This window comes from Corynebacterium sp. HMSC035E02 (genome assembly GCF_001836065.1).
Classification (GTDB): Bacteria; Actinomycetota; Actinomycetes; order Mycobacteriales; family Mycobacteriaceae; genus Corynebacterium; species Corynebacterium hiratae.
Genome location: NZ_KV827330.1, coordinates 360 through 87,246, shown reverse-complemented (window position 1 = coordinate 87,246; position 86,887 = coordinate 360). Strand labels below are relative to the sequence as shown.

82 protein-coding genes and 1 tRNA gene are annotated in these 86,887 nt (G+C 60.3%); 40 read left to right on the top strand and 43 right to left on the bottom strand.

Going from position 1 to position 86,887, the window contains the following annotated elements; translation table 11 throughout:
* Positions 1–315 precede the first annotated feature (315 nt).
* The 5 genes from HMPREF2635_RS03845 (at position 316) to msrB (ending at position 3,874) form a co-directional block, all read left to right on the top strand.
* Positions 316–390 (top strand) — tRNA-Val (locus HMPREF2635_RS03845).
* 270 nt (positions 391–660) lie between these two features.
* Positions 661–1,548: a TDT family transporter gene (locus HMPREF2635_RS03840; protein ID WP_070821300.1), complete on the top strand. Its 888-nt coding sequence runs from the start codon at positions 661–663 to the stop codon at positions 1,546–1,548.
* 57 nt (positions 1,549–1,605) lie between these two features.
* Positions 1,606–2,256 carry a dihydrofolate reductase family protein gene (locus HMPREF2635_RS03835; RefSeq protein WP_049157483.1) on the top strand — a complete coding sequence of 217 codons (651 nt, stop codon included), beginning with the start codon at positions 1,606–1,608 and terminating at the stop codon, positions 2,254–2,256.
* Between the two features lie 11 nt (positions 2,257–2,267).
* On the top strand, positions 2,268–3,464 hold the full coding sequence (locus tag HMPREF2635_RS03830) for a glycosyltransferase family 87 protein (RefSeq protein ID WP_070821299.1): 1,197 nt from the start codon (positions 2,268–2,270) through the stop codon (positions 3,462–3,464).
* Positions 3,461–3,874: a peptide-methionine (R)-S-oxide reductase MsrB gene (gene msrB / locus HMPREF2635_RS03825; protein WP_070547092.1), complete on the top strand. Its 414-nt coding sequence runs from the start codon at positions 3,461–3,463 to the stop codon at positions 3,872–3,874. Before HMPREF2635_RS03830 ends, msrB begins: the two co-directional genes overlap by 4 nt.
* 34 nt (positions 3,875–3,908) lie before the next feature.
* On the opposite strand, the gene hemQ is transcribed toward msrB, so the two are convergent.
* Positions 3,909–4,610 carry a hydrogen peroxide-dependent heme synthase gene (gene hemQ / locus HMPREF2635_RS03820; RefSeq protein ID WP_046648171.1) on the bottom strand — a complete coding sequence of 234 codons (702 nt, stop codon included), beginning with the start codon at positions 4,608–4,610 and terminating at the stop codon, positions 3,909–3,911.
* 125 nt (positions 4,611–4,735) lie between these two features.
* Between hemQ and HMPREF2635_RS03815 the strand changes: the two genes are divergently transcribed.
* Positions 4,736–5,401 (top strand): DUF3000 domain-containing protein, encoded by a 666-nt coding sequence (locus tag HMPREF2635_RS03815; protein WP_175973075.1) that lies wholly within the window; start codon positions 4,736–4,738, stop codon positions 5,399–5,401.
* A gap of 1 nt (position 5,402) precedes the next feature.
* Positions 5,403–6,650 carry an HRDC domain-containing protein gene (locus HMPREF2635_RS03810; protein WP_070821298.1) on the top strand — a complete coding sequence of 416 codons (1,248 nt, stop codon included), beginning with the start codon at positions 5,403–5,405 and terminating at the stop codon, positions 6,648–6,650.
* Here the strand turns inward: HMPREF2635_RS03810 and dxs are convergent.
* The 5 genes from dxs to dut form a co-directional block, all read right to left on the bottom strand.
* Entirely contained in the window at positions 6,631–8,559 is a 1,929-nt protein-coding gene (gene dxs, locus HMPREF2635_RS03805) for a 1-deoxy-D-xylulose-5-phosphate synthase (RefSeq protein ID WP_070513166.1), read from the bottom strand. The two genes, HMPREF2635_RS03810 and dxs, sit on opposite strands and share 20 nt — an antisense overlap.
* 113 nt (positions 8,560–8,672) lie before the next feature.
* Positions 8,673–9,989, bottom strand: a complete 1,317-nt coding sequence (locus HMPREF2635_RS03800; RefSeq protein ID WP_070821297.1) for a class I SAM-dependent RNA methyltransferase — start codon at positions 9,987–9,989, stop codon at positions 8,673–8,675.
* On the bottom strand, positions 9,976–10,674 hold the full coding sequence (locus HMPREF2635_RS03795) for a DUF3159 domain-containing protein (protein ID WP_118783626.1): 699 nt from the start codon (positions 10,672–10,674) through the stop codon (positions 9,976–9,978). The genes HMPREF2635_RS03800 and HMPREF2635_RS03795 overlap by 14 nt, the downstream gene beginning before the upstream one ends.
* A 183-nt stretch (positions 10,675–10,857) precedes the next feature.
* Positions 10,858–11,775 carry a DUF3710 domain-containing protein gene (locus HMPREF2635_RS03790; protein ID WP_070821295.1) on the bottom strand — a complete coding sequence of 306 codons (918 nt, stop codon included), beginning with the start codon at positions 11,773–11,775 and terminating at the stop codon, positions 10,858–10,860.
* Between the two features lie 39 nt (positions 11,776–11,814).
* Complete coding sequence (dut, locus tag HMPREF2635_RS03785; RefSeq protein WP_070516901.1) at positions 11,815–12,291, bottom strand: dUTP diphosphatase; 477 nt, start codon at positions 12,289–12,291, stop codon at positions 11,815–11,817.
* 124 nt (positions 12,292–12,415) lie between these two features.
* Here dut and HMPREF2635_RS03780 point away from each other — a divergent pair, with 124 nt between their 5' ends.
* Positions 12,416–12,952: a DUF3093 domain-containing protein gene (locus HMPREF2635_RS03780; RefSeq protein WP_070821294.1), complete on the top strand. Its 537-nt coding sequence runs from the start codon at positions 12,416–12,418 to the stop codon at positions 12,950–12,952.
* 44 nt (positions 12,953–12,996) lie between these two features.
* Here the strand turns inward: HMPREF2635_RS03780 and HMPREF2635_RS03775 are convergent, their stop codons facing one another.
* Positions 12,997–13,287, bottom strand: a complete 291-nt coding sequence (locus HMPREF2635_RS03775; protein ID WP_070513154.1) for a DUF4193 domain-containing protein — start codon at positions 13,285–13,287, stop codon at positions 12,997–12,999.
* Between the two features lie 321 nt (positions 13,288–13,608).
* Between HMPREF2635_RS03775 and ppgK the strand changes: the two genes are divergently transcribed.
* Positions 13,609–14,406, top strand: a complete 798-nt coding sequence (gene ppgK / locus HMPREF2635_RS03770) for a polyphosphate--glucose phosphotransferase (protein ID WP_046648180.1) — start codon at positions 13,609–13,611, stop codon at positions 14,404–14,406.
* 202 nt (positions 14,407–14,608) lie between these two features.
* Positions 14,609–16,081, top strand: coding sequence for an RNA polymerase sigma factor (locus HMPREF2635_RS03765; protein WP_070821293.1), 1,473 nt, complete (start codon positions 14,609–14,611; stop codon positions 16,079–16,081).
* 91 nt (positions 16,082–16,172) lie between these two features.
* On the opposite strand, the gene HMPREF2635_RS13245 is transcribed toward HMPREF2635_RS03765, so the two are convergent.
* From HMPREF2635_RS13245 to HMPREF2635_RS03725, 8 genes are all read right to left on the bottom strand, one after another.
* Positions 16,173–16,586, bottom strand: coding sequence for a hypothetical protein (locus tag HMPREF2635_RS13245; RefSeq protein WP_141761679.1), 414 nt, complete (start codon positions 16,584–16,586; stop codon positions 16,173–16,175).
* Positions 16,587–16,679: 93 nt separating this feature from the next.
* Positions 16,680–17,390: a dihydroxyacetone kinase phosphoryl donor subunit DhaM gene (gene dhaM / locus HMPREF2635_RS03755; RefSeq protein WP_070821291.1), complete on the bottom strand. Its 711-nt coding sequence runs from the start codon at positions 17,388–17,390 to the stop codon at positions 16,680–16,682.
* A 3-nt stretch (positions 17,391–17,393) separates the two neighbouring features.
* Positions 17,394–18,059 (bottom strand): dihydroxyacetone kinase subunit DhaL, encoded by a 666-nt coding sequence (gene dhaL, locus HMPREF2635_RS03750; protein WP_070821290.1) that lies wholly within the window; start codon positions 18,057–18,059, stop codon positions 17,394–17,396.
* A gap of 10 nt (positions 18,060–18,069) precedes the next feature.
* Positions 18,070–19,071, bottom strand: coding sequence for a dihydroxyacetone kinase subunit DhaK (gene dhaK, locus HMPREF2635_RS03745; protein ID WP_070513136.1), 1,002 nt, complete (start codon positions 19,069–19,071; stop codon positions 18,070–18,072).
* A gap of 124 nt (positions 19,072–19,195) precedes the next feature.
* The gene (locus HMPREF2635_RS03740) at positions 19,196–20,824 is read right to left on the bottom strand and encodes an MFS transporter (RefSeq protein ID WP_070700450.1); all 1,629 of its coding nucleotides are present in this window, start codon (positions 20,822–20,824) and stop codon (positions 19,196–19,198) included.
* Positions 20,825–20,826: 2 nt separating this feature from the next.
* The gene (locus tag HMPREF2635_RS03735) at positions 20,827–21,273 is read right to left on the bottom strand and encodes a DUF2871 domain-containing protein (RefSeq protein WP_070821289.1); all 447 of its coding nucleotides are present in this window, start codon (positions 21,271–21,273) and stop codon (positions 20,827–20,829) included.
* A gap of 162 nt (positions 21,274–21,435) precedes the next feature.
* Positions 21,436–23,226 carry a DEAD/DEAH box helicase gene (locus HMPREF2635_RS03730; RefSeq protein ID WP_070821288.1) on the bottom strand — a complete coding sequence of 597 codons (1,791 nt, stop codon included), beginning with the start codon at positions 23,224–23,226 and terminating at the stop codon, positions 21,436–21,438.
* A gap of 102 nt (positions 23,227–23,328) precedes the next feature.
* Positions 23,329–23,580, bottom strand: coding sequence for a DUF3039 domain-containing protein (locus HMPREF2635_RS03725; protein WP_046648196.1), 252 nt, complete (start codon positions 23,578–23,580; stop codon positions 23,329–23,331).
* A gap of 48 nt (positions 23,581–23,628) precedes the next feature.
* Here HMPREF2635_RS03725 and HMPREF2635_RS03720 point away from each other — a divergent pair, with 48 nt between their 5' ends.
* From HMPREF2635_RS03720 to galE, 6 genes are all read left to right on the top strand, one after another.
* Positions 23,629–24,090, top strand: coding sequence for a DUF3099 domain-containing protein (locus tag HMPREF2635_RS03720; RefSeq protein ID WP_141759832.1), 462 nt, complete (start codon positions 23,629–23,631; stop codon positions 24,088–24,090).
* Between the two features lie 78 nt (positions 24,091–24,168).
* A complete protein-coding gene (locus tag HMPREF2635_RS03715; RefSeq protein WP_210397760.1) occupies positions 24,169–25,710 on the top strand; it encodes a DUF7782 domain-containing protein in 1,542 nt (513 codons plus the stop codon).
* A gap of 86 nt (positions 25,711–25,796) precedes the next feature.
* Entirely contained in the window at positions 25,797–26,273 is a 477-nt protein-coding gene (gene dtd, locus HMPREF2635_RS03710) for a D-aminoacyl-tRNA deacylase (protein WP_046648200.1), read from the top strand.
* A gap of 139 nt (positions 26,274–26,412) precedes the next feature.
* Entirely contained in the window at positions 26,413–27,408 is a 996-nt protein-coding gene (locus HMPREF2635_RS03705; protein ID WP_046648202.1) for a sigma-70 family RNA polymerase sigma factor, read from the top strand.
* 288 nt (positions 27,409–27,696) lie between these two features.
* Complete coding sequence (locus tag HMPREF2635_RS03700; protein ID WP_046648203.1) at positions 27,697–28,377, top strand: metal-dependent transcriptional regulator; 681 nt, start codon at positions 27,697–27,699, stop codon at positions 28,375–28,377.
* A 4-nt stretch (positions 28,378–28,381) separates the two neighbouring features.
* Positions 28,382–29,365, top strand: a complete 984-nt coding sequence (gene galE / locus HMPREF2635_RS03695) for a UDP-glucose 4-epimerase GalE (RefSeq protein ID WP_046648205.1) — start codon at positions 28,382–28,384, stop codon at positions 29,363–29,365.
* On the opposite strand, the gene HMPREF2635_RS03690 is transcribed toward galE, so the two are convergent.
* The gene (locus tag HMPREF2635_RS03690) at positions 29,322–30,470 is read right to left on the bottom strand and encodes a DUF4192 domain-containing protein (protein ID WP_046648207.1); all 1,149 of its coding nucleotides are present in this window, start codon (positions 30,468–30,470) and stop codon (positions 29,322–29,324) included. The two genes, galE and HMPREF2635_RS03690, sit on opposite strands and share 44 nt — an antisense overlap.
* 335 nt (positions 30,471–30,805) lie before the next feature.
* Here HMPREF2635_RS03690 and HMPREF2635_RS03685 point away from each other — a divergent pair, with 335 nt between their 5' ends.
* The 5 genes from HMPREF2635_RS03685 to HMPREF2635_RS03665 all read left to right on the top strand — a co-directional run bounded on the left by HMPREF2635_RS03685 (position 30,806) and on the right by HMPREF2635_RS03665 (position 36,966).
* The gene (locus tag HMPREF2635_RS03685; protein WP_070513116.1) at positions 30,806–31,825 is read left to right on the top strand and encodes a PAC2 family protein; all 1,020 of its coding nucleotides are present in this window, start codon (positions 30,806–30,808) and stop codon (positions 31,823–31,825) included.
* Positions 31,826–31,924: 99 nt separating this feature from the next.
* On the top strand, positions 31,925–34,498 hold the full coding sequence (locus HMPREF2635_RS03680) for a DEAD/DEAH box helicase (RefSeq protein WP_070513113.1): 2,574 nt from the start codon (positions 31,925–31,927) through the stop codon (positions 34,496–34,498).
* Between the two features lie 181 nt (positions 34,499–34,679).
* Positions 34,680–35,705 (top strand): PTS sugar transporter subunit IIC, encoded by a 1,026-nt coding sequence (locus tag HMPREF2635_RS03675; protein ID WP_371326148.1) that lies wholly within the window; start codon positions 34,680–34,682, stop codon positions 35,703–35,705.
* A gap of 28 nt (positions 35,706–35,733) precedes the next feature.
* On the top strand, positions 35,734–36,111 hold the full coding sequence (locus HMPREF2635_RS03670; RefSeq protein WP_046648216.1) for a hypothetical protein: 378 nt from the start codon (positions 35,734–35,736) through the stop codon (positions 36,109–36,111).
* A 144-nt stretch (positions 36,112–36,255) separates the two neighbouring features.
* A complete protein-coding gene (locus tag HMPREF2635_RS03665; RefSeq protein ID WP_046648218.1) occupies positions 36,256–36,966 on the top strand; it encodes a VIT1/CCC1 transporter family protein in 711 nt (236 codons plus the stop codon).
* 132 nt (positions 36,967–37,098) lie between these two features.
* Here the strand turns inward: HMPREF2635_RS03665 and HMPREF2635_RS03660 are convergent, their stop codons facing one another.
* Positions 37,099–37,632, bottom strand: coding sequence for an alkylhydroperoxidase, AhpD family (locus tag HMPREF2635_RS03660; RefSeq protein ID WP_070547103.1), 534 nt, complete (start codon positions 37,630–37,632; stop codon positions 37,099–37,101).
* A gap of 44 nt (positions 37,633–37,676) precedes the next feature.
* A complete protein-coding gene (locus HMPREF2635_RS03655; protein ID WP_070753995.1) occupies positions 37,677–38,270 on the bottom strand; it encodes a peroxiredoxin in 594 nt (197 codons plus the stop codon).
* Positions 38,271–38,443: 173 nt separating this feature from the next.
* On the opposite strand from HMPREF2635_RS03655, the gene HMPREF2635_RS03650 reads away from it, so the two are divergent.
* A complete protein-coding gene (locus tag HMPREF2635_RS03650) occupies positions 38,444–39,403 on the top strand; it encodes a hydrogen peroxide-inducible genes activator (RefSeq protein ID WP_049157528.1) in 960 nt (319 codons plus the stop codon).
* Positions 39,404–39,567: 164 nt separating this feature from the next.
* Here HMPREF2635_RS03650 and HMPREF2635_RS03645 read toward each other — a convergent pair whose 3' ends face one another.
* On the bottom strand, positions 39,568–40,650 hold the full coding sequence (locus tag HMPREF2635_RS03645) for a hypothetical protein (protein ID WP_049157529.1): 1,083 nt from the start codon (positions 40,648–40,650) through the stop codon (positions 39,568–39,570).
* Positions 40,651–40,760: 110 nt separating this feature from the next.
* Here HMPREF2635_RS03645 and hrpA point away from each other — a divergent pair, with 110 nt between their 5' ends.
* Positions 40,761–44,636, top strand: coding sequence for an ATP-dependent RNA helicase HrpA (gene hrpA, locus HMPREF2635_RS03640; protein WP_070547107.1), 3,876 nt, complete (start codon positions 40,761–40,763; stop codon positions 44,634–44,636).
* Positions 44,637–44,640: 4 nt separating this feature from the next.
* On the opposite strand, the gene nrdR is transcribed toward hrpA, so the two are convergent.
* Positions 44,641–45,099, bottom strand: coding sequence for a transcriptional regulator NrdR (nrdR, locus tag HMPREF2635_RS03635; RefSeq protein WP_046648225.1), 459 nt, complete (start codon positions 45,097–45,099; stop codon positions 44,641–44,643).
* A 777-nt stretch (positions 45,100–45,876) separates the two neighbouring features.
* On the opposite strand from nrdR, the gene lexA reads away from it, so the two are divergent.
* Both lexA and HMPREF2635_RS03625 read left to right on the top strand, forming a co-directional pair.
* The gene (gene lexA / locus HMPREF2635_RS03630) at positions 45,877–46,599 is read left to right on the top strand and encodes a transcriptional repressor LexA (protein ID WP_046648227.1); all 723 of its coding nucleotides are present in this window, start codon (positions 45,877–45,879) and stop codon (positions 46,597–46,599) included.
* A gap of 372 nt (positions 46,600–46,971) precedes the next feature.
* The gene (locus HMPREF2635_RS03625) at positions 46,972–47,754 is read left to right on the top strand and encodes a DeoR/GlpR family DNA-binding transcription regulator (RefSeq protein ID WP_046648229.1); all 783 of its coding nucleotides are present in this window, start codon (positions 46,972–46,974) and stop codon (positions 47,752–47,754) included.
* Between the two features lie 105 nt (positions 47,755–47,859).
* Here HMPREF2635_RS03625 and ptsP read toward each other — a convergent pair whose 3' ends face one another.
* The gene (gene ptsP / locus HMPREF2635_RS03620; RefSeq protein WP_070679659.1) at positions 47,860–49,554 is read right to left on the bottom strand and encodes a phosphoenolpyruvate--protein phosphotransferase; all 1,695 of its coding nucleotides are present in this window, start codon (positions 49,552–49,554) and stop codon (positions 47,860–47,862) included.
* A 237-nt stretch (positions 49,555–49,791) separates the two neighbouring features.
* On the opposite strand from ptsP, the gene HMPREF2635_RS03615 reads away from it, so the two are divergent.
* Genes HMPREF2635_RS03615 through HMPREF2635_RS03605 form a run of 3 tightly spaced genes read left to right on the top strand, consistent with a single transcriptional unit; the run spans position 49,792 to position 53,199 of the window.
* On the top strand, positions 49,792–50,763 hold the full coding sequence (locus HMPREF2635_RS03615; RefSeq protein WP_070821286.1) for a 1-phosphofructokinase family hexose kinase: 972 nt from the start codon (positions 49,792–49,794) through the stop codon (positions 50,761–50,763).
* A gap of 23 nt (positions 50,764–50,786) precedes the next feature.
* Positions 50,787–52,871: a PTS fructose transporter subunit IIABC gene (locus tag HMPREF2635_RS03610; protein WP_070821285.1), complete on the top strand. Its 2,085-nt coding sequence runs from the start codon at positions 50,787–50,789 to the stop codon at positions 52,869–52,871.
* 58 nt (positions 52,872–52,929) lie between these two features.
* A complete protein-coding gene (locus HMPREF2635_RS03605) occupies positions 52,930–53,199 on the top strand; it encodes an HPr family phosphocarrier protein (RefSeq protein ID WP_010190265.1) in 270 nt (89 codons plus the stop codon).
* Positions 53,200–53,563: 364 nt separating this feature from the next.
* Here HMPREF2635_RS03605 and HMPREF2635_RS03600 read toward each other — a convergent pair whose 3' ends face one another.
* Complete coding sequence (locus tag HMPREF2635_RS03600) at positions 53,564–54,844, bottom strand: uracil-xanthine permease family protein (protein ID WP_070679650.1); 1,281 nt, start codon at positions 54,842–54,844, stop codon at positions 53,564–53,566.
* Positions 54,845–54,878: 34 nt separating this feature from the next.
* A complete protein-coding gene (gene hflX / locus HMPREF2635_RS03595; protein ID WP_070821284.1) occupies positions 54,879–56,357 on the bottom strand; it encodes a GTPase HflX in 1,479 nt (492 codons plus the stop codon).
* 122 nt (positions 56,358–56,479) lie between these two features.
* Between hflX and HMPREF2635_RS03590 the strand changes: the two genes are divergently transcribed.
* Entirely contained in the window at positions 56,480–57,262 is a 783-nt protein-coding gene (locus HMPREF2635_RS03590; RefSeq protein WP_070821283.1) for a hypothetical protein, read from the top strand.
* A 21-nt stretch (positions 57,263–57,283) separates the two neighbouring features.
* The gene (locus tag HMPREF2635_RS03585) at positions 57,284–57,817 is read left to right on the top strand and encodes a hypothetical protein (RefSeq protein WP_070821282.1); all 534 of its coding nucleotides are present in this window, start codon (positions 57,284–57,286) and stop codon (positions 57,815–57,817) included.
* Between the two features lie 18 nt (positions 57,818–57,835).
* On the opposite strand, the gene dapF is transcribed toward HMPREF2635_RS03585, so the two are convergent.
* Genes dapF through HMPREF2635_RS03570 form a run of 3 tightly spaced genes read right to left on the bottom strand, consistent with a single transcriptional unit; the run spans position 57,836 to position 60,242 of the window.
* Positions 57,836–58,672 carry a diaminopimelate epimerase gene (gene dapF / locus HMPREF2635_RS03580; protein WP_070821281.1) on the bottom strand — a complete coding sequence of 279 codons (837 nt, stop codon included), beginning with the start codon at positions 58,670–58,672 and terminating at the stop codon, positions 57,836–57,838.
* Positions 58,673–58,683: 11 nt separating this feature from the next.
* Positions 58,684–59,610, bottom strand: a complete 927-nt coding sequence (miaA, locus tag HMPREF2635_RS03575) for a tRNA (adenosine(37)-N6)-dimethylallyltransferase MiaA (RefSeq protein WP_049157542.1) — start codon at positions 59,608–59,610, stop codon at positions 58,684–58,686.
* Entirely contained in the window at positions 59,610–60,242 is a 633-nt protein-coding gene (locus HMPREF2635_RS03570; RefSeq protein ID WP_049157544.1) for a hypothetical protein, read from the bottom strand. Before HMPREF2635_RS03570 ends, miaA begins: the two co-directional genes overlap by 1 nt.
* Positions 60,243–60,373: 131 nt before the next feature.
* Between HMPREF2635_RS03570 and HMPREF2635_RS03565 the strand changes: the two genes are divergently transcribed.
* Both HMPREF2635_RS03565 and HMPREF2635_RS03560 read left to right on the top strand, forming a co-directional pair.
* Complete coding sequence (locus HMPREF2635_RS03565) at positions 60,374–61,690, top strand: DUF349 domain-containing protein (protein ID WP_070821280.1); 1,317 nt, start codon at positions 60,374–60,376, stop codon at positions 61,688–61,690.
* 13 nt (positions 61,691–61,703) lie between these two features.
* Positions 61,704–62,789 carry a GNAT family N-acetyltransferase gene (locus tag HMPREF2635_RS03560; protein ID WP_070821279.1) on the top strand — a complete coding sequence of 362 codons (1,086 nt, stop codon included), beginning with the start codon at positions 61,704–61,706 and terminating at the stop codon, positions 62,787–62,789.
* Here the strand turns inward: HMPREF2635_RS03560 and HMPREF2635_RS03555 are convergent.
* The 3 genes from HMPREF2635_RS03555 to miaB are packed head-to-tail and all read right to left on the bottom strand — an operon-like array spanning position 62,762 to position 66,094.
* A complete protein-coding gene (locus HMPREF2635_RS03555) occupies positions 62,762–63,850 on the bottom strand; it encodes an alkene reductase (RefSeq protein ID WP_070821278.1) in 1,089 nt (362 codons plus the stop codon). The two genes, HMPREF2635_RS03560 and HMPREF2635_RS03555, sit on opposite strands and share 28 nt — an antisense overlap.
* Positions 63,851–63,878: 28 nt before the next feature.
* The gene (locus tag HMPREF2635_RS03550; protein WP_046649363.1) at positions 63,879–64,511 is read right to left on the bottom strand and encodes an Rv2732c family membrane protein; all 633 of its coding nucleotides are present in this window, start codon (positions 64,509–64,511) and stop codon (positions 63,879–63,881) included.
* 20 nt (positions 64,512–64,531) lie between these two features.
* Positions 64,532–66,094: a tRNA (N6-isopentenyl adenosine(37)-C2)-methylthiotransferase MiaB gene (miaB, locus tag HMPREF2635_RS03545; RefSeq protein ID WP_082254490.1), complete on the bottom strand. Its 1,563-nt coding sequence runs from the start codon at positions 66,092–66,094 to the stop codon at positions 64,532–64,534.
* Positions 66,095–66,232: 138 nt separating this feature from the next.
* Between miaB and gluA the strand changes: the two genes are divergently transcribed.
* The 4 genes from gluA to HMPREF2635_RS03525 all read left to right on the top strand — a co-directional run bounded on the left by gluA (position 66,233) and on the right by HMPREF2635_RS03525 (position 69,614).
* Positions 66,233–66,961: a glutamate ABC transporter ATP-binding protein GluA gene (gene gluA / locus HMPREF2635_RS03540; protein ID WP_046649369.1), complete on the top strand. Its 729-nt coding sequence runs from the start codon at positions 66,233–66,235 to the stop codon at positions 66,959–66,961.
* Between the two features lie 68 nt (positions 66,962–67,029).
* On the top strand, positions 67,030–67,914 hold the full coding sequence (locus tag HMPREF2635_RS03535; protein ID WP_070821277.1) for a glutamate ABC transporter substrate-binding protein: 885 nt from the start codon (positions 67,030–67,032) through the stop codon (positions 67,912–67,914).
* Positions 67,915–67,989: 75 nt separating this feature from the next.
* A complete protein-coding gene (gluC, locus tag HMPREF2635_RS03530; RefSeq protein WP_070513066.1) occupies positions 67,990–68,676 on the top strand; it encodes a glutamate ABC transporter permease GluC in 687 nt (228 codons plus the stop codon).
* Positions 68,676–69,614: an amino acid ABC transporter permease gene (locus HMPREF2635_RS03525; protein ID WP_070821276.1), complete on the top strand. Its 939-nt coding sequence runs from the start codon at positions 68,676–68,678 to the stop codon at positions 69,612–69,614. Before gluC ends, HMPREF2635_RS03525 begins: the two co-directional genes overlap by 1 nt.
* A gap of 6 nt (positions 69,615–69,620) precedes the next feature.
* On the opposite strand, the gene recX is transcribed toward HMPREF2635_RS03525, so the two are convergent.
* The 3 genes from recX to HMPREF2635_RS03510 all read right to left on the bottom strand — a co-directional run bounded on the left by recX (position 69,621) and on the right by HMPREF2635_RS03510 (position 72,125).
* Entirely contained in the window at positions 69,621–70,214 is a 594-nt protein-coding gene (recX, locus tag HMPREF2635_RS03520; protein WP_046649358.1) for a recombination regulator RecX, read from the bottom strand.
* A gap of 9 nt (positions 70,215–70,223) precedes the next feature.
* Complete coding sequence (recA, locus tag HMPREF2635_RS03515) at positions 70,224–71,357, bottom strand: recombinase RecA (protein WP_046649357.1); 1,134 nt, start codon at positions 71,355–71,357, stop codon at positions 70,224–70,226.
* A gap of 258 nt (positions 71,358–71,615) precedes the next feature.
* Positions 71,616–72,125, bottom strand: a complete 510-nt coding sequence (locus tag HMPREF2635_RS03510; RefSeq protein WP_141761678.1) for a hypothetical protein — start codon at positions 72,123–72,125, stop codon at positions 71,616–71,618.
* A gap of 111 nt (positions 72,126–72,236) precedes the next feature.
* Here HMPREF2635_RS03510 and HMPREF2635_RS03505 point away from each other — a divergent pair, with 111 nt between their 5' ends.
* The 3 genes from HMPREF2635_RS03505 to HMPREF2635_RS03495 are packed head-to-tail and all read left to right on the top strand — an operon-like array spanning position 72,237 to position 74,126.
* On the top strand, positions 72,237–72,809 hold the full coding sequence (locus HMPREF2635_RS03505; RefSeq protein ID WP_070821274.1) for a biotin transporter BioY: 573 nt from the start codon (positions 72,237–72,239) through the stop codon (positions 72,807–72,809).
* Positions 72,810–72,814: 5 nt separating this feature from the next.
* Entirely contained in the window at positions 72,815–73,507 is a 693-nt protein-coding gene (locus tag HMPREF2635_RS03500; RefSeq protein WP_070821273.1) for an energy-coupling factor ABC transporter ATP-binding protein, read from the top strand.
* Between the two features lie 4 nt (positions 73,508–73,511).
* Positions 73,512–74,126 (top strand): energy-coupling factor transporter transmembrane component T family protein, encoded by a 615-nt coding sequence (locus tag HMPREF2635_RS03495; protein WP_046649353.1) that lies wholly within the window; start codon positions 73,512–73,514, stop codon positions 74,124–74,126.
* Between the two features lie 3 nt (positions 74,127–74,129).
* Here the strand turns inward: HMPREF2635_RS03495 and HMPREF2635_RS03490 are convergent, their stop codons facing one another.
* From HMPREF2635_RS03490 to pgsA, 4 genes are all read right to left on the bottom strand, one after another.
* Entirely contained in the window at positions 74,130–74,966 is an 837-nt protein-coding gene (locus HMPREF2635_RS03490; RefSeq protein ID WP_046649352.1) for a PspA/IM30 family protein, read from the bottom strand.
* Positions 74,967–75,072: 106 nt separating this feature from the next.
* On the bottom strand, positions 75,073–75,420 hold the full coding sequence (locus tag HMPREF2635_RS03485) for a helix-turn-helix domain-containing protein (RefSeq protein ID WP_046649351.1): 348 nt from the start codon (positions 75,418–75,420) through the stop codon (positions 75,073–75,075).
* Positions 75,421–75,465: 45 nt separating this feature from the next.
* Positions 75,466–75,963: a nicotinamide-nucleotide amidohydrolase family protein gene (locus tag HMPREF2635_RS03480; protein ID WP_070821272.1), complete on the bottom strand. Its 498-nt coding sequence runs from the start codon at positions 75,961–75,963 to the stop codon at positions 75,466–75,468.
* Entirely contained in the window at positions 75,960–76,550 is a 591-nt protein-coding gene (pgsA, locus tag HMPREF2635_RS03475) for a CDP-diacylglycerol--glycerol-3-phosphate 3-phosphatidyltransferase (RefSeq protein WP_187357541.1), read from the bottom strand. Before pgsA ends, HMPREF2635_RS03480 begins: the two co-directional genes overlap by 4 nt.
* Before the next feature lie 47 nt (positions 76,551–76,597).
* On the opposite strand from pgsA, the gene HMPREF2635_RS03470 reads away from it, so the two are divergent.
* Positions 76,598–76,888: a YciI family protein gene (locus tag HMPREF2635_RS03470; RefSeq protein ID WP_010190299.1), complete on the top strand. Its 291-nt coding sequence runs from the start codon at positions 76,598–76,600 to the stop codon at positions 76,886–76,888.
* A gap of 17 nt (positions 76,889–76,905) precedes the next feature.
* Here HMPREF2635_RS03470 and HMPREF2635_RS03465 read toward each other — a convergent pair whose 3' ends face one another.
* From HMPREF2635_RS03465 to dapB, 7 genes are all read right to left on the bottom strand, one after another.
* Entirely contained in the window at positions 76,906–78,024 is a 1,119-nt protein-coding gene (locus tag HMPREF2635_RS03465; protein ID WP_070821270.1) for a TerC family protein, read from the bottom strand.
* A 179-nt stretch (positions 78,025–78,203) separates the two neighbouring features.
* The gene (locus tag HMPREF2635_RS03460; RefSeq protein ID WP_070821269.1) at positions 78,204–81,404 is read right to left on the bottom strand and encodes a DNA translocase FtsK; all 3,201 of its coding nucleotides are present in this window, start codon (positions 81,402–81,404) and stop codon (positions 78,204–78,206) included.
* Positions 81,405–81,481: 77 nt separating this feature from the next.
* Positions 81,482–82,120, bottom strand: a complete 639-nt coding sequence (locus HMPREF2635_RS03455; RefSeq protein WP_070516843.1) for a TIGR03085 family metal-binding protein — start codon at positions 82,118–82,120, stop codon at positions 81,482–81,484.
* Between the two features lie 43 nt (positions 82,121–82,163).
* Positions 82,164–84,227: a ribonuclease J gene (locus HMPREF2635_RS03450; RefSeq protein ID WP_083295551.1), complete on the bottom strand. Its 2,064-nt coding sequence runs from the start codon at positions 84,225–84,227 to the stop codon at positions 82,164–82,166.
* A gap of 2 nt (positions 84,228–84,229) precedes the next feature.
* Positions 84,230–85,138, bottom strand: coding sequence for a 4-hydroxy-tetrahydrodipicolinate synthase (gene dapA, locus HMPREF2635_RS03445; protein ID WP_049157584.1), 909 nt, complete (start codon positions 85,136–85,138; stop codon positions 84,230–84,232).
* A gap of 71 nt (positions 85,139–85,209) precedes the next feature.
* The gene (thyX, locus tag HMPREF2635_RS03440) at positions 85,210–85,959 is read right to left on the bottom strand and encodes an FAD-dependent thymidylate synthase (RefSeq protein ID WP_070513046.1); all 750 of its coding nucleotides are present in this window, start codon (positions 85,957–85,959) and stop codon (positions 85,210–85,212) included.
* Positions 85,959–86,705: a 4-hydroxy-tetrahydrodipicolinate reductase gene (gene dapB, locus HMPREF2635_RS03435; RefSeq protein WP_070513043.1), complete on the bottom strand. Its 747-nt coding sequence runs from the start codon at positions 86,703–86,705 to the stop codon at positions 85,959–85,961. Before dapB ends, thyX begins: the two co-directional genes overlap by 1 nt.
* Between the last annotated feature and the right edge of the window lie 182 nt (positions 86,706–86,887).

The following is an 86,887-nucleotide window of genomic DNA, read 5'->3' as shown; positions in this document are numbered from 1 at the left end:
ATGCGCTACCAACTGCGCTACATCCGCATTGCACGTTCCCGGCCGGTATGCCGTGGTGCGAGAAGAAACTTTATCGTGCGCCGCCGTAGTTTCCAAATCCGCAGCCCACGGCACTAATCCCCAGACTCCCCAAAGCCTGCGGATTACATCAGTGTGATTGAGACTGCAGTTACAGCGAGCGGCGGCGATGACAACAAGAGACCCCCTACCGATTCCACCACGACAGCCAGCGCCCACACATACAGCTTAAAGCGCGTTTGAGCTGGACGATTAGGGGGTTACTACACGCGCGGTGTACCTTAAGTGCTGCACCGAGGTTCTATAGCTCAGTGGGAGAGCGTTCCGTTCACACCGGAAAGGTCGCTGGTTCAATCCCAGCTAGAACCACCATCATAACTGCAGGTCAGAGACCTGCAGCATGTGGCACAAGCCTTCGCGTGGATACTATGTGGATTATAAATCTACATTAATGGTTTCTCGCGGGGGCGTTTTCTCATTGTGCCTCATCTTGGCCACAAGGGCTAGACGAAAACCTCGACGCGTTGGGGACACGGCACGGTTACACAAGACTGCATGACATTGAACCTGCCCCCCCTCGCACACTTATCCGATTGCTCCATAAGGGTTCGATAGCAACAAGTGCAGGAATAGGGTGATTTTGTGCGGTTGCCAAAGTGTGGCCCGGCCTGGGCCGGCGCCTTGATGGGTACCTCGATTGCATCGACTTTGTCGGGGTTGCATGGTTTAGGCGTAGCGCAGTTCGTCTTCGCTTTTATCGCAGCGGTGCTGCTGGTGATTTTTACCGCGGGGACGAAGAATGAGCCTCCCCGGCACCAGAACATGGCGGCGTGGGGCATGTACACGATGGGGCTGCTGGCGTGCGGCTCGGCATGGACCGCGCTTACCGGAAGCGATGCCTTCCAGTTGGCAAGTTGGTGGATTGGTGCACCGCTATCGGTGGTGGTCTGTTTGTGGCAGCTATGGGGGTTGTTCAAACAGCCGCACCTCTACGACAAGCCCGCTTTTCCTTGGGGCCTGGCACTTGTTTCTCCCATGGTGGCGGCGACCTCCGCAGGTCAGTTGGCTATGAACCACGGGCAGTTCTACCACTTTGCCGGCGAGCTATGCTTCTTCCTCACGTTCATCACCGCAATTCCACTCTTCGCCTACTGTTACTGGTCCCTTGCACAACGCCGAGATAGGCCGCGCGGGGCAGCTGCAGGGACAGCGTGGATCCCGCTCGGCGTGGTTGGACAGTCAACGGCGGCCTCGACACTGCTTTTTGACGCCCACCTCTACGGCATCATCATGTTCATCATTGGAGCACCCTGCGTCGCATTCGCAATGTACTGCTTCTACCGAGCGGTCTTCGAGTGGACTCCCTACAGCCCCGGCTGGTGGGGCTCGACCTTCCCGGTCGGAACACTGTGCCTAGGTTCATGGGATGAAGGCTGGCACCGGTTGTCCTTCGTTCTCTTGGTGCTCTTATTGCTTCATTGGGGAGCCTGCGCGCTGCGCTTCAGCGCTTGGCGGCTCCAGCGCGCCTAATGGCATGAGATCCACCTCCCCAGGCGGTAACCGCCCTTTGAGGTACCGTGGGGCGCCATGAGTGAGACTGCGCTGACAGAACGCCTACTGGGGCCAGACCGAGAAGGAATCCGCTTGATTGCGGTGAGTACGCTCCACGGCTCCGCCACCATCGATGGCACTTCCGGCCCCATGGGTAACGACACTGACGCCGAGCTCTTCGCGGCTTTACGCGAGTGGGCCGATATTGCCGTCGTCGGCTCAGCCACGGTGAAGGCGGAGGAATATGGGCCGTCGACAAGCACGCGCCTCGCCGTGCTTAGCCACTCCCTCGAATTTGCCGGTTTCGAGGATTTCATTGCCGCAGGCCCCATCGTGCTTACCCCGGCAGAGCGCGCGTCTTCGCCCGAGGCACAGCGCTTGGCCGACGCCGGCGCCGAAGTCATCAGCACAGGTACCGGAACCATGAGCGAGGCTGTTTCAGCTCTTCACGCTCTAGGCGCGCGCCGCATCAGTTGCGAAGGTGGCCCATCCGTTTATTCCGCCTTTATCGCAGAAGGCCTCGTCGACCAGCTTTATCTGACGCTCGATCCGCACCTTTCCCCTTCCGTCGAAAAGCCCGTCGTCGACGGCGAGGCCACCTCCCCCGCGCTCAAGCTCGAGCTGGAGAACGTCGACACCGTCGACAGCACGGTGTTTCTGCGCTACCGGCGCGCACAAACCCCGTAAACTTTGCTGCCGTGACTTCTCCGGCTCCCTCATCCCCAGCTTCCGCGCGACTGTGGACGGCCGCCGCCTGGCCCGCCGCCATCGTTTTAGTCCTTCACCGCGTGTTCGTGCTCGCTGTTAACGGCTCGGTGACTGATGACTTCGGCACCGTCTACCGCGCGATCCGGAGGTTGTGGGAAGGCAACCCGGTTTATGAACAGAACTATTCCTTCGTGGAACCGCTCTACCTGTATAACCCAGGGGCCACCGTCCTGCTGTCTCCCTTAGGACTCGTGTCTGAGGAACACGCGCGCATCGCCTTCATTCTGGCCAACGCCGCTGCCATCGTCGCTGCCTTGGCTCTGCTGACCCGCTTCGTAGGTCACAGCCTGCGGGGCCCGCTGTTACCGGTGAGCATCGCCGCAGCCTTCGCTACCGAATCAGTCATCAACACGTTGGTCTTTACCAACATCAATGGCTTGTTGCTGCTCGCGATGGTGGCGTTTCTGGTCTTGTTGGACAAGCACGGATGGGCCGCCGGGCTGTGCATCGGTCTGGCAATTCTGGTCAAGCCACAATTTGCCCCGCTGCTCTTCCTCGCCTTGGTGCGCAAACGCTGGCTCACCTTAGGTTTGGGCGTGGCTATACCGCTGGGGAGCAACGTTGCTGCATGGCCGTTCGTTCCGGGCGCGGAAGGCTTCCGCGCCAACCTTCTTCCTTACCTGTCCACCACGCGCGACTACGCCAACGCCTCATGGCCGGGCGTGCGCGCTTACTTCGATCTCCCCGGCGTCATCTACTACCCCATCTGGATCCTTTTCGCGGCGCTAGCCGCAGTGGCGATCCTCGGTCTGCTGCGCTGGCGCGACAGCGAGCCGACCTTCTGGGCGCTGAGCACAAGTGGTGCCATCATGGTCGGGATCTTCTTCCTTTCCTCCTTGGGACAGCAATACTACTCCATGTGGCTTATCCCAATGCTGTTTACGGTGGTGCTGGGCCGCTCGGTCTTCCACACGTGGGGAGCATGGTTGGCCGCATTTTTATTCTTGGCGCCGCTCGAGTGGACGTCGTCCAGCATGCCCACCGCCGCGCACTGGATGAGCGTGTTCATCGCCACCATCGGGTGGGGCCTGCTCATCGTCGTGACCGCTGCCTCCGTGGCCGGCTGGTGGAGCGCGGAACGAGGGGCTAGCCGGCAAGCTCAGTCGAGCGATAAGATTCCCGCATGACTGATTTCAAGCTCATTGCCGATACCGAATGGCGCCAGCGCCTGAGTCCTGAGGAGTACCACGTCCTGCGTGAGGCCGGCACCGAGGCACCGCACGTCGGCGAATACACCAACACCACCACCGAAGGCGTGTACTCCTGCCGAGCCTGCGGCGCCGAGCTCTTCCGCTCCACGGAAAAGTTTGAATCGCACTGCGGATGGCCGTCCTTCTTCTCCCCTTTGGCTGGCAACGCCGTCATTGAGCGCGAGGACAATTCACTGGGCATGCGCCGCATTGAAGTGCTGTGCGCCAACTGCGAGTCCCACCTAGGCCACGTCTTCGAAGGCGAGGGATACGATACGCCGACGGACCTGCGCTACTGCATCAATTCCATCTGCCTCAACCTAGAAGAAAAGCCGGTCGAGGACTAAACCCTCAACCGGCTTCCGGCGCTATAACGACCCTTTAAGGCAAAATCGCGATGAGCTCAGCCACATCCTTCACGCGGCGACCGGTGTGGAAGGGAATCTCCTCGCGCACGTGGTGGCGCGCCTCGGTGTAGCGCATGAGGTACATCAGATCCACGATGCGGTGCAGCTCCGGGGCCTCAAAGGCCAGGATCCACTCGTAGTCACCCAGCGCGAAGGCCGGCACGGTGTTCGCGCGCACGTCCGGATAATCACGCGCCTGCATGCCGTGCTCCATGAGGATGCGGCGGCGCTTTTCCTCGTCCATGGTGTACCAGTCGTAAGAGCGCACGAAGGGGTAGACGGAAATCCACTCACCGGGCTCCTCGCCCATGATGAAGGACGGCAGGTGGGACTTGTTGAACTCCGCCGGGCGGTGCAAGGCGTTTCCTACCCACGTCACCTCAGAGACCTGGCCCAGGACGGTCTCGCGGCGGAAGTCCGCGAAGGCCTTCTGGATGTCGGCGAATTCCTCAGCGTGCCACCAGATCATGAAGTCAGCGCTCTCCCGCATTCCGGACAGATCGTAGATACCGCGCACGGTAACCACGCCTGCTTCCTCGAGCTCAGAGAAGAACTTCTGCGCCTGCGCGACGATCTCCTCGCGCTCAGTGCCCAGCGCCCCCGGGATGACCTGGAACACCGCGTGCTGCGAGTAGCGCTGGACCTTGTTGAGCTCGGCGAAGTTGACCTTCGACATGCCTCTCTCCTTTTTTCAACCGACAAAGTTTCTTATCCATCATAAGTTGGAGACGCCCTCGCGCGCCACTAGCCTTTCGGCGCGCCTTCCACCGCCACACGGGCGGAGCTTATACCTTGATCCCCGTGAGCAATTCCGACGTTTCTTCGCGCAACCTTGCAGGGGCACCGACCAACCTGCACGATCGCGCCGCCGCCTCTCCCGCCGAATCGCGCCCCGCAGAACCGAGCACTCCGGCTGCCTTCACGGAGGCCGTCGAGTCCCTCCACGCTGCGCAGCTGCGCCCAGAAATCACCTTGGGCACCATCCGACCCCCGCAGCGACTGGCCCCGTTCAGCCATGCCATTGGCCTGGAGGTTGAGCGTCACGAGCAGGAGGAGGCTATCCCCACCGACTCTGAGGGTGATGCCTTCGGCCGCCTTATCCTGTTGCACGACCCAGGCGCTGAGGAAGCCTGGGAAGGTGCGATGCGCCTGGTGGCCTACATCCAGGCAGACTTGGAGGATGCCGTAGCCGGGGACCCGCTGCTTCCCGACGTCGCCTGGGAGTGGCTCACCGAATCCCTCGACGTGCGCGAGGCAACACACACCAACCTCGGAGGTACTGTCACCTCGACTGCTTCGGTGCGCTTCGGCGAGATCGGAGGCCCTCCGCGCGCCTATCAGTTGGAAATGCGCGCGTCCTGGACTGCAGCCGACCTGGATCTTGCCCCACACGTCGAGGCTTTTGCACAGGTGCTTTCTCTCGTCGCAGGCCTGCCGCCCGAGGGCGTCACCGAGCTCGGGCGCTAACATGAGCGAACTGCGCCAGGTCCCCGTCGACGGCACGCCAAAAGTCCTGCTTTCTCCCCGTGAGTTCCAGGCGGGTGCTGCGCGCCTGGCCGCGGGGACTGGACCCTTCGCAATTGATACCGAACGCGCGTCGGCCTACCGCTTCGATGACCGCGCCTTTCTAGTGCAAATTCGCCGGGAAGGCGCAGGCACGCTTTTGTTTGCCCCGGAGAATCGTCGGCATGAACTGAGTTCCGCGCTAGCGCCGGTGCTCAACGGCCAGGACTGGGTAGTCCACGCCGCCCCTTCCGATCTCCCCTGTCTGGCCTGGCTGGGGCTACACCCCGGAACACTGTTCGATACCGAGCTTGCCGCCCGCTTCGCCGGTTTTGCGCATCCCAACCTGGGGGCGATGGTGCTGGAGCTGTTCGACGTCGAACTGGAAAAGGGTTACGGCGATTCCGATTGGTCCCAAACACCCATTCCCCGGACATGGCGCAACTACGCGGCGCTCGATGTGGAGCTGCTCAACGAACTTGCTGTGACGTTGCGAGACATCCTTGCGGAAGAAGACAAACTCGACTGGGCCTTTGAAGAATTCGACCGGATCGTCGACGAGCATGCCGGGATTACCGGCCCTGAGCCTCGAACGTGGCGGGAGCTGAAAGGTGTGTCTTCGCTACGCACACGCGAACAGCTCGCCGTGGCTCGCGAGTTATGGCAACGCCGTGAATCCATCGCACGTTCCCAGGACATCGCCCCCAACCGGGTGCTGCCGCACCGCGTGCTCGTGGACATAGCGCGCCGCGTGCCTCGCACCCCGCACGACATCAATCAGATTAAAGGTTTCCCCCGCCGCCGCGGTGGGGCTACGTTGCGCTGGCTCGATGCCGTCACGACTGCGCTGGATAGCCCGCGCCAGGAGTGGCCAAAGCCGCTGCGCAGCCCCCGCCCGGTGCCCTCCAAATCAGTATTCAACCGGGATTTTCCCGAGCTGTGGCAGCTCTACTGCGAGATCCGCCATGACTTCGAGGACCTCGGTGACGAACTGCGCATGAGCTACGAGCTGATCCTCAAACCCAGTCTGATACGTACAGCGGTGTGGGCAGCGTTCGGGCCAGAAGGCGGCGTCGCGGGGGAGATCGCGGAAGATGCCGATATCCCCGATTTCCTGCGCTCCCAGGGCGCGCGCGACTGGCAAGTCGAACTGGCCACGCCGCTCCTGCAGCGCGGGTTAGCCCGGATGCGCCCTACTCGCCCGCGCTCTTAGCAGACTCCTCAGCGTCGCGTGCAGCTACCCACTCACGCACTGAGTTCGCAATGCCTTCCGGGGTCAAGCCAAAGTCCTCGAGGATTTCTCCACGGCTGGCATGCTTGGGGAAGCAGCCGGGTACGCCGAGCCTGTGTACTGGAGTGTCCACATCGGCGGCGTCGAGGGCCTCGGCCACCATGGACCCCACACCGCCCCGCAGGATGCCATCCTCCACCGTCACCACGAGATCGTGATCGGCCGCCAACGCGATGATGGATTGCGGTACCGGTACCGGCCAGCGCGGGTCCACGACGGTCACGTTGAAGCCTTGGGCTTCGAGCAGCTCAGCTGCACCCAGGGAACGCGCGCTCATGGCACCGATGGCGACGATAAGCACATCAGTAGCCTCCTCCGTAGCGGCAGCAGCATCGGAATAGCTCAGGATGTCTACCCCGTCATCGAGCCGCTTGAGTTCGTCGCGGTCATCAAGGAGGTTGCCCTTGGGGAAGCGCACCACGGTCGGGCCATCCTCGATTGCGATGGCTTCGTTAAAGAGTTCCCGCAGGCGGGCACCATCGCGCGGGGCGGCGATGCGCATGCCGGGGACGATGCTCATGAGCGCCATATCCCACACACCGTTGTGTGAAGCACCATCAGAGCCCGTGACACCGGCGCGGTCGAGGACAATGGTCACTGGCAGCTTGAGCAGCGCAATGTCCATGATGACTTGGTCCACCGCACGGTTGAGGAACGTAGAGTACACCGCCACCACCGGGTGCATCCCGGCCAGCGCCAGACCGGATGCAGAAGCCATGGCATGCTGCTCAGCGATGCCGACATCAAAGAAGCGCTCCGGGAACTCCTCTTGGAAGGGAGTTAGCCCCGTCGGCCCAGCCATGGCGGCAGTAATGGCGACGATGTCCTCGCGGGCGTGGCCGGCCTTGATCAATTCTTCCGAGAACGCCGCAGTCCACCCCGGTTGCTTCTGTCCCTTGGATACACCGGTGACCGGGTCGATGGCGCCGGTGGAGTGCATCTGGTCCTTCGGCTCGTTGACCGCAGGAGCAAAGCCATGCCCCTTCTCGGTGACCGTGTGCACGATGATGGGACCGTCATAGTCGCGGGCGTAGCTCAGCGCCCGCACAACTGCCTCAATATCGTGGCCGTTAATCGGGCCAATGTATTTGATGCCCAGCTCCGGGAACATCTCCGTGGGCATGACGGTCGACTTCACACCCTCCTTGACCGCGTGCAATGCATCAAAGGTGCGCTCGCCTACCCAACCCATGGACTTGAGGCGCTTCTTGCCCAGCGCCATGAACTCGTCGTATCCGTGCTGCGCACGAATGCGCCCCAGGTTCTCTGAGAGGCCGCCGATCGTCGGCGAATAGGAACGCCCGTTGTCATTAACGATGATGACAACGTTGCGGTCCTTGTCGGCAGAAATGTTGTTGAGGGCTTCCCAGCACATGCCGCCGGTAAGGGCGCCATCGCCCACGACCGCCACGGCATTGCGGTGGGATTCACCCCGAATCTTGAAAGCCTTGGAGAGCCCGTCCACCGTGGATAGCGCTGCCGAGGCGTGGGAGGATTCGGTCCAGTCGTGTTCTGACTCTGCGCGGTCCGTGTAGCCGGACAAACCGCCCTTCTGACGCAGCGTATCGAATTGGGAGGCGCGGCCCGTGAGCATTTTATGCACGTAGGACTGGTGTGACGTGTCGAAGACGATGGGATCCCGCGGGGAATCGAAGACCCGATGGATCGCCACCGTGAGCTCCACGACGCCCAGGTTAGGGCCTAGGTGGCCGCCTGTAGCGGACACCTTCTCAATAAGGCGCTGACGGATTTCCGCCGCGAGCTCAACCAGTTGCGTCTTGCTCAGGGCTTTAAGATCGCCTGGTGAGTGAATGGAATCCAGAATGCCCATAGAGCTTGCCTTAAACCCCTTCATCGATCGTTTTCTTCTTTACCACCGTACCCGTTGACACGCGTGACGCGTCAATCATTGCCCGACCACTCCCGCGGCGCCCCCTGTGCGCCCTAGGCCAGTGGAACCAGGAGTGCCAGGGTTTCAAAGTGATGTGTCCCGGGGAAAGCATTCACCATGGCGAGGCGCTTCGCGCGGTAACCATGCTCCGACCAAGCAGCCAAGTCCCGGGCGAACGTAGCAGGATCGCAACCGATATGCAGGATGCGTTGCGGCTTTGCCGCGGCGACAGCGGCCACCACGTCGTTGCCAGCACCGGTACGCGGCGGATCCAAAATCACCGACGCCGGCTGCGGAAGCTGGCTGGCCACCTGCTCCACCTTGGCGGTGCGGAAGTGCACGTCAATGCCTGCGAGCCCCGGCTGCGGCGCCGCTGCTGCGGGCGAATAATCGACGGAATACACGGTCGTGTGCCCGCCCTGGGGTGCGGTGACCTCTGCGAGCGCGGGAACGAACAGGCCAACGCCGCCATACAGATCCCAGGCCACTGCATGTACAGCGGACTCGTCCGCTGCCTCAGGTTCACCGCCGTTCCCGTGGCCTTCTGCGCCGAGCCACTCGCGTGCAAGGCTGGTGTAAACGTCCGGTGCTCCGACGTGCGCCTGCCAAAAAGCGGTGGGCGGGAAGCGGAACTCGTGGCCGTCAGCACGCTGCACCACGTTCTCAGTTGGCGCCTCGATGACCTCTCGAATGGTCTCGATTCGCCGCCCCCGCGGCGCCTTCCGGGTTTCCACGACGTGCCTATTGCCGTCGCTATCCATGACCGCGATTACCTCTGCACCTGGATTAAAGGTACGGGCATCAGGCCCCACTAGGCCGTCGACGAGCCCCGGAATCAGCTGGCTGCACGCAACGTCGGTGACGAGCTCCGTGGAGCCACGCTTGCGCAGACCAGCACGGCCCTGCTTGTCGACGCCCAACCGCACTCGCGTACGCCACCCGCGATGCGGTGCCACATCGATGGTCTCGACGTCGGGAGCATCCTCGATGTGAGCCACGCGGCGCAGCTGATCGAGCAAGACTGCGACCTTGATGTCTGGCTCCGCCGCGGGATCGAGCTCAGCGAAGTCACAACAGCCGGCGCCACGCTGCGCGGCCGGGCACGCAGATTCGACACGGTAGGGCCCAGGTTGTACGACGGAACTCAGCGCGGCTTCCACAAAGGACTTCTTCACCTTGGTCGCAGTCACCGTGACATGGTCGCCGGGGAAGGCACCCGGGACGAAGCACACGCGCCCGTCGGGGGCCGCCCCGATTCCGACACCGCCGTGCCCCATACGTTCGATGGTGGTGTCGAATGACTGCCCTTTGCTCAGGCTTCCAGCAGCGGCGCTCTGATCTTTCGCAAAGTTGTGATCAGTCGCGGTCATGGATCTTCTCCTTAGAGTTGTCGCCGCCCTGCGACGTAGTGTCGCCGCCCTGCGCTTCCTCCACGGCGGCATTCGCGCGGCGCACCATCCAGATAGTGAGGAGGGTGACGATACCCGTTAACGGCCAGCCCATGAGAATGCGGACGATACCAAGCGTTGTGGTGGCATCGGCATCGTAGAGCGCGCGTTGCACCGCAAAACGGGCGATGAACACCGTCGCCCATCCGGCGGTGGCATAGGCATAGGAGCGTCGCGCCCGTGGCACTGTGCGCCACCCCATGTCCTCACCGTTGAGGCCTTTCCATACCACGCCGACAAGCGGCCAGCGCAGAATAATGGAAACGATCGCGACGATGAACAGCACGAGCGACATCCAAATTCCGTAGAGGAAATAGCCTTTGGCATCCCCGGTAAACCACGCGATTCCGGCGCAGATGGCCACGCCCAGCAGACCAGAAAAAGCTGGTTGCAGGGTTTCCTTGCGGGCCAGGCGCCACAGGCTGATAGCCAGCGCCACGCCCAGTGCCGCAACAAGCGCCGGCCCCAACCCCCAGACGTTGTTGACCGGGATGAGAACCAGCACGGGCAGGGTCGCAGACACGAGCCCGGTCAGCCCACCCATCTGGTCGAGCAACGACGGCTCCGGATCAGCTTCTGGCGACACCGTCGCTTGTTCCGCCGCCATGTCGGCGCCAGGATTCGAGGATGGCTCAGGGGCAGGTTCAGTAGCGTGCTCGGCGCTATCGTGGTCATGCGCAGACGCCGGGGTGCGGTAAGGCTCGCGCTCTTCGGGAGTAGGGCTGGTCACGTGCTTAAGGGGTCCTTTTCGGTAGTGCCGGAGGGGTCTGGACCGGCAGGCTGAAGTGCGCTACTTGTTCTCGTTGTCTTCGAGGTCGCGCAACTGCTCGCGGGCCTGGGACTCCGCGGTCTTCTCTGTATCCGTGGCCGTGTCCGCTGCCGCTGCACTATCCGCGCTGTCTGCCTGCGCGGCCTGCTGCTGGCGTTCCTTCAGCGCCTGCTGAACTTGCTCAGCCAGCTGCTGCGGAAGCGTGACAGGCAGGGAGCTGCCAGCCAGGATGGGATCCTCACCGCGGTAGACAAAGGTGCGGGCAACGACTTCGCGCCCTAGCTGCGCCAATTCCTCTTCCTTGCCGGCAGGTGCAGCCAGGGTCAAGCGGTACATCCACCGCGGGCCCTCCACACCGATAATGCGTATGCCGCCTTTCTCGCTGCTGCCAACGATCTCAGAACCCCACGGGCCATCCTCCGGGTGGGCAGCGAAACCATCGGCTTCCAAGCCTTTGATGATGTCCTCCGCAGACTCCGCCCACTGCCCCGGCGTGCGCGGCGCGGCAAAGGCCACTGGGGTCATGCGGCCGTGTGGGGTGAGAATGTGGAGCATGCGCGGGCCTTCCTGGCCCATCTCCACCTGGACCTGTGAGCCCTTCGGCAGCGGGATGCGCAGTGAGCCCAGATCCAACAGGCCTACGGAGAAGTCCTCAAAGTTAAACTCAGCGATGTCGACATTATCGCCATCGTAGGGACCCATGTCGCCGTTGATGGCATCGTGAGCCACAGCCTTCACGGCTAGAGAAGCTTGAGCATCATCTTCATCCTCACGGACAAGACCAGTGGTTGGCTCGGGAGCGGCCTCAGTGGCGCCATCGTTTGCGTTCTCCGCTGCCGGGTTCACTGTGGTGGTGTCCTCGGCCACGGCCTCGGTAGCCGCCTCTTCCTGGTGGACGGCAGAGTTCTTCTTCTTTTTTCCAAAGGGCCACATCGCCATAGTTTAAGCCTTCCTCATTCCGTGTCTGCTTTGTTGAACTTAGTTAACGCCGGTTGATCCATACCCGCCGTCGCCACGAGCGGTGTCATCAAGTTCCTCGACTTCCTGGAAGCCCACCAGCTCCACGCGTTGGACAATCAACTGCGCGATACGCATTCCCCGCGTGACCTCAAAGGTCTCCTCTGGGTCGTGATTAATGAGGCATACTTTAATCTCACCGCGATACTCGGCGTCGATGGTGCCGGGGGTATTCACGACGGAGATGCCGTGCTTGGCCGCCAGGCCCGAGCGCGGGTGGACCAAGCCTACCGTGCCCATCGGCAGGGCAAGGGCAATGCCCGTACCGACAAGAGCGCGCTCGCCGGGCCGCAAAGTAACGTCGTGAGCAGCGTAGAGATCCGCGCCCGCATCGCCGCCGTGAGCGCGATGCGGTAGCGGAAGCTCCTTATCAAGGCGCTTGACCTGAATGTCGCCGAAGGGACTAACTGGATCTACGAGAGGGTGTTGCTCATTCACGCGGCCCAGCCTACCTTGTCCCCTCCATCCCCAACCGTCAGGGCTGGAAGCCGCGTCAGCCTGGCAGCCGCGCCTACTCTGCGTGTTGGGCTCTCCCCTTCCCCGACGGCTAGACTCGAAGGTCATGACTTCGAGTTCTTCGTCTGCTTCCCCCTCGGCACCAGCCGCTTCCCCAGTGATCCTCTACCGTGAGCGCCAATGGGTGCCGTGGTACTGGTGGCTGATGACGGCCTTTGTTGTAGCGATCTCCACCGCCACAGTCAGCCTCAACCGTGGAATCATGTGGGTCATCGTCCCCGCCATCCTGCTCAGTGCCATCGCCGCGTGGGTCCTGCTGACATGGTCCAACACGGTGGTGCAGGTGGAACAGGATGCCGACGGCACACGGTGGCTCACCGTCAAGGACGCGCAGCTGCCGAACGATGTTGTCGCCCGCAGTACCGTGGTGCCGGCCACTGCACGCCGCAACGCGCTCGGTCCACAGCTCGATCCGGCTGCCTTCCTCGTCACACACGGCTGGGTACCCGAACACGTCATGCTCGTCCTCGATGACCCCGAAGATCCAACGCCCTACTGGCTCATCGGATCCACCAACCCCGAAAAACTCCTCGCAGCCTTTGTCCCCGAGCAGGCCGCAGCAGCTACAAGGCGCAGCAATTAAGGCTTGAATTAAGGCCTCAGCCACGCCTCGGTGAAACTGGCCTACTAGGCGCAGTCCATGCAGATTGGCTCGCCGTCCTCTTCATGGTCAAGGCGCTTGTTGGACTGCACCAAGAAACATACAGAGCAGGTGAACTCGTTTTCTTTGCGCGGAACGACGGTGACGTTGAGCTCTTCACCGGTCAGGTCCACTGACGGCGGTTCGAAGGCCTCGACGATTTCTCCATCGTCATCCATGCCATTGTTATCGCTTTCAGCCGCCTTCAGGCCCTCGAGGGAATCGGCCTCGAGGTCGTCTTCAGCGCGGCGACGCGGTGCGTCATAATCCGTGGCCATAATGCTTGCCCCTGTGAGTCAGATCGATAAGTATGTGTATTTATCGACGGCATCCTAAACCAGACTGGCCTCTGTGTCACACTCGCCCCGCCGTGGGGGCACCAAACCCTGCACTATCCTACCCCCTATTACTCCTCCTTCACCCCTGTGACCTGCTGATTCCAGCTCTATAGCGGGCCGCAAGAATTTCATCACAGTCTGTGCTTACCGCCAGCCCAAAAAGCGCGTCACGCACCGCAAACCGCACGGCACTACCGCTACTGCCCTTTTCATCCCTCGGATCATGCCGCATCATCGCGCGGGCCCACATAGACTGTCGGTATGACCGCCCATGAATCACAGCACCAGGACACGAAACCGAGCCCGCAGCACGAAGGCCACGCCTTCGGCATCGATGTTGGAGGCTCTGGCATCAAGGGTGCCGAAGTCGACCTCGCAACGGGAGAGTTCGTTGGTGACCGCCTCAAGATTGCTACTCCCCAGCCCGCAACGCCGGACGCCGTCGCCAAGGTGATTGCCCAGATCATCGAAGAGAAGAACTGGGACGGTCCCGTCGGCATTACCATGCCAGCGGTGGTAAAGGACCAGGTAATCCGCAGCGCGGCAAACATTGATAAATCCTGGATCGGCACGGATGCACAGGAATTGTTGAGCTCATACCTCGACGTTCCTTTTACCGTGCTTAACGACGCCGACGCGGCCGGCCTCGCCGAGGTGGCTTATGGCGACGAGATTGCGCGCTCCGGCCCCGTCATCTTCCTCACTTTGGGCACTGGTATTGGTTCCGCTTTCCTGCTAGATGGCCAGCTTTTCCCCAATACGGAGATTGGGCACCTCATCGTTGGCGAGAAGGAGGCGGAGCACCAAGCTTCTTCAGCCGTCAAGGACCGCGAGGGGCTCAAAACCAAGCAGTGGGCGAAGCGCGTCAACCGCGTACTCCACGAGTATGAGGCCCTGTTTAACCCTTCAGCCTTCGTCATCGGCGGAGGAATTTCCCGCAAGTTTGACAAGTGGGGAGAGCACCTCCGCATCGAAACGCCCGTCGTTGCAGCTCAGCTTCGCAATCGCGCCGGTATAGTAGGCGCAGCCATGGCAGCACAAGAAGGTATTCGCCCATAAGGCAACCGGGGGCCAGCATTTCCGAGTTGACCCCAGTCACCGCCTAGTGCAAGAAATGATCTATACTGGGCTGTCGATTATCCAATATCCAGCGGCGCGCCTCCCCTGCTCATCTCGGAGGCGGGCTAGCATCGGGGACTAGTCGCGACTAACTTGCGCGTCCCCATAGTTTCCACTCAGAGAGCAAGTCGAAAGGGCGTACGTGGCAGCCACTGATTCTTCAGACCAGGTACTCGGCGCGGGCGAGAGCACCTCCGAGGCATCTGCACCTGCACAGAAGACCGCCAAAAAGACGGCAAAAAAGACCACTAAGAAAACGGCCAAGAAAACCGCGAAAAAGACAGCCAAAAAGACAGCCAAGAAAACGGCTAAAAAGACGGCCAAGAAGGCAACAAAGAAGACCACTCGCAAGTCTGCACAAAAGGCCACAAAAAAGGCGGCCAAGAAGACTGTGCGTAAGTCAGCAGCCACAAAGGCAACGTCGCCTGAAGCTGCCAAGTCTTCCGAGGATCTCGCCGAGGATCAGACCGACGAGTTGGACGCCGACACCACTGACGATGCCGATATCGATTTCGATCCGGACAACGCCGAGATGGATGATGAAGACGAGTTCGGCGACGACGATGATGACCTCGAGGGCGACGACGCTGATGAGGACGAGGACGATGGTTCCTCGGTCTGGGACGAGGATGAGTCCGCAGCCCTGCGCCAAGCCCGCAAAGATGCGGAGCTGACCGCGTCGGCAGACTCTGTCCGCGCCTACCTGAAGCAAATCGGTAAGGTCGCCCTGCTCAATGCCGAGCAAGAGGTCTCCCTCGCCAAGCGAATCGAGGCTGGCCTCTACGCTCAGTACCGCATGGATGAGATGGAAAAGGCCCGTGCCGAAGGCGACAAGGCCGCCAAGCTTTCCCCCATGGAAAAGCGTGACATGCGTGCCATCGCTCGTGATGGCCGCAAGGCGAAGAACCACCTTCTCGAGGCAAACCTGCGTCTCGTGGTGTCCTTGGCCAAGCGCTACACCGGCCGCGGCATGGCCTTCTTGGATCTCATCCAGGAGGGCAACTTGGGTCTCATCCGTGCTGTTGAGAAGTTTGACTACACCAAGGGCTACAAGTTCTCCACGTATGCCACCTGGTGGATCCGTCAGGCTATTACCCGCGCGATGGCAGACCAAGCACGCACCATCCGCATTCCTGTGCACATGGTCGAGGTCATCAACAAGCTGGGCCGCATCCAGCGAGAGCTGCTGCAGGATTTGGGCCGCGAGCCCACGCCGCTGGAGCTGGCGAAGGAAATGGACATCACCGAGGAAAAGGTGCTGGAAATCCAGCAGTACGCTCGTGAACCCATCTCCTTGGACCAGACCATCGGTGATGAGGGTGACTCCCAGCTGGGTGACTTCATCGAGGACTCCGAGGCTGTCATTGCTGTCGACGCGGTCTCCTTCACCTTGCTGCAAGACCAGCTGCAGGACGTGCTCACGACCCTGTCTGAACGTGAAGCCGGCGTGGTTCGCCTGCGCTTCGGCCTCACCGATGGCATGCCGCGCACTTTAGACGAAATCGGCCAAGTCTATGGTGTCACCCGCGAACGTATTCGCCAGATCGAGTCCAAGACCATGTCCAAGCTGCGCCACCCTTCGCGCTCCCAGGTGCTGCGAGACTATCTCGACTAAGCCCGCGGACACGACAATGGCGGCGAGGAAAGATTTCCTCGCCGCCACTTTTCTTTCTGTATGTTCCAGGGCTCTGGGGTTCCTAGCGGCTCTAGGGATTGAGTCCCATGACCACCATCATGGCCATGGGAACGAACGGTGCGATACAACTCCAACAGAATCCGATGATCATCCCGGACACTGTGATGCCGGTTCGCCTATGCTCCGGGCTTCGCCCTGATCCGAGGATGAGCGCCACGATCCCCAGCCCCACCGCGCACCAACCGGTAAAGATCGTCAGCATCGACGACAAGAATCCCACTGCACCCCACAAGAGCGTCAGCACGATGATGACGAGTGGCGGAAGCACCGCCAGCCCCAGTACCCACGGCGCGAGGGGATTCGGCGTGGAAGGGTGTTCTATCGGAGACGTGTACGACCCCGCAGAGGAGTAAGGGGAAGTATTCGGATAAGCCTGTACGTAATCGGGCTGGTTCATGGATTCCCCGCTTTCAAGAGAACTCAACTAGGACGCTGCCTTTACCTTATTCGAAGGCAGTGGAAGCGTCCTTTCATGCGGGGGACGGTGCCCGCACGCCGCACCATTCGGGGCACGCTTCTAACCGTCGAGCCCCAGCTCGATGGCCGTGGCAATCCGGTCGATGACCTCCTTATCGGAGACATCTCCGCTAATGGTCACCGATGCGCCCTGGCAAGCACCGAGCGACATCAGCATCATCGCGGAGTCTGCTTCTACCGCCTCACCGTTATAGGTAAGGACGATATCGCCCTCTGCTTCAGCCGCCATTTCAGCGATCTTGGACGCGGGACGGGCATGGAGTCCTGCTTCATCGGCAATGGTCACAGTCAGCGAGTATCGATGTGGATCTTCCTCTTGGTCTTGCTCGCGCACAGTCCCGGGATCAGCAGGCTGCTGAGGAGTGAAAGCCTCGATAGCTCGTCTAGCGGCGTCAGCAACTGCCCCCAGATCATCGCCTTGCTGGGCGGCGGTTGCCGCAGCGATAGTGGCCTCGACCAGTGGGGCGTCAACGAACAGTGCTTGTTCTTCGTCCAGAAACTCAAGAACCGACTCGACGGTCATCGTGGCCGAACCCAAGTCCGTGAGCACGACAACGCTGAGTCCTTGACCTATAGCGTGGCTGATAGCGCCCTCGATGAAGTCATAGGACGTTCCGATACTGCCGTCTTCCAAGCCACCCGCAGGAAGGATGGTGACATCAGCGGCCATCTGGGCGGCCAGCTCAGCCAATCCTTCTGCGAGCTTCGCCGAATGCGAAACGAGAACAAGTCCAACGCGCGGCTGTGCCATGCTCTACGCCCCCTTCCCAGTAGTCTCGGCGGCCTCAGCAGCCGCAGCGAGGAAAAGCGCCGAGGAGGCGGCACCCGGATCCTTGTGCCCGGCAGAGCGCTCGCTTAGGTAGGAAGCGCGTCCCTTCGTCGCAACCATTGGGATAGTAGCGTCCGCGCCGGCTGCGGCCGCGTCGGCAGCCGCGCGCAAGACCTTAGCGGGACTCTGTTCAGCATCGGCGGCGTCGCGGGCAGCGCGCGCCGCTGGCGCCCAGGCATCGACCATGGTCTTCTCCCCTTCCGTTGCTTTTCCGCGGGTCATGATTCCTTGGAGGGCGTCCTCAATAAGCGTAGCCGTCGTAGAGGCATCAATGTCACCGGTGCCGGCGGCCTTCGCCGCACGCAAGAAGGCGGTACCCAACAAAGGGCCGGAGGCTCCGCCGACGGTGGACATGAGAGTCTTCGCGGTTAGTTTGAGTACGTCAGCGACCGTTGAGTCATCCGAAGAGATATCCGCAGCAACCTTGTCCACGACGGCGCGGAAGCCACGATCGACGTTTTCTCCATGGTCGCTATCGCCGATGACACGGTCGAGCTCGATGAGCTCCTCACGGTGTTCACGCGCGGCTTCGGCACAGCTTTTCATCCATTCCTGTGCCCACGCGCTTGAAAGAGTTTCAGAATTCGTCATAGTTAGATTGTTACATTCCTTGGCGTAGTGCGGAGGTGTGGCAGGGAGCGTCGAAAAGCGCGAGGTCCTCGTCGTCCGCTCGCATGACGGTAACAGAGCACCCAGCCATGTCCAGGCTGGTGACGAAGTTACCCACGAGGGAGCGCTCAATGGCGATGCCAGCCTGCTGGAGACGCTGGGCCACGCGGCGGTAGACCACGTACAGCTCAGAGGCCGGGGTGGCGCCCATGCCATTGACAACGACGATGGTGCGCTCCCCCTCGCTCAGCTTAAGATCTGCCAAGACGGGGTCGAGTAGGTGATCAGTAACGTCATCGGCAGAAACCAGTGGAATTTCCTTGCGGCCCGGCTCGCCATGGATACCCACGCCGAGTTCGACTTCGTCTTCCCCAAGGTCGAAGGAGGGCTTGCCCACGTGCGGCACCGTGCAGGCGCTCAGTGCCGCGCCCATGGTCGCGGTATTCTCCACTACCTTCTTAGCCACCGCTGTCACCGCAGCAAGATCATCGCCGCGCTCGGCTGCGGCACCTGCCAGCTTCTCTACCAACAAGGTTCCTGCCACGCCGCGGCGTCCGGCGGTAAACGTAGAATCCTCCACCGCGACATCATCGTCGACGATGACCTGGCTGACCTCAATATCATCGAAGTCAGCCAGCTCGGCTGCCGTATCAAAGTTGAGAACATCGCCGGTATAGTTCTTGACGATGTAAAGAACGCCCGCCCCAGCACTTACCGCTTCGGTGGCTGCTTGGATTGCATCCGGTGTAGGCGACGTAAACATGGCGCCCGGCACCGCCGCGTCCAGCATGCCGTAACCAACGAAACCCGCGTGCAAAGGCTCGTGCCCAGAACCACCACCGGAGACAATAGCCACCTTGCCGTGTTCTTTCTTCTGTGCGCGGGCAACAAACAGCGGTTCCGTGTTGCGAGTCACAATGTCACCGTGGGCTAACGCGAAGCCTTCTACTGATTCGGCTACTACGTTGTCCGGCGAGTTGACGAGCTTTTTCATCATCCATCTCCTTAGGTTGTCTTTGGCCTAGAGCACTCTTCTCACAATGCTGCCGAGCCTACCCTTCGCTGCTGGATGTTTCGCTGAAACCGTTGCGCCAACACCGTGGGCTACGCCCCCTTGCTTAGCCCTGCGCTGCTTTGCGGACCTGCAACGCACCAATAAAACCGAGCCCTAAGAACGCAACTGCGGTCAGCAATGACCAACGCGCTGCATCACTCATACCGTCGCTGAGTGCTCGGACCAACACGGCAGTCTCCTCTCCGAAGGGACTGGCGGCACCCTGCGCACGCAGCCCAGCGATACTCGACCCAGCCGATTGACGCGCTGCTTCCGCTATTCCTTCCGCAGCCGGACCATCGAAGCCAATGGTATTAAGCGCCTTCGGCAGAGACAGCGCTAGCGAGACGGAAAAGACCGAACCGGAAATCGCGGTTCCCAGGGAAGAACCAATTTGACGAACTGTGCTCTGTGTCGCGGAAGCTTGGCCTGAGTTTTCCACGGGGATGTCACGCAAGACGGTTCCGGTTAACTGCGCAGAAGCGAATCCTAGGCCCACTCCATAGATCACAAGCGGCAGCGCGATGAGCCATCCGCTGGTGTCGGGACCGAGAATTAACGCGAGTATAAGAGCTCCGACGACCTCGAGGCTCAGGCCGATGAGTACGGTGCCAGGGGCGCCGAAGCGCCCAGCGACGTGGCGTGCGGCTGCACCTGAAATGAAGGCTCCGACGGCCATCGCCGCGAGCACAAGGCCGGCAGACATTACGCTTAAGCCCAACGCATTAATGAGATATAACGGCAAGACGAAGATGATGGCGAACTCCCCGATGGCTACCGCACCGGCGGTGGTATTTCCCCACGAGAACGTCGGATAGGAAAATAGCCCCAAGTCCAAGAGTGCGGAGCGCTGAACCTTTTCGCGGTGCTTCTCCCAACGGATAAACAAAGTGAATCCGACCGCGGCGATGAGCAGCGCCACCGGCACAGCGGATACCGACGCGGTGGTAGGCCACGTCCACCCGAACACAGTCAGCTCCGCTTGCGGTGTCCACCAGCCAAGGCTGGGCCCCTCGATGACAGCGAAAACAAGGGCCCCAAAGGCAATCGCGCTCAGCTGCGCGCCGTCGACGTCGACTCCAGGGCGAGTCTCTGGGTTGCGGGTTTCCCGGACGGTAAGGACAGCTCCACCGGCCACGAAAAGGCCGATGGGGACGTTGACCAGAAAGATCCAGTGCCAGGACACCCACTGAGTAAGCGCGCCGCCGGCTAAAGGGCCTACGGCAGCAGCGCCTGAGATGACGGCGCCCCACACGCCGAATGCGGCTGCACGATACTTCCCGCGGAATACGGCGTTCACGGTGGACAGGGTGGAGGGCATGATAAAAGCCGCGCCCACTGCCTGCACGGCACGTGCCGAGATGAGAATTCCCGCTGTTTCGGAGAAACCAGCCCACACGCTGCCTGCTACGAATACGGCGAGGCCGAGAAGGAAAGCTCGTTTGCGGCCCCAACTATCCGCGATCTTTCCGGTTGATAGCAACAGCGCGGCAAGCACTACCGCGTAGAGGCTGTTGACCCACTGTGCCTGGGTGATATCCAGGTTGAGGTCCGTGATGATGGCGGGCAATGCCACGCCGACGATAGTGCCATCAAGAACAATGACACTCAGCCCTACCGATAAAACCGCAAGGCTAATCCAGTCACGGCGGGTCGGTGCCACCGTGCTGGATTCTGTTGTAGCCGCGGGCATAGCTAGGCGCTCACAGAAGTTGCGGCGGCAGGGTTAGCGGGCTCGTTCAATGCGCGGCCAAATGCGACGAGGAAGAGTGCCAGACCCACCGTGATGAAGATGTGTCCGAGGCCGGCGATTCCGGCGATCATCGCGGTAGATTCCTCACCGAGCACGGTGAGGCTGCCGTGCCAAATGAGCATCGCAACGGTAACCACCACGCCAGCGTTGTAGAACCAGAAGAAGGAATTGAACAGCTTCTTGTTATGGGACACGGCGAACGCCTTGTCTACCACAAGGAAGATGAGGAACATCATGAATCCCAGCGCTAAAAGGTGGGTATGGGCCACGCCCAGCTGGGTGAACTGCCCCTCCGGGAAATCATTCGCGCGCGTGAACTCGCGGTAGAACACGCCGGCGCTCAACCCCATGACAAGGTAGAAGATGGCTGCTCTATAGAGGGACTGCATTGTGTGTTCCTTCCTAGCCACGCTGCTGTGGCGATTGCGTCGAGGATGGTGATTGGCCTTTAGACCATCTGCTATCCATCCTGCTTCGCGCTCACAGCGTTTCCATCGCGTAGCCGGTTGAGTTTCTCATCAACCAACTAGTTGATAGCGCGGCCGCGCCGGCTACCACTTGCGCAGGTAATCGATGCGCTCCCGCAGCTGCTCGGCGTCGCACAACGCAGTCGGCGGGCCACCGCAGGCCTTGCGGGCTTCTGTGTGGATGGCTCCATGCGGGCGCCCGGTGCGTTGGGCGGTGATAGACACCACCGTGTTGAGTTCTTTGCGCAGCGCGGAAATCTCATCCACCACACCTGGCTGGGAACCAGCACTGCTTGCCGACGCCTCTGCCCCACGCTTGGGTGCATGTGGGGTGCCGTAGAGCTTGCGGCGTTGTTCCTCTGCTGCTTCCGCAGCCCGGCGCGCCTTCTCTTCTGCCTCGCGGCGGTCCAACTCTTCAGACTGCTTTTTGCGCAAAAGGTCCTTGACCTGGTCGGCGTCGAGAAGCCCGGGGATTCCGAGGAAGTCCTCTTCTTCATCGGTGATGTTGCCCGTCGTGAACTGTGAACCGTTATAAAGCAGCCCGGAAAACTCTGCCTCCGCTCCGAGGGACTCGTAGGAAGGCTCGAGCATATCGGGCTCGGTCTTCTTCTGGTTGGCGTCCTCCAGAAGCTCGTCGTCCCAGCCTTCCTTGTCGGGGTTCTTCTCCCCTCCCAGGACGTGGTCGCGCTGCTTTTCCATGTTCTCGGCAAGGCCCAAGAGCACCGGCACGGAGGGCAGGAAGACGGAGGCCGTCTCGCCGGGCATGCGGGAGCGCACGAAACGCCCGATGGCCTGAGCGAAAAACAGCGGGGTCGAGGCAGAGGTGGCGTACACGCCTACGGCGAGGCGGGGAACGTCGACGCCCTCCGACACCATGCGCACGGCCACCATCCACTCGTCGGTGGATTCAGAGAACTCCGCAATGCGCGCGGAGGAGCCTGGATCATCGGAGAGGATGACGGAGACGGGAGTATTGGAGATCTGCTTGAGGATCTTGGCGTAGGCGCGCGCGGTTGTCGTGTCGGTAGCAAGTACCAGACCGCCGGCATCCGGCATGTTGCGGCGCATCTGCATCAGCCGCGTGTGCGCCGCCTGCAAGACGGTGGGGATCCACTCGCCCTTCGGGTCGAGGGCCGTGCGCCAGGCGCGGGCGGTCTGCTCCGGATTGAGAATATCGCCGAGACGGGCCGCATGTTCCTCACCGGCGCTGTCGCGCCAGCGGGATTCGCCGGAGTAGCTGAGGAAGACCACGGGGCGCACGACACCGTCGGCAAGCGCATCGCCATAGCCATACGTGTGATCAGAGCGGGATACGAGGTGGCCTTCCCCGTCCTCCTCATAGCGCACGAAGGGGATCTGCGAGTCATCGGAGCGGAAGGGCGTACCAGTCAGTGCGAGGCGGTGCTCCGCATCATCATAGGCTTCCCGCACGCCATCGCCCCAGCTCTTGGCATCTCCGGCGTGGTGGATCTCATCGAGGATCACCAGGGTGCGCCGCGCTGAGGCAACCGCGCGGTGCTTGTACGGGTGCATGCCCACCTGCGCATAGGTCACCACGACACCGTCCATCGCGGGGTTGACTCCCGAGGAGTTTGTGAACTTGGGGTCAAGCGCTAGCCCTACGCGGGAGGCGGATTCCGACCACTGCACTTTGAGGTGCTCGGTGGGCACCACCACGATGACGCGCTCTACGGTGCGGTCCGCCATGAGCTCTGTGGCTACCCGCAGGGCGAAGGTGGTCTTACCTGCGCCTGGCGTTGCCACCGCCATGAAATCCTTCGGCTTGGTGGCTAGGAACTTATCCAAAGCCGCGCGTTGCCATACGCGCAGCGAACCGTTATTGGCAAATCTCTGTGCTGGAGTCTGAGTAGACACGGTCAGCGACTTTCCCCCTCTAGTTATCCCAACATCCCGCTCTTGTGAAGTTTTTCGTACGCTTCGGTTTACGCCGACGCAGGATGAGCGTCGACGTCAGACTTAACGGCGGCGCAAGCTCTTATATATGCGCTCGCAGTCTGGGCACACGGGTGAGCCGGGCTTCGCTTGCTTGGTCACCGGGAAGGTCTCTCCACACAGGGCAACGACGTACTTGCCGTTGACCGCGGAATCGAGGATCTGGTTCTTCTTCACGTAGTGGAAGAACTTCGGGGTGTCGTCGTTGGTCGACGTATCCTCGCGGACATCAGGGCGTTCAATAGTCTTAGTCGTCGTACTCACGCCCCCTATCATGCCGCATCGGTATCGAAGTTGGCGAGTCCTGCAGCTACGCTAGTAGGCATGACCCCTTCGAACTCGCGCGATAACCCCCGCCATACCCCACGTTCAGGGCAGCGGCGCGGGCGCGGATTCGGCCGCGAGACGCACCTCATCACGACTGCCAAGCTCGCCCCCGGTCAAGACCGGCATCGCCGCGAGATCATCTACTCAATACTGCAGTTTTTGCGCGTTCCATCCCTCCTGATAGCCGGGGCCATGGTTTATGTTTGGCAGTGGTGGATCCCCGCTGCCCTCGTCGTGGCCGTCACCTTCCCACTGCCCTGGATCGCTGTGGTCATTGGCAATGGTCGGGGTCAAAAGAAAGACAAGCGCGAGAAGGCTGTTTATAAGCCCGCTATGGCCCGGCAAATGGCGCAGGCCCAGCGCGAGCAACTGACAAGCCGGTCCCATGGAGCGCTTCCCGGCGCGCCGTCATCACACGACGATACGGCGAAGCAAAACACCATCGACCACGAAGACTAGACGTTTACCGTTTACCTCCCGAAGCAATGTAAGGACACTTTTGTGAGCACACAACAGCCTTCTCCTTTTGGCCCGGAGATGAACCCAGAGCACCCCGTCGCGGATGTCGCGGCCGACCTCGCCCGTGTCTTTGCTGACGCGGGATTCACCGCGGACGGCATCGCGGGACACTTAGGGCCGGAGTACACCGAAGCCCTACATCGCGGGGAGCCCGAGGCCGTGGCGCTGGGTGCTAGCGGCGACTCCCGTCTCGACCGCCTCATCCGCATCTTTGTGTTGCACGAGCACGTGCCGGCCACGCTGCTTTCCGACGTCCTCGGTGCCCGCCTAGCCACCCAATTGCTTGACAGCGGTGTCGCGCTTACCGACGATCACGGCACTGTCTACGTGGCATACGACATTCGGCCGCACGTCATCGTGGGCAAGAATCGCGTGGTGTTTTCCGATGTTGATGCTTCCCTCGTGGACCACGTTCCTGGTCCCGAGCACGTCTTGGGTGTCGGCTCTGCCAGCCTTTCCCTACTTCATTCGACTCCCACTACTCCGGTGTCATCGGTGCTGGATCTGGGCACAGGCTCTGGCGTGCAGGTCCTGGGGCAGCTGGATTCTGCAGAGCGCATCGTCGCTACTGATGTCCATGAGCGAGCCCTTGAGCTCGCCCGCGCTACCGTTGCTGCAGCGGACGCAAAGGAACGGGTCGAACTGCGCCAGGGTTCGTGGTTCGAGCCGGTACAACACGAGCGCTTCGACCGCATCGTGGCCAATCCTCCATTCGTGGTGGGCCTTCCTGAGGTCGGCCATGTGTACCGAGATTCCGGACTCAACCTCGATGGTGCTAGTGAGCTCGTGGTGTCCCAAGCCGTGGAACACCTCACCCCTGGAGGAACCGCGCACGTGCTCGCCGCGTGGGTTCATCAAGGCGAGGAGTCCTGGCAACAGCGGGTTGCCTCGTGGTTACCGGACACCGGTGTAGCCGCATGGATCATTCAACGCGACGTGGCAGATCCTGCTCTGTATGTGTCCACCTGGTTAAGCGATGAGTCCGTGGATGTTCGCAGCCCTGAGGGAAGGGAGCGTTCGCGCCGCTGGCTCGAACACTTCCGCGAGCACGAGGTCACTGGCATCGGATTTGGTTTCGTAGCCATCCAGCGTATTGGGGACGACGAGCCCTCGGACATTCTGGCGGAGACAATGTCACAGCCGCTCATTGGTCCACTCGGACCAGAAATAGAAGAGTATTTTGCGCGCGTCGAATGGCTGCGCGCTTTGGTGCCGGGTGAGCTGGAGACCAAGCACGTTCAGCTGCGCCCCAGTGTTGCTCGGGAGGACGTGGCCCTGCCAGATGCTGAGCTTGGCATGGGCTTTGAGCGCGAAGCGCTACGTTTGAGCCGGACCGACGGTCCGCGCTGGCAGCATGATGTCGACGAGCACCTCGCGGCTATCGTCGCCGGGCTTAATCCACATGGGTTGAGCATCGGCGAAACCATCGAGCTTTACGCCGCCGCACAAGGCTTTGATGAGACCGCACTGGTGAGTGCTGCGCTTCCTGCCATCGTGGATCTCATCCGCCATGGTCTGCTGATCCCCACGGAGCTGCTAGCTTTTAGCAACACCGAGTAGACCAAGTAGTTCGCGTTAGCTGTATCCTCATCAGCCTCCTTGCGTACTGAAAACTTCTCCACAAGAAAGGTTGTGTATCCCCGTCCATGCGTGCTGTTCTCACCCGCGTTTCTGAAGCTTCCGTCACGGTAGAAGGCGACGTTGTCGGTTCCATCAGCTGTCCCGACACCGGCGGCATCCTAGCGCTCATTGGTGTATCTCGTGACGATGTCACGGCAGGCGCCGAAGCTGGTCCTGCCGACGGGCCATCCTTGGAGGAGCGGATGGACACGATGGCACGCAAGATCGCCGAGCTGCGCATTCTCAAGGGCGAAACCAGCGTGGTTGACAGTGGAGCTCCAGTGCTAGTGGTAAGCCAGTTCACTCTCTACGGGCGAACGGCGAAGGGCCGCCGGCCATCATGGTCAGATGCCGCACCCGGGGACGCGGCGGAACCGCTGATCCAAGGGGTTGTCGCTCGCCTGCGGAAGCGCGGGATCACCGTGGAGGAAGGTCGCTTCGGAGCCATGATGCAGGTCTCCTCCGTCAATGAGGGGCCGTTTACCGTGCTCGTTGAGGTGTAGCCTCGGCGCGCCTCCCCCAAAATGGCCTAAAACCCACCTCGCAGACCGGGATGCGTGAACATTTTTCAAACCGTGGGAACTATCTGCGCCGAAGGTCCGTTGTAGGAGATGAACCAAGCCGCAACTTAGGAGGCATGAGATGGCCACATCATCCGCTGCTAGCGTCCAGGACGAGGACGGACAGGAAGTTGACCGCGGCTCACGCCGTAACCAGACTAATGACAATCCCTCCGCGGACTTGGTCCGCGTTTACCTCAACGGAATCGGCAAGACTGCGTTGTTGAGCGCCGAAGACGAAGTTGAGCTCGCACAGGCAATCGAGGTGGGCCTGTACGCCGAGTACAAGCTCGCCAATGCCGAGAAGCTGACCCGCGCCGAGAAGCGCGACCTCAAGATTCTCGCCCGCGAAGGCAAGAAGGCACGCTCCCACCTCCTCGAGGCTAACCTGCGCCTCGTGGTCTCCCTGGCTAAGCGTTATACCGGCCGCGGCATGCCGCTGCTGGACCTCATCCAGGAAGGAAACCTGGGCCTGATTCGCGCAATGGAGAAGTTTGACTATGCCAAGGGCTTCAAGTTCTCCACGTACGCCACGTGGTGGATCCGCCAGGCCATTACCCGCGGCATGGCTGACCAGTCCCGCACCATCCGCCTCCCGGTGCACCTGGTAGAGCAGGTCAATAAGCTTTCCCGCATCAAGCGCGAGATGTATCAGTCCTTGGGCCGCGAGGCTACGAATGAGGAGCTGGCCGAGGAATCCGGCATCGAAGAGTCCAAGATCGAAATGCTGCTGCGCCAGTCTCGCGATCCCGTCTCCCTGGATATGCCTGTGGGCACCGATGAAGAAGCACCGTTGGGTGACTTCATTGAGGATGCCGAGGCAACCGATGCGGAAACCGCCGTGGTGGCATCCATGCGCCACTCTGATATCCGCTCCGTCATCGGCTCCCTCGAGGAGCGTGAGCAGGATGTCATCCGCCTGCGCTATGGCTTGGACGACGGTGTTCCGCGCACCCTCGATCAGATTGGACGCAAGTTCGGTCTCTCCCGCGAGCGTGTTCGCCAGATTGAGCGCGAGGTCATGGCCAAGCTGCGGGAGGGCAACCGCGCCGATCGTCTCCGCGAATACGCGCTTTAAATTCTGTTTCATAGCTCTTGACGCTAGCCATCGAGGTTCATCCCTCCTGCCCACCTAAATTGTTGGCTGGGCTCGGGGAGGTCGATGCTCGGTGGCTTTCGTCATTTCTCGAGGGCCGTGAATCTCTTTGTCCATATCTTCCTATTCACCCCGCGCAGCGTGCAGCGCTGCGTGCGCAAGCCCTGAAAAAATACGCTATTGTTTAAGATATTCTCTTAATACACTCCTATTACCGCGCCTAAACCTATGTGGCTACGGACCGCCGACAACGCAGAAAGGTAAGCCCACGTGAGGGATCTAGTTGACACCACGGAAATGTATCTGCGAACCATTTATGAGCTCGAAGAGGAAGGAATTACCCCACTGCGTGCTCGCATTGCAGAGCGCCTAGAGCAATCTGGGCCGACTGTGTCCCAGACTGTGGCTCGCATGGAGCGCGATGGCCTGCTCCACGTGCGCACGGACCGCAGCCTCGACCTCACCCAGCAAGGTCGCGAACTGGCCACCAATGTCATGCGCAAGCACCGCCTCGCTGAGCGCTTGCTCACGGACGTCCTAGGCCTCGATATTCACAAGGTTCATGATGAGGCCTGCCGTTGGGAGCACGTCATGAGCGAAGAGGTAGAGAAGCGAGTCATAGCCGTTCTTGAGGATTCTTCCCGCTCCCCCTTCGGCAACCCCATCCCAGGTTTGGCGCAGCTTGGCATGACCCCCGCAGAACTCGACCTGGGGACTCGCGCCATCGATCTTCCCACCGGGCAAAAGACTGCAGCCACCATCGTCCAGATCAACGAGGTTTTGCAGGCGGATAACTCGACTTTCCACGAGCTTTACTCGTGCGGTATTCAGGTTGGTTCGAAGGTTACCGTGGTCAATGAAAGCGGAACGATTACGCTGACCACGGAGTCGGGCCACACCGTCGAGCTTGTCGACGACCTCGCGCACGCTATCCGAGTCAAGGAGGACTAAGGCGATGAAGCTACTTGTTACTGGCGGTGCCGGCTATGTCGGCAGCGTGTGCGCGGCCGTCCTCGTGGAGAAGGGGCACGACGTCACCATCATCGATAACTTTTCCACCGGCAACCGCGAAGCTATCCCAGAGCAGGCCCGCCTCGTCGAGGGTGACGTGGCCGATGTCGCTCGTGAAGTGCTATCTGAAGGAGGCTTCGACGGCGTTGTGCATTTTGCCGCTCGCTCCCTCGTTGGCGAATCCGTTGAGGCTCCGGCTGACTATTGGCAGCACAATGTCGTCACGACGCTGCAGTTGCTCAACGCCATGCGCGAATTCGGCGTCACCAACCTTGTGTTTTCTTCGACCGCGGCAACGTACGGCGAGCCTGCACAGGTTCCGATCACAGAGACGATGCCTACGAAGCCGACGAATCCTTATGGCGCATCCAAGCTCGCAATCGACTACATGATCACCTCATATGCCCAGGCCTACGGCTTGGGGGCGACGTCGTTGCGCTACTTTAACGTCGCCGGTGCCTACGGCAGCATTGGCGAGAACCGCGAGGTGGAAACCCACCTCATTCCGCTTGTATTGCAGGTAGCACTTGGCCATCGCGACAAGATCTTCATTTTCGGCGATGACTACGACACTGCCGACGGCACCGCCGTCCGCGATTACATCCACATCCGTGACCTGGCCGACGCTCATGTGCTCGCGCTTGAAAGCAACGCTGCGGGTACACACCGCATCTATAACCTCGGCTCCGGAGACGGTTACTCTGTCAAGCAGGTCATTGAGGCCTGCCGCGAAGTCACCGGACACCCCATCCCCGCTGAGCTGGCGCCCCGCCGCGCAGGAGATCCCGCAACCCTCGTGGCCTCCTCGGACAAGATTAAGTCCGAGCTCGGATGGGATCCGAGCCGCACCGACTTGACCACCATCGTGACGGATGCGTGGAACTTTACCCGGCAGCTCGGCGAGCGGGCTCATTCCGCGCGGCGTTAGTGCTGCCCTCCCCAGCCGTATCCCCTACCGCGTTGTCGAAGGCCTTACGCGCCCCTGCGTGGATCGAAGCACGTATCTTTTCATGCAGCCCGTGGCGATAGGCCTGGCACAACAGCGAGCCTAGGCGATGGCTGGGGAACTCTTCCGTGACGAGCTGCAGTGCCGGTCCAGCCAGGATGTCCCACTCCTGTTCCATGTGTGCCAGGGCAAACAGGGTCAGAGCATTCGCCCGTAATTCTTCGCCGAATGTGCGCGCTGCTGCTAGGAGAAGGTACGCACCGGTTTCGCCAGCCTCCGCGCAGATGCCCACCACGAGGTCGCGCGTCCACGTCGTCGACAGCCACACGGCGCATGATGCCAACAGCTCTACATCTTCTTCGGCTTCCTCCACAGACGCCACCTGGTGAAGCGCCCACTGAGCATCATCCACAAAGTGCTCAAGGAGTTCCTTGCGCTTCTTCCCTTTCGCCGCGGCCACCTGGGCGCGAAACTGAGTCGCGGTATCGCGTGCTTGTCGGCTCAGGGCTTCGGCTTCGGCAGAATCGAGGTGTGGGTTTCCCGGCGCGAAAATGGCAAAGAATTCTTCCCTATTGAGCTCTGGAACAACATTGTGATTGACGCAGGAGCGCATCGAGGAGGCGTCGGTAAGCGCCGGTATAGTGCCTTCTACCCACTTTTTCATCGGCCCGCTCCCATCTGCGTTGACGGTTCCGTGCAACAGAACGTAGGGCTCATGTTTGGTGATTTCCTTGGCGTACCAGGCCGCGTCAATCTCCAACCCGTCACAGGAACGATCCAGGCCGTAGAGCCAGTGGGTCACCTCCCGTAATTCAGTAAGCGGGCGCTGCGAAATGAGGAAGGCGAAGACGCCTTCGCGGGCATTCTCTGCCAGCATCGCCGCGATGTCTGGCAGGGCTCCGGCGGCATCGGGGATATCGACGCGGGCGAGCGGACCCATGGCCGGGCCGCGCGGGGTGGTGTCAATGGCCATGAATACCACCGATTCGGTGGGATAGAAGCCAAGGAGTCCGGGGATGTTAGCAAGGAGATGACCAGGTGTCGTAATCGGTGGGGTGTTATCTGTGTGCGTTGAGAATGTGCTCATACTTGTACCCTGAACCAGGGCTGCCACAGGACGCTAGGGGGATCACGCCACACACGGAGAATCTGTGGATAACTAGTCCGGACTGGTCTGCAATCCGAGGGAAAGAGCCAAGTTATTCACACCCACCAACTCGACATGCTGGCACAACGGATGGCCATGTGGCATGCTTGAACGATCATCACCAGTGCCCATGATCAATCCCAGCTCGGCTTGGCAAGGAACGCACAATCGCAGCTGGGAATAGGTAGTAGCCCTACAGCGTTGCAAGGCACAGAACGCTGATTAGGTCCGTACGCTTCTAAAGAAGCGCACGGATAGAAGGAGGAGTCACAATCATGCAGGAAGAACAGGGCCGCATGTATGAGCTGGAGTATCCCGCACCAGTGGTCAAGGACGATTCCGCCCCAGGCAATGGCCCTACGATGATCGTGGCCATGAATGGCTATGCCGATGCGGGCCAGGCCGTCGAAGCCAGTGCTGATCACCTCAAAGCCGCGTTGGAGAACCGCCAGCTGGCTTCGTTTAATAATGACGAGCTTATTGACTACCGCTCTCGCCGCCCCGCCGTCACCATTGACCACGACCGCACGGTAGAAATTGAGAACACCGATCTGGGCATCAAGGTGCTCCGGGATAACTCCGGCACACCTTTCCTGCTGCTTTCTGGACCGGAACCGGACTTGCGCTGGGAGGCATTTACGGACGCGGTGGTGAACTTGGTGGAAAAGTTCGATATCAAGAACACCATCATGCTGTACTCGGCCCCTATGCCGGTGCCGCACACCCGCCCCACCGTGGTCACGGCGCACGGCAATGAGCCGGAGCTCCTTAACTCCATGGTGCGCATGGAATCCACCATGATGGTCCCGGGCGCCGCCGCCCTGTATATTGAGCGAGCCTTGGATAAGAAGGGCCGCCGCGTTGCTGGATACACCGCTCATGTTCCGCACTACCTTGCGGCGTCTCCTTACCCGGCCGCCACGCTACGGCTGTTAGATTCGGTCGCCTCGGCGGTTGACCTCAACATTCCGCTGGGCAGCCTGGAAGCGGACGTTGCTCGCATCAACCAGCAGTTGGAGGAGCAGGTTACCGATTCTGAGGAGATCGCTGGCGTCGTACGTCAGCTAGAAGAGCAGTACGATGCCTACATGGAGCGCTACCGCTCCCGCCACCCGCAGGCCATCATGCCAGGTGAGGAGCACATGCCCACTGGCGAGGAGATCGGTGCGGACTTTGAGGCCTTTCTTGCTGGCCTCGATGACAGCTCGGACATCCTGTCCGAAGATATCGATGACCGCGAAGACAACTACGGCCGCGATGAAGGCCCCGGCTTAGACATGGATGACGACGTCTAAGCATATCTTGCCCAGCCGCACAATTAGAGGCAGGGCAGTGAAGTTGGGGCGCAGGGCCGACGCTCTGGTTAATAGAGCTTTTCGCCTAAGGTGGGACGGGTGAACCTTTCTCAGATGTTGCCCGATCTCGCCGAAGTCCCCGAGTCGATGGTTGATGAGGCCATCTGGGACACATTTTTGTCCTGGACTTCCGGCCGCGGTATCTCGCTCTACCCGGCGCAGGAAGAGGCCTCCCTTGGTGTTCTCGCCGGGGATAACGTCATCTTGGCCACCCCCACCGGTTCTGGTAAATCCATGGTGGCCAACGCCGCCCACTTCATTGCTTTAGCACGCGGCCAGCGCAGCTTCTACACCGCTCCCATCAAGGCCTTGGTGAGCGAAAAGTTCTTCGCTCTCTGCGAGATTTTCGGCCCCGAGAACGTCGGCATGATGACCGGCGATGCCACGGTCAATGGCTCCGCCCCGATTATCGCCGCCACCGCTGAGATCGTGGCCAATATTGCGCTACGCGATGGCGCGGAAGCCGCCATCGATCAAGTGATCATGGACGAGTTCCACTACTACTCCGAACCCGATCGCGGCTGGGCCTGGCAGGTACCGCTCCTGGAGCTACCGAAGGCCCAGTTCCTGCTCATGTCCGCCACCCTGGGCGATACCGCATGGCTGGAGAAGGATTTGACGGAGCGTACCGGCCGCACGACGACGCTGGTAGCGGGAACAACTCGCCCGGTGCCCCTCGACTTCTCTTATGTCTTTTCCGCGGTCCACGAAACAATCGAAGAATTGCTCGCCGATGGCAAGGCGCCCATCTACGTCGTCCACTTCTCCCAACGCGAAGCCTCAGAGCGTGCGCAGGCGCTCACTTCGCTGTCGAAGATCATCACCGCAGAGGAGAAGGAGGCCATTGCCGCGGAGCTCGCAGGCTTCCGCTTCACCACGACGTTTGGCAAAGACCTCTCTAAGCTTCTGCGTAAGGGAATCGGTGTCCACCACGCTGGCATGCTGCCGAAGTACCGGCGCTTGGTTGAGCGCCTGGCTCAGAAGGGCCTTCTCAAGATTATTTGCGGCACCGATACTTTGGGGGTGGGCATCAACGTCCCCATCCGCACAGTGCTGATGACGGGTTTGGCCAAGTACGACGGGACCCGCCAACGCATTCTGAAATCCCGTGAGTTTCACCAGATTGCCGGCCGCGCTGGCCGCGCCGGTTATGACACGGAAGGCACCGTCGTAGTGCAGGCGCCGGAGTATGAGATTGAGAACGCCAAAGCGCGGCGCCGTGTGGGCGATGACCCGGCCCGCCTCAAGAAGCTGAAGAAGAAGTCTGCGCGCGACGGTGAAGTGTCGTGGTCGGAGCAGACTTACGCCCGGCTTATCGACGCCGAGCCGGAGCAATTGACGTCCCAGTTCCGAGTGTCCAACTCCATGTTGCTCAACGTGCTCGCCCGCCACGGCAACGGCTACGAGCACCTTAAGCACCTGCTCCGCACGAGCCACAACACGCGCGCCCGCCAGAACGAGGACATCCTCACAGCGTTGAGTCTGTTCCGAGGCCTCCTCAATTCGGGCGTGGTGCAAAAGTCTACGAAGGGGCTCGATATCTACGGCCGCCCCTACCACGTGGTCCGTGAGATGCCGCGCGATTTCGCCCTCAACCAGCCTTTAGGCCCCTTCGCGCTAGCGGCACTCACCTTGCTGGATCCCGAGTCCGAGACCTATGCCCTCGATGTCATCTCTGTCTTTGAATCGGTGCTGGATGATCCACGCCAGGTGCTTATTGCTCAACAGAAGCAGCGGCGCGGTGAGGAGATAGCAGCTCTCAAAGCGGAGGGCGTGGACTATACCGAGCGCATGGCCATCGTGGAAGACATCACGTGGCCAAAGCCCCTGGAAGAACTCCTCGAACAATCCTATGAGACCTTCTGCCAGACCAACCCATGGGCTAAGGAGTTCGAGCTGCGGCCTAAGTCTGTAGTGCGCGACATGCTGGAGAGCGCCATGACTTTTTCCGATCTCGTCGCCACCTACGGTCTTGCCCGCTCGGAAGGCGTCATTTTGCGCTACCTGACGGATGCCTGGCGCACGCTCAAGCAGTCGATTCCCGCGGAGTTCCTCACAGAAGAACTCGAGGACATCATCGTCTGGCTCGGGGAGCTTATCCGCCAAGTAGATTCTTCGCTTGTCGACGAGTGGGCTGAGATGGCTGGCGAGGACTCCCCCATTTCCCAGGAGGATTTGGACCGCGAGTTGGCCTTTGGAGTTGAGGCTCCCACTGCCTTGACCGCGAATCAGCGGGCTTTCAGCATCATGGTGCGCAACTACTTCTTCCGCCTTGCTCAGCTCTTTGCCTTGGAGAAGGAAGAGCGCTTGGCAAACCTATTGGATTACTTGGAGGAGATCCCCGACTTCGGCCGCGCCCTCGATGACTACTTCGATGATTACGATGACATCGACACTGGGCCAGCGGCTAGGGGGCAGGAATATTTTGTCTTGGATAAGGGTGACACGGGCTCGGGCGCTCGTGGAGTTGGCGGCTCGCGGTCGTGGACCGTGCGTCAAATCCTTAAGGACCCAGAGGGTGATAACTCCTATCAGCTCGTTGGCATCGTAGATCTCGATGCCTCCGATGAAGCCGGGGAAGTACGGCTTTCTGAGCTGCGCGTGGAGTACTAGGGCGCATAAGCAGGGACTATTAATACCCCCTTTTCTGAATTAATATTTTCCGTTCATCGCATATTATTCGTATGATTGGAGAATGAGCACGGCACAACAGATAGACGAACGCAAGCTTTCCCCAATTCCTCACGCCAGCGCAGCCCCCGCGGCCGAGCGCCTCACACCCGGTTCCTTCACCATGAAGGTCCTCAACGGCATCTCCATCGCCGTCGTGGTGTCGCTGGTTCCGCAAGCTCTACTGGGCGAACTGGCCAAGGCTCTGCTGCCCTTCTGGTCTGGCGCCGCCACCGTCATGGCCCTCACCGGTTTGGCCGCTAGCCTTTTGCCCGTCATGATCGGTGTCCTCATTGGCATCGAATTCAAGATGACACCCATCCAAACCGCCGCGGTGGGTATTGCCTCCTTCTGCGGCTCCGGCGTGGCCACAGTGAATCCCGAGGGCGGCTTCTTCCTCAAAGGTACTGGCCTTGTGATTAACTCAGGACTTACCGCAGCCATCGCGGTGGGACTGCTTCTTTTCATCGGCGATAAACTCAAGAACTACTCAATCTTGCTGCTCTCCACCATTGTGACTCTGGTCGCGGGCACGATTGGATGGGTAGTCACTTACCCCGTTGTTAAGGTCTTCACCCTGTGGTTGGGCAACTTGGTCAACGGCGCAACCACTTTGCAGCCGGTCCTTATGGGCGTGGTCCTCGCTATCCTCTTCGCCATCATGATTGTCTCCCCAGTCTCCACCGTTGGCATTGCCACTGCCATCTTCATTGACGGCGTTGCCTCCGGTACCGCCAACCTGGGCGCCGTGGCCGCCGGATTTACCCTCCTGGTTGCTGGTTGGCGCGTCAACGGCTTCGCCACCTCCATCCTGCACGTCCTCGGTTCCCCCAAGGTGCAGATGGCCAATATGCTGTCCAAACCAGTGACCTTCCTCCCGGTAATTTGTTCCGCGGCCGTCTTGGGCGGCGTCGGCGGCGCCCTAGGGATTTCCGGTACCCCGATTTCCGCTGGCTTCGGCATCTCCGGCCTCATGGGCCCCTTGGCCGCCCTCAACTACGAAGGCTGGGGCTGGAGCGCTGGCAACGTAATGATCATCACCTTCGTATACCTCGTCCTGCCACTCGCCCTTGCGCTGCTCTTTTGCTGGCTCTTCGAGAAGGTCCTGCATCTCACCAAATCTGAATACTTTTCTCTCGATTTCAAGTAGTGGCATGGGGAGTACAGTGGGTGGCGCTATGAATACTCCAGACTCCCCAGCCACCAGTATTCGCCTCGCGGGCGTTCACTTTGAAACGCAGGATGACGCCGTCACGGTCCACTGGCTTCTCGGAGGCCTTCCTCACCACCGTGACGTCGTGTTTAAGCTGCACACCCTCGATCTTCAACTCATCATCCACTTCGAGCGAGACCAGCTCGTCTCCATGGAAATCGCGTCTTTTGGTGAGGACACCAGGGATGCCCACCGGCCCGTCGATTATCACTACACGTACACCCCCGAGGAGCTCGTAGTCACCGTGCCAACGGCTCATTTTGAACTCACCGACCAGGTTTTCACCATGGGGCTGTCCGTGGATGGCGCCGCCTGTGGCGAATGGACTGGCACTATTGTCTAAGCCTTCGCTCCCTGCATTCAGCTAAGCCTACACACGCTTTACAGGGCGTTGACCAGCAACAATACTGGAGAGTAAGAAGTTCTCTAGACAATTGCGAGAGCACTAGAGCACGACGCGGACACTCTGGACATCGAGGAGCTGGCAATGCCCCACCATGGCAACGAACCCCACGGATCTTCACACAACGCGCGCCTCAACTCTTTGCGGGCAGGCGTTCTTGGCGCCAACGACGGTATCGTCTCTGTCGCCGCGCTTCTACTCGGCGTGGTGGGTTCGGGGGCGTCGGCAAGCACCATCCTCACCGCAGGCTTGGCAGCCACCGTGTCTGGCGCCGCTTCCATGGCGCTCGGAGAATACGTCTCGGTGTCCGCTCAGCGTGACTCCGAGCGGATGATGATCGACAAGGAGACCCGCGAGCTGGCGGAAATCCCCGAACAAGAGCATGCCGAGCTCGTTTCCATGCTCGCCAGCTACGGCATGCACACCGAAACCGCGGACACTGCCGCCCGTGAGATCGCTGCCGAGGATAGACTTCTCGAAGCACACCTCCGGCTTGAAATGGGCATCGACGGCGAAGACCTGACAAATCCATGGCACGCGGCGTTCTGGTCGGCCATATCTTTCCTCGCCGGCGCCGCACTCCCCCTGTTGTCGATCTTCCTCGCCCCCATGAGCATGGCTGCAGCAACAGTCGCCATCGTTACCTTGGTCGCTCTTGCCATCACAGGCTACGTCTCCGCCCGCCTCGCCGACACGAACACTGGGCGTTCCGTGCTCCGCCTCGTCATCGGTGGTGCACTGGGCCTGGCCGTCACTTATGGCATCGGCGTCGCTTTCGGCGGGGTCGTCGGCTAGGCAGAAAAGAGCCGCCCGACGCGACCTCTACGCACCGACGCCCCTCCCCGATGGGCCAAAACAGAAAGCCCCACCTCCCGCCTAATGCGGGCAGTGGGACTCTACGTTTAGCTAGAAAAGTGCTAGCTGGTTTTACTCAGCGGTGCGCACGGCCTCGGCCTGCAGCGCCTGGGCCACAGCCTCGATGACGCCAGCTACCTTGATACCTTCCCAGATCTGCTCCTTGGTCACGCCCTCCTCCAAGAGGGTGTTGGCGTGTGCGGACAGGCAGTGCTCGCAGCCGTTGATGGCGGAGACAACGGTGCTCCACAGCTCAAACGTGGCCTTTTCCACGCCGGGCTTAGCAATGATATTCATGCGCAGACCAAACTTGACCTGGGCAAAATCATCGCCCAACCAGCTCTTTGCACGGTAGGCCACGTTGTTCATAGCCATCACCGTGGCGGAGCCAAGAGCTGCGTCAATTGCTTCCTCACTGAGGTGCTCGCGGGCTTCCTCGAGAATCTCCGACAGCACCAGATCATTGCGGGTCGCAGCGGCAGCAGCGACCAAGCTACCCCACAGCTGCTCCTCATTCAGCTCGGTGGTGCGTGTAAGGGAACCAATGTTGAGCTTCTGATCCTTAGCATATGCCGGAAGCGCGGACTTCAGGTTTTCGATGGACATTGATGTAACTCCTTTAAGGTTGGACGGTTGTGCTTAGTGCTGCTTTACAGAGCGGACTGAACAACCTCGAGCTTGTCGATGTTCTTGGTCGGGTCATTAGCCTCCCAGTTGCAGGCACAGACCTCTTCGGACTGCAGGGCGTCCAGCACACGCAGAACCTCATCCACGTTGCGGCCGACAGCATCCGGAGTCACGGACACGAACTGGATAACACCGTCCGGATCGATGATGAAAGTAGCGCGGTCAGCAACACCGTCGGCATTCTCCACACCGAGGGCACGGATCAGGTCGTGGCGAATATCAGAGAACATCGGGAACGGAACTTCCTTCAGCTCTGGGTGGGTTGCACGCCAGTTGAAGTGTGCGAACTCGTTATCGGTGGAGCCGCCAAGGACCTGGGTATCGCGGTCCAAGAACTCCTCATTCAGCTTGCCGAAGGCCGCAATTTCAGTCGGGCAGACGAAGGTGAAGTCCTTCGGGTAGAAGAACACAACCTTCCACATTCCCTGGTACTTGTCCAGAGATACCTGCTCGAAGTAGTCCTCCGGTTGGTTAGCGTTGACGTCGTGGAGGTCGCCACCCTTCAGCGCGGTCAGATCGAACTCCGGGAACTTCTCGCCAACAGTCAAAATAGGCATAGAAGACTCATCTCCTTCAATAGTCACAACAATGCTCAAAAGTGATGCAGATCTCTACGACCGCACACCACTTTGCCTTTTAGCTGGTACGCAGCCGTACGCCTGTTAAGTATGCCACGAAAGATTTCGCGCGTCAATAGGCTCCGCGAATTATAGGTGTTAGAGTTATAGGCATGAACAATAAGGAGTATCGTCCGACCCTCGCCCAGTTGCGTACCTTCGTCACGATCGCAGAGAACAAGCACTTTGGCTCCGCGGCCGCCAAGCTCGATATCTCCCAGCCTTCGCTCTCCCAAGCCCTCGTCGCGCTCGAGCAAGGACTGGGAGTGCAGCTCATTGAACGCTCCACCCGCAAGGTCATCGTGACGTCCACCGGCGAGATGCTCCTGCCCTATGCAAAGGCGGCCCTCGAAGCCTCCGATGCCTTCCTGAGCCAAGCCCGCGGCGCCAACGGCACACTCACCGGTCCCCTCACCATCGGCATCATCCCGACCATCGCGCCCTATATCTTGCCGGGTCTGTTGCGATCCATCGATGATGCTTACCCCGATTTGGAGCCCCGCTTCGTCGAGGAGCAAACCCAGCATCTTCTGAGTAAGCTGCGCGAAGGAAACCTTGACTTAGCCGTTGCTGCACTACCCACTGAGGCTCCCGGCATGGTGGAGATCCCTCTCTACACCGAGGCCTTCACCGCAGTAACTCCAGCGGCGCATCCACTCGCAGGGCGCGATGACCTCACGCTGTCGGAGCTCGAGCATCTCGATTTGCTCTTGCTTGATGACGGCCACTGCCTCCGCGACCAAGTCCTCGACCTGTGCCGCCGCGCGAAAGTGAACCCCTCCGAGGCCACCAACGCCGTCACGCGCGCCTCGTCATTGACCACTATTTTGCAGCTTGTCATGGGAAACCTCGGCACTACCCTTGTCCCTGAATCAGCGCTCGCAACGGAATGCCAAAACCCTCAGCTTGCGGTCGCCCATTTCGCCCCCACGGTAACGGCGGAACGCCAGGTTGGACTCGTTTTCCGATCGTCTGCTGCCCGCGCCGATGAATACCGCACTTTCGGGACACTGGTCACCAGCGCATTTGAGGACGCCGTCGAGCGCTCTCGGGACCTCTTTTCGTCTCCCTAGTCAGCTCCCTCTGATCAACACGCGTGCCCCAGCGCGACACTCAAAACGCCAAAGCCGCCACTGACCGGCCTCCTTGTCTAGGCCCTCCTCTGTGAAAGGGCTATCCGAAGAGGACAGTCAGGGCGGCGGCGCGCGTTAAATGCGCTACGTGTGGCCTTTAGTGTTTAGGCTGCGGGGGCATAACGCCCTTGACACTGGCGGCACAGGTGCGCGGTTGCCAGCTGCATAGCCGGTGCGATGACTACCAGCGCCAAGCCCAACGTGATGAAGGACGCGGCAAACATGAGAGCCGTAAGAACGATGAACAGCAGGATGTGGCTGTAATTCTGTTTGCCTAGCTTGAGCCCCTGCGAGAACGCCTCACCGATTGAGGAGGTATCCGCTGCCAACCAGGGCATGAGGGTAAAGAAGGGCTGGATGAATAGCCCGATCAGCATGAGCACGGCGAGAATACCGAAGATGGAACCGACGAGCGCGAGAATCTCCCCGTCTCCGAGGTTCTCGACGTTCTGCATATCCATTGCAGAGGCCCCGCCGAAGCCCACAGCAAACACAATGACGACAACAATCACGAGGGCTATAGCGCCAAGAATACCCAGGACCAGGTTCACCACAAGCGGCGACACCCAGCGAACACCTTGGAAAAGAGTGCCCCACGTGGGGCTTGGCTTATCGATCTCGCGATAGGCCAAGCGGTACACAATCAAAGAGATAACGATGGAGAGTATAGACACGGCAAAGGAGAAGAAGCTCACCATGACGCTCGCGCCCGTACCATCGGCGTTCTGCTCGCCAACGCTGATGCCAATTTGTGGAATAACCTGAATAAAGAACACCACGACAGCACCCAGCACCCACAGCATCGCATTACCCAGCGCAGCCTTGAAGCCCCATTTGATCGCCTCTAGGGCGCTGACTGGGCCCGTGTAGGCAGGGCCGGCGCCCGGACCAGGGCCCTCATATCCGGAATCGCCTCCGTAGCTTGCCCCGGCGTATCCCGGCTGACCGGCGTTGTAGGCGCCATAGGAATTGCCACCATAGGGCTGAGCGCCGTAGGACTCGCCACCGTAATTGCCATAACTGCCGGACTGGCCGAAGCCAGCCTGATCCTCTGGGTGCGTGGTGGGTTCATACCGCGGCAGGCCGCCATTGTTTCCCGAGGAGTTATTGGCGTTGTTTCCCGGATTGTTGCCGAACCCGCCGTGGGAGCCGTTGTCATCCGGTTTCGGATCAAAAGGATTGGTCATACACTTCTGCCCTTCTGTAATCTCTTTTCACACAGTCACCACAAGAGTACCAATTTCTCCACCTCGACCTGTGAGCGAAAAGCACTTCCGAGTAGACTTCTAGGTCGACTATGACTGCTACTCGCGAAGACCTCTACAACGCCCTCACGACAGTTTCCTTGAGTGATGAGCGTGCTTTCCGCCGCCGCCTCCGCAAGGCTCGCTCCCCCAAAGCGCTTGCAGCTATCGGGGCTGATATTGCATCTGCCCAGGAAAAAGTGAGCGCCATCGACGTAAACGTGCCGTCGATTTCCTACCCCGAGCAGCTTCCCGTTACCGGACGGCGGGACGATATCGCCGAGGCCATCGAGAATAATCAGGTGGTCATCATTGCCGGCGAGACTGGTTCGGGCAAGACCACTCAAATTCCCAAAATTTGTCTAGAGCTCGGCCGTGGACGCCGGGGTCTCATCGGCCATACCCAGCCGCGACGACTCGCAGCACGGACCGTCGCCGAGCGCATTGCGGAGGAACTCGGCCAATCAATCGGGGACTCCGTTGGCTACGCCATCAGGTTCGATGACCGTGTCTCCTCGACCACAGCCGTGAAGCTCATGACCGACGGCATCCTGCTGGCGGAAATGCAACGCGACCGCTTCCTCAACGCCTACGACACGATCATTATTGATGAGGCCCACGAGCGGTCCCTCAATATCGATTTTCTCCTCGGCTATCTCAAGAGGCTGCTTCCCAAGCGTCCGGATCTCAAGGTCATTATCACCTCCGCGACGATCGATCCGGAGCGTTTCGCCGAACACTTCGCTGACGCTGAAGGGAAGCCCGCGCCGATCATCGAAGTGTCCGGGCGCACCTACCCGGTAGAAATCCGCTACCGTCCCCTCGAAGTCGAGTCAGGGGGAAAGACCATTGACCTCGATCCACTGGACGCCCTGTGTGAAGCCATCGAGGAGCTCATGGCGGAAGGCGAAGGAGATATCCTGTGCTTCTTCCCAGGCGAGCGCGATATCCGCGATGCAATGGAAGCGATTGAGGGGCGTCATTGGCGCAACGTGGAAGTCACTCCGCTCTTTGGGCGCCTGTCCAACCAGGAGCAGCATCGCGTTTTCCGCTCACACAAGGGGCGCCGCATCGTGCTCTCCACCAACATCGCCGAAACCTCCCTGACGGTGCCGGGCATTCGCTATGTCGTGGATACCGGAACCGCACGTATCTCGCGCTACTCCACCCGCACTAAGGTGCAGCGATTGCCCATCGAGCCGATTTCCCAAGCCAGCGCTAACCAGCGTTCAGGGCGGTGTGGTCGCGTGGCCGATGGCATTGCTATCCGTCTGTATAGCGAGCAGGATTTCCTCTCCCGGCCGGAGTTTACCGACCCTGAGATTCTGCGCACTAACCTAGCCAGCGTTATTCTCCAAATGATTTCGCTGCGCCTCGGCGACATCGCTGATTTCCCCTTCGTCCAGGCCCCAGAGCCCAAAGCCGTGCGTGACGGCCTGCTCCTCCTCCACGAGCTGGGCGCACTCGAGGGCAAGGAGAAAGACGGGCTACCGGTGCTGACACGCATTGGGCGGGATCTTGCCCGCATCCCGGTAGATCCGCGCATGGCTCGCATGCTCGTTGAAGCCAACACCTCCGGATGCCTGCACGACGTCATGGTCATCGTTGCCGCGATGACAATCCAGGATGTGCGCGAGCGCCCCATCGACAAACAGGCCCAAGCCGACCAGGCCCATGCTCGCTTTAAGGACAAGTCCTCAGACTTTATGGCGATGCTCAACCTGTGGGACTTTGTCCAAGAAGCTCGCGATGAGATGAGCGGCAATGCTTTCCGCAAGCGGATGAAGGCAGACTTCTTGCATTACATGCGCATCCGCGAGTGGTTTGATCTGGTTCGACAACTCAGGGATGTCGCTAAGCAGCTCGGTTGGACGGCCCAGGAGAGCACCGAGCGCCGAGCGGATGACATCCACATGTCCCTGCTGTCTGGCTTGCTGTCCAATATCGGCGCACGCGATGGAAACTCTAAGGAGTTCATTGGCGCACGAAATACCCGCTTCCTCATCTTCCCCGGTTCAGCACTAGCAAAGAAACCGCCAGAATTTCTCATGGCGGCTGAGCTGGTGGAGACCTCACGTTTGTGGGCCCGCGACGTAGCGGCCATCGACCCCGCTTGGGTAGAAAAGCTGGCCAAGAACCTGCTCAAGCACAACTATTCGGACCCGACGTGGTCGCGCAAGCGGGGCTCCGCGGTAGTCACCCAGCGCTCGACCCTCTACGGAGTCACCGTGGTGGCCGATCGAACCGTTCCCTACCATCGCGTCGATCCCGTTGCGGCACGTGACATGTTCATCCGCAATGCGCTTGTCGACGGCGACTGGACCACCCACCATAACTTCTTCCACGACAACAAGCGCAAGCTTGCCGAGGCTTCCGAATACGAAGAAAAAGCACGGCGCCGCGGTCTCGTTGTAGACGAGGACACGCTTTTCGACTTCTACGATCAGCGCATCCCGGAATCTGTGACCACTGCCCGACACTTCAACTCGTGGTGGAAGAAACAGAAAAACAAGCATTCTCTGGACTTCGACCCAGAAGCACTCCTCGAGGATGACCACGATGTCACTGAGGACGCCTTCCCGGATCGGTGGTTGAAGGGAAGCATCGATTACGACCTGTCCTATAAGTTCGAGCCAGGTGACCCGCTTGACGGCGTCACGCTCAGGGTTCCCGTTCCACTGCTGGCCGGATTGGATACTGAGGGATTCGACTGGCTCGTGCCGGGCCTGCGTCTAGAGCTTGTCACTGAGCTGATCCGCTCGCTACCGAAAGCGCTGCGCCGTACTGTGGTTCCGGCCCCCGAGTTCGCTGAGCGGGCCTTGCCCAAGCTCCTTCCCTATGAAGGAGCGCTCATCGACCAGCTCGCAGCTGTGTTACGGGACATGGGCGGCCAGGGCATCAACGCGGCTGACTTCCGCCCTGATCAGCTCCCGCCCCATTTGCGCATGAACTATGCCGCAGTGGACAAGCGGGGCAAGATCATCGATTCCGATCGCGATTTGAAGGCGCTCGTGCAACGCCAAGCCGGGCATATCTCGTCCTCCGTGTCGCGCGTCGGCCGCGCCGCCGAATCCGCTTCCGTCAAGGAATGGTCGGAAGACACGCTGGGCGCTATCGATGAGGAAGTGACCACGGTGGTTGATGGGCATGAGGTCACCGCTTATCCTGCACTTGTCGCTACGAAGGAGGGCGTGGCGCTGAAGGTGCATCCAACCAAGGCGGCTGCCGACGCCTCCATGATCACCACCACCCTGACGCTGCTACTCCGAGAGATTTCCGTAAACACGCAGCATATGGTCAAGGGCCTGCCCCTGCAGCAGCGGGTTGCTGTCGACGCCTACCCGCACGGCGGGGCCGAAGGTCTCGTCAACGATGCTCGGGTCGCCGCAGTACGCGACATCATGATGGAGAAGGGCGGGCCGGTACGAAGTCCTGGTGAATTCACCACTCTTCTCAACGCGGTTAAACCGGAGGTGCCAGGCCGCGTCCGCCAGGCGGTGGTCGCGATCGCCCCAGGCTTGGCAGAGTATTCGAACCTCAACGCTGAGCTCAATCAGTGGGAGGGGCCGGCAATCGATGATATTCGCGGTCAGCTGAAGTTCTTGTTGCCCCCGAATGCGATCACTATGCACGGCATGCAGCACCTTCGCCACCTGCCGCGTTATATCCAAGCCGCGCGCATCAGGCTCGAGGACATGAATCTAGACCCGGATCGGGATGCCGACCGCCAAGCCGATGTCGACGAAGCGAAGGCATATCTGAACAATCGTTTGCGCACGCTGCCCGCCGGCCGCGAGAAGACCCGTGAGGTCAAGGACATCTACTGGATGATCGAGGAGTTGCGCGTATCGCTCTTCGCACAACGCCTGGGTACCGCGCATGCGGTGTCCGTGCGGAGAATCCAAAAAGCCGCGGACAAGCTGCGCTAAAACGTTAGAAGCTGTCGCGGTCGCGCCGGCGCATGAGGCGAATTTCGGATTCAAAGTCGTCGGCGCTCTCAAAAGACTTGTATACCGAGGCGAAGCGAAGATAGGCCACCTCATCGAGGTCACGCAGGGGTTCCAAGATAGCAAGGCCGATATCGTTGGCGTTGACTTGTGACGATCCGTGACTGCGCACGGTTTCCTCGACCTCTTGCGCAAGCTTTTTCAAGGCATCATCGCTAACATCCCGCCCCTGGCACGCGCGCTTCACGCCGCGGATTAGCTTGTCCCGGCTGAAAGGCTCGGCCAAGCCATTACGTTTGACCACCGACAAGACAGCCTTCTCGATGGTGGTAAACCGGCCTCGGCATGCAGCACACTCGCGACGTCGGCGAATTGACGTTCCACTGTCGATCACTCGGGAGTCAATCACTCGTGACTGTTCGTTGTGACAGAACGGGCAATACACTGTGCCGTATCCTTCCTCTCGACCGCTGCGCAGACGCCTTCCGGCCCCTCGGGAAGTCTAGCGCGAAGAAACAACCGCTGTGGCTGATGCACCGCTAGCGCTAGGGGCCTCACCATCAATACTAAGACCACCCCACACGGTGCCGATAAATACCGCTGCACCGAAAACTGCTCCAAGAACATAGTTACCTACGTTCGAGCCGCTACGGCGAGGTAGGGACGCAGCACGCTGGTATGAAACTGAGGAATCCCCTATTCGATCTGTGCGCCCCTGTGTTCTATCTCTCGGCTCGAGCGTTCGAACACGCGACAAACCACTTTCACGCGTTAACGCGAACGAGTGACACCGCTCAGGTTCCCACACGGCCGCGGGCGGGACGAGCACAGGACCCTTTCCGGACTTCTCGGGAGTTACTCCATGCAGAGCAGAGCTGGTATTAAGTGCAATGGCCATGACAGTTCCTTTCCAGGACTTCTTCTTCATTGTGGTGATGCCTGAAGTGTAAGAGCGAGGTTCGACATCGTCGAACACTTCCATCGACCAACCGTTCGATTTGGTCTGTATGTTCGATTTATAGCAGGCGCTCGAAAGTTTGTCCACATCCAAGCGGCGTTAGTCGAACATTTTTTCTTTACGTGCTAAAAAGGAAACGGAAACACCAATACGGCGCACGCCACGATGAGCAACCAACGAGACGTCACCGCGATGCCCACCAGCGTCCTGCACGCCTCAACCCGACGCGCTGTTTTGCGCACACCGATAGCCCTAGGAGTAAGAATGCCCCGCAAGCCGAAGCGAAGCGACCAACCTACCCTCGACTCACTTTCCGCCCGTCAGCGCCGCATCTTGGAAGTCATCCATGACGCTGTCATGCTGCGCGGGTACCCGCCAAGCATTCGAGAAATCGGCGATGCAACAGGCCTACAGTCCACGTCTTCCGTGGCCTATCAGTTGAAGCAACTAGAGGAGAAGGGCTTTCTTCGCCGCGATCCAAACAAGCCGCGCGCCGTTGATGTGCGCCACTTCCCCGGCGCCGACGATCCAAAGAAGCCGGGCCGCAAAGCCGGGCAGGCCAACACCACAGCAGGGCAGTCCACTCCCGACGTCCCCGAGGATGCAGCAACGCCGAACTACATCCCAGTAGTCGGCCGCATCGCCGCGGGCTCTCCTATCACCGCCGAAGAAAACATCGACGGCTACTTCCCCATGCCAGGTGAGATCCTGGGAAGCGGCGAGCTTTACATGCTGCAGGTCGTCGGCGACTCTATGCAGGACGCCGGAATCCTCAATGGCGATTGGGTTATTATCCGCTCCCAGTCCGTCGCCGAAGAAGGCGAATTCGTCGCTGCACTCCTCGAAGGCGAAGAAGCAACTGTAAAGGAGTTCCACCGCGATTCTTCTGGAGTGTGGCTCCTCCCCCACAACGACGCCTACGCTCCCATCAAGGGCGATGAGGCCGAAATCATGGGCAAGGTTGTATCGGTGTTCCGCAAGCTTTAGGCACCCCTAAGCCACAACTATCCCTCCCCCAACCGGTTGCCCACGCCACCGCTTATTTCCACTCGGTGCGGGCGAACTGGAGGGAGGGATTTTTTCTTTTTACCCCCTTGTGTGTGTACATGTCCGAATCGCGCCGTTTAAGCGTCCGACATCACACATTTGCAAACATGCAGTATAAACATTGTTTTTCTCGCACGTTTGCCGCCAGCAATGTGAGCTTTTATTTGTTTGGTTCCGTTTTGTTCGCATTCAGTGGGACAATAGAAGCATCGCCGCAACATTCGTTGCTCTCTTCGCTCACATGCCCCGGCCCCACTTATTATCACCGCCGGGCGCAGCGACTACCACAGGCAAACTTCACTGGGAGGAACTATGTACGCAGAAGAGCGTCGCCGACAAATTGCGTCATTGACCGCCGTCGAAGGCCGAGTCAATGTCACTGAGCTTTCCGAACGCTTCGATGTTACCGCTGAGACGATTCGCCGCGACCTCGCGGTCTTAGACCGGGAAGGAGTTGTCCACCGCGTTCATGGCGGTGCGGTTGCTTCCCAATCGTTCCAGACTGCAGAATTTACACTCGATACTCGTCAGCGTTCCGCCACGGGCGCGAAAATGGCTATCGCCCGCGCCGCACTAGAGCAGCTTCCCGACGGGGGCAGTATCTTCATCGACGCTGGAACTACCACCAACGCCCTCGCTGACCTCATCGGACAGCGCTATTCTGCTGGCCAGTTCAGCATTGTGTCGAATAGCCTACCGATCGCCCTCTCGTTGGCCAGCAATGGTGTTTCCGAGGTGCAGCTCCTAGGCGGCACGGTGCGCGCGATCACCCAAGCCGTCGTCGGCGATACCGCCCTTCGCACCATGGCGCTGATGCGCGCAGATGTTGCTTTCATCGGCACCAACGCCCTGACCATCGACCATGGGCTATCCACGGCGGACTCACAGGAAGCAGCTATCAAGTCGGCCTTTGTTACCAACGCGCATCGCGTCGTCGTCTTGTGTGACTCGTCGAAGCTCGGCAATGACTATCTGGTCAGCTTTGCCTCGCTCGATGAGATTGATGTCGTCATTACGGACGCCGCTGCTCCAGCCGCCTACGTCGAAGCCCTGCGCGAGCACGGCATCGACGTGATTATCGCTTCGGAGAAATAGGCGGTTTCATCCCACGACCGCGTAAGGGCGGTGTGGTTCCCCGAGGGGCCTCTCGGGGAACCACACCTCCCTGTTTCAGCAGCGGCCTAAACCAAGCTAGAGCTACTAGGCAGTCTGGTATTCCTCCAGCAGCGCAATCACTGCGGATCGCGCATCTGCTGGGCTTTCGGCGTTGATAGCCGCCTCCGCCATCTTCTGGCACTGCTCGAGTGTGAGCTCAGCCAGCTGTGCACCAACGCCCGCAACTGCGGTCGACGCTGCGGACAGTGAGGTGACTCCAAGGCCAGTCAGCACGCAAGCGAGCATGGGATCGGCGGCGGCCTCACCACAGACACCAACCGGCACATTGTTATCGCGACCCACCACGCACGTGTGCTGGATCAAACGCAGCACGGCCGGCTGCCACGGATCGGTCAGGTAGGCCAGCTGCGGCGACAGGCGGTCCGCGGCCATCGTGTACTGAGTCAAGTCATTGGTACCGATGGACACGAAGTCGAGGTGCGGCATGATGGTATCGGCCATCAGGGCCGCTGCAGGCACCTCAATCATCGCGCCGGCGATGAGCCCGCGCTCACGACACAGTTCAGCAAACCACTTCGCCTCTACTGCCGTGGCCACCATGGGCGCCATGACCCAAGTGGTAGCGCCATCAGCACGCTTTTCCGCGGCCTGTGCGATGGCGTCGAGCTGACGGGTGAGAAGCGCCTCGTTGTTTCGGGCGATGCGCAGGCCGCGCACACCCAAGGCCGGGTTCTCCTCAGAGTCCAACGTGGCGTAGGAAATCGGCTTATCCGATCCGGCGTCGAGCGTTCGAACGACGACCTTGGATTCGGGGAAAGCGTTGAAAACCTTGCCGTAGATGCGTGCCTGCTCCTCCACGGTCGGTTCTTCGCTGGCAGAGAGGAAGGAAAGCTCCGTGCGGTACAGGCCGATCCCCTCTGCCTGCGAATCCGAGGCGATGCGAGCTGCGTTCCCGTCGGCCACGTTGGCCAACAGCTGCACGCGGTGACCGTCCTTGGTCTGGGCAGGGCCACGCCACTCGGCCACTCGCGCTGCCTTCTCGCGGTATTCCTCAACTGCCTTAAGTGAGGTGTCACGATCCGCGCCAAGGGACACCGTTCCCACGGAACCATCGACGAAGATCTGGGTTCCCGCTTCAATCGAGCGGAGATCAGCGCCGACCGCCACAATGCACGGAAGGTCGAGCTGACGAGCAATAATTGCCGTGTGGCTGGTGGGGCCGCCCAGCTCGGTCACTAGCGCCTTGATGTGGGTGGTGTCCAAGGTTGCGGTATCCGCCGGTGCAAGGTCATCCGCCAGCAGCACCGCCTCCCCTTCAACCATGGGCAGGCCCGGTTCCTGCTCACCGCGCAGTTGTGCGATGACGCGGTCGCGCACGTCCTTGAGGTCAGTCGTACGCTCGGCCATTACGCCGCCGGCAGCCTCAAACATGGTGACAAACCTGTCTGTGGCACCAACAACTGCATATTCGGCGTTCTTGCCGCTGCGAATACCTTTGCGCACTGCCTTGTGCCAACCTCGGTCCTTGACCATTCCAGCAGTAGCGCCCAGAACTTCTGCTGCCTGACCTTCAGCACCAGCGGCACGCTGCTCTAGCCTGCTGGCAACGATGTCGGCGGCTTCGAGGAAGCGATCGTATTCAGCATCACGTTGCTCCTCCGCCACGGTTTCTCCAGCCGTGGGCAGTTCTGGGCGTGGGCGAACCCACACCGCCTCAGCGTATGCAACGCCGGCGACGACGCCGGTGCCTTTAATGGTGGATGGGGATGCGTTTTCCATGACACATTTCCTTACGGAGACGATGTTTTCTCTATCCAGATCATCACAAGTCGGTCAAAAATGCAACGAAAACCACAGTGATTCCGTTGACATTCGGACACATACGGGCAATAATCAACATTAAGCAACATTACTTTCACGCTGACCACGGGCAATCCGCACGGGAGTTCTTGTTTAAGCCGCCGAGGCGCGTTTGCCCCCAATATACGCACTCCGCGAAAGGGGACATTGTCCACAATGATCCTTACCTTGACCCCCAACCCAAGCATCGACGCCACCGTGCGCCTAAACGAGGAACTCGAGCCTGGTGCTGTACACCGCGCAGGGTCTGTATCCAGCGTTGCCGGCGGTAAAGGCGTCAACGTTACGCACGCCGTAACGCTCGCCAACGTCGACAGTCTGGCCCTTCTACCGGCTGTGGCCTCAGACCCTTTCTTAGCCCTCGCCGCTGACGCGTCTATCCCCGTACACGCCGTGCCGGCACATGGCGCGGTGCGCACCAATACCACCCTGACCGAACCGGATGGCCGTACGACCAAACTCAACGGACCCGGCCCCACGCTCGATGAATCAGTTCAGCACGACGTGGCGCAGGCCGTTGCTGAACACTGCGCTGACGCCGAGTGGATCGTCATGGCGGGCTCTCTTCCCCAAGGCGTTCCTACAGATTGGTACACGCAGCTCATCTGTGTCGCGCGCGAAGCCAACCCCGGCATCCGTGTAGCCGTCGACACCTCCGATGCCCCTATGGTGGCTCTCGGAGAAAACCTCGAAACCGCCAGCCCCGACCTCATCAAGCCGAATGGTCTTGAGCTTGGCCAGCTAGCCAACGTGGATGGTCAGGCCCTCGAAGCTGCCGCCGAGAACGGTGATTTTAGCGGTGTGGTCAAGGCCGCGAGGGTCGTCGTCAAGCGCGGCATCCCCGAGGTTCTCGTCACCCTGGGTGGCGCTGGCGCAGTGCTGGTCACTGCCGATGAAGCGTGGGCCGCTACTCCCCCGCCGATTACCCTGCGCTCTACCGTGGGTGCCGGTGATTCTTCACTCTCCGGCTATATCCTCGCCCGCCGCTCGGGTGCCTCCTACTCGGAAGCCCTGCGCCAAGCGGTGGCCTACGGCTCGGCTGCCGCAGCACTCCCGGGAACCCAGATACCAACCCCTGAAGAACTAGATATCGAACACACGACGGTTCAGGCCGTCACCGACTTTTAGCAGTACTGAGGAGTACGTACCCGATGTCATCAGAACTCATCACCACCGATCTTGTGGCGCTCGACGCCGACTTCGGTGACAGCATCGAGACAGTCATTACCAACCTGGCCACGCTTGTCCACGACACCGGCCGCGCCACCTCCGTGGAGGAACTGGCTGGCCCCGCCATCGAGCGTGAAGCAAAGGCTGGCACCGGTGTCCCCGGTGGCGTTGCCATCCCACACTGCCGCTCCGCCGCAGTGTCTGAGCCCACCTTGGCCTTCGCCCGCCTCTCGCGCGGCGTGGACTTCTCCGGCCCCGATGGCGACGCCCACCTGGTGTTCCTCATCGCCGCCCCGGAAGGTGGCGGTAAAGCACACCTGAAGATCCTCTCCAAGCTGGCTCGCGCGCTGGTAAAGAAGGACTTCTTGGAGGCTCTGCGCACCGCGCAGACCAAGGAGGAAATCGTCTCCCTAGTACTCGACGTGGTTAACGCCGAAAAGCCGAAGAAGAAGGCTACGGCCAGCGAATCGGAACCTGCAGCTGCAGCTACAGCGCCTGCGGCGAGCAAGGCTGCGGATTCACAGAAGACCCGCATCGTGGCCGTCACCGCATGCCCGACCGGCATTGCCCACACCTACATGGCAGCCGACGCCCTCACCCAAACCGCCGAGGAGCGCGACGATGTCGAGCTCACCGTAGAAACCCAGGGATCCTCCAATAACACCGCTGTTTCTGCAGACACCATCGCGGCTGCCGACGCCGTCATCTTCGCTACCGATGTCGGTGTGCGCGACCGAGAGCGCTTCGCTGGAAAGCCCGTTATTGAATCGGGCGTCAAGCGCGCCATCAACGAGCCGGGCGTGATGCTCGATGAAGCTATCGCTGCGTCCAAGAACCCCAACGCACACAAGGTCGCAGGCACAGCAGGCGCAGCCTCCTCTACTTCCGCGGAAGAAGGCGAAGGTCTGGGCTGGGGCAAGCGCATTCAGCAGGCCATCATGACCGGTGTGTCCTACATGGTGCCCTTCGTCGCTGCCGGCGGCCTCCTCTTGGCCTTGGGCTTCCTCTTCGGTGGCTACGACATGGCCAACGGTTGGCAGGCCATCACCAGCGATTACTCGTTGACCAACCTGCCGGGGCATGACGTCATGGTTGATGGCGAAATGATGACCTTCAAGAAGGCAGGGTTCGCCCTGTACATCGGCGCCGTGCTCTTCGCCATCGGTCAAGCCTCGATGGGATTCATCGTCGCGGCGCTCTCCGGCTACATTGCCTTCGCGCTGGCGGGCCGCCCGGGCATCACGCCGGGCTTCGCCGGTGGTGCCATTGCGGTCACCCTCGGTGCGGGCTTCATCGGTGGTCTGGTCACCGGCCTTATCGCTGGCTTCGTGGCTATGTGGATTGGCAAGTGGAAGGTCCCGCGCTGGATCGGCTCCCTCATGCCTGTGGTCATCATCCCGCTGCTCGCCACGATGGTTACTGGCCTGCTCATGTACCTGCTGCTCGGTGCACCGCTGGCCGCCATCATGGAAGGCCTGCAGAACTGGCTGTCCTCTATGTCCGGTTCCTCCGCGGTCCTTCTGGGCATCATCCTGGGACTTATGATGTGCTCCGACTTGGGTGGCCCGGTCAACAAGGCTGCTTACCTCTTCGCTACTGCTGGCCTGTCCACGGGTGATGAGGCTTCCATGAAGATCATGGCCGCCGTTATGGCCTCCGGCATGGTTCCGCCGATTGCACTGTCCATCGCTACCTTCGTACGCAAGAACCTGTTCACGCCTGCGGAGCAGGAAAACGGTAAGTCCGCCTGGCTGCTGGGTCTGTCCTTCGTCTCCGAGGGTGCTATCCCGTTCGCTGCTGCCGACCCGCTGCGTGTCATCCCGTCGATGATGCTCGGTGGCGCAGTAGCAGGTGCTCTGTCGATGTCCCTGGACGTCATGTCTCGCGCCCCGCACGGCGGTATCTTTGTTATCTTCGCCATCGAACCTGCGTGGGCCTACTTCGTGGCTATCCTTGCCGGCGTCATCGTGTCCGCCATTGCGGTCATCGCGATGAAGCAATTCTGGCCTAACAAGGCTGCTGAAGAGGCTGCTGCGAAGGCAGACAAGGCCAAGGCCGCCGCCTAGCGCTTAAGCCGCGTACACTTGTAAACACGAAACTCCGTAATTCGAAAGGATTATTATCATGGCTTCTAAGACCGTCAAGGTTGGCTCCTCCGTCGGACTGCACGCACGTCCGGCCTCCATCATTGCCGATGCCGCCGCTGAGTTCGACGAGGACATCTTCCTCACCCTCGTTGGCGATGAGGACGAGGATGAGACCGATGCTGCTTCCTCCCTCATGATCATGGCTCTCGGCGCCGAGCAGGGCGACGAAGTCACCGTGACGTCTGAGAACGAGGCCGCTGTGGAGAAGATTGCGGGTCTCATCGAGCAGGACCTCGACGCTTCCTAAAGCATTTTCCGTCTATAGAACGGCAGAGCTCCCGCTTCCCTCTTTGCTGAGGGTAGCGGGAGCTTTCTGTTGCTTGGTTGTCTAGCACAAGGTTCCAGTCATCAGGCTCTACTCAAACGGTTCTGTTGGGGGCAAGGAAACCAAATAGAGGTGCCTAGAAGGTTCATTTGACCTCAGAAGAACCTTCTGACCCAAACCGTTTGAATGGAACCATGTGTATGCGCGTCTTCATACCGCAGAGGGACCGAAGTAAAAGCACCTTATGCAGATTCCTGCACGAATTCACCTGGGGCTTTCTAAATCAAAGCCCCCAGATGGTGCCTTTACTCCGGTCCCTTATCCTCGCTAGTCGGCGGAAGCGCCTCTAGTACTTCGCGCCGCGGCCCTCACCGATGGTGCTATAGAGCTTCTTCATCACCGGGTAGAGCACGATTATGCCGACAGAGCCCCAGGCAATACCTTCCAGCGTCACGCCGAAGACGTCGAGGGTGAGGTTGCCAATGCCCGCGATGAGCGCCACCGCCGCCGCAGTGAGGTTGACCGGGTTGTTGAAGTTGACCTTGTTGTCCATCCAGATGCGCACGCCGAGCATGCCGATGAGGCCGTAGAGGACGATGCAAGCGCCGCCCAGCACGCCGGTGGGAATGGTGAAGATGAGCGCGCCGAACTTCGGGATGAAGGCCAGAGCTATGGCGGTGATAGCAGCGACCCAGTAGGCGGCCGTGGAGTAGACGCGGGTCGCGGCCATAACGCCGATATTCTCCGCGTAGGTTGTGGTGCCGGAGCCGCCGAAACCACCAGCCAAGGAGGTAGCCAGGCCATCGGCAATGAGAGCGTCGCCGGCTAAATCATCGAGATCGCGCTTAGCCATCTCCGAGACCGCCTTGACGTGGCCGACGTTTTCCGCAATCAGCACCACCAGCACTGGAAGTGCTGCCGCGATGGCGGAGACGTGAAACTCCGGCGCATGGAACTGCGGGAAGCCAATCCAGGCTGCTTCGCGGATGGACTCCACGGCCCCCTCGCCCAGGTTGCCCGTGGCCGCCGCGAAAGCCCAGCCGACGACGACACCGATAAGAATCGACAGACGCGAAACCATGCCGCGACCGGCCACGGTGGCCAGGATGATGACCGCCAGCGTCACCGTGGCAACTAGAGGCTGGCTCGAATAATTGCTGGCAGCATTGGGTGCCAAGTTAAGGCCGATCAGTGCCACAATGGCGCCGGTTACGGCCGGCGGCATGACGGCGTCAAGAACCTTGCGGCCCGCTGCCTTCACCGCGAAACCAATGGCTACCAAGACCAGGCCAGTTACTAAGACAGAACCTGCCTGCGCGCCAATGCCATACTGCTGGGAGGCGCTCAGCGGTGCAATGAACGCGAAGGAGGAGCCCAGGTAGGAAGGCAGGCGGTTGCGGGTAATCAGGAGGAATAGGATTGTTCCCAAGCCTGAAAACAGCAGCGTGGTATTGACCGGGAATCCGGTCAGGGTGGGCACCAGCAGGGTCGCGCCGAACATGGCCACCACGTGCTGCATGCCGATGCCGATAGTGCGGCCCCAGCTCAATCGTTCTTCGGGTGCGACAACCGCGCCCGGCTTAATCGTTTTTCCGTCCCCGTGGACGGCCCAGCCAAAATTACTCACGAACCATAATTATGGCTCACGGGAGCACCGAAACCTAAGCGTCCTCACCAGACACGCGAAATTCGCTGAGTTCGGCGGCGATGGAGGCGGGCAGGCGGACGTCGACAAGCGTGCCCTCCCCCGTGTACTCCTCGCTGCGCACCGTACCCTGAGTATGGATGCGATCGACCACGTCCCCGCGAGTAAACGGAATGAGCAACTGCACATGCTCGTCCTGAGAATTGAGGAAGAGCTCTACGCGCGTGGTGAGCTCATCGATGCCCTCCCCCGTCTTGGCGGAGACATACACCACGTTGTCACGGTCGAGGGCGTGGCGAAGCTCCGCCAGCACCAGCGGATCGGCCTGGTCTATCTTGTTGATGACGATGATCTCCGGCGGGGCCTCCTCGCCGGTTTCCTTCACGATGTCATAGATGACCGCATTAACCGCCTCAATTTGCTTCAGCGGGAAAGGATCTGAGCCGTCCACGACGTGCAGCATCAAGTCTGCTGCGAGGACCTCCTCCAAGGTGGACTTGAAGGCCTCCACCAACTGTGTGGGAAGGTGGCGGACGAAACCAACGGTATCGGTGAAGACAACCTGGCGGCCATCAGCAAGCTCGGCGCGCCGGGTGGTGGGGTCCAAGGTAGCGAACAGCGCATCCTCCACCAGCACGCCAGCGCCCGTCATTGCGTTGATGAGCGAAGACTTACCAGCGTTGGTGTAGCCGGCGATCGCAATCTGCGGGATCGTCGATGACGCACGGCGCGAGCGCTTAATCTCACGCGCCGTCTTCATCGCCTTAAGCTCCTTACGCAGCAGCGCCATCTGCGTGCGGATACGCCGACGGTCCGTCTCAATCTTGGTTTCACCGGGGCCGCGCAGACCGACGCCGCCGTTGGAACCAGCACGGCCGCCCGCCTGGCGCGAGAGGTTGCCGCCCCAACCACGGGTATGCGTATAAAGATATTCCAACTGCGCGAGCGAAACTTGGGCTTTGCCTTCCTTGGACTTGGCGTGCTGCGCAAAAATATCCAAGATGAGCATGGTGCGGTCGATAACTTTGGTGTTGAGAGCGCGTTCCAAGGCAGAGAGCTGGCCGGGGGTTAGCTCGCCGTCGCACACCACGGTATCCGCGCCAGTGGCAGCCACGATATCCTTGAGCTCGTTCACTTTGCCGGAGCCGATATAGGTACCCGGGTCCGGCTTATCTCGCTTCTGATACAGGGCTTCTACCACTTCGGCTCCCGCGGTTTCCGTGAGCGCCGCGAGCTCCGACATCGTGGCCTCAACCTCGGCAACGGTGCCTTCAGTCCACACTCCTACGAGGACTACTTGTTCAAGGCGCAGCTTGCGGTACTCCACTTCGTAGCCGTCGGTGGTGTCTTCTGCGCGAATGGTGGTCTCGCGGGTTACCCGGCGGAAGGCGTTGCGCTCAGCTAGGTCGAGATCACCGGTAGTCGGCTCCGGTGAGGTGGGCGCGGGCTCACCAAAAGCCTGCGCGAGGAGATCATCATGGGTTTCTTTTGTCATATGCTTTCTATTCTTGCACGTCACGCCTCTTAACAGGGAATCTCCGTTGCACACGACCTTGTGCCGATCCCGGCGGCAAGGCTCACCGACAACATTTTTGAGTCATCGCGGCGCCAGATACAATGGGCCGCATGACCGTCAAAGAGACCACTCACCCAGAGATGCAGGCCATTGGCCTCAACTACGAGCGCTGGCAGGACGCCGTCGAAGCAGCCATTTCGACCAACCTGCTGGCAGTCACGGGGGAGGTTCGCGGAGGACAACTCATTCAGTTCTCGGATCCTTCCGGGGCGCAACTCAATATCCTTGCCGTCGAACCTTTCGCCACCTTCATTGGGTTTGAGGGCGTCACCCAAGGCTTCGCCCACGTCTCTATGATCAACGATGTCTTGGCTTACCTGGACATCATCGATCCTTTCGGAAACGTTCTCGCGCAAGCGACGGCGAACTTGGCGCAGGGCCCGCTCTTGGCTGATGAGGACACCCAGCAGTGGCAGCAGGTAGAGCTTACTGCGATGGGTCTCGATGTCACCGCGTTCGACAACGCAGATGCCTACGAAGCCGAGAAGGAGACCTACCCAGCCACGTTTGAATCCACCGGTGCGGCAGTTGTTGCGGCCGGTTCCGGCGCCGAATCCCCTACCCCGGGCTGCACTTTTTCCGCTCGGGTTATGGAGTCCGAGTGGCGCCACAACCAGCTCACCGGTGAGCGCTTCATGCACCTCGTCATGGATGGCACCTTCCCCTTCGATCTGTGTCTGCCGGAGAGCTTTGGCGAATTGCCGCCGAAGGATTCCGTGCTTGCGGGTTCGGCGATGCTGACCGCCTCTATCGCGCTACCCACCGGCGGCTGTGGCGGCGAGGGCGGCTGCGCCTGCGGCTCTGGGGGCTGCGGCGGCCACTAGGCATACCGTAGAGTCGTAAGCATGAGTTTTTCCGCATCTCAGCGTCAGGGTTTTGCCCTGCTCCTTGCCGGGGTTACCGCTACGGTACTGGTTCTGACGCTGAAGCTGCCGGGAGTTATTCTCGCCATCTTTATCTGCGGGGCGCTATGGCTGTTTGTCGGCGCCCGCCCCGATGCCTCGGAACATGCGGCGCTGCGGGCTTCCATTGCGCTCACGGTGGAAGACATCACGGGCGTCCTCGAGGACTACGCCACGTTTGCTACGAGCGACGACGCTGAAGCATTGGCGGACCGCACGCTACACCGCCCGGCGCTTGCCGACGTCGACTGCACGAACCCCACTATCGAAGCGTTCCACTATAAAATGCATGGCGCGCAGCGTTTCTTGCGCCGCCTCGACGCACGGGTTAACTCGCCAGATACTGGCACCAGCGAACTCGAATCCTTGCTCAAGGTGGCCGATGATCGGGCCGCCGAGCTCAAGGAGTCCTGGCTCGCCGCCCGCCGCGCCGCCTTGGCCTTGGGCACCAACTACACAAAGGGGGACGGGCGCTAAACGCCGTCCCGAAAAGCCCTATAGTGAGGTTTCGCCTGTTGCTACGATGCGCGAAGGCCCCGTCAGCGTGGAGCCATCTTCGGTGATTTCCACCTCTACCTCGCCGCCCGGAACGATGACGCGGACGTGGCCGGTGGTGTGGGAGGAATCGGCAAGCGCGGCGCACGCTGCCGCTACCGTTCCGGTGCCGCACGAGCGGGTCTCCCCTGACCCGCGCTCGAAGACGCGCATGTGAATCACACCATCGCGCAAAGGTGTCACCAGCTCTACGTTGACGCCTGCCGGGAAGAAATCAGTATCGAAGACGGGCTGCTCAAGGCGCTTCGCCGCCAAATCCTCCGCGGTCAGTCCCGGGATAACGGCCGCTAGGTGTGGGTTTCCCATATCTACCCCGAGCCCGGCGAAGCTCTCTCCTGCCATCGAGGCGGTAGATACACCGAGTACCTGTGCTGGCCCCATCTCCACGCTGACTTCGGCTTCAGTCTCGTTGAAGGAGTGGACAGTGACCTGCTTGGCCCCAGCGCGCGTGCCGACGGTGAAAGTATCGGTGTTCACCAGCCCACGGGAGCGCACCCAATGCGCGAAAACGCGGGTACCATTGCCGCACATTTCCGCCACCGAGCCGTCCGCGTTGCGGTAGTCCATAAACCAGTCGCCAGCATCGATGCCCGGTGCGAGCTCATCGATGTCTCCAGAGGAGAGCAAGTCACCTGCACGTATGACGCGCAAGACGCCGTCGGCGCCGATCCCGGCGCGGCGATCACACAGTGCCACTACCTTTTCCGGCGGTAGCGGCTCGGTTCCTTCCACAATGACGAAGTCGTTTTCCGTTCCGTGGCCTTTAGCAAACTTCATAGGAGTAGAGTCTAACTCTCTTCGAGGACACGCAAAGCCTGCGTTGTCGTATCAGCCGCGGCATCCAGCCAGTAGATGCGCTTATCACGGTTAAACCAGGCACGCTGGCGACGCACATAACGACGGGTTCCAGTGATGGTACGCTCCACCGCTTCTTCCCAGGTGAGTGCTCCACGCTGGGCTTGGAGGACTTGGGCATAACCGATGGCCCGCCCCGCCGTCGAGTCAGCCTTCAGGCCGTGCGCCTGAAGGTTCTCGACCTCTTCGACCAACCCCTTGTCGAACATGAGGCGACTGCGCAGCTCGATTCGCGGATTCAGCCAACTGGATTCCGTGCGCAGCCCGAGGATCCTTGTCCCCCACCGAGGAGGCGCATTCTTGGGAGGCTGGCTGGCCTTGAACGGCTTGCCCGTGAGCTCAATGACCTCCAGCGCGCGCACGGTACGGCGCGGGTCCTTGTCTTCGATGATGGCCGCGGCTGCTGGGTCCACGCTGGCAAGTTCTGCGTGCAGGGCATCGGTGCCGATCTCTTGGCGTCGGGCTTCCCAGCGAGCGCGCACCTGCGCATCAGTGGGTGGGAATTGCCAGTTGTCCACGAGCGATTGGACGTAGAGCATGGATCCACCGACGAGGATCGGGGTCTTGCCACGGGCACGAATGCTGTCTATATCCGCGATGGCGGAGGACTGGTAGCGGGCTACTGACGCCGTTTCCGTCACGTCCCACACATCGAGCTGGTGGTGCGGGATACCTTCGCGCTCCTCCATCGTCAGCTTGGCCGTGCCGATGTCCATGCCCCGGTAAAGCTGCATCGAATCGACGTTGACTACTTCCCCGTCGAGCTCGTGCGCCAAGGCGACTCCGAGTGCTGATTTTCCGGAGGCCGTCGGCCCTACGACGGCAATCGGGGTTGGGCCGCTGCTGAGAGTCTTAGGCATTAGCACTGCCACCCCGCCACATAGCGGCCCACGCCCAACGTCGAATCTGCTGCCCGGAGTTCTGCGTGCCGTGGATGCACGCCTGCCAGCTGTGCCCACAGTGCCGTTTCGAGCACTCCCGTCGAATGGAGCAGCTCTTCGTCACAGTCTTCCTCCGCGCCGGCCAGCACGCTCTCGCACCACAGGTGAGTGTCCCGCGCACCCTCGACGAGGGCGAGCGGCGCGCGCTCTGTCAAGCCTGCAGAGCCATCAACGCACACTATTGTGAACCGTCCGGAACGCACTTCCCCTAGGGAGGCGCGGGAGTCTTCCACCGTGAAGGCGTGGTGACTGCTTTCTGCCCCGAGCGCGCTAGTGAGTACGTAGCGGGCCATGATTTCGGGCAGGTAGTTTCCGCCGCCGACGTCGACCTGGGGTGCGCCCCACGCTCTCAAACTTCCCGTGTGCTCGGTACGCCAGCGCGCATCACGCGATCCCACGATGTCGACCTTAAGCGGTGCCCTACCGTTGACGCGTGCGGCATCACGTGTGAGCTCGCAGGCGGCGCTAAGGAGCGCGCGCGAAGCGTCATCGCTGGGTGACAATTCTTCCGCCAAGGCCGGTGAGGCTGGCATAACCATGAGATTTTGCATCAACTCCCATCCTATAAGGTTAGATTTTCGGGGTTAACACGCGGCTGCGCGGCGGAAACGGTAGTGTTGTGTCACATAAGTTCTGGCAGCCGTGTCGCGCGGCACGATAATACCGAAGGTGGTTTCTTAGCATGTCCGCTATTCCTTCCCCTGGAGCCATGCCTCGCAAGGGCGCTCGTCCCGGCCCGTCTTCCTCTGCTCCGGCAGCACGTCCCGTGCAGCCCGCAAAAAACAATCCGGCCCAGTGGGGCCGCGTTGATGCTGATGGATCGGTATTCGTCAAGGCCCCCGAAGGCGAACGCAAAATCGGCGAGTGGCAGGCCGGCACCCCGGAAGAGGGCTTGGCGCACTTTGGTGCACGCTATGACGATCTGTCCACCGAGATCGAACTGCTAGAATCCCGCCTCACAGCCCATCCGGGCGATGCTGCGTCGATCAAGGCGACTGCTGCGGAACTGCGAGAGTCCCTACCTACACAGGCAGTAATTGGTGATATCGCGGCACTGGACAAGCGCCTAGCCACTATCATCGAGCACTCCGTAGAAGCCGGTGAGCAAGCACAGGCTGACAAGGCTCGTCGCCGCGAAGAGGCCATTGCCAAAAAAGAGAAACTCGCCGCCGAGGCCGAGGACATCGCCGCCAACTCGACGGAGTGGAAGGCCGCCGGCGACCGTATCCGCGCCATCTTGGAGGAATGGAAGCAGATCCGTGGCATCGACCGCCAGACGGATGATGCCCTGTGGAAGCGCTACTCTCGCGCCCGTGACTCCTTCAACCGCCGCCGCGGCTCCCACTTCGCCGAACTGGATCGCAACCGCGCGGCCGCCCGCGCCAAGAAGGAAGAGCTGGTAGAGCGCGCAGAAGCAATTAAGGAGTCCACCAACTGGGGCGAAACGGCGCGCGCTTACCGTGATCTCATGACGGAGTGGAAGGCTGCGGGCCGTGCCCCTCGTGAGATCGACGACAAGCTCTGGGCCCGTTTCCGCGCCGCCCAGGATCACTTCTTCAATGCCCGCAACGCCGTCAATGACGAGCGGGACAAGCAGTTCGCAGAGAACGCCGCCGCCAAGGATGCGCTCATTGCGGAATATGACTCCCTGATTGATCCCGCCAAGTCGATCGACTCGGCGAAAGCCAAGCTGCGGGAGCTGCAGGAAAAGTGGGAGGAGATCGGTTTCGTTCCGCGCAACCAGGTGCGCGAGTACGAGGCCAAGATCTCGGCGCTGGAAAAGCGCGTGAGTGACGCCGAGGATTCACAATGGCGCCGGACGGACCCCGAGGCCCAGGCCCGCGTGGCCCAGTTCCAGTCCAAGGTCGATGATTTCACCGCGCAGGCAGAAGCTGCCGAGGCCAAGGGCAACACCAAGAAGGCGGAAGATCTGCGTGCCCAGGCCAAACAGTGGCAGGAATTCGCCGATGCCGCAGCGGCTGCTGTCAACGACAAGTAGCACCCTAGTCTGAGTGTTCGTTCAGATTGTCGCGCCGCCGGGTTCGGCCTCAGCTGAGCCGGCGGATTGCCTGCGTAGCTTCGTTTTCGACGCCAACCTAGCCGCCCAAGAGGCCAGCGGCGATCCCGCTGCCAGCGGTTCCCCACGCCGTGTGCTTCAGCGACTGCAAGGCTCCACAGAGTCTCGCACCTATCTCTTCGGGTTGACTGACTCCGCCTTGGGGCCGGCTGGAGAGCTGGGTCTACCCGTTATCTCAGCGGCAGAGCCCAGCCCCGAAATCGATTTCGATGGCTTCATCCACATCTCTCTTCCACTCTTGGAGGAAACGGAGAACGCCGATATCGAATGCGTCCTCGCCGCGGATCTCCTGCCCTTGCCTGGGGAGGATCTAGAGCCAGAGGCTCTCGACGTGACGCGAGCCCTCGCCCGCGAGGCACTCCGGATTACCCGCCAGCTGGGCCGCACGACTGCCCAGGTTGGCATGCTGTACCCGCCAGACGCGGACCATACCTATGACCCAATGTCGCAGGCCTACCTTGAGCTCGGTTTTCGTCGCAAACATGCCGAGCGCCAAATGTTCGTCGAAATAGCCCCCACTCCTCCAGTGGTTGGAGCGCAAGTGTGGCCCGACTACGACATCCCGGAAGAGCTGCTTGATGATGTCCTGCGCCTGCTCACCCTAGCCTCCACCGACGCGGTCTACGGTGACTTAAGCGTCGAGCCCATCGTGTGGACACGACAGCGCCTGAACGAAGCGCACGCACGGCTGCGCTCGCGCAAAGCGCATACGCTCCTCGTCGGCATTGTTGAAAAGGGACGCGTCGTCGCACTCACCGAGCTCTCCCGCCACGGCGATGCGGACCCTGAGGTATGCGAGTGGACTCTTACCGTGACAGACCGCGAACAGCGCAGCCGTGGCCTGGCTACACGTGCCAAGCAGCATGCCCAGTATGCGGTGGCGCACCACTGGCCCGACGTCCGCCGGGCTTACTGCTCAGTTGCCCAGGCGGATCCGGCGATGAATGCGCTCTACAAGCGCCTCGGCGCGCACGTCATCTCGGCGAGCAGCGCCTACGAGTTGACCGTGGAGAACGGATAGTCGGTGTAACCGTGCGCTCCACCCGTATAGAACGTGGTCTCATCCGGCGCAGTAACAGGAAGCTCCTCCTGCCAGCGGCGAACGAGATCCGGGTTGGAGATGGCCAACCGGCCCACGGCCACGGCATCACCGTGGTGTACTAGATCCTCGGCGTCCGCGCGCTGGGTCACCTGTCCAAACCCCGAATTCAGGATGACACGGGTACGCCCGTTAGCACGCGCTTCGGCGCTCAGCTCAGTAATGAGCTCACCCGTAGGCGCTGCATGAAGGAAGGAGACGTAGGCCAAACCAAGGTCTGCGACAGCGCGCAGCAACCCACCATAGGTGGCACGCACATCCGCAGCGTCGGTTTCCTCAATGCCCTGAATATTGTGCTGCGGGGACAGGCGCAGCGCTACGCGGTCGGCTCCGATCTCCTCGGCCACGGCACGCAGGATCTCCACTACCAGGCGGTAGCGCTTCTCCGGGGTTCCGCCGTAGGCATCCTCTCGGTGATTGGAGCTCGGAGAAAGGAACTGGTGCAGCAGATAACCGTTCGCACCATGAAGCTCCACGCCATCCATGCCAGCATCGATGGCATTGCGGGCAGCTTGGCGGAACTCATCGACAATGCGCGGTAGCTCCTCGATGTCGAGGGCGCGGGGCACTGGGCACTCCTTGCGGGATTCGAAATCTCGGACCGCAGTGCCCGATGCCAGCGCAGAGGGTGCCACCGGTTCTGCACCCTCGAGGAGGCTGGCATGAGAAAGGCGCCCGCCGTTCATCACCTGCATGAAAATGCGTCCGCCAGCTTCGTGGACGGAATCGGCCACTCGCCGCCAGCCGGAAATCTGTTCCGGAGTTTCGATACCGGGCTGGCCGGGGAAAGCGCGGCTGGTCACTGCGGGGAATACGCCCTCCGTCACGATAAGACCCATTGAAGCGCGCTGCGTGTAGTACGTCTCGTGCAGGGGCGTGGGGACGCCATCGCGACCTGCCCGTGAGCGGGTCAACGCTGCCATGGTCACGCGGTTTGGCAGGGTCAGTCGTCCCAATTCAAGTGAGTCGAAGAGTGTAGTCATGCACTCCACAACACGAATCTCGTAGCGCTTATTCCTCGTCCTGCTGGCGCCGGTGGCGGGAGGCCGCGCGGGAGCGGCGGTCGTCGATAAGCAGCGGATTCTGTTCTGCCGGCAGCTCGGTAGCGGCTTCGGTCTGCAGGACTCCCACGTGATCGAGCTGGCCGGCGACTTCCCGCACGCGTTCTGCGGCGGCCAACTGCTCGGGACTGCGGCGCAGTGCTACCTGGCAGTACACAAGAAAGGCGACCAACGTTGAGAAGACGCCCACGTACATACCTATGGCAGCGCCATCCGATGCGCTGTCCCTGTACCAAAATCCCCACAGGTTAGCGAAGAAAGAGATCGTCGTCATCATCCACGCTACGAGAGCCAGCTTGGTCCGGCGAGTGATAATCGTGGCGGTGGTTAAGATCCCCACTCCACCCAGCGCTAGCCATGCGCTGACGGTTTCCATGAGGGAGATACGCACGCCCTCGGCCGTTCCACCGACGAAGAGAGCTTCCCAGCCGCGGGCATCACCGGCATAGGGCAAAACCAAGTAAGCAACCCACGCCACGACGGACACGATAAGCGCATATTTGTGCTTTCCCAATTCGAGAGTCTGCGCTGCGCGCTTCTCAGCAGCAACGGCATCGTGAACGGACTTCAAGTCATCACTCATAAAACGGAGCCTACCCCCTTTTAGCAGCCGCAGGAATCGGCAGGAGCACTGGGCTTGCCGACGCCCGGCAGACCCAGCCCCACCCCAATTGGTGCCGTCGTGGGGGTCTGCCCCGCCGCCGACATATCGCCGGCCTTCGTGCGACGGTGCTCGCTCACGCCGGAATCAGCCACCAGGAAGAAGGAGCCTGCATCCGTCACGGTCGCGTGCACAACATCACCGGGGCGAATCTCCGCAGAGAAGTCCTTGCCCGCGGCATCGACTGGTGCAAAGTGAACAAGGCGACCATCACGCGCGCGTCCGGTGAGGCGGTGGGTCTCGGCGGCCTTGCGGCCGCCTTCCGCCTGCACCAACAGCTCTACATCAGTGCCGACAAGCTTGGCGTTTTCTTCTGCCTGAATGGAATCCTGCAAGGCGACGAGGCGCTCGAAGCGCTCCTGCACAACTTCCTTGGGGATTTGGTTATCCATTTCTGCGGCCGGGGTGCCGGGGCGCGGCGAGTACTGGAAAGTGAAAGCGGAGGCGAAACGTGCGCGGCGAACCACGTCCATCGTGGCTTCGAAATCCTCCTCGGTTTCGCCTGGGAAGCCCACGATGATGTCGGTGGTGATTGCCGCGTGTGGCATCTTCTCACGGACCTCGTCGAGAATGCCCAAGAATTTCTTCGTGCGATAGGAACGGCGCATGTCCTTGAGGACCTTGTCAGACCCAGACTGCAGCGGCATATGCAGCTGCGGGCACACAGCCGACGTCTCCGCCATGGCATCAATAACGTCGGAGGTGAACTCGGCCGGGTGCGGCGAGGTAAAACGCAAGCGCTCGAGGCCCTCAATCTTGCCTACCTCGCGCAGCAACTTGGAAAAGGCGAAGCGATCACGCGGCAGGTCTGGGTCCGCGAAGTTGACGCCATAGGCGTTGACGTTTTGCCCCAATAGGGTCACTTCGGACACGCCTTGATCTACCAGGGCCTGAACTTCTGCGAGGATATCGCCGGGGCGGCGGTCTTCCTCTTTGCCACGGAGCGAAGGGACAATGCAGAAAGTACAGGTGTTATTACAGCCCACGGAGACCGAGACCCACCCGGCATAGGCGGATTCGCGCTTTGCCGGCAATACGGAGGGGAAAGCCTCGAGGGCATCGACGATCTCCACCTGCGCTTCATTGTTGTGACGTGCACGCTCAAGCAGTGCCGGCAGCGCCGCCATGTTATGGGTTCCGAAAACCGCATCCACCCACGGCGCGTGGTCCAAGACGGTGTCCTTATCCTTCTGCGCCAAGCAGCCGCCAACCGCGATCTGCATGCCGGGATGGTTTTCCTTCGTCTTCTTCAGCGCACCCAGGGTGCCGTACAGGCGCTTGTCGGCGTTCTCGCGCACGGCGCAGGTGTTAAATACGATGAGGTCAGGCTCGGCGCCATCCGGCGCCGCAGAGTAGCCGGCCTCCTCGAGCAGGCCGGAAATGCGCTCGGAATCATGAACGTTCATCTGGCAGCCAAAGGTCCGCACCTCATAGGTGCGGGGCTGGTTATTAGTTACGGGGGAGCTCACGTGGGGACATTCTAACTGGACGACCCCACTACTCATAATGCCGCGACCGCATATAAGAGTTATGGATTTGTTACACAAACCTCCCCGCCTCCACCATCCACACGCCTATTGTTCTACATATGATTCAGCTCACTCTACCTAAGGAGGTGTGATGTGACCGAACATTCCGGCCCGATGATCAAGATGGACGGAGTCAATAAGTACTTCGGTGACTATCACGCGCTCCGCGATATCAACTTGGAGATTGGCCGCGGCGATGTCGTCGTTGTTCTCGGTCCGTCCGGCTCCGGCAAGTCCACCCTGTGCCGCACCATCAACCGGCTTGAAACCATCGACGAGGGTTCCATCGCGATCGACGGCACTCCCCTTCCTGAAGAGGGACGCGAGCTAGCCAAGCTGCGTGCGGACGTGGGCATGGTGTTCCAGCAATTCAATCTCTTTCCGCACAAGACCATCAAGGACAACGTCACTTTGGGGCCTATCAAGGTCCGCAGGATGAAGAAGTCCGAGGCAGAAGAGCGTGCGATGCAACTGCTTGACCGCGTTGGAATTGCTAATCAATCAGAAAAGTACCCTGCACAGCTCTCCGGCGGCCAGCAACAACGTGTCGCCATTGCCCGTGCCTTGGCTATGCGCCCGAAAGTCATGCTCTTCGATGAACCTACCTCAGCTCTCGACCCTGAGATGGTCAACGAGGTGCTTGACGTCATGACGGATCTGGCCAAAGAAGGCATGACCATGGTCGTGGTGACCCACGAGATGGGCTTCGCCAGGCGCGCGGCCGACCGCATCCTCTTCATGGCTGACGGGGCCATCGTCGAGGACACCGACCCGGAATCCTTCTTCACCAACCCACAATCAGAACGAGCAAAGGACTTCTTGGGCAAGATCCTGCAGCACTAAACGGCTACCAGTTCACCTCTTTTCTCTACCTTCATTCATTTTCCACTCACCTCATCAAGGAGAATCTCATGTCCCGCACTTTCAACCGCATTACTGCCACCGCCGCCGCCATCGCCGCATCCAGCGCTCTGCTCGTTGCGTGTGGTGATTCTTCTGATTCCGCCAGCGGAGGCGAGGGCCTTCTCGGCGCTATCGAGTCTGGCTCTGTCACCCTAGGCACCAAGTTCGACCAGCCGGGTCTGGGCCTGCGCGAGGGCGATGGTTCTATGACCGGCCTCGACGTTGACATTGCCACCTACGTGGTCAACCACATTGCCAAGGATAAGGGGTGGGAGGAGCCGGAGATCGAGTGGCGCGAGACTCCGTCCGCGCAGCGTGAAACTCTGATCGAGAACGGCGAGGTTGACCTCATCACCGCAACGTACTCCATCAACGCTTCCCGCGCGGAAAAGGTCAATTTCACTGGTCCGTACCTCATCACCCACCAAGCGCTTCTTACCCAGGCTGATAACAAGGAGATCACCGGGCTCGAGGGCCTCGACGGCAAGATCCTGTGCTCTGTCACCGGCTCCACCCCGGCACAGAAGGTGAAGGAAGCTCTGCCCAGTGTGCAGCTGCAGGAGTACGACACCTACTCCTCCTGTGTGGAGGCACTGAGCCAGGGCAACGTCGACGCCATGACTACCGACGCGACGATTCTTAACGGCTACGCCGCCCAGAATCCTGGCAAGTTCCAAGTCGTCGAGTTGGAGAAGGACGGCAAGCCCTTCACCGATGAGTACTACGGCGCGGGTCTGAAGAAGGATGATCAAGAGGCGACAGACGCTGTCAACAAGGCCCTGGAAGAGCTTCATTCCTCCGGCGAGTTCGACAACCTCGTAGCCAAGAACTTGGACAAGGGCGAGGGCATCGACGAGGCCACCGTCGGTGACCTCTCCTTCCTCAACTCCTAAACGCTCGATTAGCCCCCACCTAGCCTGCGCCGAGGACATACCGCCTCGGCGCAGGCCCGTTAGTAGGAGATTTCTATGGAATCCATGTGGGCCGCACTAGGCCCCGAACTATGGCCAGCCTTTTGGCTTACCATCCAGCTGACGTTCTGGTCTGCCATCGGCGCAATGCTCCTCGGCACCATCCTCACTGCCATGCGTGTCTCCCCCGTGAGAATCCTGCGGTGGATTGCCACGACGTACATCACGACGGTGCGCAATACCCCCTTGACTCTCATTATCCTTTTCTGTTCCTTTGGCCTGTACCAGAACCTAGGGCTCACGCTTGCTAGCCGGGACTCTTCGACCTTCCTAGTGGATAACAACTTCCGCCTCGCCATCGTCGGGTTCATCTTGTACACCTCGGCATTTGTTGCGGAATCCTTGCGCTCGGGAATCAACACAGTGGACTTCGGCCAAGCCGAGGCAGCCCGCTCGCTGGGCTTGAGCTTCTCACAGACCTTTAGCACGATCGTCTTCCCTCAGGCAGTGCGTGCGGCAATCGTCCCCCTGGGAAACACGCTCATCGCGTTGACGAAGAACACCACGATCGCCTCCGCAATCGGTGTGGCGGAAGCTTCCCTACTGATGAAATCCACCATTGAGATGCATGCGAGCCAGCTCTTTGTCATTTTCTTTATCTTCGCGCTGGGCTTCATCATCCTGACCTTGCCCATGGGCTTAGGCCTGGGCAAACTCTCCGAAACTGTGGCGGTGAAGAAATAATGGCTGTACGCGCAACCGTGCTTTATGACGCCCCCGGCCCCAAGGGCGAGCGGCGCAACCTCATCTATACCGTCATCACCGTCGTTCTCTCGCTAGCTGCACTGTATTGGGTGCTGTCTACATTGGGTGAGCGCGGGCAACTCGACTCCGCGTTATGGACCCCTTTTCTTAACAGCCAAACGTGGACCACGTACCTGCTCCCTGGCCTGCGCGGAACGATCCTTTCCGCTGTAGCATCCATCATCTTGGCCATCGTGTTCGGCGTCATCTTCGGCCTAGGCCGATTGAGCGAGAACGTCATCGTACGCGGCGTATGTGGTGTGGTCGTGGAATTCTTCCGCGCCATCCCCGTCCTGCTGCTCATGATTTTTGCCTACCAGCTTTTCGCCATCTATAACGTAGTTCCGTCGAAGCAGCTGGCGTTTAGCGCCGTGGTCTTCGCGTTGACCCTCTACAACGGCTCTGTCGTCGCAGAGATTCTGCGCTCCGGAATCAAGTCGCTGCCCAAGGGGCAAACTGAAGCCGCTCGAGCGCTGGGTCTTTCGCATGGGCAAACGATGCGTACCATTCTGCTCCCGCAGGCCGTAGCCGCAATGCTTCCGGCCCTCATCGCCCAGATGGTTATTGCGCTCAAGGACTCTGCCTTGGGCTACCAGATTGGCTATGTCGAGGTGGTGCGCTCCGGTATCCAATCGGCGTCCTACAACAAGAATTACCTGGCCTCGCTCATCGTCGTTGCGATCATCATGATCCTCATCAACTGGGGGCTGGGCCTCCTGGCCGAACGCATCGAACGTCAGCTTCGAGCGGGCCGTGCGCGCCGGAACATCATCGCTAAAGTTCCGGAGCAACCAGACCAAGGCTTGGACACCAAAGACCAGGTCAACGTTGATTGGCACTCAGAAAGCTATACAGAAATCCGCAACCCGGACGAATAGAAACAGCTAGGAGAGCTCGGCGATGCGCGCATCCAGCACTTCGATGGAAATACGCATCACCAGCTCCTGGCGATAGCCGCGCCGCGCGAGTGTTCCTACAATGCGACGCAGGAACTTGTCCCTCTCATGGCGGTCGGCGGGAACACTCTTCAAGGTTCGCGCCTTTTTCTCCGCTACGCGGCGCGCTACGGCCTCCTCAGATTCCTCGGTAATCTGCTCTAGGGCCGCTGCGCGATCGGCGGCCTCAACACCCTTCTCCTTGAGTTCCACATTGAGGGCACGGGCCGACTTACCGCGCCGCGCGTGGCGCTGCCGCACCCACTCCTTGGCGAAGGTTTCATCATCAACGAGCCCCACCCCTGCAAGGTCATCGACCACGTCCTCGACCACATCGGGCTCAAAGTCCGCCGCGACAAGCCGGTCACGCAGTTCCTTGCGGGAACGTGCACGTTGATCTAGCAAGCCTAATGCTCGGGAGCGCACGGGCGCCTTCGCTGCTTCAGCATTCGCATCAACAAGCTGGCCACCCGCGTCCCCCGATTCATAGGACTCGAGAGCTTGACGTAGCTTCTCTAGCTTCTCTGGTGAAGGTTGTGCCATTGCGCCTGTTTAGTCGTCGTCGAAATCGACGTTCGGTACCAGATCCACAGCCTCATCCGTCAGCGGATCGTCTGCACCCGGCACATCCATGGCGACGTCCTCACCAGCTTCGGCTGCGGCAGCACCCACGCCGAGCTTGACGAAGATCTTCTTCTCAATCTCATCCGCCAGATCGGGGTTGTCCTTGAGGAAGTTGCGGGCCTTTTCCTTGCCCTGTCCCAGCTGATCGCCTTCGTAGGTAAACCACGAGCCAGATTTCTTAATGAACCCGTGTTCGACACCCAAGTCAATGATGGAAGACTCGCGCGAAATGCCTTCGCCGTACATGATGTCGAACTCAGCGATCTTGAACGGCGGGGACACCTTGTTCTTCACCACCTTGAGCTTGGTGCGGTTACCAATGGCATCCTGGCCGTCCTTCAAGGTCTGAATACGGCGGATATCGCAGCGCACAGAGGCGTAGAACTTCAGCGCCTTACCACCCGTGGTCGTTTCCGGCGAACCAAACATCACGCCGATCTTTTCACGCAGCTGGTTGATGAAGATGGCGGTAGTCCCAGAGTTGTACAGAGCACCCGTCATCTTGCGTAGCGCTTGGGACATGAGACGGGCTTGGAGGCCAACGTGGCTATCTCCCATCTCGCCCTCGATTTCCGCCTTGGGCGTCAAGGCGGCTACGGAGTCAATCACGATGATGTCGATAGCGCCGGAGCGCACGAGCATATCTGCGATTTCCAGAGCCTGCTCGCCGGTATCCGGCTGGGAAACCAAGAGGTTATCCGTGTCCACGCCAAGCAGACGCGCATACTCAGGATCGAGCGCGTGCTCCGCATCAATAAAGGCCGCGATGCCGCCGTTCTTCTGCGCCGATGCGATGGCGTGCAGAGCAACGGTGGTCTTACCCGAGGATTCAGGTCCATAAATCTCTACGATGCGACCGCGCGGGAAGCCACCGACGCCCAGCGCAATGTCGATGGCCGTATTCCCGGAGGAAATGGCCTGGATTGGCGGGCGGTCATCGTCACCAAGACGCATGACGGCTCCTTTGCCAAAATCCTTCTCAATCATCGCCATTGCGGCATCGAGGGCTTTTTGACGATCATCGCCCTTGCTAGCCGCCGAGGACTTCTTCTTCGTAGCCATTTATTTCCTCACTATCGTGCGTCAGTTAGTGTGCAGTGCTATATGTCATTAAATGGGGGCACCTAGTTAGACTGCCATGAAGCAACTTCGGTTCCCAGGCCCGTCGCATTGTGTTTTCCGGCATCGCTCCGGTTCCATCACATGCCACGAAAGTACCCTAACGTTTCCACCAGACCACAACCCACAATACACACACAAGTGTTCGATTGCCCATTCGAGCAATGCGCGTGTCTGAGACCTAATCCAACGCCTCGCCGCCTAGCGAAGTTTCCAGGGGTCGCCCTGCTCGGTACGGACGAAAGACACCTGCTCATCAGCCGGCAGTACGGCAACTACCCCGCCCAGCGCGCTACAGAGATCCAGCTCATCAAGAGAGGCCCTGCTGCTCATATACTTCGACGCTCCACGCCCCTGCGCATCCCGATAAATCTCAACACTCCCCGAGCTTGGCGGCACCCATTCATCGTCCTCGTCGGTACCGCCCTGCCAGGTTCCTGCACTAGCGTTTATGACATCGTCCTCGACAGCCCCAGGGCAGATGAAGATTACACGGTGATATTCGGAATCGAAGATGTCGCCGACGCGCATGTCGACGCTGCCAGGCTCCCCTTCCTCCACTCCGGCCGCTTCTTCGATATTTTCGATGACATTCGCGGAACCTATCAACGAACATCCAGCCACGCTCGCCAGCGCGATACCGGAAAGAAGCGCTACCGCACTGACACGAGCAAGCCCTATGACATGCTCCATCTTCTTTCTATTTGCCATGCCTCGAGCTTACCCCGTTCGGGGTAGTTTCAATCCCTAAAAGCCGTGCTTGAACACTGTTCAAAAGCGCCTATTTGCTGCGCCATTAAGCCACTAGATAAACTTTGGCCCATGAAAAAGAATTCCGTCGCGACTGATATCGCGTACGTCGCGGTCTTCACCGCGCTCATCATAGTCTTTGCCTTCGTCTCTATCCCCACCCCCACCGCTGGCGTGCCCATCGTTCTTCAAAACGCCGTTATCATCCTGGCAGGCCTCGTCCTCGGAGGCCGCAGGGGCTTCTTCGTTGGTCTACTCTTCCTGGCCCTCGGCCTCGTCGGCCTCCCAATCCTCGCCGGCGGCCGCAGTGCCCTGAGCGCCATCGCCGGCCCCACTGTGGGTTACCTTGTCGGCTACGTCGTCGCCCCAGCCATCGCCGGTCTTATCGCCTACCGCGCGCCGCGAAACAAGGGAGGCATGACGGTTGTCCTCGCCGTCGCCGGCGCCCTCGGCCTGGCGGTTCAGTACGTGTGCGGAATCTTTGGCCTGATGTTCCGCTCTGACATGTCCTTCGGGGCAGCCACCGTGGCTCAGGGCCCGTTTGTCATCCCAGATCTCATCAAAGTCGCCGTGATGGTTGTCATCGCCGTCGGTGTGCACGCAGCATTCCCCGACCTTATGGGGCGACGAGCTAAAGCGAAGTAGCGCCAGTGCCAAAGATTGACTTCCGCAACGTATCCGTCACCTTCGACGAAGCACCCGTGCTCGAAGATATTTCTCTCTCATTGAGCGAACAGCGCATCGGTATTATCGGCGCCAATGGAGGCGGGAAATCCACTCTCGTCCGGCTCATCAACGGCCTTGGTGAACCTTCACGTGGTGAGGTCTTGGTGGATAACGTGGACGTCGCCAAGCACGGCAAAGAGATTCGCCGCCAGGTAGGCTTCGTGTTTTCCGATGCCGAAAACCAGATCGTGATGCCGCATGTGCGCGATGACGTGGAGTTCTCCCTTCGCCGGCTCAAGCTGTCTCGTGAGGAGCGCACCGCGCGTGTCGACGCCGCCCTCGAGCGCTTCGGCCTTACTCCCTTGGCCGAACAATCCCCGCACACCCTATCCGGCGGTCAAAAACAGCTCCTCGCATTGGCCGCGGTCCTGGTCATGGAACCCACCGTCATCATCGCTGACGAACCCACGACCTTGCTAGATCTGCGCAACCGCGATCGCATTCGCCGCGAATTTGCGCAGCTCGAACAGCAACTCATCGTGGTTACACATGACCTTGACTTTGTCTCTGATTTCGATCGCGTTCTGTGCATCGATAACCACCACGTCGTAGCCGACGGACCTCCCGCCAAGGTCATTTCCTTCTACACCGAACTCATGAAATCCCGCCCGCTCTAGAGTCATGCCTAAAAACATCCCCCTCGGCTACTACGTCGACGCCGATACCATCATTCATCGCATACCGGCCGCGGTGAAATTCCTCGTGCTCATCGGCTTCATCCTCGTGACCTCGCTCGCCGTGCACACGCTTCCTTGGGCGGCGGCCAGCCTCTTCCTCCCACTCGTGCTCTTTCCCGTCGCCCGCATCCCGTTTCGCGTCGCACTCGGACAGCTTGTTCCTCCGCTCTACCTCCTCGTTGCGCTCGCAGCTTTTCAGTGGTGGCAGAAGGATTTGCTGTCGGCCGCGATCATGTTTCTCACCATCTACGCAGCGATCAGCGCGGCGGTGCTGCTGACGCTGACAACGAAGGTGTCGGAGATGATGGACTCCCTCGACCGCGCCCTCGCGCCCCTAGGGCGGCTGGGCATCCCTGTTGAGAACATCACGCTGGCCATGTCTCTCACCATTCGTCTGCTCCCGCTCATGCTGGGAACAGTCGTCGAGGTACTGGACGCACGAAAAGCCCGGGGTGCCACGGCATCTCTAACTGCCTTTGGCACCCCGGTTATCATTCGCTCAATCCGCCGAGCACGCGCGATGGGTGAGGCGCTTCAAGCCCGCGGCGTCGGCGACTAAGCCTTATTCTCCGCGCAACTCGCGTAGGCGAGCCTGGACGGCATCGTCCTGCACGTTCGGCTGAGCCTTAGCCTCTGCCGAACCGATTGCCTGCTGGGAGTTTCCCTCCACTGCCTTCGGGTTATTCATTTCCGCACGGATCTGCTCGAGACGGGAGTGGCCAGCCAGTTGCACGCCAGCCTGCTCGATCTCCTGCATGCGGTTAGACACTGAGTTCTCGGCGAGCTCTGCCTGGCCCAGGGCCTTGGAGTAGCGACGCTCAATCTTGTCACGCACAGCATCCAGGGAAGGCGAGTTACCGTTTGCGGAGAGCTCGTTCATCGAGTTGAGGGACTCGGAGACCTTCTCCTGCATCTTGGCCTGCTCGAGCTGCGACAGCAGCTTGGAGCGCTCGTTGACCTTCTCACGAAGCGCCATGCCGTTGCGTTCAACGGCCTTCTTGGCCTGCTCCGCCTGCTGTAGAGCCTGATCATGGAGCTTCTTAGTGTCCTCAACAGACTGCTCAGCGGTAACCAACTGGGCGGCGAAGGCTTCAGCCGCATTCTCGTACTCGGTCGCCTTCTGTGCATCGCCTTCGGCACGGGCCTTGTCCGCAAGGCTTAGGGCGTTACGGGTATTCTGCTGCAGCTTTTCAATCTCACTCAAACGACGGTTCAGCTGCATCTCCAGCTGGCGCTGATTACCAATAACCGCTGCGGCCTGCTGTGACAGCTCCTGGTGCTGGCGCTGCGCCTCCTCGATAGCCTGCTCAATCTGAACCTTAGGGTCGGCGTTCTCCTCGATCTTGGAATCGAAGAGAGCCATCAAGTATTTCCAGGCTTTTACGAATGGGTTCGCCATAACAGGAGGTGCCTTTCTCAGCAGTTTGTTGTGTCAATAAGGTGTGTAACAAGAATATTTCCTGCCTGCCTAATAGTAGCGAAGCAGACAGTATTCCGTTGCGGTTCTATAGTTCCGATGCAGCGGGTGCGGTGGATGCGAGCTCCTCATCCATCGATGGCAGTGCCATGTATCCAGCCGCCTCAATAAGGACATCGGAAACACTGGCGTCAAGGGCATGACACACGGAAGCCAGAAGCTCGGAGGAAACCTCCTTGCGGCCGCGCTCCAACTCCGACAGATATCCTGGGGACACACGCGCCGCGGCGGCGAGTTCGCGAAGTGTTACTCCCTTATCCGCACGGAAGGCACGAAGCGTCAATCCGAGGGCCTCGCGCAAAAGCGGCTCCAGAGTCCGCGTCGATCGCGCCGTGGTCTGAGTGGGCTTATCAAGTAGTGCAACTGAAGTGTTCATCACTCCGTATAACGGCTCAGCGCCCCTACTTGTTCCCACAAACAGCTACTTTTCTTCAAGAGTTGATAGGAGAAGGCTCAATGCCGCCTGAACCGCAGCAGCGCGAATCGCGTTACGCCGTTCATCTGGAAGTTCATAGAGAACGCCACGCTTAGCGACGTCCCCGCCGACTCTCCCGCACAAGCCCACGTACACCGTACCCGCAGGTTTGCCTTCTTGGAGGTCCGGACCGGCCACGCCGGTAAGCCCAATCCCCCAGTCAGCTCGCATCTCCACGAGCGCCGCCTCCGCCATCTCCGCCGCGGTGGCAGCCGACACCACTCCCTGCGCCTCTAACGAATCCACGGTGGTGTTGAGGAACTGCGCCTTAACCTCAGTGGCATAGGTGACGAGCCCACCACGCAATACCGCGGAAGCACCCGGCACGTTAGCGACGGTGGCTGCTGCCAATCCAGCTGTGAGGGACTCGCAAAAGGCCACCGTCTCGCCGCGTTCGCGAAGCTTCGCCACGAGCTGTTCTTCAACATTTGCGGGCCTAGTCACTTGTTCTCCCTGTGGCCATCGATGAGGTACTGAATACCGGTCACTACGGTAACGACGACAGCCGCCAGCATAACGAGCAGGCTGGGGGTGTCCATCCATCCTGGAAGTGGGCACAGGTACAGCGCCACCGCTAGCGTCTGCAGAGCTGTCTTGAGTTTGCCGCCTTGGGAGGCCGGAACTACCTTGCCTTGGCGGAGCAAGTAGAAGCGCCAGATGGTAATGCCGAACTCGCGGAACAAAATGACGACGGTAATCCACACGGGCAAAGCACCAGTGATGTTGAGACACACGAAAGCCGCGGTCATCAGAGCCTTATCCGCGATCGGATCCGCAATCTTGCCAAAGTTGGTAATCAGCCCGCGCGAGCGCGCGATATCGCCGTCCAATTTGTCGGTGAGCATGAGGAGCGCGAAGCAGCCGAAGGCCCACCACTCATGACCGCCAAGAACCAGCCAGGCAAACAGCGGGATAAAGAGGATGCGCAAACTGGTCAGGATGTTGGGCAGGTTCCAATTGGAGACCTCGGGGTTAACATCCGTAGTTTGAGATTGCTTGTGCGCAGCCTGAGAATCATTCACGCTCTTCATCCTACCGTGGCCTGCCTGCCCCTCGGGCGAGCACTACCATGGTCGGTATGAAGTATTTCGCAGTTTCCTATGAATACAATCCATCTAACCCGGTTATTGCTGAGGTTCGCCCGAAGCACCGCGAATTCATCGGCGCACTCCACGACAAGGGCCAGATCTGTGGCTCTGGCCCCTACACCGATTCCAAGGGCGGGGCGCTCATCGTCCTGCAATTTGAGGATGAGTCCGTAAAGGTGGCCGATGTCATCGCCCTCATGGACCAGGATCCCTTCTACACCGAAGGCGCTGTTACTGGGCGCGCTTTCCGCGAGTGGAATCCCGTTATTAATTCCTTCTAAATCCCCGCGGCCCGAGTTTAAGGCAGCTCAGACTTGGGAAGTTCGTCCGCCTTGCCGACGAACTCGCCCTCCTTGTTGCGTACGATCTTGTTGCCAAAGTCGTCCCAATCATAGTGGTTGTGAGAAATCACCACGCCACCCTGGGCTTGGTCGCGTTTGTCCTTCCACACTGACAACAACACCGTAACCAGGAGGACGCCGACGATGACCAGTAGCGACACAAGGGTCGTAATCTCCGGTACTGCGCTGACATTCTCACCTCCATTGATGAAGGGCAAGTTGTTCTCGTGCAGAGCGTGGAAGAGCAGCTTGACACCAATGAACAGCAAGATAATACCCAGGCCATAAGGCAGGTAGACCAGGCGGTCCAACAGGCCATCAATGAGGAAGAACATTTGGCGCAGCCCCATGAGAGCGAAGGCATTGGTGGTGAAGACGAGGAAAGGCTCCGAGGTAATGCCGTAGATAGCTGGGATGGAGTCGAAGGCAAACATGACGTCGATCAGCCCGATAGCCGCCAAAGCAACGAAAAGCGGCGTCAGGGCGAATTTGCCCTTCTTCTCACCGGATTCCTCACGGTGGGTGAGCTTGTCACCGTGGTAGCGCGGGGTCACATGGACCACTTTGCGCAGCCACTTGACTACCAGCATGTCGTTGGGGTCGGTCTCGGGCGTCCCGTTGATCTCATCGATGAGCAGCTTGACTGCGGTGTAAATTAGGAAGATGGCAAACAGGTAGAAGACATCCGACCATGCCGCAATAATGGCCGCGCCCATCAAGATGAAGACAAGGCGGAAAACCAGCGCTAGGACGATACCGATGAGCAGGACCTTCTGCTGATACCTGCGGGGAATCTTGAATGACCCCATGATGAGCGAGAACACGAACAGGTTATCCACGCTCAAAGCCTGTTCCGTCACCCAACCGGTGTAGAACTGTGCCGCATGTTCACTGTCCCACAGCACCCATACAACTCCGCCAAAGACAACGGCGGTGGCCATGTAGAACAGTGTCCACCCACCGGATTCCTTGATGCTGGGCTCGTGGGGTGAGCGGACGTGGCTATAGAAATCGAAAACAAAGAAGCCCAAGATCACCGCGATGGTGATGGCCCAGACCCATAGTGGCACATGCATAATGAGTTATCCCTCCGGTCGACGCGACAATAAAGACCGGAGGTCTCCCCCGCTAGCAGTCTCTATGCACAGTCCCGCTAGCCGGCGCGACCGGGAACTGTACCGCAGTTGCCGTGTTGACGATCGACGCCGTGGATTGGGGTACTCCCCTCCAAGACTCGTCCTATCCTACACGGAGCTTAGAACGCACCTGTGGAGGGGTTAGCGGAGATTTCTACGGTGCGGGTATCGCCTTCAGCGTCGTCCGTGCCGCCGGAGCCTTCAGCGTCCTGGACCTCCTTCGGGGCCTCTGCTGGGTCAGCGCCCTTGATCATCCAGATGATGGTGTCGAGCTCCTCCGGCTTGACCAATACCTCACGCGCCTTGGAGCCTTCGGAAGGCCCAACCACACCGCGCGACTCCATGAGGTCCATGAGTCGGCCGGCCTTGGCAAAGCCGATGCGCAGCTTGCGCTGGAGCATCGACGTGGAGCCCAGCTGGGAGGTGACCACGAGGTCGACGGCCTCCAAGAGGTCGTCCATATCCTTGCCGATCTCCTCGTCGATCTCCTTCTTCGCCTCCGACGCCTTATCGTCCGTCACACCTTCGGTGTAGTTCGGCGAGCCCTGTGCCTTCGCGGCGTCGACAACCGCCTGCACCTCCTCGTCTGAGACGAACGCACCCTGCATACGCACCGGGCGGCCACCCTGCGGGATGAAAAGGCCATCGCCCATGCCGATGAGTTTCTCGGCTCCGCCCTGGTCCAGAATGACTCGGGAGTCCGTAAGCGAGGACGTCGCAAAAGCCAGACGGGAAGGAACGTTGGTCTTAATAAGACCGGTCACCACGTCCACAGACGGGCGCTGCGTGGCAAGCACGAGGTGAATGCCGGCCGCACGCGCCTTCTGGGTAATGCGGACGATGGAGTCCTCGATCTCCTTCGGTGCCGTCATCATGAGGTCTGCGAGCTCGTCCACGACACACACGATGTACGGGTACGGGCGCATCTCCCGCTGGGAACCGGCAGGAGCCTGGTATTCGCCACTGCGGACCTTACGGTTGAAGTCCTCAATCTTGCGCACGCGGGCAGCCTGCATGTCCATGTAGCGCTGCTCCATCTCCTCCACCAGCCACTGCAGGGCCGCCGCAGCCTTCTTTGGCTGCGTAATGATCGGGGTGATGAGGGGCGGGATACCTTCGTACGGCGTGAGCTCCACCATCTTCGGGTCCACGAGGATGAGTCGAACATCTTCCGGCGTCGCACGGGTCAACAGCGAGACGAGCATGGAGTTCACGAACGCCGACTTACCGGAACCAGTAGCACCAGCCACGAGCAGGTGAGGCATCTTCTTTACGGAGAAGGAGGTGTACTCGCCTTCGATATCCTTGCCCAAGCCAATCAGCATCGGGTCATGGTCGGCGCGCAGCGCCGGGGAATCAAGCACATCGCGCAGGCGCACCATCTCGCGGTCCGCATTGGGCACCTCGATACCGACGGCGGACTTGCCCGGAATCGGGGTCAGCAGGCGCAGATTATCCGTCGCCACAGCATAAGCCAGGTTGGACTGGAGGTTTGTAATCTTCGAAACCTTAACGCCTGGACCCAGCTCGATCTCGTAGCGCGTCACTGTCGGACCACGGCTAAAACCGGTGACCTGGGCATCAACCTTGAATTCTTCAAAGACCTCGGTGATGGCCTCGATGATGCGGTCGTTGGCCTCCGTGCGTGCCTTCGCTGGCTTGCCGGCGGTGAGCAGGTCCGTCGTCGGCACATCGTAGCCGCCGCCCAGGGCAGTGTCTTCCGCACCACTCGGGGCTGTGGGCGCTTCTTTGGCTACGCTCTGAGCCTCCTCTTCAACCTTGGCGCCCGTTCGTGCATCACGTCCAGAACGTTCCTGGAACATGCGCACTGCCTCGGAATGTGCGGCAGAGACGATGTCCTCCCCGGCAGACACTGCGCTTGTCGACGCCTCCGCAGCCGCTGCGCCCAGAGCCGCACCGGCGGCACCGCCGACGTCGACGCGCGGGCGCTTCTTCTGCGCCGGTTTCGGCGCCGGTTCAGGTTCCAGAACGGCAGTGGGCTCAGCATCCTGGACCACTGGAATCTCGTCGGTGTCATCGACGCGGCTATCAAAGCTCGGACGGCCGTGCTGCACTGGCTCCTGGTTTACAGGCTGCGCCGCAGAGTCAAAGGACACCGTGACATTCTCATCCGGCATCTGCCTTGGGGGCTGCTTCGGGGTCTGCTTCGGGCGCGGGCGCGGAGTATATGCCGGGCGCGCGGGGCGCTCGCGGCCTTCGGCAATGGCGTCGATGTCATCGCTGACGTAGTCGTAGTCGTCCGCTGGGGCGTCGTCAAGCAGCTCATCTTGGGCCGAACGGTTCTTGCGATCACGCAGGCCGCCGACGAGCGCGGAGAATTGGGCGGCCACGAAGTCATAAGCTTCGCGCAAGGTAATGCCCGTGATGTTGAGCGCCCCGTACACAATGAGCAGGAAGAGCAGCGGCACCGCCACATAGCTGGAAAAAGCCGCCACGAGCAGCTCGCCGATTCCAAAGCCGATGGCACCGCCTGCCTCCCCGGCAGCATTGTTATTCCAGGTCAGCTTCGGAAGACCTGCAAAGATGTGGATGAGGCTCAGCATGCACACCACGATGAGGGCCGTGCCGCCCACCACTCGCGGCTTGAAATGGCCCGCCGGACCGGACAAGTCCATCATGAGCGCAATGGCGACGGCGATCAGCGCGACGGGAAGAACATAGGCGCCCGCGCCAATCACATAGCGCACAGCGTTGGTGAGATACTCACCGATAATGCCGGCCACCTGGAACCACGTGGCGCAAGCAAGGATGATGGCCACGCCGATAAGCACAAGAGCGACCGCGTCTGGATTGGAGACGCGGATACTCTTCTCAGTGTGAGCTGGACGCTCCATGACCGTCGTCGGCATCTCACTTTCGACGTCACGCGCCCGCGTTACCTTGTTCTTTGCCGGAGCAGCGCTATCGGCCTTGTTGCTCTTTTTCTTGTTCTTCGCGCGTCCAGAAATTTCCCCTGGCTCCCTCAACTCGTCGTAATCATCGTAGGCACCCTCGTCATGAACAGCATCGTAGGCGGAGTCATAGAGGTCGTCATCTCGACTCCCCGCATCTACCGGCTTGAGACCGGCAAGGCCGTGCCCGACCCCTCGCGCCATGCTTCCCACGCCTCGGGCGGTAGCGCCAAAAACGGTTCCCAGTCCTCGGCCAACGGCGCGAAAGGCGCTGCCGGTCCTCTCTTCGGAGGTCTCGGCAGCGCGGGTTGCGGAGGTCAGCGAATAGCTTGTGCGGCCGGACGGCCGCGACCGATTGGCGGTGCGACCTCGGCCGGAGGCGCGAGACGGAGCGTTCTTGACAGACATGCCTGCCACTTTAGTAGCGAACACACCATTAACAACATGCGCCACACGCGTGCACTGAAGATTTTAGACAGTTCAGCCTACAGACTTGACCTAACGACGGCGGATGAATCCCCGTCAATCTCAACGCGAGCCGCCTCGCGGCCGAACGCCCATAGGAGCAACTCGGAAACTGCCCCACGGACCCGCACCACGTTGTCCCCCTTCGCTGCCACACGATGTTTATCCGCCGCGACGAGTGGCGCAAACCCAGCCGGCTCCAGCACTACCGGGAGGCGAGAGTGCGCCAACAGCCTTAACCCGAGAAACTTTAGCGGTGCGAGCAACTCCTTCTGCACCGCTAGCGAGAAATCACGCGGTTCGCTGTGCGCATTGGCCCGGCGTAGGTCTTCGTGGTGCACAAAATGCTCTGCGGTGTTGAGCACTGAATCCACGTAGCGCAGAGGGTTGAGCTTTCCCAATCCCCTACCCCAGTCATCCACCAGTTCCTCAAAATCTCGCGCACGGACTTCCTCCATGATGCTGTCCGCATGGGAAGTCAGCGCTGGAACAAAAGAACTGATGACGACGTCGGGCCGGTTTTCGCGGATCCAGAGGTGCGACACGAGGTCGCGGGCCGTCCACCCTTCGCACAACGTTGGAGCATCGGGACCAAGTTCACGGAATAACGCCACCATCTTGGCGCGTTCTGCTGAGGAAAACGACATGCGCCCCAGCATACCTACCAGAAGCAGGAACGCTGGGGCACTGTCTACCTAGACGTTAGAGCGATTCACGGGAGGCGTGAACTTCATCGTCGTCAGGCATCAGGACATCCGAGTTCGTCGGCACGATGGTCGGCAGAATGACCGGCTCGCGCTTGTACTTGGAATCCATGAGCTTGGATACCTTGCGGCGCAGCTTCTGCACCATGCGGTAGGTATCGTTCTCGCCCTCAGCGGCGAGATCGTTCATCGTGGACTCAACCAACTTGGCAACCTCCGGCACGATGCCGCGGTCATCGTCAGAGAAACCAGTGGTGGATACAGCCGGATGCTCAAGCAGCCGGGACGTGCGGTTATCAATCACACAGGTGATGGAAACGACGCCGCCAGAGCCGAGGTTGGTGCGGTCTGCCAGGGTATCTGCGTCGACGTCACCCATGGAGACGCCATCGACGTAGAGGTTACCCACGGTAATCTGGCCAACAACCTCTGCACGGCCGTTGCGCAGATCAACGACAACGCCGTTCTGTGCCAGAACCACGCGGTCGCGGTCAACGCCAGTGGAGACTGCCAGTTCCTTGTTTGCACGCAGGTGACGCCACTCGCCGTGGACCGGCATAACGTTCTTCGGACGCGCAGCGTTGTACAGGAAGAGCAGCTCGCCGCCGTAGCCGTGGCCGGAGGCGTGAACCTTGGCTTCCTTGTTGGTGATAACTTCAGCACCAATCTGGGAGAGCATGTTCATGACACCGTAAACGGCCTCTTCGTTGCCCGGAATCAGGGACGAGGAGAAGATGATGAGGTCGCCGTCGCGGACGGTGATCTGACGGTGCTCACGGCGTGCCATGCGTGACAACGCAGCCATTGGCTCGCCCTGGGTACCGGTGGTGATGAGCAAGACCTTGTGCGGTGCCATCTTGGCAGCCTCGTCGATCGAGATGATGGTTCCGCGCGGAACCTTCAGGAAGCCCATCTTCTCGGCGATTTCCATGTTGCGCATCATCGAGCGGCCGTTGAAGGCAACCTTGCGGCCAGCATAAACGGCGGCGTCGATAGCTGCCTGTACACGGTACACGTTGGACGCGAAGGTTGCGATGATGACGCGCTGCTTAGCATTGGACACCAGGCGGCGGAAGGTAGCCGGGATATCTCCCTCGGATGCGGAAACGCCCGGGATGTTCGCGTTGGTGGATTCGCAGAGCATCAGGTCGACGCCCTCATCACCGTAGCGAGATAGCGCCGGAAGGTCGGTCGGACGGTTATCCAGCGGGGTCTGGTCCAGCTTGATGTCACCGGTGTGGATGATATTGCCAGCCGGGGTGCCCAGCATGATGCCCAGTGCATCCGGAACGGAGTGGTTAACTGCCCAAAAACGGCAGCGGAACGAACCGTAGTTCACATCCGACTTCTCGTTGACCTCAACGAACTTCGGCTTCTGGCGGTGCTCCTTACACTTCGCCGCAATCAGCGCGATGGTAAAGCGCGATGCCACGATTGGAATATCCGGGCGCAGCTTCAGCAGCCACGGGATAGCACCAATGTGGTCCTCGTGAGCGTGGGTTACAACGAGAGCCTTGACCTTGTGAATCTTCTTCTCGATCGGGCCAAAGTCCGGCAGGATCAGGTCAACGCCAGGCTCACCGGAGGACGGGAAGAGCACGCCACAGTCGATGATGAGCATCTCGTCCTGGTACTCGAAGACGGTCATGTTACGACCGATCTCAGAAATACCGCCCAGGGCATAAATACGCAGCGAATCCTTCTGCTGCTTCGGCGGCTCCGGCAGACGCTTCGTCAGATCCGCGCCCTGCATGGACTTGGGAACGTTGCGGCGGCCACGGTTGTTATTACGGTTGCGATTGTTGTTGCGGCCACCGTTGTTGTGGTTGTTGTTGCCGCCGCGACCGCGACCACGGCCGCCACGGGAACCACGGGAGCGAGAACGGCGGTTGCCGTCCTCAGAATTCGAGTTATTAGACTCGTTCGAATTATTGCCGGATGCAGCCGATTCGTTCGGCGCTTGAAAAACCGGCGAAGCCGCCTCATTCGAGGCGGTCTCAGTCTCCGAAGGCGGACCCGCCTTACGGGTTACCTTGCGGGAGCGATTACGGGATTCAGTCATTCTTAAAGGACTCCAGCCTTTTCCAAATCGTGGCGGAGAGCCTCGATCTCCTCCGCGTCAGCCGCGGTAACTGGGAGACGAGGTTCTCCAACTTCAATACCCTGCAGACGCAGGGCAGCCTTAACAAGAGTTGCTCCTCCGAGGCGGCCTTGCGCCTCGACGAGCGGGGACAAAGTTTTCGCGTTAATCTCTCGTGCACGTGCAATATCGCCTTCATCGAAGGCCACGTAGAGATCAGCCAGGGCGCGCGGAGCGAGGTGACCAATCACGGAAATAACGCCCGAAGCACCGAGGGCCAGCCACGGCAAGTTCAGTCCGTCATCTCCGGAGTACCATGCCAAACCGGTTTCCTGGATAAGCGGTGCGGCTGCTACAAGGTCGCCCTTGGCGTCCTTAACAGCCTTGATGTTCGGCACCTCCGCGAGGCGAAGAAGGGTCTCCGTCTCAATCGGAATGCCCGAGCGGCCAGGGATGTCGTACAGACAAATGGGGAGGTCCACGGCGTCAGCCACAGCAGTAAAGTGCGCGTACACACCAGCCTGGGAAGGCTTGGAGTAATACGGGGTCACGACCAGAAGGCTGTCTGCTCCCGCATCAGCGAAAGCGCGCGCGGCCTCAATACTGGTGGCGGTGTTATTAGTTCCCGCACCAGCGCACAACTTAGCGCGGCCGCCTACCTCTTCCTTTACAGCTGCGAACAGCTCCAGTTTCTCATCCAACGACGTCGTCGGTGATTCGCCCGTGGTCCCAGACAAAATGAGCGAATCAACGCCGTTATCAACCAAATGAGCTGCTAGGCGACGACCAGCGGACACGTCCAAGGCGCCGTCCTGGTCAAATGGAGTGACCATAGCTACGCCTACGCGTCCGAAGGTGTCGACGCCTGCCTGTGCTGTCATACCTGTGCTCATAGGCGTCAAGATTACCTGCTTTCGCCCCTATTGGCCGCATCGGGGTCGTGCGCGAGTCTCCTGCAAAGCCTTTAAGCGTACGGGCTCGAAGCCATTTCGGTGCCGTCAGCCAGGGTGGTGATATGGAAGTCGTCGAAAAGCACCGGCGATTGCTCCCGCAACAGCTTCAAGCACGTGACGGCGAGCTGGCGCATCTCTGTATCGGCTTGTTCAGTCGCCCGCGCGCCAATAAAGTGACGCCACGCGCGATAGTTTCCCGTCACGACGATGCGGGATTCCGTGAGATTAGGTAATACCGCACGCGCTGCTTGTCGAGCCTGTTTCTTGCGCAGCAATGCATTTGGCTCCTCTTCCAACTTGGACTCGAGAGCGTCGAGGAGCTCCTCGTAGACAAACCTCGCTTCGTCGGCCGCCTGGAGGGTCAACCGCGTTAGCTGTTCATCTTCCGCAATGAATTTGGGCAGGACTACCTCCGCTTCCTCGGAATGCACGAAACGTTGCGAGAGCTGCGAGAAGGAGAAATGACGGTGGCGAACCAGCTCATGCGACGCCGACCGCGATAGTCCCCGTATATAGAGCGTCGCCGTAGCATGCTCCAGCAATGCATCGTGGCCTACCTCCAGAATGTGGTGCAGATAGGCCTGATTTGAGGCGGTACGGGGATTCGGCTTGTCGAAGGACTCATAACAGGCGCGTCCGGCAAATTCGACTAGAGCCTCGCTTTCCGACGCCCCCTCATCAACCTCCCAGTCCACTCCTCGCGGCGCATGGAATGCGGTTGCCGCAATGAGCTGGACATCAAGCTCAGAGACCTTTGCCATTACAGCCCCAAGTACTTCTCAAGTCCCACGGTCAAGCCTGGGTGGGATGCGATTTCTCGTACACCCAGCAGAACACCGGGGGTAAAGGAAGAGCGGTCATAGGAATCCTGACGGATGGTCAAGGACTGGCCTTGAGTGCCGAAGATAACTTCTTCATGAGCCACCATTCCCTGCATACGGACTGCGTGGACGTGAACACCATCGACGTCTGCGCCGCGCGCTCCATCGAGAGACTGCTCGGTCTTGTCCGGCATAGCGTCCAAGCCTGCCTCCTGGCGAGCCTTCGCAATACCCTGCGCAGTGTGAACCGCGGTACCGGACGGCGCATCGAGCTTGTTCGGGTGATGGTATTCAACTACCTCGGCACTGTCGAAGAACTTCGCCGCCTGCGCGGCAAACACCATGGTCAGTACAGCTGAAATAGCGAAGTTCGGGGCAATGAGAACGTTGCCGGCGCCCTCTTTCTTAGTCCACTCCTCCACCTTGGCTAGGCGTCCTGCATCGAACCCCGTGGTACCCACAACAGCGTGGATGCCATGTGCGATGCAAAACTCTAGATTGTCCATGACCGATGCCGGCTGGGTGAAGTCGACGGCGACCTCGGCACCCGATTCAACCAGCTTCTCCAACGGGGTCTCGCGGTCGATGGAAGCAACTAGCTCCAAATCCTCTGCCGCATTAACGCCTTCCACGATTGCTTGGCCCACGCGCCCTTTAGCCCCCAAGACGCCTACCTTGATAGTCATTGACAATCCCTTCATACGTGTTCGTGCGGTAACTGTGCCCAGTCTATCCCTGACACCGGCGAGGTTTCAGACAGGGCTCAAAAGGCTGCCTTTAATACGCATTTTCTTCCTTTCGTTGCGGACACAGGCGACACCACTCAAATCATTCGGTATCGAATGTCCTGGCTAACCCATGGTGACTA

Coding starts and splice junctions, on each gene's coding strand:
- HMPREF2635_RS03835 (WP_049157483.1), top strand. CDS start 1,606: ATGAGTGAGACTGCGCTGACAGAACGCCTACTGGGGCCAGACCGAGAA.
- HMPREF2635_RS03550 (WP_046649363.1), bottom strand. CDS start 64,511: ATGAGTGATGACTTGAAGTCCGTTCACGATGCCGTTGCTGCTGAGAAG.
- HMPREF2635_RS03605 (WP_010190265.1), top strand. CDS start 52,930: ATGGCTTCTAAGACCGTCAAGGTTGGCTCCTCCGTCGGACTGCACGCA.
- HMPREF2635_RS03570 (WP_049157544.1), bottom strand. CDS start 60,242: ATGCAAAATCTCATGGTTATGCCAGCCTCACCGGCCTTGGCGGAAGAA.
- HMPREF2635_RS03775 (WP_070513154.1), bottom strand. CDS start 13,287: ATGGCCACGGATTATGACGCACCGCGTCGCCGCGCTGAAGACGACCTC.
- HMPREF2635_RS03495 (WP_046649353.1), top strand. CDS start 73,512: ATGCCTAAAAACATCCCCCTCGGCTACTACGTCGACGCCGATACCATC.
- thyX (WP_070513046.1), bottom strand. CDS start 85,959: ATGGCAAAGGTCTCTGAGCTTGATGTCCAGCTCATTGCGGCAACCGCA.
- dhaK (WP_070513136.1), bottom strand. CDS start 19,071: ATGAAAAAGCTCGTCAACTCGCCGGACAACGTAGTAGCCGAATCAGTA.
- HMPREF2635_RS03455 (WP_070516843.1), bottom strand. CDS start 82,120: ATGCTGGGGCGCATGTCGTTTTCCTCAGCAGAACGCGCCAAGATGGTG.
- gluA (WP_046649369.1), top strand. CDS start 66,233: ATGATCAAGATGGACGGAGTCAATAAGTACTTCGGTGACTATCACGCG.
- HMPREF2635_RS03485 (WP_046649351.1), bottom strand. CDS start 75,420: ATGAACACTTCAGTTGCACTACTTGATAAGCCCACTCAGACCACGGCG.
- HMPREF2635_RS03655 (WP_070753995.1), bottom strand. CDS start 38,270: ATGCCTATTTTGACTGTTGGCGAGAAGTTCCCGGAGTTCGATCTGACC.
- recX (WP_046649358.1), bottom strand. CDS start 70,214: ATGGCACAACCTTCACCAGAGAAGCTAGAGAAGCTACGTCAAGCTCTC.
- HMPREF2635_RS03450 (WP_083295551.1), bottom strand. CDS start 84,227: ATGACTGAATCCCGTAATCGCTCCCGCAAGGTAACCCGTAAGGCGGGT.
- HMPREF2635_RS03715 (WP_210397760.1), top strand. CDS start 24,169: ATGAACCCAGAGCACCCCGTCGCGGATGTCGCGGCCGACCTCGCCCGT.
- hemQ (WP_046648171.1), bottom strand. CDS start 4,610: ATGTCGAAGGTCAACTTCGCCGAGCTCAACAAGGTCCAGCGCTACTCG.
- dxs (WP_070513166.1), bottom strand. CDS start 8,559: ATGGGCATTCTGGATTCCATTCACTCACCAGGCGATCTTAAAGCCCTG.
- HMPREF2635_RS03660 (WP_070547103.1), bottom strand. CDS start 37,632: ATGTCCATCGAAAACCTGAAGTCCGCGCTTCCGGCATATGCTAAGGAT.
- HMPREF2635_RS03810 (WP_070821298.1), top strand. CDS start 5,403: ATGAGCGAACTGCGCCAGGTCCCCGTCGACGGCACGCCAAAAGTCCTG.
- msrB (WP_070547092.1), top strand. CDS start 3,461: ATGACTGATTTCAAGCTCATTGCCGATACCGAATGGCGCCAGCGCCTG.
- hflX (WP_070821284.1), bottom strand. CDS start 56,357: ATGACAAAAGAAACCCATGATGATCTCCTCGCGCAGGCTTTTGGTGAG.
- ptsP (WP_070679659.1), bottom strand. CDS start 49,554: ATGGAAAACGCATCCCCATCCACCATTAAAGGCACCGGCGTCGTCGCC.
- HMPREF2635_RS03675 (WP_371326148.1), top strand. CDS start 34,680: ATGAAGGTCCTCAACGGCATCTCCATCGCCGTCGTGGTGTCGCTGGTT.
- HMPREF2635_RS03795 (WP_118783626.1), bottom strand. CDS start 10,674: ATGGCGGCGGAACAAGCGACGGTGTCGCCAGAAGCTGATCCGGAGCCG.
- HMPREF2635_RS03505 (WP_070821274.1), top strand. CDS start 72,237: ATGAAAAAGAATTCCGTCGCGACTGATATCGCGTACGTCGCGGTCTTC.
- HMPREF2635_RS03590 (WP_070821283.1), top strand. CDS start 56,480: ATGGGCCGCATGACCGTCAAAGAGACCACTCACCCAGAGATGCAGGCC.
- HMPREF2635_RS03565 (WP_070821280.1), top strand. CDS start 60,374: ATGTCCGCTATTCCTTCCCCTGGAGCCATGCCTCGCAAGGGCGCTCGT.
- dapA (WP_049157584.1), bottom strand. CDS start 85,138: ATGAGCACAGGTATGACAGCACAGGCAGGCGTCGACACCTTCGGACGC.
- ppgK (WP_046648180.1), top strand. CDS start 13,609: ATGACCGCCCATGAATCACAGCACCAGGACACGAAACCGAGCCCGCAG.
- miaB (WP_082254490.1), bottom strand. CDS start 66,094: ATGAGTAGTGGGGTCGTCCAGTTAGAATGTCCCCACGTGAGCTCCCCC.
- HMPREF2635_RS03725 (WP_046648196.1), bottom strand. CDS start 23,580: ATGATAGGGGGCGTGAGTACGACGACTAAGACTATTGAACGCCCTGAT.
- recA (WP_046649357.1), bottom strand. CDS start 71,357: ATGGCTACGAAGAAGAAGTCCTCGGCGGCTAGCAAGGGCGATGATCGT.
- gluC (WP_070513066.1), top strand. CDS start 67,990: ATGGAATCCATGTGGGCCGCACTAGGCCCCGAACTATGGCCAGCCTTT.
- HMPREF2635_RS03610 (WP_070821285.1), top strand. CDS start 50,787: ATGTCATCAGAACTCATCACCACCGATCTTGTGGCGCTCGACGCCGAC.
- HMPREF2635_RS03650 (WP_049157528.1), top strand. CDS start 38,444: ATGAACAATAAGGAGTATCGTCCGACCCTCGCCCAGTTGCGTACCTTC.
- HMPREF2635_RS03535 (WP_070821277.1), top strand. CDS start 67,030: ATGTCCCGCACTTTCAACCGCATTACTGCCACCGCCGCCGCCATCGCC.
- HMPREF2635_RS03645 (WP_049157529.1), bottom strand. CDS start 40,650: ATGACCAATCCTTTTGATCCGAAACCGGATGACAACGGCTCCCACGGC.
- HMPREF2635_RS03790 (WP_070821295.1), bottom strand. CDS start 11,775: ATGGCGATGTGGCCCTTTGGAAAAAAGAAGAAGAACTCTGCCGTCCAC.
- hrpA (WP_070547107.1), top strand. CDS start 40,761: ATGACTGCTACTCGCGAAGACCTCTACAACGCCCTCACGACAGTTTCC.
- HMPREF2635_RS03705 (WP_046648202.1), top strand. CDS start 26,413: ATGGCCACATCATCCGCTGCTAGCGTCCAGGACGAGGACGGACAGGAA.
- HMPREF2635_RS03740 (WP_070700450.1), bottom strand. CDS start 20,824: ATGCCCGCGGCTACAACAGAATCCAGCACGGTGGCACCGACCCGCCGT.
- HMPREF2635_RS03735 (WP_070821289.1), bottom strand. CDS start 21,273: ATGCAGTCCCTCTATAGAGCAGCCATCTTCTACCTTGTCATGGGGTTG.
- miaA (WP_049157542.1), bottom strand. CDS start 59,610: ATGCCTAAGACTCTCAGCAGCGGCCCAACCCCGATTGCCGTCGTAGGG.
- HMPREF2635_RS03690 (WP_046648207.1), bottom strand. CDS start 30,470: ATGAGCACATTCTCAACGCACACAGATAACACCCCACCGATTACGACA.
- HMPREF2635_RS03665 (WP_046648218.1), top strand. CDS start 36,256: ATGCCCCACCATGGCAACGAACCCCACGGATCTTCACACAACGCGCGC.
- HMPREF2635_RS03490 (WP_046649352.1), bottom strand. CDS start 74,966: ATGGCGAACCCATTCGTAAAAGCCTGGAAATACTTGATGGCTCTCTTC.
- HMPREF2635_RS03555 (WP_070821278.1), bottom strand. CDS start 63,850: ATGACTACACTCTTCGACTCACTTGAATTGGGACGACTGACCCTGCCA.
- HMPREF2635_RS03720 (WP_141759832.1), top strand. CDS start 23,629: ATGACCCCTTCGAACTCGCGCGATAACCCCCGCCATACCCCACGTTCA.
- galE (WP_046648205.1), top strand. CDS start 28,382: ATGAAGCTACTTGTTACTGGCGGTGCCGGCTATGTCGGCAGCGTGTGC.
- dtd (WP_046648200.1), top strand. CDS start 25,797: ATGCGTGCTGTTCTCACCCGCGTTTCTGAAGCTTCCGTCACGGTAGAA.
- HMPREF2635_RS03510 (WP_141761678.1), bottom strand. CDS start 72,125: ATGGCAAATAGAAAGAAGATGGAGCATGTCATAGGGCTTGCTCGTGTC.
- HMPREF2635_RS03800 (WP_070821297.1), bottom strand. CDS start 9,989: ATGACCGCGACTGATCACAACTTTGCGAAAGATCAGAGCGCCGCTGCT.
- HMPREF2635_RS03685 (WP_070513116.1), top strand. CDS start 30,806: ATGCAGGAAGAACAGGGCCGCATGTATGAGCTGGAGTATCCCGCACCA.
- dhaM (WP_070821291.1), bottom strand. CDS start 17,390: ATGGCACAGCCGCGCGTTGGACTTGTTCTCGTTTCGCATTCGGCGAAG.
- HMPREF2635_RS03460 (WP_070821269.1), bottom strand. CDS start 81,404: ATGTCTGTCAAGAACGCTCCGTCTCGCGCCTCCGGCCGAGGTCGCACC.
- dapB (WP_070513043.1), bottom strand. CDS start 86,705: ATGACTATCAAGGTAGGCGTCTTGGGGGCTAAAGGGCGCGTGGGCCAA.
- lexA (WP_046648227.1), top strand. CDS start 45,877: ATGCCCCGCAAGCCGAAGCGAAGCGACCAACCTACCCTCGACTCACTT.
- HMPREF2635_RS03585 (WP_070821282.1), top strand. CDS start 57,284: ATGAGTTTTTCCGCATCTCAGCGTCAGGGTTTTGCCCTGCTCCTTGCC.
- HMPREF2635_RS03625 (WP_046648229.1), top strand. CDS start 46,972: ATGTACGCAGAAGAGCGTCGCCGACAAATTGCGTCATTGACCGCCGTC.
- dhaL (WP_070821290.1), bottom strand. CDS start 18,059: ATGACGAATTCTGAAACTCTTTCAAGCGCGTGGGCACAGGAATGGATG.
- HMPREF2635_RS03525 (WP_070821276.1), top strand. CDS start 68,676: ATGGCTGTACGCGCAACCGTGCTTTATGACGCCCCCGGCCCCAAGGGC.
- HMPREF2635_RS03615 (WP_070821286.1), top strand. CDS start 49,792: ATGATCCTTACCTTGACCCCCAACCCAAGCATCGACGCCACCGTGCGC.
- dapF (WP_070821281.1), bottom strand. CDS start 58,672: ATGAAGTTTGCTAAAGGCCACGGAACGGAAAACGACTTCGTCATTGTG.
- pgsA (WP_187357541.1), bottom strand. CDS start 76,550: ATGAAGAGCGTGAATGATTCTCAGGCTGCGCACAAGCAATCTCAAACT.
- HMPREF2635_RS03670 (WP_046648216.1), top strand. CDS start 35,734: ATGAATACTCCAGACTCCCCAGCCACCAGTATTCGCCTCGCGGGCGTT.
- HMPREF2635_RS03470 (WP_010190299.1), top strand. CDS start 76,598: ATGAAGTATTTCGCAGTTTCCTATGAATACAATCCATCTAACCCGGTT.
- HMPREF2635_RS03780 (WP_070821294.1), top strand. CDS start 12,416: ATGACTTCGAGTTCTTCGTCTGCTTCCCCCTCGGCACCAGCCGCTTCC.
- HMPREF2635_RS03465 (WP_070821270.1), bottom strand. CDS start 78,024: ATGCATGTGCCACTATGGGTCTGGGCCATCACCATCGCGGTGATCTTG.